General features: G+C 44.0%; 94 protein-coding genes and 4 pseudogenes. 67 read left to right on the top strand and 31 right to left on the bottom strand.

Features of this window, described 5'->3' with window-relative positions:
* Positions 1-212, top strand: a pseudogene (locus LOSG293_RS01305) (IS30 family transposase); the annotation flags it as partial.
* Here LOSG293_RS01305 and LOSG293_RS01300 read toward each other — a convergent pair.
* The gene (locus tag LOSG293_RS01300) at positions 209-1018 is read right to left on the bottom strand and encodes a glycerol dehydrogenase (protein ID WP_034526097.1); all 810 of its coding nucleotides are present in this window, start codon (positions 1016-1018) and stop codon (positions 209-211) included. The pseudogene LOSG293_RS01305 and the gene LOSG293_RS01300 overlap by 4 nt on opposite strands.
* A gap of 142 nt (positions 1019-1160) precedes the next feature.
* On the opposite strand from LOSG293_RS01300, the gene galE reads away from it, so the two are divergent.
* Positions 1161-2150 (top strand): UDP-glucose 4-epimerase GalE, encoded by a 990-nt coding sequence (gene galE / locus LOSG293_RS01295; protein ID WP_034526075.1) that lies wholly within the window; start codon positions 1161-1163, stop codon positions 2148-2150.
* A gap of 68 nt (positions 2151-2218) precedes the next feature.
* On the opposite strand, the gene LOSG293_RS01290 is transcribed toward galE, so the two are convergent.
* Entirely contained in the window at positions 2219-3649 is a 1431-nt protein-coding gene (locus LOSG293_RS01290; RefSeq protein WP_034526073.1) for a PH domain-containing protein, read from the bottom strand.
* A complete protein-coding gene (locus LOSG293_RS01285; RefSeq protein WP_034526070.1) occupies positions 3639-4118 on the bottom strand; it encodes a PH domain-containing protein in 480 nt (159 codons plus the stop codon). The genes LOSG293_RS01290 and LOSG293_RS01285 overlap by 11 nt, the downstream gene beginning before the upstream one ends.
* Positions 4119-4279: 161 nt before the next feature.
* Between LOSG293_RS01285 and LOSG293_RS01280 the strand changes: the two genes are divergently transcribed.
* The 9 genes from LOSG293_RS01280 (at position 4280) to LOSG293_RS01240 (ending at position 12717) form a co-directional block, all read left to right on the top strand.
* Positions 4280-5197, top strand: a complete 918-nt coding sequence (locus LOSG293_RS01280; protein ID WP_034526068.1) for a VOC family protein — start codon at positions 4280-4282, stop codon at positions 5195-5197.
* The gene (locus LOSG293_RS01275; RefSeq protein ID WP_235786777.1) at positions 5178-6155 is read left to right on the top strand and encodes a ring-cleaving dioxygenase; all 978 of its coding nucleotides are present in this window, start codon (positions 5178-5180) and stop codon (positions 6153-6155) included. The genes LOSG293_RS01280 and LOSG293_RS01275 overlap by 20 nt, the downstream gene beginning before the upstream one ends.
* Positions 6145-6768: an alpha/beta hydrolase gene (locus LOSG293_RS01270; RefSeq protein ID WP_034526066.1), complete on the top strand. Its 624-nt coding sequence runs from the start codon at positions 6145-6147 to the stop codon at positions 6766-6768. Before LOSG293_RS01275 ends, LOSG293_RS01270 begins: the two co-directional genes overlap by 11 nt.
* On the top strand, positions 6765-7385 hold the full coding sequence (locus LOSG293_RS01265) for a flavin reductase family protein (protein ID WP_034526064.1): 621 nt from the start codon (positions 6765-6767) through the stop codon (positions 7383-7385). Before LOSG293_RS01270 ends, LOSG293_RS01265 begins: the two co-directional genes overlap by 4 nt.
* 21 nt (positions 7386-7406) lie before the next feature.
* Positions 7407-8381 (top strand): NADP-dependent oxidoreductase, encoded by a 975-nt coding sequence (locus LOSG293_RS01260; protein WP_051907155.1) that lies wholly within the window; start codon positions 7407-7409, stop codon positions 8379-8381.
* A 146-nt stretch (positions 8382-8527) separates the two neighbouring features.
* Complete coding sequence (locus LOSG293_RS01255; RefSeq protein WP_034526062.1) at positions 8528-9724, top strand: MFS transporter; 1197 nt, start codon at positions 8528-8530, stop codon at positions 9722-9724.
* Positions 9725-9862: 138 nt separating this feature from the next.
* On the top strand, positions 9863-11767 hold the full coding sequence (locus LOSG293_RS01250) for a heavy metal translocating P-type ATPase (protein WP_034526060.1): 1905 nt from the start codon (positions 9863-9865) through the stop codon (positions 11765-11767).
* Positions 11768-11849: 82 nt separating this feature from the next.
* Positions 11850-12089 (top strand): heavy-metal-associated domain-containing protein, encoded by a 240-nt coding sequence (locus LOSG293_RS01245; protein ID WP_034526059.1) that lies wholly within the window; start codon positions 11850-11852, stop codon positions 12087-12089.
* Positions 12090-12249: 160 nt separating this feature from the next.
* Complete coding sequence (locus LOSG293_RS01240) at positions 12250-12717, top strand: universal stress protein (RefSeq protein WP_034526057.1); 468 nt, start codon at positions 12250-12252, stop codon at positions 12715-12717.
* 141 nt (positions 12718-12858) lie between these two features.
* Here LOSG293_RS01240 and LOSG293_RS01235 read toward each other — a convergent pair whose 3' ends face one another.
* Together LOSG293_RS01235 and LOSG293_RS01230 are read right to left on the bottom strand one after the other, a co-directional pair.
* Positions 12859-14538, bottom strand: a complete 1680-nt coding sequence (locus LOSG293_RS01235; protein WP_034526056.1) for a glycoside hydrolase family 13 protein — start codon at positions 14536-14538, stop codon at positions 12859-12861.
* A gap of 12 nt (positions 14539-14550) precedes the next feature.
* Entirely contained in the window at positions 14551-15900 is a 1350-nt protein-coding gene (locus LOSG293_RS01230; RefSeq protein WP_034526054.1) for an SLC45 family MFS transporter, read from the bottom strand.
* 205 nt (positions 15901-16105) lie between these two features.
* Here LOSG293_RS01230 and LOSG293_RS01225 point away from each other — a divergent pair, with 205 nt between their 5' ends.
* Entirely contained in the window at positions 16106-17095 is a 990-nt protein-coding gene (locus LOSG293_RS01225; RefSeq protein WP_034526052.1) for a LacI family DNA-binding transcriptional regulator, read from the top strand.
* 158 nt (positions 17096-17253) lie between these two features.
* Here the strand turns inward: LOSG293_RS01225 and LOSG293_RS01220 are convergent, their stop codons facing one another.
* Both LOSG293_RS01220 and LOSG293_RS01215 read right to left on the bottom strand, forming a co-directional pair.
* The gene (locus tag LOSG293_RS01220; RefSeq protein ID WP_034526050.1) at positions 17254-17670 is read right to left on the bottom strand and encodes a Spx/MgsR family RNA polymerase-binding regulatory protein; all 417 of its coding nucleotides are present in this window, start codon (positions 17668-17670) and stop codon (positions 17254-17256) included.
* A gap of 234 nt (positions 17671-17904) precedes the next feature.
* A complete protein-coding gene (locus tag LOSG293_RS01215) occupies positions 17905-19074 on the bottom strand; it encodes an iron-containing alcohol dehydrogenase (protein WP_034526048.1) in 1170 nt (389 codons plus the stop codon).
* Positions 19075-19359: 285 nt separating this feature from the next.
* Between LOSG293_RS01215 and LOSG293_RS01210 the strand changes: the two genes are divergently transcribed.
* The 19 genes and pseudogenes from LOSG293_RS01210 to LOSG293_RS01125 all read left to right on the top strand — a co-directional run bounded on the left by LOSG293_RS01210 (position 19360) and on the right by LOSG293_RS01125 (position 36676).
* Entirely contained in the window at positions 19360-20316 is a 957-nt protein-coding gene (locus LOSG293_RS01210) for a LacI family DNA-binding transcriptional regulator (protein ID WP_034526045.1), read from the top strand.
* 85 nt (positions 20317-20401) lie between these two features.
* Positions 20402-21091 (top strand): response regulator transcription factor, encoded by a 690-nt coding sequence (locus LOSG293_RS01205; RefSeq protein ID WP_034526042.1) that lies wholly within the window; start codon positions 20402-20404, stop codon positions 21089-21091.
* Positions 21092-21153: 62 nt separating this feature from the next.
* Entirely contained in the window at positions 21154-21693 is a 540-nt protein-coding gene (locus LOSG293_RS01200; RefSeq protein ID WP_054645623.1) for a hypothetical protein, read from the top strand.
* Between the two features lie 49 nt (positions 21694-21742).
* Positions 21743-21922, top strand: a complete 180-nt coding sequence (locus LOSG293_RS01195; RefSeq protein WP_034526038.1) for an ATP-binding protein — start codon at positions 21743-21745, stop codon at positions 21920-21922.
* Between the two features lie 104 nt (positions 21923-22026).
* The gene (locus LOSG293_RS01190; RefSeq protein ID WP_034526036.1) at positions 22027-22785 is read left to right on the top strand and encodes an ABC transporter ATP-binding protein; all 759 of its coding nucleotides are present in this window, start codon (positions 22027-22029) and stop codon (positions 22783-22785) included.
* A 2-nt stretch (positions 22786-22787) separates the two neighbouring features.
* A complete protein-coding gene (locus LOSG293_RS01185; RefSeq protein ID WP_034526035.1) occupies positions 22788-24755 on the top strand; it encodes an FtsX-like permease family protein in 1968 nt (655 codons plus the stop codon).
* Positions 24756-24972: 217 nt separating this feature from the next.
* The gene (locus LOSG293_RS01180) at positions 24973-26283 is read left to right on the top strand and encodes an SLC45 family MFS transporter (RefSeq protein WP_034526090.1); all 1311 of its coding nucleotides are present in this window, start codon (positions 24973-24975) and stop codon (positions 26281-26283) included.
* 24 nt (positions 26284-26307) lie between these two features.
* Complete coding sequence (locus tag LOSG293_RS01175) at positions 26308-28560, top strand: glycoside hydrolase family 65 protein (protein ID WP_034526033.1); 2253 nt, start codon at positions 26308-26310, stop codon at positions 28558-28560.
* 65 nt (positions 28561-28625) lie between these two features.
* Positions 28626-29636 (top strand): aldose epimerase family protein, encoded by a 1011-nt coding sequence (locus tag LOSG293_RS01170; RefSeq protein ID WP_034526031.1) that lies wholly within the window; start codon positions 28626-28628, stop codon positions 29634-29636.
* Entirely contained in the window at positions 29636-30298 is a 663-nt protein-coding gene (gene pgmB, locus LOSG293_RS01165) for a beta-phosphoglucomutase (RefSeq protein WP_034526028.1), read from the top strand. The genes LOSG293_RS01170 and pgmB overlap by 1 nt, the downstream gene beginning before the upstream one ends.
* 71 nt (positions 30299-30369) lie before the next feature.
* A complete protein-coding gene (locus tag LOSG293_RS01160; protein WP_051907153.1) occupies positions 30370-30807 on the top strand; it encodes a MarR family winged helix-turn-helix transcriptional regulator in 438 nt (145 codons plus the stop codon).
* Between the two features lie 130 nt (positions 30808-30937).
* Positions 30938-31807: an SDR family oxidoreductase gene (locus tag LOSG293_RS01155; RefSeq protein ID WP_034526026.1), complete on the top strand. Its 870-nt coding sequence runs from the start codon at positions 30938-30940 to the stop codon at positions 31805-31807.
* A 2-nt stretch (positions 31808-31809) separates the two neighbouring features.
* Positions 31810-32922: an NAD(P)-dependent alcohol dehydrogenase gene (locus tag LOSG293_RS01150; RefSeq protein WP_034526024.1), complete on the top strand. Its 1113-nt coding sequence runs from the start codon at positions 31810-31812 to the stop codon at positions 32920-32922.
* Positions 32923-32996: 74 nt separating this feature from the next.
* The gene (locus LOSG293_RS10240; protein ID WP_268870185.1) at positions 32997-33122 is read left to right on the top strand and encodes a hypothetical protein; all 126 of its coding nucleotides are present in this window, start codon (positions 32997-32999) and stop codon (positions 33120-33122) included.
* Positions 33123-33137: 15 nt separating this feature from the next.
* A pseudogene (locus LOSG293_RS01145) lies at positions 33138-33458 on the top strand (GNAT family N-acetyltransferase); the annotation flags it as partial.
* A 115-nt stretch (positions 33459-33573) separates the two neighbouring features.
* Positions 33574-33843 (top strand): AbrB/MazE/SpoVT family DNA-binding domain-containing protein, encoded by a 270-nt coding sequence (locus tag LOSG293_RS01140; protein ID WP_051907149.1) that lies wholly within the window; start codon positions 33574-33576, stop codon positions 33841-33843.
* A gap of 1 nt (position 33844) precedes the next feature.
* Positions 33845-34189 (top strand): type II toxin-antitoxin system PemK/MazF family toxin, encoded by a 345-nt coding sequence (locus tag LOSG293_RS01135; RefSeq protein ID WP_034526022.1) that lies wholly within the window; start codon positions 33845-33847, stop codon positions 34187-34189.
* Between the two features lie 139 nt (positions 34190-34328).
* Positions 34329-34913 carry a MarR family winged helix-turn-helix transcriptional regulator gene (locus tag LOSG293_RS01130; protein ID WP_051907147.1) on the top strand — a complete coding sequence of 195 codons (585 nt, stop codon included), beginning with the start codon at positions 34329-34331 and terminating at the stop codon, positions 34911-34913.
* 14 nt (positions 34914-34927) lie between these two features.
* Positions 34928-36676, top strand: a pseudogene (locus LOSG293_RS01125) (ABC transporter ATP-binding protein).
* Between the two features lie 303 nt (positions 36677-36979).
* Here LOSG293_RS01125 and LOSG293_RS01120 read toward each other — a convergent pair.
* The 3 genes from LOSG293_RS01120 to LOSG293_RS01110 are packed head-to-tail and all read right to left on the bottom strand — an operon-like array spanning position 36980 to position 39863.
* The gene (locus tag LOSG293_RS01120) at positions 36980-37942 is read right to left on the bottom strand and encodes an electron transfer flavoprotein subunit alpha/FixB family protein (RefSeq protein ID WP_034526018.1); all 963 of its coding nucleotides are present in this window, start codon (positions 37940-37942) and stop codon (positions 36980-36982) included.
* 11 nt (positions 37943-37953) lie between these two features.
* A complete protein-coding gene (locus LOSG293_RS01115; protein WP_034526014.1) occupies positions 37954-38727 on the bottom strand; it encodes an electron transfer flavoprotein subunit beta/FixA family protein in 774 nt (257 codons plus the stop codon).
* A 14-nt stretch (positions 38728-38741) separates the two neighbouring features.
* A complete protein-coding gene (locus LOSG293_RS01110; RefSeq protein ID WP_034526012.1) occupies positions 38742-39863 on the bottom strand; it encodes an acyl-CoA dehydrogenase family protein in 1122 nt (373 codons plus the stop codon).
* A gap of 169 nt (positions 39864-40032) precedes the next feature.
* Here LOSG293_RS01110 and LOSG293_RS01105 point away from each other — a divergent pair, with 169 nt between their 5' ends.
* From LOSG293_RS01105 to LOSG293_RS01095, 3 genes are all read left to right on the top strand, one after another.
* On the top strand, positions 40033-40893 hold the full coding sequence (locus LOSG293_RS01105) for a helix-turn-helix domain-containing protein (RefSeq protein ID WP_034526009.1): 861 nt from the start codon (positions 40033-40035) through the stop codon (positions 40891-40893).
* Positions 40894-40971: 78 nt separating this feature from the next.
* Positions 40972-41484: a hypothetical protein gene (locus tag LOSG293_RS01100; protein WP_034526006.1), complete on the top strand. Its 513-nt coding sequence runs from the start codon at positions 40972-40974 to the stop codon at positions 41482-41484.
* Between the two features lie 194 nt (positions 41485-41678).
* Positions 41679-44798 carry a YfhO family protein gene (locus LOSG293_RS01095; RefSeq protein WP_051907146.1) on the top strand — a complete coding sequence of 1040 codons (3120 nt, stop codon included), beginning with the start codon at positions 41679-41681 and terminating at the stop codon, positions 44796-44798.
* 54 nt (positions 44799-44852) lie between these two features.
* Here the strand turns inward: LOSG293_RS01095 and rbsK are convergent, their stop codons facing one another.
* A complete protein-coding gene (gene rbsK, locus LOSG293_RS01090; protein ID WP_439645967.1) occupies positions 44853-45758 on the bottom strand; it encodes a ribokinase in 906 nt (301 codons plus the stop codon).
* Positions 45759-45913: 155 nt separating this feature from the next.
* Between rbsK and LOSG293_RS01085 the strand changes: the two genes are divergently transcribed.
* Complete coding sequence (locus LOSG293_RS01085) at positions 45914-46579, top strand: hypothetical protein (RefSeq protein WP_152551062.1); 666 nt, start codon at positions 45914-45916, stop codon at positions 46577-46579.
* 66 nt (positions 46580-46645) lie between these two features.
* On the top strand, positions 46646-47353 hold the full coding sequence (locus LOSG293_RS01080) for a B3/B4 domain-containing protein (RefSeq protein ID WP_034525996.1): 708 nt from the start codon (positions 46646-46648) through the stop codon (positions 47351-47353).
* 39 nt (positions 47354-47392) lie between these two features.
* On the opposite strand, the gene LOSG293_RS01075 is transcribed toward LOSG293_RS01080, so the two are convergent.
* Positions 47393-47767, bottom strand: a complete 375-nt coding sequence (locus tag LOSG293_RS01075) for an NHP6B family protein (RefSeq protein ID WP_034525993.1) — start codon at positions 47765-47767, stop codon at positions 47393-47395.
* 222 nt (positions 47768-47989) lie between these two features.
* Here LOSG293_RS01075 and LOSG293_RS01070 point away from each other — a divergent pair, with 222 nt between their 5' ends.
* From LOSG293_RS01070 to LOSG293_RS01060, 3 genes are all read left to right on the top strand, one after another.
* Positions 47990-48391, top strand: a complete 402-nt coding sequence (locus tag LOSG293_RS01070; RefSeq protein WP_034525990.1) for a MarR family winged helix-turn-helix transcriptional regulator — start codon at positions 47990-47992, stop codon at positions 48389-48391.
* Between the two features lie 51 nt (positions 48392-48442).
* The gene (locus LOSG293_RS01065; protein WP_081919841.1) at positions 48443-48982 is read left to right on the top strand and encodes a GNAT family N-acetyltransferase; all 540 of its coding nucleotides are present in this window, start codon (positions 48443-48445) and stop codon (positions 48980-48982) included.
* 156 nt (positions 48983-49138) lie between these two features.
* Complete coding sequence (locus LOSG293_RS01060; protein ID WP_034525983.1) at positions 49139-49618, top strand: S-ribosylhomocysteine lyase; 480 nt, start codon at positions 49139-49141, stop codon at positions 49616-49618.
* Positions 49619-49674: 56 nt separating this feature from the next.
* On the opposite strand, the gene LOSG293_RS01055 is transcribed toward LOSG293_RS01060, so the two are convergent.
* From LOSG293_RS01055 to LOSG293_RS01045, 3 genes are all read right to left on the bottom strand, one after another.
* Positions 49675-50847, bottom strand: coding sequence for a serine hydrolase (locus LOSG293_RS01055; RefSeq protein WP_034525980.1), 1173 nt, complete (start codon positions 50845-50847; stop codon positions 49675-49677).
* A 205-nt stretch (positions 50848-51052) separates the two neighbouring features.
* Positions 51053-51688, bottom strand: a complete 636-nt coding sequence (locus LOSG293_RS01050; protein ID WP_034525977.1) for an SDR family oxidoreductase — start codon at positions 51686-51688, stop codon at positions 51053-51055.
* A 137-nt stretch (positions 51689-51825) separates the two neighbouring features.
* Positions 51826-53235, bottom strand: coding sequence for an amino acid permease (locus tag LOSG293_RS01045; RefSeq protein WP_034525974.1), 1410 nt, complete (start codon positions 53233-53235; stop codon positions 51826-51828).
* A gap of 260 nt (positions 53236-53495) precedes the next feature.
* On the opposite strand from LOSG293_RS01045, the gene LOSG293_RS01040 reads away from it, so the two are divergent.
* From LOSG293_RS01040 to LOSG293_RS00995, 10 genes are all read left to right on the top strand, one after another.
* A complete protein-coding gene (locus LOSG293_RS01040; RefSeq protein ID WP_034525972.1) occupies positions 53496-54617 on the top strand; it encodes an exonuclease SbcCD subunit D in 1122 nt (373 codons plus the stop codon).
* Positions 54614-57727, top strand: coding sequence for an AAA family ATPase (locus LOSG293_RS01035; RefSeq protein ID WP_051907144.1), 3114 nt, complete (start codon positions 54614-54616; stop codon positions 57725-57727). Before LOSG293_RS01040 ends, LOSG293_RS01035 begins: the two co-directional genes overlap by 4 nt.
* Before the next feature lie 480 nt (positions 57728-58207).
* On the top strand, positions 58208-59227 hold the full coding sequence (gene trpD / locus LOSG293_RS01030) for an anthranilate phosphoribosyltransferase (protein WP_034525968.1): 1020 nt from the start codon (positions 58208-58210) through the stop codon (positions 59225-59227).
* On the top strand, positions 59224-59895 hold the full coding sequence (locus LOSG293_RS01025; RefSeq protein WP_034525965.1) for an indole-3-glycerol phosphate synthase TrpC: 672 nt from the start codon (positions 59224-59226) through the stop codon (positions 59893-59895). Before trpD ends, LOSG293_RS01025 begins: the two co-directional genes overlap by 4 nt.
* On the top strand, positions 59882-60457 hold the full coding sequence (locus LOSG293_RS01020) for a phosphoribosylanthranilate isomerase (RefSeq protein ID WP_081919840.1): 576 nt from the start codon (positions 59882-59884) through the stop codon (positions 60455-60457). The genes LOSG293_RS01025 and LOSG293_RS01020 overlap by 14 nt, the downstream gene beginning before the upstream one ends.
* Before the next feature lie 5 nt (positions 60458-60462).
* Complete coding sequence (trpB, locus tag LOSG293_RS01015) at positions 60463-61671, top strand: tryptophan synthase subunit beta (RefSeq protein ID WP_034525962.1); 1209 nt, start codon at positions 60463-60465, stop codon at positions 61669-61671.
* Positions 61664-62449: a tryptophan synthase subunit alpha gene (gene trpA, locus LOSG293_RS01010; protein ID WP_034525960.1), complete on the top strand. Its 786-nt coding sequence runs from the start codon at positions 61664-61666 to the stop codon at positions 62447-62449. The genes trpB and trpA overlap by 8 nt, the downstream gene beginning before the upstream one ends.
* A gap of 360 nt (positions 62450-62809) precedes the next feature.
* Positions 62810-63934 (top strand): vitamin B12 independent methionine synthase, encoded by a 1125-nt coding sequence (locus LOSG293_RS01005; RefSeq protein ID WP_152551061.1) that lies wholly within the window; start codon positions 62810-62812, stop codon positions 63932-63934.
* A 307-nt stretch (positions 63935-64241) separates the two neighbouring features.
* The gene (gene arcD, locus LOSG293_RS01000; protein WP_034525955.1) at positions 64242-65663 is read left to right on the top strand and encodes an arginine-ornithine antiporter; all 1422 of its coding nucleotides are present in this window, start codon (positions 64242-64244) and stop codon (positions 65661-65663) included.
* A gap of 136 nt (positions 65664-65799) precedes the next feature.
* A complete protein-coding gene (locus LOSG293_RS00995) occupies positions 65800-66237 on the top strand; it encodes a hypothetical protein (protein WP_034525953.1) in 438 nt (145 codons plus the stop codon).
* Between the two features lie 34 nt (positions 66238-66271).
* On the opposite strand, the gene LOSG293_RS00990 is transcribed toward LOSG293_RS00995, so the two are convergent.
* The 3 genes from LOSG293_RS00990 to LOSG293_RS00980 all read right to left on the bottom strand — a co-directional run bounded on the left by LOSG293_RS00990 (position 66272) and on the right by LOSG293_RS00980 (position 69008).
* Positions 66272-67225, bottom strand: a complete 954-nt coding sequence (locus LOSG293_RS00990; RefSeq protein ID WP_034525952.1) for an aldo/keto reductase — start codon at positions 67223-67225, stop codon at positions 66272-66274.
* Between the two features lie 46 nt (positions 67226-67271).
* Complete coding sequence (greA, locus tag LOSG293_RS00985) at positions 67272-67742, bottom strand: transcription elongation factor GreA (protein ID WP_034525945.1); 471 nt, start codon at positions 67740-67742, stop codon at positions 67272-67274.
* Positions 67743-67811: 69 nt separating this feature from the next.
* The gene (locus LOSG293_RS00980) at positions 67812-69008 is read right to left on the bottom strand and encodes an acetate/propionate family kinase (RefSeq protein ID WP_034525942.1); all 1197 of its coding nucleotides are present in this window, start codon (positions 69006-69008) and stop codon (positions 67812-67814) included.
* Between the two features lie 199 nt (positions 69009-69207).
* Here LOSG293_RS00980 and LOSG293_RS00975 point away from each other — a divergent pair, with 199 nt between their 5' ends.
* The 4 genes from LOSG293_RS00975 to LOSG293_RS00960 all read left to right on the top strand — a co-directional run bounded on the left by LOSG293_RS00975 (position 69208) and on the right by LOSG293_RS00960 (position 73061).
* A complete protein-coding gene (locus tag LOSG293_RS00975) occupies positions 69208-69711 on the top strand; it encodes an ECF transporter S component (RefSeq protein ID WP_034525940.1) in 504 nt (167 codons plus the stop codon).
* Positions 69712-69724: 13 nt separating this feature from the next.
* Positions 69725-70552 carry a bifunctional hydroxymethylpyrimidine kinase/phosphomethylpyrimidine kinase gene (locus LOSG293_RS00970; RefSeq protein ID WP_051907143.1) on the top strand — a complete coding sequence of 276 codons (828 nt, stop codon included), beginning with the start codon at positions 69725-69727 and terminating at the stop codon, positions 70550-70552.
* Positions 70553-70594: 42 nt separating this feature from the next.
* On the top strand, positions 70595-71152 hold the full coding sequence (locus tag LOSG293_RS00965; protein ID WP_439950826.1) for a TIGR01440 family protein: 558 nt from the start codon (positions 70595-70597) through the stop codon (positions 71150-71152).
* Between the two features lie 121 nt (positions 71153-71273).
* On the top strand, positions 71274-73061 hold the full coding sequence (locus LOSG293_RS00960) for a heavy metal translocating P-type ATPase (protein ID WP_034525935.1): 1788 nt from the start codon (positions 71274-71276) through the stop codon (positions 73059-73061).
* A gap of 248 nt (positions 73062-73309) precedes the next feature.
* Here the strand turns inward: LOSG293_RS00960 and LOSG293_RS00955 are convergent, their stop codons facing one another.
* Positions 73310-74332 (bottom strand): YeiH family protein, encoded by a 1023-nt coding sequence (locus tag LOSG293_RS00955; protein ID WP_034525934.1) that lies wholly within the window; start codon positions 74330-74332, stop codon positions 73310-73312.
* A 105-nt stretch (positions 74333-74437) separates the two neighbouring features.
* Here LOSG293_RS00955 and LOSG293_RS00950 point away from each other — a divergent pair, with 105 nt between their 5' ends.
* The gene (locus tag LOSG293_RS00950) at positions 74438-75334 is read left to right on the top strand and encodes a LysR family transcriptional regulator (protein ID WP_034525933.1); all 897 of its coding nucleotides are present in this window, start codon (positions 74438-74440) and stop codon (positions 75332-75334) included.
* A gap of 12 nt (positions 75335-75346) precedes the next feature.
* On the opposite strand, the gene LOSG293_RS00945 is transcribed toward LOSG293_RS00950, so the two are convergent.
* Together LOSG293_RS00945 and apf are read right to left on the bottom strand one after the other, a co-directional pair.
* Positions 75347-75964, bottom strand: a complete 618-nt coding sequence (locus LOSG293_RS00945) for a DedA family protein (protein ID WP_034525932.1) — start codon at positions 75962-75964, stop codon at positions 75347-75349.
* A gap of 143 nt (positions 75965-76107) precedes the next feature.
* A pseudogene (apf, locus tag LOSG293_RS00940) lies at positions 76108-76749 on the bottom strand (aggregation-promoting factor).
* 259 nt (positions 76750-77008) lie between these two features.
* Here apf and LOSG293_RS00935 point away from each other — a divergent pair.
* Entirely contained in the window at positions 77009-77716 is a 708-nt protein-coding gene (locus LOSG293_RS00935) for an MIP/aquaporin family protein (RefSeq protein ID WP_034525928.1), read from the top strand.
* Between the two features lie 46 nt (positions 77717-77762).
* Positions 77763-78572: a fumarylacetoacetate hydrolase family protein gene (locus LOSG293_RS00930; protein ID WP_034525925.1), complete on the top strand. Its 810-nt coding sequence runs from the start codon at positions 77763-77765 to the stop codon at positions 78570-78572.
* Positions 78573-78608: 36 nt separating this feature from the next.
* On the opposite strand, the gene LOSG293_RS00925 is transcribed toward LOSG293_RS00930, so the two are convergent.
* Both LOSG293_RS00925 and LOSG293_RS00920 read right to left on the bottom strand, forming a co-directional pair.
* Positions 78609-78914, bottom strand: coding sequence for a VOC family protein (locus tag LOSG293_RS00925; RefSeq protein ID WP_051907142.1), 306 nt, complete (start codon positions 78912-78914; stop codon positions 78609-78611).
* Positions 78915-78991: 77 nt separating this feature from the next.
* Positions 78992-79489: a C39 family peptidase gene (locus tag LOSG293_RS00920; RefSeq protein ID WP_034525922.1), complete on the bottom strand. Its 498-nt coding sequence runs from the start codon at positions 79487-79489 to the stop codon at positions 78992-78994.
* A 163-nt stretch (positions 79490-79652) separates the two neighbouring features.
* Between LOSG293_RS00920 and LOSG293_RS00915 the strand changes: the two genes are divergently transcribed.
* From LOSG293_RS00915 to LOSG293_RS10235, 4 genes are all read left to right on the top strand, one after another.
* Positions 79653-80435: a (S)-acetoin forming diacetyl reductase gene (locus LOSG293_RS00915; RefSeq protein WP_034525919.1), complete on the top strand. Its 783-nt coding sequence runs from the start codon at positions 79653-79655 to the stop codon at positions 80433-80435.
* A 122-nt stretch (positions 80436-80557) separates the two neighbouring features.
* Positions 80558-81031, top strand: a complete 474-nt coding sequence (locus tag LOSG293_RS00910; RefSeq protein ID WP_034525917.1) for a nucleoside 2-deoxyribosyltransferase — start codon at positions 80558-80560, stop codon at positions 81029-81031.
* A gap of 155 nt (positions 81032-81186) precedes the next feature.
* Positions 81187-83007, top strand: coding sequence for a glycosyl hydrolase family 28-related protein (locus tag LOSG293_RS00905; RefSeq protein ID WP_034525914.1), 1821 nt, complete (start codon positions 81187-81189; stop codon positions 83005-83007).
* Positions 83008-83402: 395 nt separating this feature from the next.
* The gene (locus LOSG293_RS10235) at positions 83403-83528 is read left to right on the top strand and encodes a hypothetical protein (RefSeq protein ID WP_268870184.1); all 126 of its coding nucleotides are present in this window, start codon (positions 83403-83405) and stop codon (positions 83526-83528) included.
* Between the two features lie 245 nt (positions 83529-83773).
* Here the strand turns inward: LOSG293_RS10235 and rsgA are convergent, their stop codons facing one another.
* Together rsgA and LOSG293_RS00895 are read right to left on the bottom strand one after the other, a co-directional pair.
* The gene (rsgA, locus tag LOSG293_RS00900; RefSeq protein ID WP_051907141.1) at positions 83774-84637 is read right to left on the bottom strand and encodes a ribosome small subunit-dependent GTPase A; all 864 of its coding nucleotides are present in this window, start codon (positions 84635-84637) and stop codon (positions 83774-83776) included.
* A gap of 173 nt (positions 84638-84810) precedes the next feature.
* A complete protein-coding gene (locus tag LOSG293_RS00895) occupies positions 84811-85704 on the bottom strand; it encodes a matrixin family metalloprotease (RefSeq protein WP_034525912.1) in 894 nt (297 codons plus the stop codon).
* A gap of 194 nt (positions 85705-85898) precedes the next feature.
* Between LOSG293_RS00895 and LOSG293_RS00890 the strand changes: the two genes are divergently transcribed.
* Positions 85899-87101, top strand: coding sequence for an acetate/propionate family kinase (locus LOSG293_RS00890; protein WP_034525905.1), 1203 nt, complete (start codon positions 85899-85901; stop codon positions 87099-87101).
* A gap of 74 nt (positions 87102-87175) precedes the next feature.
* Complete coding sequence (gene lpdD / locus LOSG293_RS00885; protein ID WP_051907140.1) at positions 87176-87535, top strand: prenylated flavin chaperone LpdD; 360 nt, start codon at positions 87176-87178, stop codon at positions 87533-87535.
* Between the two features lie 111 nt (positions 87536-87646).
* Here the strand turns inward: lpdD and LOSG293_RS00880 are convergent, their stop codons facing one another.
* Complete coding sequence (locus tag LOSG293_RS00880; RefSeq protein WP_051907139.1) at positions 87647-88573, bottom strand: GH25 family lysozyme; 927 nt, start codon at positions 88571-88573, stop codon at positions 87647-87649.
* Positions 88574-89090: 517 nt separating this feature from the next.
* Here LOSG293_RS00880 and LOSG293_RS00875 point away from each other — a divergent pair.
* Positions 89091-90347: a metal-dependent hydrolase family protein gene (locus LOSG293_RS00875; RefSeq protein ID WP_034525902.1), complete on the top strand. Its 1257-nt coding sequence runs from the start codon at positions 89091-89093 to the stop codon at positions 90345-90347.
* Between the two features lie 83 nt (positions 90348-90430).
* Here the strand turns inward: LOSG293_RS00875 and LOSG293_RS00870 are convergent, their stop codons facing one another.
* Together LOSG293_RS00870 and LOSG293_RS00865 are read right to left on the bottom strand one after the other, a co-directional pair.
* Positions 90431-91453 carry an IS30 family transposase gene (locus tag LOSG293_RS00870; protein ID WP_034525894.1) on the bottom strand — a complete coding sequence of 341 codons (1023 nt, stop codon included), beginning with the start codon at positions 91451-91453 and terminating at the stop codon, positions 90431-90433.
* Positions 91454-91646: 193 nt separating this feature from the next.
* Entirely contained in the window at positions 91647-92105 is a 459-nt protein-coding gene (locus LOSG293_RS00865) for an effector binding domain-containing protein (protein WP_034525893.1), read from the bottom strand.
* Between the two features lie 214 nt (positions 92106-92319).
* Between LOSG293_RS00865 and LOSG293_RS00860 the strand changes: the two genes are divergently transcribed.
* The 4 genes from LOSG293_RS00860 (at position 92320) to LOSG293_RS00845 (ending at position 95802) form a co-directional block, all read left to right on the top strand.
* On the top strand, positions 92320-93156 hold the full coding sequence (locus tag LOSG293_RS00860) for a helix-turn-helix transcriptional regulator (RefSeq protein ID WP_235786776.1): 837 nt from the start codon (positions 92320-92322) through the stop codon (positions 93154-93156).
* 66 nt (positions 93157-93222) lie between these two features.
* Positions 93223-93966, top strand: coding sequence for an alpha/beta hydrolase (locus LOSG293_RS00855; RefSeq protein ID WP_051907138.1), 744 nt, complete (start codon positions 93223-93225; stop codon positions 93964-93966).
* 84 nt (positions 93967-94050) lie between these two features.
* Positions 94051-94836 (top strand): matrixin family metalloprotease, encoded by a 786-nt coding sequence (locus LOSG293_RS00850; RefSeq protein WP_034525891.1) that lies wholly within the window; start codon positions 94051-94053, stop codon positions 94834-94836.
* 30 nt (positions 94837-94866) lie between these two features.
* Positions 94867-95802 carry a DMT family transporter gene (locus LOSG293_RS00845; RefSeq protein ID WP_034525889.1) on the top strand — a complete coding sequence of 312 codons (936 nt, stop codon included), beginning with the start codon at positions 94867-94869 and terminating at the stop codon, positions 95800-95802.
* A gap of 38 nt (positions 95803-95840) precedes the next feature.
* Here the strand turns inward: LOSG293_RS00845 and LOSG293_RS00840 are convergent, their stop codons facing one another.
* The 3 genes from LOSG293_RS00840 to LOSG293_RS00830 all read right to left on the bottom strand — a co-directional run bounded on the left by LOSG293_RS00840 (position 95841) and on the right by LOSG293_RS00830 (position 99891).
* The gene (locus LOSG293_RS00840; RefSeq protein WP_034525886.1) at positions 95841-97007 is read right to left on the bottom strand and encodes a phosphoglycerate dehydrogenase; all 1167 of its coding nucleotides are present in this window, start codon (positions 97005-97007) and stop codon (positions 95841-95843) included.
* 3 nt (positions 97008-97010) lie between these two features.
* Positions 97011-98093 carry a 3-phosphoserine/phosphohydroxythreonine transaminase gene (gene serC / locus LOSG293_RS00835; protein ID WP_034525885.1) on the bottom strand — a complete coding sequence of 361 codons (1083 nt, stop codon included), beginning with the start codon at positions 98091-98093 and terminating at the stop codon, positions 97011-97013.
* Positions 98094-98376: 283 nt separating this feature from the next.
* Positions 98377-99891 (bottom strand): ATP-binding cassette domain-containing protein, encoded by a 1515-nt coding sequence (locus tag LOSG293_RS00830; RefSeq protein ID WP_034525884.1) that lies wholly within the window; start codon positions 99889-99891, stop codon positions 98377-98379.
* Positions 99892-100139: the final 248 nt, after the last annotated feature.

Here is a 100139-nt window from a genome sequence, read left to right as displayed (position 1 = left end):
GCCATGCTTATACGCCAGCTGAACGTGGTAGTAATGAACGCTTTAATCGGAATTTACGTTATTTTTATCCTAAAGGGACTCGTTTTGAGCACATTAGTACTCAAGATTTAACGACGACGTTACTCCAAATTAACCAGCGACCGCTTAAAATACTCGACTGGCAAACACCGTATCAGGTTATGCTGACCAATTTGTCCAAAAATTCAGATTAAATTTGCAATCTACCATTTAAAACGGTAAAGCCATCGTAAATTGCATGAGCAGCTGCTAATCCGGAGCTTTCGAAACCAAGACCACTTAACAGTGTGTTAGCTTCTACAACAGACTCTAGCGCAGGAGTGACGACTTGACCCTTCACGGCACTCACGGCCTGTGCGCCGTGTTTAAATAGCGTGTCCGCACAAGTTTGCGCGATGGCCAAGGAAGCAAGAGTGGGTGACTCGCCTAGCATAGACTTATTGTAACCTCGGGCAACGTCTTGCGCTTCGATATTGGTTGCCATGGCATCGCCAATTCCGGCAATTAATGTTCTGACAGGTGCATGACTGATGACCTCTGTATCTAACAAAACGAGATCCGGATTCTTTGAGTAAAATGCGTAGTTTTTGAATTGACCATCAGGGGTGTACATGACGGAAAGTGCGGAACATGGCGCATCGGTTGAAGCGACTGTTGGCAAGATAGCAACTGGAATGCCTAATTTATCCGCAATGTTTTTAGCGGAGTCGAGTGTTTTACCACCACCAAGACCAATAATGAAATCGTTTTGATGTTCTTTCCCGATTGCGGTGACTCGAGCAGTTTCTTCATCTGAGGCTTCACCGACAAATGTGACTCGTTTGACGGTGAACTTTTGCGTTTCTAGAGTCGTCTTTAAGCGTTCACCAACAATTTTCCAAACGATGTTATCGCAGAGCAACAGGGGATTGTTTCCCAGTGCGGAAAGATACTTCTGAGGATCGTTGAAAACGCCTTTGCCTTGAACATAGTGAGCTGGACTTGCAAATTCTCTAGCCATATTAAATTCCTCCTCGATTTTGTGAAACTGAGTACAATTTAATTGTACAACTTATCCACTCTTTAATTCAAACATTCTCAAACTTCCCAATAAATGGTATCGTTATAAGAGATGTTTATTTGAGCGTATGGAGGAAGTTAATATGTCAATTTTAGTTACTGGTGGTGCTGGCTATATCGGTTCAATTACCGTTGATCAGCTCATCACCCAAGGCCAAGACATTGTCGTCATCGACAACCTATCAACCGGCCATCGTGAAGCTGTCAATGAGAACGCACGTCTGTACGAAGGGGATCTTCGTGACGCCGAATTTATGGATAACGTATTCGGCAAGGAAACGATTGAAGCCGTCATTCACGTAGCGGCCTTTTCAATCGTTCCAGAATCGATGAAGGATCCATTGAAATACTTTAACAACAACGATACGGGCTTTGTGACCCTTTTGGAAACGATGAATCATCATGATGTTCGCCAAATCGTCTTCTCATCAACTGCCGCTGTGTACGGTGAACCCGTTCATATTCCAATAACGGAAGCTGATCCAAAAATTCCAACGAATCCATATGGAGAAAGCAAATTACTAATGGAGAAGATGGCGCGTTGGGCTGACGAAGCATACGGTATCCGCTTTGTGGCCTTGCGTTACTTTAACGTCGCTGGTGCTAAGCCAGATGGGTCAATCGGTGAAGATCACCACCCAGAAACCCACTTATTACCAATTATTTTGCAAGTGGCAACTGGCAAACGTGAGAAGCTTCAGATTTTTGGTGACGATTACGATACAGAAGATGGTACCAACGTTCGTGACTATGTTCACGTCATGGACTTGGCCGCAGCACATATTTTAGCAGCTAAGTACCTTCAAAATGGTGGTAAGAGTGATGCCTTTAACTTGGGCTCTGCGACTGGATTCTCCAACCTCCAATTGTTGCAGGCGGCACGTCAGGTGACGGGCCAAGCCATTCCATCTGAAATGGCACCACGCCGGCCTGGTGATCCTAGCACGTTAATTGCTGCTAGTGATAAGGCCCGCGAAGTCTTAGGCTGGAAGCCAGTCTTCGATGACGTTACTAAAACAATTGAAACGGCTTGGACTTGGACCCAAAGCCACCCAAATGGCTATCAAGAATAGAAGAGGTGTGCAGTAAGGCGTTTAAGTCCTTGCTGCCACGAAAAAAGAACTCGCTTCGGCGAGTTCTTTTAATTTACGCTCGTATACCAATGATAGATGTCATCGGCGACCGTTTTAGGGAGATAACGGACAGTCATTTCGAAATTTCCATTGCCCTTGCGGAGGTTGACCCGCAAATGAGCCATGGCCGTTTTCTTCATCCAAATCGATTGGCGAACGGCGAGGCTTTGGATGTTGGTGCCGGGGATAACCACCAGCGTGCGGTTAAACCAGCTCCCTTTTTGCAGGATTAATTGATTCGATTTCAATGACCATCCGGTATTGGCGCTAGCGTACCAACCTTGGAAAAACGCCCATGGCAATAGCAGAAGACTCAACCAGCCCCATGGTCGCCAAAACCAGATTAGTGGGATTGCTACAATGACCGGTAAAATGAGGGCGTTACGGATGAACAGCCACTTCCGTTGTGGTGCCAGCCGCGTTAATATCGGTGTTTGTGAGGGCAACCAGTTGAGAAATGGCGTCAAATGACTGAAGGCGTCAGAATTCTGAATGACGGGCATCATTGTCATACTTTCGGCTTCGCTATCGTTGCCCTCGCGTTTGGAAGCGGAGATTGTCGCAACGGTGGTCAGTTTCAGCCACTGGCGAATGATGTTTTGTTTGAATGTAACGGCTTGAATTCGGTTTTTGGGGACTGATAAATTAACACTCCGGAATAGTCCCCGGTTAGTGGTCAATTGCGTCGACTCGGCGCTAAGCTGGAAATGGAAGTACTTTTGCAAAATGATTAAATAAGACGCTAAAATGCCAATCAAGACGAACGCGACACCAAGCGCAATGATGGCTAAAATTGAAAGACCAGTTACGGTTTGGGTGAGTGCGTCACTCCATGATTTAGGAAAAATCTCATTAACCTTGTCGGATAACCAACCTAATGCGACCAACAAGGGCACAACTCCCATTGAGGTTAAGGCATAAAGATTGAGTTCGCGGGTGTTAATTTGGTAGTGTGGCGTATCCGCAGCAACAATACTGGTTTCAGTAGCACGTTGTGATGTACCAGTCCGTTTGGCATCGATTTGTGCCGCAACGGCGGTTGGAACAAGTGCTAAAACCCCCTCTGGACTGTCGGATTTTGAAGCGGTTTCGATAGTTAATTGTTCAAGGTGAAATGGTTTAAAAAAGAACCACTGATTGTGTTCAATGGACTGAATCCGATCGTAGGGAATATGGGTGTGCTTCTTGATGAGGATGCCCGAATGGATGGTCAAACTGGCGGAGCCAATCTCGAAACTGAACGTCAGGTAATCTAAAACAGTGAACAGAAGGACAACGACAATCAAAATTGCCACAAGCCACCAGACATTAAAGTGGATTAGCTTGGCCACCGAATTAAGTCCAGGAATAAGCAAAATAATTGGTACAATCCAGATTTTGAGGAATTTACCTAACAGCACCAGAATCACTAGTGGATGGAGCCGTTGCTTAGACTTCATACTGACGGGCCTCCTTCGCAAGTTGGATGATTTGATCGCGCAACTGCTCGGCAACCTCCGGATCTAAGCCGCCGATTTCGTGGCTGGTCGAGGCCGTTTGGATGGTGACTTGCTGAAGCTTTTGCCACTGAAACAATGGTCCCGCTGCTAGTTTCACATCTTGCACGCGCCCGATTGGTACGGCAACCCGTTTCCGGAAAATGAAACCGGACTGAAGCTCGACGTCATCGTCGGAAATCTGATAGCGCTGGAATCGATACCAGTAGGGAATGAGTAGAAAGATAATGAGTGGTCCGACAATGGCGCCGGCAACGCCTAACCATAGCGTCCAGTGGAAGAAGGTAACTGACCAAAATTGCAACGCCACGTAGCTTCCCACAGCTACTGCCAGTGCAATCAAGAAGAGCCATAGTGCATCAAAACGCCAGATGACTTTGATTCGTTGCGGTAAGGGTTGTCCATTTTCCATAAAAAATCCTCCAAAGCTGTATTTGCCTTCATTATATCATGGGGCTGTAATCGGTTTTGAAACAAAATGAAAGCGGTACAAAAATGCGGGTCAAATTCGTAGCTTACTAATAATAAGTATAGTAAGATACTTTTGAAATCTACGAAGGGGTGGTGACATCGTTGTTTGGATTACATCACATTACATTGTTAACGAAGGACGTTGATCAAAACATTGATTTTTACGTGAACGTGCTGGGCTTTAGATTGGTGAAAAACTCAATTAATCAGGAGAACCCCAAGATGCGACACGTGTTTTACGCGGATTATCTGGGAACGCCTGGCACGGCAACAACTTTTATTGAGGTGCCACTATTAGGCCATCGAACAGATGGCGCAAACCGGTTGTCGACCATTTACTATGATGTGCCAAAGGATGCGTTTGGATTTTGGCAAAATCGATTGGACAAGCACCACGTAGAGTCACATTATGAAAATGAGGCGTTGGTATTTAACGATCCTGAAGGTGTCAAAATCGGCTTCGTTAAGAAGGACGAAAAACTAAATGACGACCAAGTGGTGCCAAACGACATTCCGGGTGATTATCAAATCATCCGAATCCATTCAACAACCCTTTATGGTGCGGATCAACCAGCGGCCCTGGATTGGTTCAAACAGTTCAACGAGTTGACGGTTCATTCAGATAATGGGACCGTCCAAACCCGTAACGATACCGAATTGGTCGTTAAACCAGGTGAGAGTGACGTGAAGACTCGCTTTGGCCGTGGTAGTATCGACCACATTGCGTTTGATGTTGGTTCAAAAGCTATTTTGGACAATCTCTATCAACTAGCACAAGATAACCAGTTAAATATTGAAGAATACATTGACCAGGGCTGGTTCTACAGCCTTTATATCAAAGAACCGAATGGGACTCGAATTGAATTCGCCACATCCGGACCAGGTTTCACGCTTGATGAACCACTGGATCACTTGGGTGAAGAATTACGAGTCGGACCGAACTGGCAAAAAGAACGACCAGATATTGTGAAATTCCATCAAGAAAGAGGGCTCTTTTTAAATGACAAAGGACATGAATAACTTAGTGGGTGCACATCACGTGACCGCCATTACCTCATATGCGCGCAAGATTTTTGAATTCCATACCAAGGTACTAGGCTTGCACCTTATTAAGAAAACGGTCAATCAGGATGACGCCCATACGTACCACCTATACTTTACGGATGACATGGGCACTGCTGGGACAGACATCACGTTCTTTGATTTCCCTGGGATTCAGAAGGGGCAACCTGGAACTAACAGTATTTCACGAACGACTTTCCGAGTACCCAACGATGCGTCGCTTGAATATTGGGGCAAGCGTCTCGATGATTTCAACATTGATCATGAAGACGTCTCGGAGCAGTTTGGCGCTAAAATGATGAAGTTCCGTGACTTCGATGATCAGCAATATGCGTTCGTTTCCGACGAGCACAATGCGGGCGTTGAGGGTGGTACGCCTTGGCGTGGCAGTGATGTGCCTGACGAATACGCAATTGTCGGTTTGGGTCCCGTTTATATTACCGTGATGAACGCGCAACATATGGATGTGGCCTTAACGGACTTGCTGGGCTTTACCCGCAAGGAAACGGAGGGCGACTTTACTAAATACGAATTAAACGACGGTGGACATGGTGCCCAGGTCATTATTGAGCACCGCGAAGACTTACCAATTGCCATTCAAGGGTACGGCAGCGTGCACCATGCAGCCTTCACGACTAACAATGAAGAGTCGCTACGCTACTGGATTGATTGCATTCAAAAGACCGGGCTGTCACACTCTGGCTTCGTTGATCGATTCTACTTTAAGTCCGAATACTTCCGGGTTACACCGGGAGTTCTCTTTGAAATTGCAACGAACGGGCCAGGCTTCTTACAGGATGAAACGTATGAAGAATCGGGCATTCATCTTGAATTGCCGCCATTCTTAGAACCTTACCGTGAGGAAATTGAAGCCAATCTGACACCTGTAAACACGGGGGCTGAAGATGGTGCATAAAGTTCATTATCAATTTTTACCGGGTGATGAATCAGAACCGGTATTGCTGTTACTGCACGGTACTGGTGGGGATGAAACAAGCCTGATGCCAATTGCAAAAGAGCTTGCGCCAAATGCGACGATTCTCTCCATTCGAGGGCCGTTGGTTGAAAACGGAATGACCCGCTATTTCCGTCACACGCCAGACGGTGGCTTTGATTTGGCAGATTTAGCAGTGCAATTGGATTGGTTAAAAACGACCATTGTCGAACTCGCGGAGAGTCATCGTTTGGATCCGGCTAAGTTTGTGGTGGTTGGTTATTCGAACGGGGCTAACGTTGCGGCGGAAATGCTACTTCATGACCCGCACTTTTTCCAGGCGGCGGCCTTGTTCCACGCAATGGAACTGCAGCCAGCGGAAAATATCATTCAGATTCCGGATAAGTCAGTTTGGCTATCGCACGGCACCAAGGATCCGATTGTGAGCGACACTAATTTTGCCAGTTTGACGGCCTCCTTTGAGAAAAGTGGCGTCCAAATGACAACGTTCGTCGCTGAACAGTCGCACCACATCACGCCGGATGAGTTGCAACGTGCGAAAGATTGGTTTGCGAAGGAGTTAGTTGAAAAATGAAAGAAGTTGTCCCGAGTCAACTCACAGAACGAGAGCGATATAAGCTACTAACCGGCGCGATTATTCCAAGACCGATTGCCTGGACGCTCACCAAAAACCAAGAAACTGGAACGCTGAACCTGGCGCCCTTCAGTTTCTTTACTGTTTTGGCGAGTCAAATCCCGATGGTGACATTGTCGATTTTTTGTCGCCATGGTGAGATGAAAGATACTGCGCAAAATTTGGTGACCACAGGTGAAGGGGTTATTCACATTGTTGATCAAGCCCATTTGGCGCAAATGAACCAAACGGCTGCAACGTTGACACCTGACGAAAGTGAAATTGAGATTAATCGATTGGAAACCGTTCCGGCTCAGACCATTTCAACCCCACGGTTAGTTGATGTGACGGTAGCGCTTGAAGTGAAGGTGCAATCGCACGTACCACTCAATGATGATGACGGACAACCGATGACCGATTTGTTTATGTTGGAAGTCGTTCATTTTTCGTTTCGCGATGATTTACTGGACGAAGATAAGTACTATGTAGACGCAAAAGGGCTTAATCCCATCAGTAGGCTCGCCGGTAGCAATTACGGTACGCTAGGTGATATTATTGCGGTGGAACGACCCAAGTAATTAAAAGTGGAGGTTGTGACTATGAAGGCATTTGGATTTTCGGAGTACGGTGCACCTACCGTTTTTCAAGAAATAGATAAAGAAATTAAGGATCCCAAACCAGACCAGGTACAAATCGAGGTCATGGCGTTTGGCATCAATCCGTACGACATTTTATTGCGCCAAGGACAGTTTAAGGAAATACGCCCGCTCAAGTTTCCGTTTGTTCCGGGAACCGATTTGGTTGGCCAGGTCGTCAAAGTTGGTGACGAGGTGACCAATTTTAAAGTTGGTGATTACGTGATTAACTATCGGCCAAGTGGTGCCTATGGTGAGCGAGTGAATGCAACTGCAGATAAGGTGGTTAAACGGCCAAGAACATTGTCTTTCTTGGATGCAGCTAGTTTGCCAACCCCGGGGATTGCTGCATATAATGCTTGGCATCATTTTGCGGATGTGAAGGACGGCGATGTCATTGGCATCGCTGGAGTGACTGGATTAGTTGGTTCCCTGTTAGCCCAGATGGCGAAGAGTCAGGGTCACGAAGTTATCGGTAGTGCGTCGGCAGCTAACGTGGAATACGCCAAATGGATTGGGGTTGACCGGTTCATTGCTTACGATGAAGAACAGGATCGCTCGAAGTTTGAATCAAGTGCGGACGTTGTGTTTGATGCGACGCTTGGTGGTCATGACGATGGGTTAAGCGATTCACTTGTCAAACCGGGTGGTCAAATCGTATTGATTCCCAATTTGAAGTACGACGTGAAAACACCTGACGTCAAGGTAACCCATTTAATACCAGGTCAGGGTGCCTCTAACAAGGAAGCCCTTGAATACTGGGTTGAACTATCTAAAACTTGGGGTGTATCTATCCGAGTCCAGAATATCTTGAAGTTTACCCGTGAAGACGTTGTTAAAGCGCATGAACTGATTGAAGCACATCACTCAGGTAAGACGGTGATTCAAATTGAACGGGCTCACCGAACCAGTTTTGAGGGCCAAAAGCACGCTGATTAATAAGTTAAAATTAAGTGAAAAGATGCTGTGAAATCCTGAGGGGTTAATGGCGTCTTTTTTAAATCCTATTTGGAGTGGATAGACTTTTTTACTTGATACACCTATACTTAAAGGTACTAATATTTTTTGCGGGGGAGGGCCGTGTTATGACCAAACAGGTGCGTCGCGCCATCACAATTTTAATTTTGGCTGAATTTCTGGTCTGTCTGGGAATTAGCCTAGTCATCCCAGTTATGCCGTTTTTACGTAACGAGTATCATTTTACAGCGACTGAAATGGGGATTATGTCATCTTTATTTGCGTTTGCGCAATTTGCAGCTTCTCCAATTATCGGTCGTTTTTCGGATAAGACCGGTCGGAAACCAGTACTGGTCGTGGGCTTGTTCTTATTTATGGTATCCGAAGCCCTTTTTGCTATAACGAATCAGCTCTTATTTTTCAATATCTCACGAATTATTGGGGGACTTTCGGCTGCAATGTACGTGCCAACCTCAATGGCGATGGCGGCAGATATCACGACCAAAAGGCAACGAGCTAAGGTTATCGGTTATCTGTCAGCAGCCTTCAGTGGTGGGCTTATCTTGGGACCAGGACTGGGTGGTATTTTAGCTAAGTTCGATTATAAATTCCCATTTTGGGCTGCCGCTGCATTAGGCCTATTGTCGATGATTGCGTTGACGGTTCTGCTGCCAAAGGAAGAGGACATTATTCCTAAGGATGAGATTTCTAAAGAAGCCGGTGAGTTGGTTAATCGTGGGAAGATTCGCGATATTTTGACAACCGCGGTCGTGATTCTATTCTCCATGATCTTAATTTCATCTTTTGGGCTTCAAGGATTTGAAAGTATTTATAGTCTTTATGTGAATCAGGTCTTCCACTTTACGATGGATGATATCGCCCTGGTTTTGACAATCAACGGGGTACTCTCGTTAATCCTACAAGTGGTCTTGTTTGACCGGTTGGTACTCGCTTTCCAAGAAAAGCGTGTCATTCGGTATGGGTTCTTGATTTCGCTGATTGGAACCTTATGGATTATTTTTGCGCACAGCAAGTGGGAAGTTATCATCGCAACGCTATTTGCTTTCACCGCGTTTGATATCTTGCGGCCAGCGATTACGTCGCTGATTACCAAGATTAGTAGCGGTAATCAAGGCTTGATGAACGGGATGAACATGTCCCTGACCAGTATCGGGAATATCGTTGGGCCAATCATGTCCGGTCAGTTGTTGGATATGAGCCCGCACTACCCGTACGTGGTGGTGGCGATTTTCCTGGCGATTTCATTCCTAATGACCTATCTATTAAGAAACACGGAAGAGCGCCAACCAAGTATAGAATCGTAAAAAGCAGCCTGTGAAGGCTGTTTTTTTTAGTGGATTCAAAAAAATTCGATCTTTTTCCTTCAAGTTAACCTACATCAATTTCAAATAACGTATTTGACCTTATGATGGAGCCAGAAATCAAGGAGGAGGCAGTTAGAAATGAAATTTCAACAATATATCGAAAAACATGCCAACCAGATTACGTTACTGACCGCAATTTTGATCGTCGCAGGTTATTTATCAAAGTACGCTTTAGGGAGTATGCCAGGGTACAACGTTACTTTAGCGATTGCTTCGGTCATCGCCGTTATTCCAATTTTTATTCACGCTTTTCAAGCATTGAAGGTTAAGGTTATCAGTATTGAATTACTGGTTACCATCGCCGTTATTGGGGCCTTCATCATTGGTGAATATAATGAATCAGCTATTGTCACATTCCTCTTCTTGTTCGGGGGTTACCTCGAAAAACGGACTCTTTCCAAGACGCGGGAATCTATTAAGTCATTAACTGAAATGGCGCCAACGACTGCTTTAGTCGTTCAAGACGATGGCACAACCGAGGAAGTCGACATTGATGATGTGGACGAGGGTGACATTGTTTTAGTGAAGACCGGTGCTTCTATCCCAGTTGATGGGAAGATTGTCGAAGGTCAAGGCTACACCGACGAATCCGCCGTTACTGGTGAATCGAAGGAAATCGCAAAGAATGTTAATGACGAGGTCTTCTCAGGAACGATTGTGAGTGACGGCTTCCTGAAAATTGAAGCCACTAAAGTTGGGGATGACACCACGTTCGCCAAAATCGTTGAACTGGTTGAAGACGCCCAAGATACAAAGTCACACGCTGAAAAATTTATTGATCGTTTCTCAACTTACTACACACCTGCTGTTTTAATTTTAGCCATCGTTGTTTACCTGTTCTCTCAAGACTTTAAGTTAGCCATCACGGTCTTAGTGCTTGGCTGCCCAGGTGCCTTGGTTATCGGTGCACCCGTTTCCAACGTTGCTGGAATTGGTAACGGTGCAAAAAGGGGCATCCTTATCAAAGGTGGAGATGCCATGGATACGTTCTCAAAAGTGGACACTTTTGTCTTCGATAAGACAGGGACATTAACTAAAGGGAATACCGCTGTTTCAGCTGTTAAGTCTTACACGGATGATCTTAACCAAACACTAGCTTTAACCGCTAAGGTCGAAACGCTTTCGGATCACCCACTAGGCCGTGCGATTACCGCCTATGCTGGACATCATCAATTGGAATTTAATGCCTTACCAATTACCGATAACACCACCACTAAAGGCCAAGGAATTGCGGCCGTAGTTGATACGAAGAACGTCCTCGTTGGGAATCAAAAGCTCATGGACGCTAACGGTATTGCCATGACTGAACCCCAAGTTGCCGACATGAAAGAACTTCAATCTACCGGTAGTTCTGTGGTACTCGTCGCCGTTGATGGTCAGTTACAAGCCATCTTAGGTGTCTCGGATACAATTCGTCCGGAAATTGCTGAGAAATTAAGTGAACTTCGTAAAGTTGGCGCCAAGCACCTGGTCATGCTAACGGGTGATAATGCCGCTACTGCTAATTATGTTGCTCAACAGGTTGGTATTGATGAAGTACATGCTGAATTAATGCCAGAAGATAAGGTTAAGTTTGTTAAACAGTTCCAAAAGGATGGCCGTCGTGTTGCCTTCGTCGGTGATGGGATTAACGATAGCCCATCGATTGCCACTGCAGATATCGGAATTGCGATGGGGAGTGGAACCGACGTTGCCATTGAAACCTCTGATGTTGTCTTAATGCAATCGAGTTTTGACGCATTGGTTCACGCCTATGGCTTAGCGAAGAACACGGTTCGCAACACGAAGGAAAACATTGTTATCGCGGTCGGCGTCGTTGCCTTCCTCTTCATCGGTTTGCTACTAGGATTCATCTACATGGCGAGTGGCATGTTTGTCCACGAAGCAAGTATCCTTGTCGTTATCTTCAACGCTATGCGTTTGATCGGTTACGGTAAACCTGCAGATCAGATTGGCGAAATGGCCATCGAACCTGCAAAATAATTTCACGAAATTGACTTACATCAAGTTAGTAAGTTGCAAATCAAGCTATACTAACAGTGTAGAAAAGAAAGGGGAAATCATCATGACACAAAAAGTAACGTTACAATTAGAGGATTTAACCTGCCCATCATGTATGACTAAGATTCAAAGCGCTGTTGCTGGACAAGCTGGTGTTGAAACAACCAAGGTACTGTTCAACGCAAGTAAGGTTAAGGCAACGATTGACGAAGACCAAACAACCGCAGAAAACCTTGCCAAGGTCATCCAAGACTTAGGCTACGATGTTTTAAAAGTTAAGACTAAGGAAGTTGAACCTGCTTAATCCACGTTTGGCTGAGGGTCCCAAGACTGAGAGCTTGGGGCCTTTTTGTTTCCTATTTTTCAATTAGGCACATTTCTTTCTCAGACATAAGGGATTTGCTAGACTGAAATTAAGGAAATAGTTCATAACTCGTCGCCGTTTAGGAAAAGGAGGCACCGCTATGAAACGTTATAATAAAATTTTAGTTGGAATGGATGGTTCGACTCAGTCGGAACTGGCACTAGATCAAGCAATTGATCTGGCGCAGCGCCACGATGCCAGTATTTTATTGGTTACCGTTCAAAATGACACCCAATTTGGGCCGGTAATGGCTGGAGGAGCGGGGATGTCCGCGCCAATCATGGCTGAGGAAAAACACCGCATTGATGATCGGGTGAAGGAACTGATGCGTGGTTATGTTCAACGCGTGATTGCCGCTGGCGTTCCCGTTGATTCGAAGCTTTACTATGGGAACTCAAAGACGGAATTGGCTAAAGAAATTCCAGAAAAAGAAAACATTGATTTGATTGTCATGGGCTCAACTGGTTTGAATCGGTTAGAGCGGGTGCTTATCGGATCAAACACCACTTATGTCGTTGCTAACGCAAAGTGTGACGTCTTAGTGGTTCGGGATCCGGATGATAACTAAACGTCCTTAAAAGCAAAATGAACCACCTTCGAGATGTCGAAGGTGGTTCATTTTTAGTATGGATAGGTGAAATTTGCTTAGTGGAAGAGGATAGCTTCACTTCTGTATGAATAATTATTGTTATCTTACACTCAGATTTTTTTACATAACATATACTTTTGACTCATAGGCTCTTAGTGTATTGCCTTTATCATCTTCATAATTACCAATTACAAGATGATCTGCATGTGTTTGCCCATAATCACGCTCAACTTCGGAGCTTGTGAAGTTGCTCATTATTAAGAGGGTCTTTCCATTGTAATGACGTTTATAAGCGAATACCTCTTTATCGTCAGGTACAACTTCTTCGTAATCGCCGTGGACAATTAAATCACTCTTATGTCTAAGATCAATTAGCTTTTGATAATAGTAGAAGACGGAATTCTGATCTGCTAAAGCTGCTTCAGCATTAATTTGTGGATAATTTGGATTAAGCGCGAACCATGGTGTCGCTGTGGAGAATCCGGCATTGGTGGATGAATCCCACTGCATTGGCGTACGAGCGTTGTCTCGAGAAACATTAGACAAGTACTTTAACATGGTATCACTAGAAACAATCTTTTCTTTATCAACATATTCATGGTAGGCATTGATGGATTCCAAGTCTTCATATTGGGAAAGATTGCGGTAGTGAACATTGGTCATTCCAAGTTCTTCTCCTTCATAAACGTAAGGAGTTCCTTGCATCATGTGAAGGGTTGTCCCCAACATTTTAGCGGCCAGAACTCGATATTGGGAGTTGTCAGTGGCGAACCGAGATACGGCACGTGGTTGATCATGGTTGTTCCAATAGAGGCTGTTCCAACCCTTACCATTAAGCGCTACTTCCCAACGAGATAAGGCAGTCTTTAAGTCGCTTAGTGAAATTGGTTTATCGTTCCATTTTCCGAGGCGTTTATCAGGGTTACTTGCTAGAGTGACATGTTGAAATTGAAAAATCATATTGAGCTCATTGGTGTCAAAACCAGTGTATTGGGTGGCATCTTCTGGTGTTGAACCTGGCATTTCTCCAACGGTCATGATGTCATCGTATTTTGATAGCACCTTTTGATTCATTTCTTTCAAAAATTCGTTTAAACGATGTCCATCAGAAACAAAGGGTTCAACGTTAGCGTATTTAGCATGTTCTGGATTTGGTGCATCTGGGAGACCCTCGGGCTTTGAAATTAAATTGATAACGTCCATTCGAAAACCATTAACACCTTTATCCAACCAGAAACGCATTACGTCAAAAACAGTTTCTCGCACTTCAGGATTCTCCCAATTCAAGTCTGGTTGACCAGGTGCAAATAAGTGCAAGTAATATTGTTTACGGTTTTCATCGAAAGTCCAAGCAGGTCCATTGAAATAAGAGCCCCAATTATTAGGTTCGTGGCCGTCAACGGGGTCTCGCCAAATATAATAATCGCTATATTTATTATCGCGTGATTTACGACTTTCTTTGAACCAGTCATTTTGATCAGAAGTGTGATTAACAACCAAATCCATTAAAATCTTCAATCCTAATTTATGAGCAGTAGCTAATAAATTGTCGAAGTCAGCCATTGTACCATAGGCGGGTTGAATTGATTTGTAGTCCGCAATATCGTAACCATTATCCTTGTCAGGTGATTTATAAATGGGATTTAACCAGATGACATCAGCTCCTAATTTTTTGATGTAAGGGAGGCGTTGAGTTAAACCTGGTAAATCACCGATTCCGTCACCGTTACTATCTTGATAGCTGCGTGGATAAACTTGATAAACAACTGCGCGTTTCCACCAATCTTTTGATTTAATCATTTTTTGTTCCTCCTAATTTTTACTTGTGATAATATTTTTATTTTCATGAATGATGCCAACTGCAAGAGCACCAAACAACATGACAACACCACCGACAAAAATCATGCCGGGCATTGATTTACCAATAAGTGGGAAAATAAAGAAACTGCAAAGTGATGCAATAATTTGTGGGAGACAGATTGCACAATTAAAGAGTCCCAGATAGGCACCTTCATTTTGACCATTTAATTCTTCAGTGAAGATTGAAAATGGCTGAGTTTGCATTGCCAAGTACGCGATACCAATCATACTAAATGGAATTATAAGTAGGAATTGTGAATGGACGAAGAAGACACCGATGAAACCCAGGCCTCCAATTGCTAATCCGAGACGATACCAAAATTTCCGGTGAGTCGAACTTGTACGGGATTGAACCAGGAAGCCCCAAATCACAGCAGCTAATGATTCAACACAGGTCATAATACCAAACCAGTTTCCTGCATCTTGGTAGCCAGCTGAAGCGGGATTAGAAGTATTCCAAACGTTCGCTGCAATGGTACCTGTGCCATATGTCCATAGGTATTGAATGGCGAACCATGCAAATAGTTGGACTAACGCAATTTCCCAGAAGGAACGGGGAGCATTTAATAGTAGTTTCCAGAGACTCTCAGACTTTTGCTTAGGCTCTTTATCAAGGTGATGGTAGTCTGCGTAGGTTTCAGGATCATACTCGTGAACGGAAGCAATTGTATATATGGCAGTTCCCAATAGGAGAGCAGCCCCGATATAAAATGCTAGCTTCACAGATAGTGGCACTGTTCCTTTTGGTGCAACATTCGCAATTCCGATACTTGTTAACAAAAATGGAAGTAAAGTTGCAAGTACGCCACCTAGGTTTGCGAATGACTGTTGCCATGACCACGCAAGGTCTTTTTGGTCTTCATTGACCATATCGCCTATTACCATCTTAAATGGTTGCATGCAGACGTTGGATGATAAATCCATGAAAAGGATAGCAACGGCACCGAAAAGGAGTGCTGCAAATGATGCATAACCAAATCCAAAAGATCCTGCATTAGGGAGCAAAACCATAACTAGAGCGGCAATTGGTGCGCCGAGAATAAGGTACGGCATTCGGCGACCAAAATGATTCCAGGTTCTGTCGGAGTATTTACCGATTAGAGGCTGGACCACCATTCCAGCGAGGGGTGGCAAGATGAAGAAGAAGCCTAATTTTGTTGGGTCGGCACCAATTGTTTGAAAGATTCGGCCCATTTGAGATGATTGAAGCGAAAAAGCCATATTGACACCGAAATAACCGAATGTCATTGCGAAAAGAGTCAGCCATGGTAGCTTTGGCAGTGAATCCTTAGAAGCTTCCATAAAAAAATCCTCCTATCAAATAAATTTAAAATAAAAGTCTTAAAACTTGTTTACAAGATGAGTATATGACAAAAAGAAAACGTTTGCAATGGCTATATATAAGCAACACAAACGTTTGATGTTTTGTGAAAGCTGTATTAGTGATAATATCAGGATGTTCAGGAAACTTTGCTATAATAAATAAAGAAAGGGGAGGTTAGCTATTATGACGGTGACAATCAAGGACATCGCTCAAGCTGCAGGTGTTTCCATTACAACTGTCTCCAGGGTTTTATCAAATAAAGATTCGTTTTATTCTGAAAAGACGGCTCGAAAGGTCAAGAAGACAGCGGAAAAACTGGGTTACCAAAAAAACACTGCTGCAGCTGAGCTTGCCACCCAAAAGAGTAAAGCAATTGGTGTTGTGATTAATTCAACTCAAACAAATTTTTCCAATAGCATCATTGAGGGGATTCAACAAGAAGCTAATCAGCGAGATTTGAGCGCGATTATTGTATTTGCAGGAGTTGGGGATGCCCAAATGCAACGGCGAGCCATTCAAACTGTGATTGAACGTTCAGTAATGGGAATCTTGTTACTTTCCGTTGATATTTCCGCAGATGATTTAACGCTTCTGAAACAAGCTCAGATTCCCTATATTTCCTTATCACAAGCATTTACCGATGATCAGATTTCCTATATATCCTCGGACGATTTTGACATTGGGTACCAAGCAACCAAGTATTTGATAAATAAAGGACACCGTAAAATTGGATTAGCGGGAATTGATATTCAAAAAAATGCAATGACCGGACGTAATCGACAATCGGGTTACGAAAAGGCGCTCATGGAAGCGGGAATTGAATCAAGTAATAAGTGGATTCAATATGGTGACTACAGTTATAATTCTGGGGTTATGGCGATGAAAAATTATGGAAAGTCACCTGAAATCACCGCAGTCGTAGCTGCTAGTGATATGGTTGGTATCGGTATTTTGAATCAAGCACATGACTATGGTGTTGATGTGCCGAAAGACCTATCTATCATTAGTATTGACGGTACCGATTTATGTAAAATCGTTCAGCCACAATTAACAAGTGTTACCCAGGCTTTCTTTGAGATGGGGATTGAAGGGGTTCGGGCACTCACAAATGAAAAAACAACCGAGTTTACGAATATCAAAATTGAAGAACGAGATAGTGTAAAAACGGTTTAAAGGCAGTACATAAGCTTTATTTCTGGGGCTTTAATTAGGTTCGGGCAACAATTGATATGATTATATTGACTGGACTCGATGATAAATATTTTGAAACTAAAAAACTGAAGTATCTTAGTTAATTAAACTAAGATACTTCAGTTTTTTAGTTAAATATTCTAATTCAACAATGGATCATTCACAATCAAACGACTCAGCAATGAGCGCATTTCTAAGCGGCGCTTCTTTGGTGGAATGAACATTCCAGCTTGCTCAGAGTCGAAGCCAGTCATTAATTTATCGTCATCAATTAAGATGGGGCTCTTTAAGATGCCTTGATTTTCCTTGATGAGTTTCACTAGTCCATTAAATGATAGTTTGCTTAAGGCAACGTTCAGTTGCTTCATTACTTTGGAACGCTTAGAAACAATCTGATCGGTTCCCTCAGTGGAGAGATGCATGATGTGCGTAATCTCTTCCTCATCTAAAGGCTTGAAATTAATGTTGCGGACTTCATATTCGATTTCTTGTTCGTCAAGCCACTTGATGGCTTTGCGTTTGGAAGGGGTATTCGCATTGTAATAGAACTTCAGCATATCGCATCGCTCCGTTTCTGAAAATCTCGATTTCTTGGAATTAAGGTAAATTGTAGCGCTATCTGCTGAAAAAGGAAATTATTTTGTCAATTTTTTAAAAGGTCTTAAAAAGCCAGGATCGCAGTCCTGGCTTCATTAATAACTTAACTATTTAGCTCAATCGTGCGCCAGAAATCAACCTCTTCCACCTAATCTAGGTTGCTGACCAGAGGCTACCCAATTTCTGTCACAACTTTATTCGTTATCGTAAGCTTCTTGGAATAAAGCAACGAGTTCTTCCTTAGTTCCCTTACGAGGGTTTGAGAAGGCGTTACCGTCCTTCAAAGCATTTTCAGCCATCAATTCGAAGTCTTCTGGCTTGGCACCAATTGCCTTGATACTGCGTGGAATACCCACGTCATCACAAAGTCGACGCATTGCCTTAATTGAAAGGTCGGCAGCTTCACGAGTTGAAAGGCCATCAGTGTTTTCACCCATAATCTCTGCCAATTCAGCAAAGCGTTCTGGGCAGGCAATGATATTGTACTTTTCAACGATTGGTAACAACATGGCACAGCAAACACCGTGAGGGGCATCGTATTGGCCACCTAATTGGTGAGCCATGGCATGAACGTAACCAAGATCGGCATTGTTGAAGGCCATTCCACCGAGCATTTCGGCTTCAACCATCTTAGTCCGAGCTTCGATGTTGTGACCATTAGCAACGGCTTCGCGAAGGCTTTCTTCAACTAAGCGAATTGCTTGGATACATTGACCATCAGTGATTTCGTTACGGTTGGTTGAAACGTATGGTTCAATGGCTTGAACGAAAGTATCCATCCCGGTTGCAGCAGTTAAAGATGCAGGAACATCTAGTTCAAGCATTGGGTCATTAAATGAAACAAGTGGGATGTTACGCCATGAAACAACGACGAATTTCAGCTTGGTTTCTTCATTAGTAATGACACAGTGACGAGTTAACTCGGAAGCCGTTCCGGCAGTTGTGTTAACGGCCATCAAAGGTGGGAGGGCGTTATCAAGGGTTTCGATTCCAGCTAGCTTAGTGATATCGTCACCGTTAGTCAAAATAATCCCGGTTCCTTTACCACAGTCATGGGCAGAGCCACCACCAACAGTGATGATACTGTCACAGTTTTCATCGAGGTAAACTTGCTTAGCAGCTTTGATGTTACGAATCTTTGGGTTAGGCTCAACACCGTCGAAGATTGCGTAGTCAACGCCAGCAGCTTTCAAAGAGTCAAGGGTCTGGGCAACAGGTCCGTTATCCATACCTTCCAAAACTTTATCCGTCACAATCAATGGTTTGTTCATGTTCAGCATCTTTGCGCGGTCACCAATTTTTTTGATGACACCAGCGCCAAAGAAATTGACACTTGGCATGAGAAAATCAAAATTTTCTTTCATCAGAGAAACCCCCTTGTAATTGTTTACTATTTCACTATAGTCTGCCGTTTTTGGCTTGTAAACCCTTTCATAAAAATTTTAAAATTCCTTTTCGGAAAATTAGCATTTTCAAAATGATATCGAACAAATGGTATAAGATTGACCAGTTAAGTATTATCCAAAGCTTGATAGTTTACGATATTAATGGTTATATCAGGTCATTTGATTTCTGCGATAAATTCCGAAACCGTATGAAAACGTGGTAAAATTCAAGGTGGACTAACATATAGATACGAGGAAATCGCGATGATAACGATTAAAGATATCGCCAATCGGGCGGGCGTTTCAGTTTCGACAGCCTCCCGGGCGCTTAATAACAATCCGCGGATCAGTTTGGAGACCCGTGAACGAATTAAACAAATTGCAGATGACTTAGGCTACTTACCGAATTTTACGGCTAAGAATTTGACCCGGGGTGAAGCCAACGTGGTCGGGGTGATTTTTCCGACGGTAGAAAGTGCGGCACCCGAAAATCCGTTTTACATTGATATGTTGCGGGGGATTAACCAAGAATTAGTCAAACGGCACTACGTCTTGTCAATTGCGATTGGCTCCGTCATCAAAGCGGTACTCGATAACGTCAAAGCAATGGTGCAACAGGCGAAGGTCAAACGATTCATCGTGTTGTATACCGATGGGGATGACCCCGTTGTCGACTATTTACGCGATAATCAACTTGATTTTGTGGTGATTGGGACACCGGTTGGTCATCCGGAAGATCGATACGTCGATAACGATAACTTATTGGCAGGGCAGGACGCGACGAATTCCCTATTGCAGCAGTCGGGAATTCGGCGACCGTTGTTCGTAGAGTCGGAGTACGAATGGCAATACGAGGCCAACCGACGTCATGGTTATGAACAAGCGATGGCACAAAGTGATCTGGAACCGCTAGTTTTCAAGCTTCCTAAGAGTGGGGCACAAACGGCGGTAGAGGTTTTCTTGAGTCAGCATGCCGATATCGATGCAGTCATTGCGACGGATGATATTCAGTTGCTACGCTTCACCAGAATTTGGCGAAAGGTGCGAGACGCGGATCGTCTCCCGATGATTTGTTTTAACCGAAGTCCGTTAATCAATGATTTATTGGAACAAAACGTTCAAACGGTCGACGTTTTACCGGAATTATTGGGTAGTAACGCCGCGGATTTGCTGTTTACGGATAAAGACGTTCAGAAGTTAACTGTTGATTATAAAATCTAGCCAAATACTGAGTGACTGGCCGTCAGGGTCGAGTCGCTCTTTTTCATATGGTATGATGGTGCCAAATAAAGTGGGCGGGCTCAAGATGACCAGCATTATGATAGTGGAAGATGACGCGAAGATTGTTTCTGAAATTCAGCATTTTTTGGAACGCTGGCAATATGAGGGATTTGCGCCCACTGATTTTCAAGAGGTACTCGCTAATTGTACTGAAAATCAACCGGATCTGGTCCTAATCGATATTTCCCTGCCTTATTTTAACGGCTTTTACTGGTGTCAGGAAATTCGTAAGGTTTCGCAGGTGCCGATTATTTTTATTTCTTCTGCGGACGAAAATATGAATCAAATTATGGCGATGAACATGGGGGCAGACGATTTTGTCGCTAAAACGTTTGATTTGAGTGTTTTGGTTGCCAAAATTCAAGCCCTACTGCGCCGGAGCTATGATTTTGGTCAAACTGTCGTTAAGTATCAGCTTGGGACGTACGAATTTTTACCAACGGAAAACGTGATTAAGCGGATGGACGAGGAAGAAAGTCTTACCCTTTCACCTAATGAATCCAGAATTTTATTAGCTCTGATGCAGCGTCACGGCACCGTTGTCCCGAAAGAAACGATTATTGAAGCGCTCTGGCAAAGCGACAGTTTTATCGATAACAATACCTTAGCGGTGAATCTTACCAGGCTACGAGCCAAACTGGCTGGTTTCGGTATCACCGACCTCATTCAAACCGTTAAGGGAAAGGGTTACCTGATTGAGGAGGCGGTGAAGTAATGGGATAACTGATTCGCGGCTATTTAGGTCGCCAACGAAAACTCTATCTTCTATTTATCATCATGCTAACACTCATTTTACTGACCTTTTTTCTGTATGATTTAGATCTTTTCATCTACTGGGATGCGCTTATGTTTGCCGGATTCATTTTAGTGGCTGATTTTTTTCTCTGCTTTCCTGGTTATCTCAAACGCCAGCGACAACTCGAGTTTGTGAAGCGGGCGAGTTTTAGTGGAGAAACCCATTTGAATTTGCCGAAACCGGCCAATCAAACGGAACAAGACTACCAAACACTCATTCAGACGCTATTAGCGCAAAACTATCAGCAAAACGAGCAATTTGTCGCGTTGCGAACAGATCTTTTAAACGACTTCGGTCTCTGGTTACATCAAATTAAAACCCCATTGGCCGCTATGGATTTGGCCACGCAAACGGGCACCGAGATTGACCCGGTCGAGATTAAAGCAGAGCTCATTCAGGTCAACGATTACCTGGGCGTTATGCTGAATTACCTTAAGCAGAATTTTGATCATGAGGATTTACGCTTTACTGAAGTTCAGGTTAAGCCAATTCTTAAACGGGTGATGCAAGCGCACGCTTAAGATAACGGATACCGGGATTGGCATTCGCAAGGACGATTTACCGCGAATCATGGAGAAGGGGTTTACCGGCTACAATGGGCGTGAATGCCAACGGGCAAGTGGCTTAGGCCTTTACTTGTCTAACTTAATCGCCAAGAAAATTGGTGTCGACATGAGCCTCACTTCCGAGATTCGGGTGGGCACCACGGTAACACTTATTTTTTCGGATCAATTAGAAATTCAAAAATAAGCCAACCTTACAATTCTGTAAGGCTGGCTCTTGTTTTGTAAGTAGGCATTTAGGGAGCAGGACCTTATGATGAATTCAAGATATCAGTTTGAGGAGGAAACAGCATGAACATGTTAGAAGTGAAACACCTTAAAAAAATCTACCAAAGTCGCCGAAGCAGCCTATCAATCGAAGCGTTATCGGATATTGAACTAGAAGTGCAACCGGGTGAATATGTCGCCATCATGGGAGAATCAGGGTCTGGGAAGAGTACCCTACTCAATATTCTAGCCACACTGGACCAACCGACATCGGGGACGGTCAAAATTAATGGTGAAGACCTCGGTAACGTAACCGAGAAAAACACTGCGGCCTTTCGTCGTGAACACTTAGGATTTGTTTTCCAGGATTTTAACTTGTTGGACACATTCTCAGTGAAGGACAATATTTTATTACCGCTGGTTTTATCGCAGGAAAAGGTTAGTGAGATGATGGTGAAAGTGACGGCTGTTGCAACGCCATTGGGAATTAGCGATTTATTGGAAAAATATCCGTATGAATTATCCGGTGGTCAGCAACAACGAGTTGCCGTTGCCCGAGCAATCATTACTAAACCAGACTTACTGTTGGCGGATGAACCAACGGGAGCGCTTGACTCAAAGACGACAGGCCAGTTGCTGGATGTTTTTGATCAGATTAACCAGCAAGCCCAAACGATTTTGATGGTGACGCACAGTTCGGTTACTGCCAGCCATGCTAAACGGGTGCTGTTTATTAAGGATGGTGTTGTTTGCCATCAGCTTTATAAGGGCGACAAGACAAATCAAGAATTTCTGGAAACCATCAACCAAACCATGACGGTCTTGCTGGCGAAGGAGGGATAGGCGTGTTTTTACTGAAACTAGCTGCGCAAAACTTGCGTAAAAATAATCGCACCTACCTGCCTTTCTACTTTTCGATGATTTTTCTGGTGGCACTTAACACCGTTACCCAACTGGTGGTACGGAACCCGGGAATGAAGAAGCTGTATGGCGCGGATGAGGCGATCATCATTTTTAATTTAGGCGCGATCATCGTCATCATTTTTTCCATCATTTTTTCAATTTACACGAATAGTTTTCTATTAAAGCAGCGAACGAAGGAATTTGGTCTCTACAACGTCTTGGGTTTGGGAAAACGGGAGCTTTACCGAATGGTAGCCTTCGAAAATCTATTGACGTTTGCCCTGACCATGTTGGGTGGATTGCTGACTGGCTTAGTATTTGCCAAACTCAGCTTTTTGATTTTGCGCAAAATTATTGGCGCTACAGCGACCTTTACCTTTTCTATTTCTGGTTTGGGACTTTTAATCGTTATTGCCATCTTTGTGGCCATCAGCTTGGTCCAGTTTTTATTGAATGCTTGGCAAATTCATCGCATGAATCCGGTCAATTTACTGCATAGCAATCGCTCCGGTGAGCGTGTGCCTAAATCGCACTGGCTGATGACGATTGTGGCATTTGTCAGTCTAGGCGTTGGTTACTACTGGGCGGTGACGATTAATAACCCGGTTGAAGCCATTATATTGTTTTTCTTTGCTATTCTATTGGTCATTTTGGGTACCTATGCGCTCTTTATGGCCGGTAGCGTGACGTTACTCAAATTCTTGAAGAAACGACCAAACTACTATTACAAAGCGAATCACTTTATTTCGGTTTCAAACATGATTTACCGCATGAAACAAAATGCCGCTGGACTGGCATCAATCGCCATTTTATCGACGATGGTTCTGGTGACCCTGGCGATAACCATTAGTTTGTACGTGGGCCAACAGGATATGCTCCGTGACCGCTACCCATACGATGTGACGATTTCGGCCGCAGTGGACGATAAGGCGACCACTAAAGCGATTGAGCAGGTTCGTGAAAAGTATGATATTGAGGTGACCAATCAACAGAATTTGGTTTCAACGACCGATTTACCACTCATTCATGAAGGCAATCGATTAGTCTCAGTTAATCGTACCAAATCCCGCCGTCCGGTCATGTTAAGACTGATGACGGCCGCTGAGTATGAGCGGGTGACGGGTCGCTTTGCCAAACTAAATCCGCACCAAGTGATAACGTATGAATTAGCAGGCAAATACGACGACCAAGTTTTAACGATTGGTAAGCAACGCTTTGATATCAAGCAACAGATTCACTCTTTACCGCATTTCAAACAGGCGTTAACGCCCGTTGACACCTTGATTGTGGTGATGCCGAATACAACGGTTTTGAATCAAGTCTTGGCACAAAACTTTGGGCGGAAACAGGATGCCTATTACCGCCAGATGGTGAAAACAACGGTATTTAATGTGGCGACGAAGGATCCGAAAGTGCGAACAGCATTTAATGAAGACTTGAAGCAAGCCGTTTCCAAGCAGACAAACGGCGGTCTTGCCCGCCTAGATATCAAGGATGACTACAAGAAATCTAGTAGCGTACTCATTGGGGGCTTCTTATTTCTAGGGCTAATCTTTGGCTTGGCTTTCATTTTAGCCACAGCACTGATTATCTACTACAAACAAATCTCAGAAGGGTTAGACGACAAGATTCGTTTCAATATTTTGCAGAAGGTGGGGATGGACCACGACTTCGTTAAACGGGTCATTCACAGTCAGATTCTGATTGTCTTCTTCTTTCCAATTGCGGTGGCAGCAGTGCATTTGACGTTTGCCTTTCCGTTTATCAAAAGTTTGTTGCTACTGTTTGGTTTGTCCAATACGGCTTTAATTATTGGAACAACGGTGGCTTCTGCGGTTGGATTTATGATCATTTACTTTATTGTTTATCAACTCACGGCCAAGGTTTACTATCGCTTGGTAGAACGCTAAACTGAATAAACGAGTACACAAAGATCCGGGCCAACCCCCGGATTTTTGTTTGCATTAATTTTGTGCAATCGCTTGCACAAATGAATCATTTAGTTTATAATCAAAAATGTAAAGCGCTTACAGTAATCGAATCAAGATAAAATATAGGGAGTGACAGGTCATGGAAAGCACAACAACTGATTTAGGCAACACGGCGACAAAGCCAAAGACAAAGCCAATGCCCAAGTTATCCGTTGCAACAATTTGGATGATTAGTTTCGGGTTCTTCGGTGTTCAAATAGCGTTCTCGTTACAAAGTTCTAGCATGGGTCGGATTTTTCAAACGCTGGGTGCAGATCCAACGAAGTTAGGTTTCTTCTTTATTTTGCCACCATTAGCAGGTTTAGTGGTGCAACCATTAATCGGCTATTATTCAGATAAAACTTGGATGCCTAAAATTGGTCGTCGGTTACCTTATCTCTTGGGTGGCTCGTTAGTTGCCGTTATCGTCATGATTCTTTTACCTAATTCAGGTAGTTTCGGTTTCGGTTATGGCTCACTTGCCGCATTATGGTTCGGTGCCATTACCATCCTATTCATGGATTTATCTTCTAACGTGGCTATGCAACCCTTCAAGATGATGGTTGGGGACATGGTGAACGATGAACAAAAAGGTTTCGCTTACTCAATCCAAAGTTTCTTATCAAACAGTGGTTCAGTACTTGCAGCTATTTTCCCATTCTTATTAACCGCTATCGGTGTTGCCAACGTTGCACCAAAAGGCGTAGTTCCTGATTCAGTGGTTTACTCATTTTACGTGGGTGCCGTTTTGTTAGTTATCTGTAGTGCCTTCACCATTCTGAGAGTTAAAGAATACACACCAGCAGAGTACAATGCTTACCATGGCATTACTGAAGAAGAGGCTAACGAAAAAGTTGGTCTTGGTACGTTACTCAAGCGTGCACCAAAAGCCTTCTGGACACTGACGCTTGTTCAATTCTTCTGCTGGATGGCCTTCCAATACCTCTGGACATACGGTGCTGGTGCAGTTGCCAAGAACGTTTGGAACGCAGTTGATCCAACATCAGCTGGCTACCAAGCAGGTGCTAACTGGTTTGGCGTTCTATCCGCTATTTATGCTTTAGCCGCTGTGGTTTGGTCACTTGTTTTAGCAAAGGTACCAAACGACAAGCACAAGCCAATGTACGCTACTAGTTTGATTCTTGGGGCTATCGGTTTTGGCTCAGTCTTTGTGGTTCACAGTCAATGGGTTCTCGTTTTATCATTCATCTTAATCGGGATTTCATGGGCTGCCATGATGATGTTCCCATTCACCATCTTAACGAATGCCCTTTCTGGTGCCAACATGGGTTCATACCTTGGTCTATTCAACGGAAGCATTTGTTTACCACAAATTGTGGCTTCAGTATTGAGTTTCGCTATTTTCCCATTAATGGGCTCATCAATGCCAGCCATGATTCTCTTATCAGGAATTTTAATGTTCGTCGGTGCCTTATCAGTTTCAACAGTTAAAGAAGTCTTTGCCTAAAACAACCTTAAAGGAGTCTGAATAATGAAACGAATATTTGATGTCTCACCGTGGCACGTTACGACCACGACCTTAAATCCAGACGATAAACGATTACAAGAATCAATGACCAGTCTTGGAAACGGAAACCTCGGTATGCGGGGCTTCTTCGAAGAAGACTACAGTGGCGACTCACTTCCCGGTATCTACATTGGTGGCGTCTGGTTCCCAGACAAGACCCGTGTCGGTTGGTGGAAGAATGGCTATCCTAAGTATTTTGGGAAGGTCATCAACGCAGTCAACTTCATTAAAGTCCACATTAAAATTAACGGCGAAACTGTTGACCTTGCTAAAGACAAGGTGAGCGATTTCCACTTAGATTTAGACATGCAACAGGCTGTCCTTGAACGGTCTTTCACCGTTGAAAAGGGTGGCGCCAAAGTGAATATTGCTTTTGAACGTTATATCAGTGCGGCAACCAAGGAATTAGTTGTCCAAGGAATGATCTTCAAAAACGTTGGAACGACGGATGCCAAAATTGAATTCAGTTCTGCTGTCGATGCCGATGTCAAAAATGAAGACGCTAACTATGATGAAAAATTCTGGGATGTTTTGAAAGTTGATCATACTGATACTTCCGCTGAAATCATTGCAGAAACGAAGCCAAATGATTTCGGCACGCCACAATTTACAGTTGGTGCTTTATCCACTGTTGTGACGGACTTCCAGCCCACTACTGCCGAACAAACGATAACTGCTGCAACTAACAATTTTGTCGGTTCACTAGCAGCTGGTCAACAAGCCGTCATTCAAAAACGGACGCTGGTTGTGACCTCGCGTGATTTTTCAAAGCAAGCTGATCTTGAAGCTCGCTTAGCGGAATTAGAAAAAGAGTTGGCTACCAAAACATACAGCGATTTGTTCAATGAGCATAAAGCTGTCTGGGCCAAGCGTTGGGATATTTCTGACGTCAAAATTGTTGGGGATGAAGATGCCCAACAAGGGATTCGTTTTAACTTATTCCAACTCTTCTCAACTTACTATGGCGAAGATTCACGCTTGAATATCGGGCCTAAGGGCTTCACTGGTGAAAAATACGGTGGTGCCACTTACTGGGATACAGAAGCTTTTGCATTCCCAGTTTACCTTGGCGTAACCGATCCAGGTGTTGCCAAACAATTACTGAAGTATCGTTACCAACAACTTGACGGTGCTTTCCATAATGCACGGGAGCAAGGCCTCAAGGGTGCCCTGTATCCAATGGTTACGTTCGATGGAATTGAATCTCACAATGAGTGGGAAATCACTTTTGAAGAAATTCACCGAAATGGTGACATCGCCTATGCGATTTACAACTACACCAACTACACTGGTGACAAGTCTTACGTTCAAAACGAAGGGGCCGAAGTGCTTACTCAGATTTCACGATTCTGGGCAGACCGGGTTCACTTCTCAAAACGTAACGGTAAGTATATGATGCACGGTGTCACAGGCCCTGACGAGTACGAAAACAACGTCGACAACAACTGGTATACCAACTTGCTGGCCAAATGGACGTTGCAGTACACGCTCGAAATTTTGCCTGACGCCAATGCTGATGTTTTAAAGAAGCTGAACGTCACTGATGAGGAAAAAGCTAAATGGCAAGATATCGTTGATCGTTTCTACTTGCCAGAAGACAAGGAATTAGGTATCTTTGTCCAACACGATGGTTTCTTGGATAAAGACATCGAACCAGTTAGCTCATTACCAAAGGAAGAATTACCATTGAACCAACACTGGTCATGGGATAAAATTCTGCGTTCGCCATACATCAAACAGGCGGATGTTCTCCAAGGAATTTGGGACTTTATCGATGACTTTACACCAGAACAAAAGAAGGCCAACTTTGACTTCTATGAACCACTAACCGTTCACGAATCAAGCTTGTCTGCCTCAATTCACGCTATTCTTGCAGCTGACCTTCACTACGAGGATAAAGCGGTCGAATTAAACGAGCGGACATCACGACTTGATTTGGACAACTACAACAACGATACGGATGACGGCCTTCACATCACTGCGATGACCGGTGGCTGGTTAGCCATTGTTCACGGCTTTGCTGGTATGCGCGTTCGTGACGGCGAGTTACACTATGCACCATTCTTGCCTAAGAAGTGGACGTCATACGAATTCCGTCAATTGTTCCGTGGTCGCCTCATTGAAATTACGGTTGATCAAACTGGAACAAAGTTGAACCTGCTTGAGGGGGACCCAATTACGGTCGATCTCGATGGAACCAAAGTCGAACTCAAATAAATGCACTGAAGGCAGAGAGCAATTGGCTCCCTGCTTTTGTGCTTAACTAAAGTGGTGTGAAGAATATGGAATCCAATGTAACTGAATTTGGAAAACTAGCAAACGGTGAGGTCGTCACCGAATATACCATCACTAACGCAAACGGCGTGAGTCTGCGTGCGATTAGTTATGGGGCAACTTGGACGGGCTACTTTGTGGCACCGGACAAGAACATTATTCTCAACTTTGATGACCTTCATGAATACGAAACGAACCCATTTCACGTTGGCAATACGGTTGGTCGCGTGGCTGGTCGCTTAAAAGGCCACCAGTTTGAAATAGCGGGGCAACCCGTTCGCTTGCAGCCAAACGAAAATGACAATGTGTTGCATAGTGGCAGTGCTGGGGTTGATCAACTTAACTGGAAAGGTGAAATCTTTCTGAATGAGCACGATGGTGAAATTCGGTTTACCGCTCATCAAGATAACGAATTTCCGGGCTCACTGGAAATGATGGTGATTTATAAGCTGGCGGATACCAATGAAGTGAGCATCACGTATCAAGGCTTGAGTAGTGAGGAAACACTGTTTAACCCAACGACACACGTGTACTTCAATTTGGAAGGACCAGATGCGTCCGTTAAGGATCAATACATTCAGTTGTTCGCAGATAAGCACATGGAAGTGGACGGTGAAAAATTACCAACCGGCAAACTGGCAGACGTGACCGATACGGTGTATGATTTTCGTAACCTAGTTAATCTGGGAGAGAAAACCCGGCAACTTGGTGGGAACGAGCAGTTTGATGATGTTTTTCGGAAAATGGACGTTTCACCGATTGGTTTTATGACGGATAGTCACCAGAAAAATACGTTGGCAATTAGCAGTGACCGCAATGGCATTGTGATTTTTAATGCTAATCCGAATGTGATTGGTAAGTCGGATGATTGGATCGCGGCACATCCGGATAATGGATTAGCGATTGAGCTCCAGACGCTGCCAGATGCCATCCATCACGATGATTTTGGCGACATTGTGTTGCCGGCAAATACAATTAAACGTTACACATCAACTTTTCTTTATGCGGAGGAAGACTAATGAAATTCGAAGATATTAAGGGATTTGCATTTGATTTAGACGGTGTCATCGCGGATAGTGCGCGTTTGCACTCAAAGGCTTGGCACCAAACAGCTGACACAGTTGGTACCACATGGACCCCTGAATTGGCCGAAAACTTGAAGGGTGTCAGTCGAATGGATTCGCTCGAAATGATTTTGAAGGCGGGCGGTCACGAAAATGAGTACACACAAGCACAAAAGGAAGAATTAGCTACAGCGAAAAACACGCAGTACCTGGAGTTGGTTAAAACACTGACACCCGATGATGTTTTGCCAGGAATGAAAGCCTTCTTGGATGAACTCAAGGCAAACGGCTACAAGATGTCAGTTGCTTCAGCCTCAAAGAATGCGCCAACCATCTTGAAGCAACTCAAAGTCATGGACTATTTTGAAGGCATCGTTGATCCTGCTAAGTTGCATGCAGGTAAACCAGATCCTGAAATCTTCAGCCTGGCAGCCGATGTGTTGGGCCTTGCACCAGCAAACGTTGCCGGCCTTGAAGATTCAGGTGCCGGAATTCAATCAATTAATGCAGCCGGTGAACTCTCAATTGGAATTGGATCTGAATTGAGTGAAGCTGCAGTTCGATTTGATCGGACAGATGAGGTGTCGTTAGCGGCCATTAAGGCAAAATTGGCATAGTTTTGATGAGTAAATTTCTCCAGTTATGCTAAACTGTTAGTATTAAAAGTTTGGAACTGGGGATGTTAAACATGGAAGATGTCAACATGTGGCTAGCAGTGGCTGCTAAGTACGCTGCGATGCAAATTGACCGAAAGCTCCAACCGTATCATTTAGGAGCGAGTCTCTATTACTTCATCCTGAAGATTCATGATCATCCAGGAATTTCACAGTACGAGCTTAACGATATTATCTATATTGATCAAAGCGGGATTGCTAGAGGAATCCAGCAATTAGTTAGTTTAGATTACGTTAACAAAGTCCGTAATCCGGATGATAAAAGAACCGCCAATTTATTTTTGACGGATTCGGGTAAGCGCGTCTATGAAATGGTTGCGAAGGAAATTGACGAGCAAAACGCAGCATTGATTGCGCAAATTCCTAAGGGTCGTCAAGAACAATTTGGTAAAGACTTAAAAAAAGTTGGCGAACAAATTTATAAATTAATGATGAAACCGGGTAATGAGTAGTACTTACCCGGTTTTATTTTGCAATAAATATGTATGTACATACATATTGTTTTACTTTTGGCGTGATGCCATGTAGAATGGAGTCGGTTTAAAAGTTCATTAATTCACAAAAAGGGGGAGCTGAGTTTAAATGATTTTGGTAACTTCAGCAAACGGACATTCAGGACAATTTATTATTAAGCAGTTGGTCAAGAACGGGTATGACGTGCGAGCAACCGATATTTCTCCAGAGACCGAGCAATTAAAAGACACGCTAGGGGTAAAGGAAGTTGTTGTAGGGGATATTACAGATATTCGTACGATCCGACAGGTGGTCAAGGATGTGGACCAAATCGTGCACATTCCGCCACTATTTATTGCCGAAGAGGCGTTGGTGGGTAACTATCTCATTAACGAGGCAATTAAAGCTGAGGTTAAGCAATTTGTCTTGATTTCAGTTACGCATTCGATTATGAGCAGTTTGCTTAATCATGCGGCCAAGCGACTTGTCGAGGAACACTTAATGTATCAAGAGCTAAAGCACCATTTTAACTACACGATTTTGCAGCCAATGCACTATATGCATAATTTCGATCCCAACGTAGTTCAAGACACTGGAAAATATGGCATCTTTTATAAAACGGATACCAAATTATCCTACGTTGATCCAGATGATGTAGGGGAAGTCGTCGGCAAGGTATTAGCAGATCCCGAAAAACACAACCGTGCTACCTATGAATTGGTGGGTTCAGACTTTCTCTCACCAAATGGGTTAGTTCAAGAATTCAACGAGTTAACTGGTGAGCATGCTGTTGCAGAACAGGTAACTGATTTAGATGCGTTCATGGATCAAGTTGGATTTTTAAATGTATACGGACGTGAATCAGTGAAACACTTGGCAGAAACCTATTCTGATTATGGCTTAGCCGGCAATCCTAATGTTTTAGCGTGGTTGTTAGGGCGTCAACCAACGACATTTAAAGAATACATTAGCAAACAACTTAAAACACGGGGGAATTAATGATGAAAATAACTGCAGCAGTTGCGCATGATTTTGGTAAACCAGTCAAGATAGAAGAGGTTGACCTTGATGAACCTAAAAATGATGAAGTCAGAGTTAAACTGGTAGCAACTGGGATGTGTCACGCAGATATTCTGGCGACTCAATTTCAAATGACCCCACTACCAGCTGTTTTGGGGCATGAGGGTGCTGGAATTGTCGAACAAGTTGGACCTGGTGTTACTAATTTACAGGTGGGCGATCACGTAATTTTAACCGTGGCGTCTTGTGGGGAATGTGACCAGTGCTTGTCCGGTCATCCAGCAGAATGTCGCCGGGTGAATGAACTTAACTTTGGTGGGAACTACGCAGATGGGACTAAGCGATTACACCAAGGTGATCAAGAATTGGGAAATTACTTTGGTCAATCCTCATTTGCCACTTACGCAATCGTCAACAAACGTTCAGCTGTCAAAGTAGATCCAGAATTGGACTTAAAGTGGTATGGGCCACTTGGGTGTGGTCTGAATACGGGTGCGGGCGCTATTCTCAATGTTTTTAAGCCTAACGTTGGTGATTCGGTAGCAGTCTTTGGTACCGGAGCAGTTGGCCTGGCCGCCATCATGGCCGCTAAAATGCGAAACGTCCAGCAAATCATTGCCGTTGATATTCACGACAATCGCCTTGAGTTAGCCAAGTCACTGGGTGCTACGACGGTCGTAAATAGCCGCGATTTAAAATCGGCGGACGAAATTGCTGATGCTGTCAAACAAGTAACGAACGGCTATGGGGCCAAGTACACTCTGGATACAACTGCAGTCAGTATGGTTTCCTTGGCTGCCGTTAAGTCATTAGATATTATGGGAACGGCTGGCCTTGTGGGTGCCACTCAAGAGCTCAAGATGAACTTCACGGCAGATATGCTGGCAGATAATCGTCGCCTAATGGCAATTACTCAGGGTGACTCAGTTCCACAACTATTTTTGCCACAATTAATTGAAGCTCATAAAAAGGGTCAATTTCCATTTGAAAAGTTGGTTAAATTCTATTCATTAGCAGATATTAATCAGGCAATGGCAGAATCGCTGGATGGATCAGTGATTAAACCGATTATTACGATTGATGAAAATGCTTAAAACTCGGCTATTAGGTTAGTGTGAACTCGTTGATGGTAAACTACCGTTAGCGAGTTTTTATTTGAGGTGAAAATATGACAATCAAACAAATACAAGTTAACGAAGTTGGGGATGCTGAGTGGCGGTTGTTGCTTGAAGCAGATCCTGATCGGACGGTTGTACTGACATACCTGGCAGACGCTGATATTTTTGTGGATTAACACGAGCAGCAAACAGTTGGCATAATTGTTGTGAAGTCGCTCAATTCGACGGATAGCGAAGTCATGAATTTATCAGTGAGTCCAGCCTGGCAACATCAGGGAATCGGTCGTGGTTTGCTAAGCTTTGCTGTACAAAACTGTAAGGTAGCAGGTGTTAAACATTTGGTGATTAGGACGGGCTATCAGTCGCCACAGCAACGCATTTATGAACAATTCGGTTTTCAAATAGTATCAGTAGCAAAGGATTACTTTGTCCGGCACTACGCCGAGCCTATTTTTGACGCAGGTCAGCAATTAAAGGATCAAGTGACGCTAAATTTAACCATTGAAAAATAATAAACTGTTTGGATAAAACTGATAGTAAATTTTTTAATTAGCTAAATTGTCAAAACGCAATTAATTAACTATAATAAGTAAGGAAAAGTAAGGAATTGAATGAAGGTGGTAATCAATGATGTATGAATCGAAGAAGCAGTTTTTGAGTAAGGTAACTGCTAAGGGACAAATTACTATTCCTAAGGCAGTAAGGGACGATTTGGGGATAGATACGGACTCGAAATTACGATTTATCCAAAATAGTGCTGATTCCTATCTGATAAAAGTGGAAGAGACGGATTCTTTTTGGAATCGCGTTAACGAGAATGTTTCCCAGTATGGACCGATTGATGATAGTCCGGAAATTAACTGGGGACCAGATGTTGGTGCGGAGGTTATTGATTAGTATGATTGAACAAGGTCAAATCTATATGATTGATTTAGAACCAAGTAAAGGCACTGAGACCAAAAAATTACGTCCTTACTTGATTGTTAGCAATAACTCGTATCAAAAAGTATTTAATACAGTGATCATTGCGCCAATAAGTTCCTCTAGAAAATACTTGGAGCCTCGATTTTCAAGCCTACCTTTTTTTGTGGAGGTGCCACTGAATTCGAAGGTGACTGGGACCATTTTATTGCAGCACTTAAGAAGCATTGACCCAAGCATTAGAATCAAATCAGAGCCACTTTTGAAATTAGATAAAAATTTAATTGAACAGATCAAAGAGACAATTATCCATGAATTTTAATTGAAAGTCGCCACAGCTAGTTTTGAAAATTGCGATGAATCTGTTGACAATTTTCACTCGGGCGACTATATTACCGTTTAGTTAGTTTATAAAAACAAAAACTAAATAAAAAGCGAACTAAATTTATGGAGGCTAAATCATGTCAGATCAAACGAGTCGTTTAATGGATCTTTTCAGCAAGTTGATGATGCAACCGTTCTTTATCGGGTCAATTAGGCGTAACGAATATGTACATCGTCAGGGGGACCTTCAAACTGGGCGTGGACGTGAGCGCTTCTTGAAGCTCCTGAGCAATCAGGATGGTTTAACCAACAGTGAAATCGTTGAGCTTTTAGATATTCGTCCAAGTTCAGTTAGTGCGATGGTCAAACGGTTAGAGGAGTCGGGAATCGTTGAACGGCGGCCGTTAGCTTCGGACGGGCGCAAGTCAGCCGTTTATCTAACCGAAAAGGGGAAGAAATTGTTGGATTCAGCTAGTCAGAATCATGATGAAATTTCTGAGCTATTTTTCGATTCACTAACTTCAGAGGAACAAGCGCAACTACGCGATTTGCTTAGCAAATTGCTGGACAGAATGGCAGAGTTCCAAATGCCTGAAGGAAAGGCCAAAATGATGAAATTCATGCGTCATGGTCATCCATTTTTCCCGGGAGGACCTCGTGGCTTTAACCATGGAGATTGGCACCAAGACCCATTTCAGCAAGATGAATTTAACGGTAAATAAGAGGGTAAGTAAACATGCGAGAAACAATGCCAGCACCAACAAGACAAAAATTTAACTTAAAAGAATTCTTCGGACTCATTAATCAAACGAAGCCGGCTTATTGGCAATTCGGAATTGGCCTCTTTTTGGGAATTATTGGAACCGGAATTCAACTCTTTGTGCCTAAGATGGCTGGAGACTTAATCAACACACTAAAGTCCCATGTGAACACTGAACTGATTTGGCTAGTCGTGGGTTTATTTATTTTTAGTGCGGTCATCAATGCAGTTTCCGGCGCTATTCTGGGTTTCTTCGGTGAAGACGTAGTTGCCAAGTTATGAAACCGGTTATGGGATAAGCTACTTCATTTGAGGGTATCCTACTTTGACCACACTAAGTCCGGCGAAATGACTTCTCGACTGGTCAACGATTCGACGCAAATTAAGGATCTTTTGGCCACTGCAGTTCCCCAAATGATGCGTTCCTTGCTGACGATTGTGGGGTCATTGGTCATTATGCTCACCATGGACTGGAAGATGTCGGCCATTATGTTTCTTTCCATTCCGGTCGTGCTACTTGTCATGTTTCCGATTCTACGACGAATGGGGGAAATTGGCCGTCAACGCCAAGATACTTTGGCACAATTCAATGGTGATACGGGCGAAACGCTTGGTGAAATTCGCTTAGTGAAGTCCTCTAACGCAGAACTATACGAGGAACAACATGGTCACGATGAGGTACAAAAACTGTATCGAATCGGTCTCAAGGAAGCGATTTTTGATTCGATTGCTGGGCCACTGATGATGGCCGTCATGATGATTTTGATTATCGGTGTACTAGCTTACGGGGCAAGTCGGGTTGCTCACGGAACCATGACAATGGGAACAATGTTTGCCTTCTTAATGTACCTGTTCCAACTTATGGGACCGGCTTCTACACCGGGGAATTTCTTTAGTACCTTAGCGAAAGCAAACGGGTCTACTACCCGGGTTCGGGATCTTCTCAACGAGCCTGAAGAGGATATTTTGAAGGCAACTGGCCTAAGTGTTGACAATCAAACGCTCAAGGTGAAAAATGTGAACTTTGCGTACGACCCTGAAGAACCTATTATTCAGGACCTGTCGTTCGAGGCTAAGCCGAATACGGTTGTAGCCTTTGCGGGACCTTCTGGTGGCGGAAAGTCGACCATTTTCAGTTTACTGGAACGTTACTATGAACCAAATTCCGGACAAATTTTAATTGGCGATCAACCGATTACTGAAATGGGATTGGCTGATTGGCGGAAGCAAATTGCTTTCGTTTCCCAAGACTCCGCAATGATGGCGGGCACCATTCGCTTTAATTTAACCTATGGCTTAACGGATGATTACAGCGATGATCAGTTATGGCACGTGCTTGACTTAGCGTTCGCCGCTGATTTTGTGAAGCAAATGCCAGACGGCCTCGACACGACGGTGGGTGAGCGTGGCGTTAGACTATCAGGTGGACAACGGCAACGAATTGCAATTGCACGGGCATTCCTTCGCGACGCTAAAATTCTGATGCTGGACGAGGCCACGGCCTCCCTAGACTCAGAGTCCGAAGAGATGGTTCAAAAAGCCATTGAGGAATTGATGAAGGGTCGCACCACCTTAGTGATTGCGCATCGGTTGAGCACCATCGTAAATGCAGATACGATTAATTTCGTTGAAAATGGCCATGTGAGCGATAGCGGGACCCACCGAGAACTGCAAGAAAAGTCACAACTGTACCGGGAGTATGTAAAGACGCAGTTTAATGAATAAGTGCTAAGTATTAAAAAGTACTCGTAATCGATTTTCGTCGGTTGCGAGTACTTTTTTGATGGTGAGTGACCTGATTTAGGATTTGTGTTTTTGACGAAATCGGTCAATGATGCCGACTATAAGGAACATGAAGGCAAAACCTAAGGCACATTCGCCGAGTAACGAAAGATAGTGGAAGAAATAAAATTTTTCCCATCGCGATAGCGCCTCCAGAAAATAGTCTGAATATCTCGGTTAATGATTTAACACAAATAGGCTTCGACCAGTGCTAATTGCATGGATCGAAGCCTATTCTTTTAAATTTTATTTAATATCTTTTACTAAAGCACCTAAAAATTCATCCGCTGTTCCAACAAATCCGAAGTCAGAAACGTTGAAAATTGGTGCATTGGCATCCGTGTTAACGGAAACGACCTTAGTGGCATTTTCCATTCCGACTGTATATTGAACGGCACCGGAAATTCCAAGGTTAATCAAAAGGTCTGGGGCAATCGTATTCCCACTTTGACCAATCTGGCTTTCGTGGCTGAACTTAGGATTATCAGTTAATGGACGAGAGACACCGACCATCCCACCAAGCTTAGCGGCAGCTTTTTCGGCTAACTCGATGGTTTTATCGTTGTTCGCACCACGACCGAGTGCAACCACAACTTTTGCGTCGGCGATGTTAGCAGCGCTGTTGATGATTGGCTTTTCACTGACTACTTCAATGTTGGCTTCAGGGTGGAAGGTAAACTCGGCAGCAGTGATTTTAACGTTTGCGCCGGCAACTTTTTCCGCTTTGAAGGTGTTAGGACGTACCGTGGCCATTTGTGGGCGGTAGTCAGGACAAAGGATTTCACACATAATGTCGTCGCCGTAAGTTGGCTTAACTTGAACGAGGTCTTCGCCATCGTAGTAGACGTCCAAGCAATCAGCGGTTAGACCGGTGTTGAGCTTAGCCTGCAAACGTGGCGCAACGGAGCGACCGTGAACCGTGGCAGGGAAGAGTAAGCCGTTTGGGGTGTCCTTGTTAATTACTTGTTGTAAGGCATCGGCTAACTCGCCGTCACTAGCCTGTGCAAAACCATCATCCTTTAAAACGACGATTTCGTCGGGACCATAAGCCTTTACGGTGCTTTCTGCCTCCGTCTTAGTTGATTCAGCCAGCAATGCCACGACAGGGCGGCCGTTGGCAATTTGACGAGCTTTGGTGATCAATTGTAAGCTAGTTGGCTCAACACTTTGACCATTTAATTGAATGTAAACCCATAATGCATTACTCATGTTTTTGCCTCCTAGTTGTTCAATTCTGTTAGTAATTTAGTAACGGCAGCTGCAGCGTTTTGTGGCAACATTTCGATTTGCTTAGCTGCTTTATCTGGTGAGTAAACTTTGCGCACGATAGTTGGTGAGCCGGCCTGACCAATTCGACTTTCATCAAGGTCAAGATCCTTTTCTGACCAAACCGTCACGGGTTTCTCAAAACTAGTTTGGATATTCAAAGGTGTCTCGTAGCGTGGTTTATTCATTTCTGCACGAACAGTTAAAACGGCAGGTAAAGTTACTTTAACTTCTTGGACCGAATTATCAAGCAGACGGGTGCCGACAAGCACGTTGTCATCATGTAATTCAACACCTTCTGCAAACGTAATTTGTGGAATATTGAGGTCTTCCGCCACGATTGGGCCAACTTGGCCGGTATCTGCATCAACGGATTGACGACCGAAGAGGATTAAGTCTACGCCACCAATTTTCTTGATGCCTTCTGATAGCGTGTAGGCAGTTGCCAATGTATCTGCGCCACCGAATGCCCGAGAACTCATGAGGACAGCAGAATCGGTGCCCATGGCCAAACCATCACGAAGGGAGCTCATGTAGCTGTCAGGTCCCATGCTGAGTAAAATAACTTCGCCACCAGCTTGTTCCTTCAACTGAAGAGCGGCCTCAATAGCGTTACGGTCGTAAGTGTTAATATCGCCTTCGACGTTTGAACGCGCCAAGTTGTTGGTTTTTGGATCAATTTTGACGTCGCCAACTGGCACTTGTTTGATACATACCACAATTTTCATTATTGAACCGCTCCTTACTTGTTAACTTCTTTTAGTGAGATTTCCATGTTCATCTTTTCAACGGTACCTTCAGCAATTTCCATTGCGCGGGCGTCCCGGATGAGGTGTTCAATCGGATATTCGCGACTGTAGCCATAGCCGGCTAAGATTTGAAGGGCCTTGTCACCAGCTGAGACAGCGGCACGGCTTCCGTAAGATTTAGCCATTGCGGCAACTTCAGAATAGGGTTCGCCAGCAACTTTGTTACGGGCACCGTCTTCATAAAGCAGCTTCGTATTCTGCTTGGCGATGGCAATATCCGTTAACTTTTCTTGAATGATTTGGAGCTCGTAAAGTGGGGTATCCAGTGCTTTACGTTGTTTGGTGTAATCGATAGCGATTTGGAGTTCATGCTCCAAAATGCCAGTCAGCACGGCACCCATCAGAACGCGGGCATCGTCATGAGCGTTATTACCGATATCGTGGCCTTCACCAACAGTTCCTAATAGGTGGTAACTTGGCACAACGATGTGATCCATCACGATTTCACCAACTGGCGTACCACGCAGACCGATAAAGTCTTCACGTTTTCCGAATGAAAAGCCTGGCATGTCTTGATCGACAACGAAAACGGCCATTTGGTCATCTTCGGTCTTTGCAAGGACACAGTAAACTTCAGCTAGACCACCGTTTGTGATCATAATTTTATCGCCGGTGATGACCCAGTTATCACCTTGTTTAACGGCACGCGTTGAAATACCAGCGGGGTTAGAACCACCAGAGGCCTCCGTTTGAGAGAAAGCAAAAATACGCTTCGTTGCAGTTGGTAAGTACTTTTGGTTAAGTTCGTCTGTTCCGTATTTCAAGAATTGCTCAACAGTCTTGAAATGACCTTCAAGTGTGACGGCCATACTAGCGTTACCCTTAGCCATATGGTTGAGGGCTTCGGCAGCGGCAATAAAGTCAAAGCCAGCACCGCCAAATTCACGCGGTAATGTCATGCCTAACAACCCGTTATCAACAACTTTTTGGAATAAGCCTTCTGGGTAATCTTGATTTTTATCAATGATCATATCCAAGGGCGCTAACTCCGTTGTCGTGAAATCAACAATCATTCGTTGCAACATCTTATTTGCGGCAATTTTATCTGCAGTCATAATTTCATCCCTTAATTATATTATTCACAATCTCAATTATGCCAATAATATATAACGAAATATTCCGATAGTCAATGTTTAGTTTGTCACATTTTTGTGAAATCGCTTGATATAAAGGGATTATCTGCTATCATAAAAATAATTATTAAGATTTTCAGGGGACATAGTGATGAATATCGAGAAGTTTATTGAAACGCGAAAAAAGTTAGGCTATACACAAACCACGTTGGCAAGCGGGATTTGTACACAAGCTACCATTAGTAAGTTTGAAAAAAACGGTAAGATGATTTCAACAACTATCTTAGTGAAACTTTGTAATCGATTGGGTCTCTCTTTAAATGACATTTTTCCAGATATGGAATCAGAGAATCGAGACTACTCGAAATTGTTGGATCAAGCAGAATTCGACCTCATTACGAGTGACTACGAAGATGCGTTTAAACAGCTTGATCAAATTGAATTTGATCAATTGAATAGTGCCGACCGCAAAATGCAGTTTCTGTATGTGCGGGGATTTAGTCTGGCGCTAAGTGGCGACTTAGAAAAGGAAGCTATTTTTTGCTTTGAACAAATTTTAAATGGTTTGGACGAAAGTCATGAAACCATCTACTCACAGTTAGCATATGTCGGATTAGGATTAACGTACGCACAAGCTGGGGATGCTGAACGGGCAGAGTTCTTTTTTGCCAAGATGCCAGAACGCCTGAGCCAAATTACGAAATCGGATACGAGTACAATCTGGAAACGAATGAGTATGCTGTTTTATACTGGTGAATTTTATGCAAGTGTCGGAGACTATGAGACCAGTGATTCACTCCTACAAGAGGTGATTAGTCGTAGTTCTGAGCGCCACGTTACCTTCTATACGGCGAGAGCTCAGTTTCAACTGGCTAAAAACTGGTTTGACGAAGGCGAAGATTTAGCAAAGGCGAAAGCAATGCTTCGAGATGCGGACGCATTTGCCCGTTTTAACCACAATGACAAGCTTTTAGCCGCCATACGTCAATTAAGTGTTCAAAATAAATCTTAAAGTTTTCATAAATAAGTAATAATTTATTCAAACCTTTCAACTATTCTTATAGTAGATAAAGTTGAAGAGGTGATCAGGATGGATGTCATACCATATAAACTATTTCTCAGAAAATTTGGCACAATGCACCGAACGATTAAGAGCAAAGACTTATTCGCCATGTTGTCCGTACCAACTCGCGACCAGCAGGATTTTTTGCGGTTTCGTGATCAGGTGTTACGTCTCCTGATCATCATGAGCGATTATCGGTTGCGATTTCAGCTCGTATACGTGGGTAATTTACTTGATGAAGTCATCATTAATAAACCCGGACAATGTGCTTACCTAACCTACTCACGCCGTAAAGATTTGGTCCTAACTGAAGCTGAAGAAAAAAGTTTACTTAAATTTGAGACGTGCTACCATATCGAAGAAATTTTAAATCCTGATGTGACGCGGAGACGCGCAACGTTAAACGCGTTTGATCGGATGTCCAAAAAAGAAGTGCGCTGGTACGAGCAAGCCATTAAGAAACGTGAGGCAGCACCAGAGCGGACGCTGGAAATTAAAACGCCCGTGTGGCCTGGGTTAGAAAAGCGCGATTATGCTTAGGTTTGAATGGAGAAAACAGCAGCATCTTTAGACAGATGGCGCTGTTTTTTAATGTAACAAACATTTCAAATGCATGCTAAAGTTTTACGATTTAATGAGGATTTGGTGGGGATTGTTGACGCACACCATTTTCTGACGGAAGATGACTTTAGCTATGTACTTGAAGTATTCTAAATTGGAGTGTATATAAAATTATGATGGAACAAACTCGGCAGCATACTGCCAATAAGGGGAGCCGGCTTACGCAGAGCATCCTGATGCCGTTCGTTGCGTATTCCATACTATTCGTTGTAATTGTGGCAATGACGTATGGTTTTATCTGGCTCAATAGTCGGACGTTTATTTGGGACCTGGACGGTATTGCCCAACATTTCCCAATTTTAAAAGAACTCCACCACTTACTAACATCCAAGGAGTCGCTGACTGGCTGGTCTTGGAATATTGGCCTTGGAGCGGATAAATTAACGACGTTTTCTTACTACGTATTGGGAGATCCGGTTAACTATTTAGTTGCCTTGTTCCCAGCTCAATTGATTGAGCGAGCCTATCAACTCTTTGTCATTATGCGCCTTTACACGATTGGACTAGCATTCATTCCGTTTGCAAAGAGCTTGGGATTCAAACACCGCAACATTGTGATTGGGAGCTTGCTATACACGTTCAACGGCTTTACGTTCTACGTTAGCATTCATCACCCATTTTTCTTGATTCCATTCATTTTGCTACCACTACTTTGCTTAGGAATTGACCAGATTTATCAAGGAAAATCACCAATTTTGATGATTCTGGCGACGGCGTTTACGTTGTTTAGTAATGTTTACTTTGCTTATTTACTGGGCCTTGTAAGCCTGGTTTATGCGATTATTCGCTACATTGATATGAAGATGCGCCGGACCCTGGAGCGCAGTTTCTTACAAGTTATTGGCCACTTTGCGTTGACGATTTTGGTTGCGGTCCTGACGGCAGGCGTCTTACTACTACCTACCGTAATCGCGATGCTACATTCAACTCGAACAGGTGGTACGGCGTTTGCAAATGGCTTTAAACTGTATACTCAAAATTATTATTTAGATCTTCCTGCATCACTTCTTTCGACCAATGGTACCAATTTTTGGCTTATTTTTGGAATTACGGGATTTGCGTTCCTGGGGTTGATTTATGTGCTGAAGCACTTCAGGGAGCACTTTGCTTTAGCTACAGTACTAACGTTGATTTTCTTGGGAACCCTTTCTCCATGGGTTGCCGCTACCTTCAATGTTCTTGCTGCACCATCGAACCGATGGGTCATGGTGGCACAACTACCACTAGCCATCGCAGCAATAGTCCCGCTAGAACGACTAGATCGATTAAGTAAATCCGACGTTATGACGTTGGCTGCGGCTAGCTTTCTGCTGTTTGCCCTGACGTGGGCACTCGGTGGAGGACTCTTCTTATATGCCCACGATGTCATTGCCTATGTGCTCTTGGCCGTTTCCTTAGTCATTGTGGTGGCACCAACGCTATTTGGTAATCATCCAAACTGGCAATGGACCGGACTGGCAACGTCAATTCTCCTGGCCGTAATTAGCATTGGAATTGGGCTTTATAGTCCTGAAGCTTCTAAGTATTCGACGCAACAAGTTCAGTCGGGGAGTGCCTCCCAATGGGCTAAAAACTACTATGATCAAGTTGATCAGTATTTAAAACAATCATCAACTAACTTCTACCGAACAACAACTGCTAAGGGTTATTACAACTACAAGACGGTGAATAACAACATGCCGATGCTACTGGGTGTTCATAACATTGGCGCTTACTATTCTGTTCAAGATGGCAAAGTGTTGGAATTCTCTGAATCCGTTGCGAACCAGCAGGCAGCTATGAACGATCCAATTCGGAGTGCTGACCACCGGACAACCCTCGAAAATTTATTAGGTGTGAAGTACATGTTCATGCGGATTGATCAGACTAAGCAGCAGTCCGTTCCGTACGGCTTTAAGTACATTAAGAAGCAGAATGGCCATGTTCGCGGTTTCCGAGATAAGAAGGCGCGTGGCTTGGGTAATAACACCGGGACCGTTCTATTGAAGAATAACAACGCCTTACCACTGGCATACGTGCAAACGCATCAAGTAAGCGAGCAAAGTTACGACAATATGACGCCGTGGGCCCGTGAACAAAGTATGACCTTCGGCGCAGTGACTGAGACACCTGCTAGCGGTGTTCGAAAGGCGGCAGTTAAAGATAATAGTCGTACGGTTGACTACTCGGTTGAAAACCTTAGTCATCCACTGATGACCGCAGACCAAGTTGTCAGTTACCGGTCAAGAAACAACTTTGACGGGACGATTTCCAAAACTAATACGTCGGAACCTGCATCAAGCTATCAGACGTTTACACCCAAGGTTGAAAAGGACCAACGCTATGGAACCGGTGTATATCCGATTTCTAAGACGCTTCAAAGTGCCTTGGACAAGAATCGGAGTATCTATGAAGATAACGCAACGGACAACGAAACCGGTCTAAAGAGCATCACCAGTGATGCTTCTGGAAACACCATGGTTTACAAACTGAACTTTAATCAACCCATGCAAGCTAAGAATACTGAGTTATATTTGGATCTGGATGGGATAACGACCACGGTGCCTACCAAGCAGGACGTCTTAAGCCAAGACTGGTATAAGTCTGTTTTTCGGGATGAAACCCGTTCAAAGTTCAATATTCTCCAAGACGTGCGGAAGGCCACTTTGTACCCGAACGAAGCCGGTTACACTTTGACGGCAGAGACGCATGATAATTCAAACAATAGTGTGCAACTGGGTATCACTAACATGTCCGACTACGAGAAGAAGACTCATACGCTAATTAATTTAGGGTATTCGGCTAAGAATCGTAATAGTGTGATACTTCGCTTCTCTGGCGTGACCAGCATTCACTTTAAAAGTGCAAAGATTGTCGCTGTTCCATTTGGCCAATCATATACAAATCGCCTGCAAAGATTGAAGAAGACGAAGCTGAATAACTTGAAGATTCAAAATGATAAGGTGACTGGGCAAACCCATACGACTAGGGCTGGTGTGTTGACGACCTCAATTCCATACAATGATGGATGGCGGCTTAAGGTTGACGGTAAAGAACAAGCAACTCAAGTAGTTAATAAGGGCTTTGTCGGTGCCTCAGTTTCAGCTGGCAAGCATAACATCGAACTCACGTATCAAACGCCGGGATTAACGCTCGGTAAAGTGGCTACGGTGATTGGGATTATTGGACTGATTTTGAGCAGTTTAATCTTCTCAGGATTTGTGAAAAATCAAAAGCAGCCAAGAAGACATTAAATAAAGAAGGTGCATCTCCTAATTAGCAAGGAGATGCACCTTCTTTATTTAAATTTATCGATTCAGTTCCGCTGCTGTTGGGTAAGATTTCTGAGTACCAGGACGCGTCACCGTTACGGCAGAATAGTCGTTAGCATGGGCTAAAGCTTCTGGAATAGATTCACCAGCAACATAGAAATTTGCGAAGGCCCCGATGAAGGAGTCACCGGCTCCGGTGGTATCGACGGCATCAACTTTGTGCGCTGGTATCAGTTTGGCATCGTCTGGACTAATCCAAAGAACGCCTTTAGATCCCAAGGTAACGATGAGGTTCGAGACACCTTCTTTGACTAAGGTACGAGCGGCCTCCTTGATATCGTCTAGGGTCTCAACCGGCATACCGGTAATTGTGGCAAGCTCAGTTTCGTTTGGCGCATAAAATTGAACCCGCGTCACAAAGTCCTTATCAATACCTGAAACGGCAGGCGCTGGATTCAGCAGGACCGGTACGTTGGCTTCATTGGCAATTTCGATTGCGCGATAGTTGGTTTCAAGTGGGATTTCTTGCTGGAGGACAATAAGTTTTGAAGACTGAATCACATCGATGAACTGATTGAGAGCCTCCGGGGTGAGTTCCTCATTTGCTCCTTTGACGATGATAATGCGGTTGTCTGAGGTTGGATCAACAAAGATAGGGGCCACACCACTATTAGCTTTACCACGAATGATGGTCTCGGTACCAATCCCATTTTTCTCGTAGTTGTCGAGCTGTTGGGCACCGAATTCGTCACCACCCACAGCTGTAATCATAGCAACATCTGCGCCGAGTCGTGCAGCAGCAATCGCCTGGTTAGAACCCTTACCACCGAAGCCCATCGAAAATGAGGGGGCACTAATCGTTTCCCCTTCAGTCGGCATTCTATCGATATATGTGATTAAATCAATCATGTTTGAGCCAATTACCGTAATGTCTGCCATTATCTTCACTCCAAATTAATTTATGGTTGCGCTTACAGAATAGTATAAACCAATTTCGAGCGACGATGTACAGAATCGAAAAGTTCCAATTGTGTTTCGCCAAAATTGAGGCGGCACGGGTCCTGTGTTAAACTGGGGTTCCAACAAATTGGAAAAAGGTGATTGAATTGGTTAAGCAGGGACAATTTGCGGGCTCAAGTTCCCAAAAGAAAATTAAAAATAAGCTGCGTCATAAGCAAAAGAAGACTGGCCAATCGATTGAGTCAACGGATTTAGAGGCTTTTGTGGTGGGGCGCTATCGACTCACCCAAAGCAAGCAGCTTTCCCAGGTTAAGCAGGAAGCGCTACAGCGTTACTTGATGGTGTGGTTAGAAACTGCGCAGGCCATTTCAGCACAGCCCTGGTTGATTCAGCAAATTACTAAATCGACTTTTCAGCGGATTAATATTCGGTTGCCTTGGCAGTTTTACATGGTGATTAGCGATAATTGGATGGCATTACAGCGTTTTATTGTTCGGGAAATTCCCGCTGTACCACTGAGCGATCGGCTGATTGTGACGGATGAAGTCAATTCGGACCAAATAGACACGATGGTAGCCGAGCAATTGGCTGTTAACTTCTTTATTGATACCTTTAAAACGGATACGAAACGTTTGGCAGGCGTAACGACTGAACAGATTAGACAGCTGCAGACTAGCTTTCTAACCGAAGACCAGTTGGACTGGACGAAGGTCCGCGGGCTATTTACTCCAATTGGGTACGTTCGTGAGAAACAAGACGATGAGCTGACTAAAAAATGGCTGGCCACACTAGCGAAAATTTAAAACCTTATTGGTATCGCTTCCAACCTAGCCTATACTGAAATTAATTAAACGTTGGGAGTGAAGACGATGTTACATCAATTTACAATTACAAAACCCTTTTGGGAACTATTTCCGGATGTTCAAGTTGCGGTGATTACGGTGCGGGGCATCGACAATCACGATCACGGCCAAGTGCCTGCAAACTTGTTGCGAGAAGCAAATGACCAGGTGGAAGACTTAATTCCGTACGAGCCAATTAGCAAAAATCCCTTCATTCATGAATGGCGAGAAGCCTTTTCGAAGTTTAAAACGAAGAAGGGGGCGCGATTCGCGGTTGAAAATTTGCTGAAACGGGCCAAGAAGGGGAATCCTGTTCCTAGCATCGATCCGATTGTGGATTTGTACAACGTCATTTCATTGAAGTACGGCTTCCCAGTTGGCTGTTTGGACGAAGACAAAATTGTGGGAGACATGCAGCTGACCGTTGCTGAGGGGGGCGAACCCTTTACCGCAATTGGTGAGGACGACAATGAACCAGCTTTGGCAGGCGAAGTTATTTATCGTGATGAAGCTAAAGTAACGAGTCGTTGCTGGGCATGGCGTGATTCACAAATTTCAGAGGCAACAGAGGATTCTACTAACTTCCTTATGTACGTGGAGTGTCTAAAGCCAGAATGGCGTGAGGACCACAAACGAGTCCTTAAGGAGCTCACTGACAGTATTCAACAGTACCTGGGTGGAGACATCGAAACTCAGATTGTGACGATTGAACAGCCAAGTATTACTTTTAAATAAACGAAAGGCGTCCGAATTAAATTTCGGACGCCTTTTTAGTCAGCCGATTAAATTCTGTTTCACAATATCAATTGCCGGTAATGGTGCATTCGGATCTAAATTAGTTTCACGAATAGCGGATTCAACTGCCGCCCGTTTTGGGACTTTTAAAATATCTTGGTTTTGACTTGATGCAAATGTAACGTGAGTAAGACAATAGCTATCATCCATGCCTAGATTAATCATGCGAATAATCTGTAAGGCTGCCTGCCCCATCAAGAAGTAGTTGTCTGGTGCGGATAATATTTGAAACGTAGCACTCCCAAATTGCATGATACTCTTTTGTTCTTCCGGCTCCTCTAAAATTACCTTATACCGAATCGTTACCGTTTCATCGGTAATTTTGTTGTTGAAATTGATGCGGTAGTATTTCATAAGCTTGCCCTCCAAAGGTCCCTTATTAGCCTAATACTAGCATAATGTTTGGAATCAAACCATGATTAAGGAAAATGACGGAAAAAAGTCTAAAATAAATTGTTAAGGTTGTTTACTGATTTTTCATTAACCTTTTTAATATGATTAAATAAGAAAGAAATTCCGACAAAAAGCGAGTAAATTGTCCGCTAATGAATTTCAACTACCTGGGGAGGTACTTGGATGGCATCTCAAGATTCGACTGAAATACAAATTCATGACGGGATTCAGCAATTAATCAATCTTAGACGCGTAGTTTCTGCGTTTTCGACCCATTTCTTGGATGAGCAGAATCTTTCGCTTAACGATCTTGCCATTATTTGTGAACTCGCAACTGAAGGGGCGATGACGGCTTCGAGTTTGGCTAAGAAAACGGGGATGCAAAATTCATACGTGTCTACTAAGATTTCAAGTATGCTTAAGCAAAAAATGATTACGGAGCATACCGTGAGTGGTAATCGCCGGTTAAGAATTATTGGCTTAACACCGGCAGGAAAAAATGTGTACAAACAAATATTTGCGGCGTTTCCAGAGAAGTATGATGAAATTCGCCATCAACTGGATGATGTTTTGGAAGATAAATAAGACTAACTCCTGATTGAACCTAATCACGAGTTTTTTTGACTTCCCTGTCAGATGTTGGTAGAATCATTAAAAAACGATGAGAGAAGTGACGCGATGCGCATTCGAAAAATGGAGTCACGGGATAACCAGCCCATGAAACGAATCTTACAAGAAAGCCTCAGGGATGCTCAGTTGGATAAACCTGGGACGGCTTATTTTGACCCGCAGCTTGATGAGTTAGCTAGTTACTATGAAAAACTGGCGCACGGCGCCTATTGGGTAGCCGTGAATGAGCAAGATGAAGTTGTGGGAGGTGTTGGTATCGGTCCTTTGGATTGGGAAGCTGGTATTTGTGAACTTCAAAAGTTATACATTGATAAATCAGCTCGCGGTCACGGTCTTTCCAAACAGCTGATGAAGCAGGCAATGGACTACGCGCTTCAGGATGGCTATGAACGGATTTATATTGTAACGGACAGCCGGTTACCAGTCGCTAACCAGCTTTATCAAAAGTACCAGTTCGAACGGTTAAAAGCACCTTTACCGCAGGACCCGCATCCAGGCTGTGACACTTGGTACATCCGTGACATTCGCTTAGCCGATGCCGGCTAAAATTGACATTTAGTTTTGCGGTTACTATACTAAAAATAGCATCTGATTAATAATTGTACGACTGAAGAGGTTATCCGATTTTGGCATTCGCCCCTTGCGTGACAGGGAACGAGTGCCTTTTAAAGTGAAACATAAGACAGAAAGGTGATAAATAATATGCCAAAGACAGAAGTAGAAAGTTTTCAACTGGATCATACTAAGGTTAAAGCACCATACGTTCGCCTCATCACTGAGGAAAACGGACCCAAGGGTGATGCCATCACGAACTTTGATTTGCGTTTAGTTCAACCTAACGAAAATGCGATTCCAACGGCCGGTTTACACACGATTGAACACTTGCTTGCCGGATTGCTCCGTGACCGCATGGACGGTGTGATTGACTGTTCACCATTTGGTTGTCGGACTGGTTTCCATTTAATCATGTGGGGTGAACACACCACGACCGAAGTTGCCAGGGCCCTCAAGAGTTCACTTGAAGAAATTGCCAACGTGGTTAAGTGGGAAGATGTTCCTGGTACAGATATCACGAGCTGTGGAAACTACCGCGACCACTCACTCTTTTCCGCTAAAGAATGGAGCAAGAAGATTCTTGATGAAGGAATCAGTGACAAGCCATTTGAACGTCACGTTATCTAATAAGGTTACAAAAAAAGGCGTCTCATCCTTTATGGATGAGACGTCTTTATTTGTTCCTATAGCAAGTTTTTGTTGTAAGCCATGTTCATGATGGATTTAGTTTCAGTAAACTCGTTTTCATCATGCAAGACGACCGTGATAATGCGGTTATGGCCAGATTTTTGACCAGTACCTACGAAACAGTAACCGGCTTTGGGCGTGTATCCCGTCTTTAAGCCATCCACGTTAAGAGAAGCCGAGTAGTATTTCCGACCTGGCAACATATTGTTGTAGTTGTATAGCGTTTGACCGCTTAACGTCATGGATTTGACCTTCGCCGTCGTCAACGTACTAGGGAAGTCTGTAATCAAATGGTCAGCGATGATGGCAACGTCATTAGCGGAGACCATGTTGGCATCGCTACCGCCGATTGAGTAGCCAAAGGTTCTTAAGTCAGATTGTTCCAAGCCGGATGAGGAAACGAAGTTGGTGTGCTTCAAGCCCCATTCGTCAGCTTGGCTGTTCATCATCGTGATGAATTTTTTGTTGGCGGTTGGTGTTGAGCCACCAGCGACCCATTGGCCTAATGCGATAGCAGCGTTGTTTGAAGAATCAATTAAGGCAGCGTCGAAAAGTTGCTTAACCGTGTAGGAATTCTTGGTGAATCGGAAACCACCACAAGCACTGTCTAGTCCCATTCGCTTCAAACCTGAGTATGATGTGTTCACTTTTGAGCTCCATGAACCACTTGATCCAGCAGCCTTTTCCTGAACGAGATAAAGGGTCATGATTTTGGAAACTGAAGCAATTGGACGAGCGGTATTACCGTTCTTGGACCAAACCGTTTTATTTGAATCAGCGTCGTAAGCTACAGCTGCTTTTGCGTATTTTAAACCAAAGGGTGCTGCACCTTTGACGACGTATTTGTGCCAAACAATTCCGGACTTAGTGCCAGCGCCATTTTTAACCTTGTAGTAAACGGCCTTTTTGCCGTTATGCTTCAAAGTAACTTTCTTCGTTGCGTACCAAGTGGTGTTGGGGTAAGACTTGAGCTTTGCGACCACTTTGGTGTGGCTAGCATTATAGACAGCACCGCTCGTGCTCTTCTTATGGTAAGCAGTCTTAGTCATCGAAGTGGATGAGACCGTTGAATAAGCCGAAGCACTAGCGTCCTGGGCTGTACCACCTGCAAAGCCTGTGAGCGCAACAGCCGTGACGAAGGCCAGCGTCATTTTTTTCAAATTAAGCATGTGAGTAATCTCCTTAAATGATTGATTGATTCCTATTTTGCCATGAATTGCAGCCGAAAGTTGGATTGTCACGAAATTGTGACTGGATTGTAGAAAACGGAAATAAAAAAACGATTCAGCAGTTACGCTGAATCGCTTAGGGCATACCGCGTTGTAGGGGGACGGGTATGAATTAGAATGTTGCTAAATGATTAGGGGTAGGGGACTAGTACCAAGCAGGTTTGTCGCCGTCGGTATTCGGTTTATTCAACCCAACAGAATGGCCAATTTCCTTGGTCGGATCCTTAACGAGTTGATAAACGAAGTCCGCGACGCTTTTTCTGGAGACCTCTGTACCCTTGAAGGTTTCGCCTTTTTGGGTCGTCTCGTAATCAATTTCATCCTTGTTGGTTAACCAAGCAGGACGAATAATGGTGTAATCGAGATCAGATTCCTCTAGAACTTTTGCAGCTGCGGCGTAGTTGGTAATGTAACTTCCAAGGGTTTGATTGTTCCATTTACCAAATTTACCAGGCACTTCATCGTAGATGCCGAGTGTCGAAATCCAAATAAGACGGGTGACGTGCTCGGTATGCAAGGCGTTCACGACCAACTTGGCTTGTGCCTCAATGTTACTCCCCGAAAGGTTGGCATAAACAACATCAGAGCCATGAACGGCTTTTGCTAAAGCTGCTTCATCAGTGACATCACCTTCGATGACCTCAGCTTTATTGCCAAGATCACCCAAACGTGAAGCGTTTCTTAGAAACAAACGGACTGAGACATCGCTGTCAGCGAAGAAACGTTCTTCTGCCAACTTGGCGATTTGGCCGTTTGCACCTAAAACCAAAACTTGTGTCATGAGAAAACCTCCTATGCATATTTTCTGCTACACCCCTACTATAGGAGTCTTAAATTGACAAATCAAGTTTTAATATTTGCAATGTTTTTCACAATTAAAATCTAAAAAAGAACCGCCATTATGGCGATTCTTTGTGATTAAAATTTATCGTTTTTAACGGCTTCTTCGCCTTGTTTTGATTTGGCAATCGCCTCTTCTTCATTACCATGGAACTTAACGAAGTAGAGAATGGTCATAATTGCCAGGAAGATTACACCCACAATAATAGAAACTCGAGTTTCTGGGTTCACGAACATGAATAGTAAGGTGAGAACCAGGAAGAAGATGGTGATGTAGTTTGAAACGGGCGCAAACGGCATCTTGAATGGGTGATCACCCATTTTATCTTGATGGACCTTTCGGAACCGAATTTCGCTAATCAAAATCACGAACCAAGGAATCATACCAGGCAGGACACTTGAACTGTAAACCAGCACGAAAATGTTGCTAGCGTCTGGCCAGAAAATTGGAATCAAGAAGTTAAGGACCACACCAAGAAAAATTCCCAACGAAATGGCGATAACTGACCAATAAGGGACACCGTGGCGGTTTAGCTTTAAAAATCCCTTTGGTAATTCGCCCCGGTTAGCCAAGGTAAAGGCCATGCGGCTGGCACTGTAAATACCAGAGTTTGAACCAGAGAGGGCAGCCGTCACCACCACGAAGTTAATGATTGAAGCTGCGGCGGTAATTCCAATTTTGGCAAACGTTTCAACGAATGGTGAACCTAGTGCATCAAGTTTATTCCAAGGGTAGATTGAAACAATCACGAAGATGGCACCAATGTAGAAAATTAAAATTCGGGCAACCGTTGATTGGATGGCCTTAACAAGGGTATGACGAGGATTTTCAGCTTCACCAGCTGTAACCCCAATTAACTCAATCCCTTGATATGACGCAAGAACAATGGAGAGGGCGAAAATGAAGCCTTTGACACCACCGGTGAAGAAGCCACCGTTTGTCCACATGTTGCTGATTCCGATTGGATGCATGTGATTGCCGATCCCAAAAATGATGAGGCCCAAGCCGGCCACAATCATTAGGATGATTGTGACAACCTTGATGAGTGAGAACCAAAATTCCAACTCTCCGAACATCTTGACGGAAATTAGGTTGGCAAGGCTGAGGAACAGAATGGCAATCAAACCGGGAATCCAATCTGGAAGTCCAGGCCACCAGAATTCCATATAACCACCAATGGCAATCATTTCACTCATGCCGACGACGATAAATTGGAAGATATTACTCCAGGCAGTCAAATAACCGAAAACCGGGTGCATATATTCAGTCGCAAATTTCGAAAATGAACCAGTATCCGGATCAACGTATAACATCTCACCGAGGGCCCGCATAATGAAGTAGAGAAAAATACCAGCGATTCCGTACGCGATTAGGACGGAGGGACCGGTCCACTTGATGGTGGAGGTGGACCCCATGAAGAGTCCCACACCAATTGTTCCACCGAGGGCGATCATTTGCATCTGTCTTGCGCTTAGTTTTCTTTGCATAGCCTAAAGTCCCTTTCGTACTAATTTTATTATTCAATATGAAGCATTTTCTAACTTTATCTGATGAATCCGTTGATATATCTAGCATTAAAAAGTTAAAAAAGTTTAAAACAATATGAGAACATGATACATGAAACACTATTAATGAGCAAATTTTTTCCTTTAATAGTGGCGTGATGCCCAGAAAAGTTTTCCAGAAACCGTAATTAAAGTTACAATTGATATCAATAAAATTGAACGAGACAAAAAGGAGGATCACCATGCGTTTTCTACACACAGCTGATTGGCACATTGGCAAAAAATTACACGGATTTGATTTGGTTGAGGAGCAACGGGATGCTTATCAACAAATTTTAGCCATTGCAGATGAGGAACACGTCGATGCCGTCGTGATTGCCGGTGATTTATACGATCGTAAAGTTGCCAGTGAACTGTCCGTTAACGAGCTAGATGACATGATTCGTGACTTAAATTTGACCCATCACTATCCAATTTTAGCCATTAGCGGGAACCACGATAGCGCTACTCGGTTGGGAAGTGGTAGTCACTGGTACGAAGCGACCCAATTTTATTTGCACACGACAGTAGCACAAGCCATGAAACCCGTAGAATTAGATGACACACAGTTCTTCTTACTACCTTATTTCGAACCTTTCCAGGTGCGTCATTTCTTTGAAGACGACGCCATTCAAAATGTTCAGCAAGCCATGAACCGTTTAGTGACTGAAATGCAGCAGCAATTTGATCCAAGCAAAAAGCACGTTTTAGTGGCACATTTCTTTGCTGCTGGAAGTGAACACGTGGATTCGGAAACGAGTGTCGAAGTCGGCGGCTTAGACGCCATTGCAGTCGATAGCTTGTCGGCTTTTGACTATGTGGCGCTTGGTCATTTGCATGGTAAGGACGCCTTGCATGCTGAAAAGGTGAAATACAGTGGTTCACCGGTTAAGTTTTCGTTATCAGAGGCTAATCAGCAAAAGGGCGTTTGGATTGTTGATACAGCGGAAATGAGTACAGCGTTTAAAACGATTACCCCAGTGAAGGACATTCAGGTCCTGACGGAATCCTTCGAAACGTTGATAGATCCGAAGTATTACGAAACTGTCAATCGGGATAATTTTATCGCCATTAGTTTGGCGGATACTCAGCAAATCACTGATGTTATGGCGCGGTTACGAAAAATTTACCCGTCCATTATCAGCATCGATCGCCAAAATGGTATTGAAATTGCCGAACAGCAATCGCGAGTGGATCCCAATTTGGACCCGCTAGTTTTGCTTGATCATTTTTATGAAGAAGCAACCGGCGGATCGCTGACGAATGAACAACATAAGTGGGCGGCGTTAACACTCACTGATGCAATGGGGGAAGAGACTGTATGAAACCACAAAAATTAGAACTTCATTATTTCGGTCCTTACCGTGATGAAATGATTGATTTTACAACGTTTTCGGATTTTCCCGTCTTTTTAATCAGTGGAAAAACCGGTGCTGGTAAAACCACCATTTTTGACGCGATGGTCTTTGCATTGTTTGGTGAAACATCTGGAAAAGAGCGAGATGGCAAACAAATGCGCGCCGATTTTGCGACTGCCGAGGATGAAACGAGCGTACGATTCACGTTTGCGCACGAAGGACAAACGTATGAAATCGAGCGGAAGCCGGAGCAAACCGTCCAAAAAAAGAATGGCGGTGGTCGAACCGATCGACCAGCAAAGGTAACGTTAACTGTTTATGATGCGACGGGCCAGGAAGTAGACCAATTGACTAAAATTAATCCAGTCAATGACTACGTGAAAAATCTGTTACAACTGACGGCTAGCCAATTCAAACAAATTATTTTAATTCCTCAGGGTAAATTTCGGGAATTTTTAACGGCTTCAAGTGGGGATAAAGAAGTTATTTTACGAGACTTATTTGGGACTAGTTTGTTTGAAAATTGGGCGGAAGCTTTAAAGACCATGTTGGCAGAAAAGAAAAAAACGAATGCATCGCTGGAGCAGAATCTAGGTTTCTTACAACAACAACTCAAGTGGTCCGATGATAATCAAGTGGCTGCCACGGCGTTAGGGTTAGCAACTGAGCAAATCGCACTCATGAAAGAGCAGCAAACTCAGGCGCAAATAGCATTGACAGAGAAGGCTCAGGAAAGCAAACGGGCGGAAACCAAGCTAAATGAAGCACGATTGAAACTGACAAACGGTCAAAAGCTAACCGAACAGCTTCAAAAGTTAGCCGAATTACAGCTAAATCAGCAGTCACTAACCGAAGAAGCTGATCATATGGCTGCACTTAAAACGCATTTAGGACACTTGAAATGGGCGCAAACTTTGCAGGGGAAAGTAGAAAACTGGCAAACCGCAACCAACGATTTAGCCAAGTTAACCACTGATTTGGCCACGATTGACGAACGGCTAAAACGTAAAAATACGGACTTAGCCAGTGCCCAGCTACGTCAAGCGGAATTGACCAATCAACAGGACGCAATGGCAACGCTCACTAAGCAGTTAGGAAAACTAGAGGCCGTACGTGGCAACTATGAAAAATTAACCAGTGTAGAAGCTGGCTTAAAAACGCAAAACGAAAAGTTAGCGAGCTTAAAGCAGGAACAACTAACGGTTTCGGAGAGTTTAACCGCTAATCAGCAAGCAGTAACACAACTGCAGGAAACGATTGCCAAGGAGTCAGCTTTGCTGAAGCAACAAACTGAGTTGAAGTTACAGCTGAACCAGTTGAATGGGGTGGCTGAGCAGACACGGGTGGTGAACAATCTACAGGCTCAAGTGACTGAAAGTCAGGTGCAGGTTACGCAGGCTACGCAAATTGTGCAGTCAGCCCAACAGACTCACGATGATTATCAAGCTGCTTATGAGGCGGTGAACCAAAAGTGGCTAACTCAGGAAATTGCACGGTTAAGTGCGCAATTAGAGCCAGGGACACCTTGTCCGGTTTGTGGTGCGACTGAGCATCCTGCTCCGGCACTCACCACCACAATTGATGTGAGTGAAGCCGAGGTTAAAACGGCTGAAGAGCAGTTAAATCAAGCGACTACAGCGTTATCGCAAGCCCAACAGGATTTGCGCGCAGTCGAGACGACTTTAACCGAGCGCCAACAGCAGGCGAAAAACGCTACGGATAAGCTGAATCAGCTCGCTGAATTGCCTGAAGGACAGTCGGTCGAAGTAGCACTTTCAGATGCTCAACAGAAACTCAGCACCACGGAGCGTGACCTTGAAGAAATTGGGCAAGCCAAACAAGATTTAAGGTCTCTGACCGCCAAAGTTGAAGCAAAGCAACAGCAAGTTGAAGAACTTAGAGCTCATCAAAGTACGGAACAACTCCAACAGACGGCGCTCGAGACACAACAGCGCGAGTTGCTCCAACAGTTGCCGGCTGATTTGCCAACTGTTGAGGCTTATCAGGCACGACTGACCGCCTTGCAGGGTCAGAATAATACTTATGAAGCAGAGCTCAAGGCAGCTAAAGAGGCAGTTGATGAGTTACGAACGAGCGTGACGCAGGATACCGTCAATTTAGGACATACGCAGACCGCCATTGAAAACCGGCAGGCCGAGATTAAAACAGTGACACAACAACTCACGACTGCTACGGAACAGGAACTTCAAACCACTGATTTAGCTGAACTTGTGCACCTGATTCAGCAATTAGATCAAGTTGCAACAATCCAGCAGCAATCGGATCAGTTTAGACAGCGTCAGAGTGAAATTGAGGGTGAACTAAAACAAGCTAAAGCGACCATTGGTGATCAAAGTCAACCCGATTTAACGGTTTTGGACGAGGCGGTTGCTGAGGCTGAGCAAGCCTACCATGAGGCTAGTCAAGCTCATTATGACGCCCAACAAGTCATTAAAGCCAATGAAGAGTTGGTTCATCAAATGGCGAAGTTGGTTGATCAACAAACGGATCAGATTAAGCAGTTGAATGAACTTGCCGCACTTAGCGAAGTAGTCAATGGTAACGGTAGTCAACGCCTCAGTTTGGAGCGTTATGTATTACGAACTTATTTAGAGCGGGTCTTGAATACCGCGAATAATCGATTACAGCATTTGACCAACGACCGTTACCGCTTCGTCTTAGCAGATAAACCGGGTTCCGGCCGGGGTAAATCAGGACTCGACATCAATATTTACGATGATAACGTGGGGAAGGATCGTAGTGTGAACACGCTCTCCGGGGGAGAAAGTTTCATTGCAGCGTTGGCACTAGCTTTGGGACTCGCAGAGGTGATTCAAAACCAAGCCGGTGGGATTAAAATTGAAGCACTATTTATCGACGAAGGCTTCGGTTCTCTAGATGAGGACGCACTGGATCGGGCGATGGACACGTTACAGTCAATGGAAAGTGGCTCGCGCATGATCGGTATTATTAGTCATGTCCGCGAGCTGCGCGCCCAAATTCCCGGACAGTTAATTGTGAGCCCTAATGGTAACGGTGAAAGTACGGTCAGTTATAAGACTGAGGTTGAAGTTTAGTTGACTAATGAGATTAAAATTAAATTAGGGTATTGACGAATTTATCACCAAGTACTAATATTGGCTCCAACATAAATATTCGCTCACAAAACCAATGAGGTGGAGATCAAGATCGTTGTGCACGTAAAGAGAGTTGCCGGTGCTGAGAATGGTAGCCGAACGCAGACGATTAAATGGACCACTGAGGGTTCTTCCGAAAGCAAGTCGAGTACGGAGAAACGTCAGGCATACGTCAGTTGCCGGGAGGATGTTAGTCCTCTGCTAAGCGCGAAAAGACTAATCCGTTTTACTTACAGGATTAGCTCTTTGTCGAATTAAGGTGGCACCGCGGAATAATCCGTCCTTAACAAGTTGTTGACTTGTTGTGGGCGGATTTTTTGTATTCCAAGGAGGTCCTTAAAATGACAATTAACCCCGGTAAACGATGGCGACACTCACTGAATGAATTCGCAAAACCAACAAAATTTAGGAGTGATACTTATGATCGAACAAGCCATCAAGAAAGTTGCAGAAAAACAGGATTTAACCTTTAACGAAGCCCAAACCGTAGTTGATGAAATAATGGGTGGTCAAGCCACCAACGTCCCAATTGCCAGCTTGTTGACGGGACTTGCAATCAAAAAAGAAACTGTTGAAGAGATCGCTGGAGCAGCGAGTGCAATGCGTCAACACGCACTCCCAGTTGCAATTGAAAAACCGGTGCTGGAAATCGTCGGAACCGGGGGTGACCATTCCAACTCGTTTAATATCTCGACGACCGCAGCATTAGTGGTTGCAGCGGCTGGAATTCCGGTAGCAAAGCATGGTAATCGCGCCGCTTCCTCAAAAAGTGGTGCTGCAGATGTCTTAGAAGCTTTAGGAATTAAGATTGACGGTGCACCAGAAACCAGTGCATCAATGCTTAACACGATTGATATTTGTTTCTTATGTGCTCAAGAATATCACCAAGCCATGAGGTACGTGGCACCCGTCAGAAAAGAACTTGGTATTCGCACCTTGTTCAACATCTTGGGACCATTAGCAACCCCCGCACATGCTGAAAATCAATTGTTGGGTGTTTACTCAGAATCCTTACTGTTGCCAATGGCGCAAGTTCTTACCAAGCTAGGCGTGAAAAATGCGATGGTTGTTTACGGTCGAGATGGATTGGACGAAGTTTCCATAACGGATAGTACCGCGGTTGCTGAACTACGCAGCGGCGAGCTTACAACTTACGACATTACGCCAGAACAATTTGGCTTTAAACGTGCGCCTCACGCTGACATCGTGGGTGGCACACCAACAGATAATGCGACTATTACCCGCGAGGTTCTCAGCGGCAATTCTGGTGCAACTCGTGACATTGTCCTGATGAATGCGGGGGGGGCCATTCACGTGGCTCGACCTGAACTTAGTTTGGCGGCAGCCATTCAACTGGCGGCCCAAACAATTGACTCTGGCCAAGCAACGGCTAAACTAGAGCAATTTATCGAACGTAGTCAACGGGCGGTGGTCGCATGATTTTAGATGACTTAGTCGCCGCAACCCAGCAACGTGTGGCGGGTGAAAAGGCCCACACTAGTTTGGTCACGATGCGGACACAAGCTGAGGCATTACCAATAGGAAAGGGCTTGCGGTTTAGTGAAATTCTGAAGCAACCTGGCATTCACATTATTGGTGAAGTTAAAAAAGCGTCTCCCTCGAAGGGGTTAATTGCCACAGATTTTCCCTATCAACAAATTGCGGCTGATTACGAAGCAGCCGGCGTCACGGCAATTTCGGTTTTGACGGAACAAACGTACTTTCAAGGGCAACTCAGCATTTTGACGCAGCAACAATTGGAAGATTATTTAGCTTTAGCCACGTCGTTAGGCTTGTCAGCAATTGTGGAGGCACATAATCAATCGGAAGTTGAACGAGCAGTCGCTGCTGGTGCACAAATTATTGGCGTGAATAATCGGAATTTAGCCGATTTTTCGATGAACTTGGATAACAGCCTCGAACTGCGAGCAGCTGTACCGGGAACCGTAGCGATGATTGCGGAGAGTGGCATTAAAACGCGTGACGACATCATTAAATTAGAACGAGCTGGCATCAATGGCGTCCTGATTGGTGAAACACTCATGCGTGCTAGTAACAAGCGCCAACTCGCTCGTGAATTGGCGGGGGTAGCCAATGACTCAAATTAAAATCTGTGGCATTCGAACGAGTCACGATGCTGACGTGGTCAATCAGACCCAACCGGATTTTGCTGGCTTTGTATTTGCGGCCGGTAAACACCAAATTGAGTTAGCTCAAGCCAAACGGTTACGAGCTGAAATCGATGCTCAGATTCCTACCGTTGGGGTTTTCGTAGATGCGCAGTTAGCTGAAATGGTGATGGCGGTCGACTCAGGTGCTATCAACTTCGTGCAACTTCATGGGCATGAAAGTGAGGGACTGGTTAAGCAATTACAAGACCATCGCATTCCAGTTATCAACATGGTTGGCAAGCAGGTACGGCCAACCATCGCGGAATACGTCATGGTTGATGCCGGCAAAGGCAGTGGACAGCAATTAAATTGGTCAGCAATCAGACCAACGAATCAATCACTGGTGTTAGCGGGTGGACTTAACCCGACGAACCTAGAGCAAGCAATTCAAACGGTCCATCCAGACATGATCGACCTTTCAAGTGGCGTCGAGACGGATGGTGAAAAAGACATGGTGAAGTTGCGTGAAGTTGTCACCCTCGCCCACAAAAGGAGCTAATGATAATGGAACAATTAAAAGAGGCAACTGAAAAAAAGGGGTATTACGGCCAATTTGGTGGTCGCTACATTCCTGAAACCCTAATGAATGAGTTAAATCATATTGAAGCAACTTACAATGAATTGAAGGATGACCCTGAATTCCAGGAAGAACTCCACACGCTACTTCGCGATTACGCTAACCGCCCTTCACTACTGTATTTTGCCAAGAACATGACTGAGGATCTTGGCGGTGCTCAAATTTATTTAAAACGGGAGGACCTGAATCATACCGGTGCTCACAAGATTAATAACGTTCTGGGTCAGGCACTATTAGCCAAGCACATGGGAAAGACGCGGTTTATCGCCGAGACCGGTGCAGGTCAACATGGTGTGGCAACGGCAACTGTGGCAGCCTTAATGGGGATGGAATGTGAAATATTTATGGGCAAGGAAGACACAGAACGACAAAAACTCAACGTTTATAGAATGGAACTATTGGGTGCTAAGGTGCATGCCGTCACAAGTGGCTCCATGGTGTTGAAGGATGCGGTCAACGCAACAATGCAGGAATGGGTGAGTCGGGTTGACGATACTTTTTATATTCTTGGTTCTACGGTTGGTCCTTACCCATTTCCTAAATTAGTGCACGATTTTCAGAGTGTGATTAGCCAAGAAACAAAGCGACAATTGGCCGAACAAGCCCATCAATTACCTGATATGGTAGTTGCCTGCGTCGGTGGTGGTAGTAATGCCATCGGGAGTTTTGCTAACTTTATTGATGATGAATCCGTTAAATTAGTGGGTGTGGAAGCTGCCGGAAAAGGCGTGAATACAGATCAGCATGCGGCAACCTTGGAAAAGGGTAGTACTGGCATTTTTCATGGGATGAAATCGATGTTCCTACAAAATCATGACGGCCAAATCGACCAAGTTTATTCGATTTCTGCCGGGCTAGATTATCCAGGCATCGGACCGGAACACGCTGATTTACAGGATCGCGGTCGCGCCCAATATGTTGGCATTACTGATGATGAAGCTGTTTCTGCATTTGAATACATTGCACAACAGGAGGGCATCGTTGCGGCGATTGAAAGTTGTCACGCCTTAGCCTATGTCCGTAAAATTGCGCCAACCATGGCGAAAGATAAAATTATTGTTTGCACTGTATCAGGACGTGGTGACAAGGATGTTGCTGCGATTGCTAAATACCGAGGGGTTGAAATTGATGACTAAATTAAATGAGGCATTCAAAAATCATAAAGCACTTATTCCGTTTGTCGTTGCGGGAGATCCTGATTTTGAAGGGACGGTCTCCAACGTGATCGCACTAGCTGAGGCCGGTGCAGACGTGGTTGAATTGGGAATCCCATTTTCAGATCCAGTAGCGGATGGTCCGGTTATTCAAGCCGGCTATTTACGAGCATTTGATCAAGGCGTTACGGTCGAGCGTATTTTTCAAATGGTAACGGCGATTCGTGAACAAACGCAGGTGCCACTGGTATTTCTGACTTATATCAATATTCCGTTCAAGTATGGTTACGAAGCTTTTTGTGAGCGTTTCGAACAGTTAAATATTAGTGGATTGGTGATTCCGGATTTGCCATATGAGTCACGTGATGAATTGGCGCCAATCGCCGAAAAGCATGGAATTGCGCTAGTGCCGTTGATTACACTAACTTCGGGAGCACGAATTCCGATGATTGCGAAAGCAGCGACGGGCTTCATTTACATGGTGTCCTCAATGGGCGTTACAGGGACTCGAGATTCATTTACTAAGGCGCTTGGTGAAACGGTGACAGAAATTCGTCGTTATACGGATGTGCCGATTGCGATTGGCTTTGGTATTCATACACCAGAACAAGCACACGAGCTATCACAGATTTCGGATGGTGTTATTGTCGGGAGTGCAATGGTTGATATTGTGGGTAAAGATGGTCAAAATGCGCCAAAAGAACTCTTGTTGTACACTAAAGCGCTGCTAACGGCGATTGATCAGCCAGTAGAAGTTTAGAAAATGATTTGACAAACGGGTTGAAATAGCCTATATTTATAATCAAATTTTAATGAACGTACAAACAGACTTTGAGGAGAAGAGTAGAAGAATCAACGCGAGTAAGAGAGTCCGGTTGGTGGAAAAGGGCACGCAATGATTTTTTGAAGATGAGCTCTGAATAGTTGCCGATGTGTTCACGCAGATCGGCTGGTTGCAACCGATAGCTTGCCAGATACTGTTAGGTATCAGTGAGGCATTACTTGTGAAGGTGATGCGAATATGGGTGGTAACGCGAGCATTCGTCCCTGAATCGTCATTAGACGATGAGGACGAGTGCTTTTTTGTATGGTTTATTGGATAGATATGGAGGAATTGATGATGAGTGAACAAACATTAACTAAGGCACCATTTAACTATGACGTGGTGGGAAGCCTTTTGCGTTCGGATAAATTAAAGCAGGCACGTGAAGACTTTGTGGCCGGAAAAATTGATGAGATCGTTAAAAACCAAATTCAATTTGATGAAACGAAACGCATTGTGGAAAAGCAAGCAGAAATCGGGCTTCACGCAGTAACTGATGGTGAGTTTAATCGTAGTTGGTGGCATTTAGACTTCCTTTGGGGCTTGAATGGCGTTGGTCGTTACGACTATCACCAAAGTTATAAATTTAAGGGTGATAAGACGCGGACAGATAATGCTCACTTAGTTGATCAAGTTCGCTTTAATCCAGAACATCCATTTTTTGAAAGCTTCAAGAAGCTTAATAGTGTTGTACCTGAAGGGGTTCTTGCTAAGCAAACAATTCCTTCCCCAACAATGCTTTTCCGGGACAACCGAAGTGATAATTGGTCTGAATTCTATGATTCATGGGAGGCTTATCTTGATGGACTAGCTGACGCTTATCGCGACACGATTCTACATTTCTACGAATTGGGTTGTCGTTATATCCAACTTGATGACACGACTTGGGCATTCTTAATCAGCAAATTGAACGAAACGGCTGACCAAGCTGAGGAACACGCAAAATATGTTCAATTAGCAAACGATGCGGTTCGCGTCATCAACGCCTCACTGGAACAATTACCAGAAGATTTAACGGTCACCACGCACATTTGTCGCGGAAACTTCAAGTCAACCTTCCTCTTTTCAGGCGGTTACGATGTGGTTGCTGAGTATTTGGGCCAATTACATTACGATGGGCTTTTCTTGGAATACGATAACGAACGTGCCGGCGGTTTCGCGCCATTGGCTAAAATTTGGAATGGTGACAAGGACAAGCGAATTGTATTGGGCTTGATTACATCAAAATTCCCAGAATTAGAAGATCAACCAACTGTGATTGAACGAATCAACGAAGCTGCAAAGTATGTGCCATTGGATAACTTAGCGCTTTCGACACAGTGTGGCTTTGCATCCACTGAAGAAGGAAATAAGTTAACTGAGCAACAACAATGGGATAAACTTACTTTGGTTAAGGATATCGCAACAAAGGTGTGGGGATAAACTAATCTTGCACTGAAAGAAAGGCCAGCTAATCAGCTGGCCTTTTTTGCTGGGCTTGTATAAAAAGTCAATGAAACCGGTTACGTTTGTAAATATGTCTATACATTTATACAAGTTAGTATGCATATAACCCTTGATAAGCCTAAATTTCACTACGGATTTCCGTGAATGTGAATAATCTACATAAAAATTCACACCTTTTTCAATTTTTCATAACGTTTTTAATGTATTCTATGCTATAGTTAGAAACATTGAATTTTGCCAGTCAGGCAACTGAACTGGCGAAGGAAAGATAGCGGGGAAAAGAATGGACAAACAATCAGCTCATCCGATAAACGGAATAACGCTTATCGCACTGGTCATCACCTCATCAATTGGATCAGGGATCTTTGCGTTAAGCAGTGACTTAGCGAACGCCGCTTCGCCTGGACCAGCAATGATTGCATGGCTAGTCGTCGGCTTCGGAATTTTGATGTTAGCCCTTTGCTTGAATAACTTATTAAATAAACGACCCGATTTAGATGGTATCTTTTCATATGGTAAGGAAGGGTTTGGAACCTTTGTCGGCTTTATCAGCGGCTGGGGTTACTGGATGTCGGCGTGGCTCGGTAACGTTGCCTTTGCAACGGTGTTTATGAGCACGTTAGGCTATTTCTTTCCAACATTTAAGAGTGGTAATAATATACCGTCAATTATCGTGGCGAGTCTTGTTGTGTGGGCGCTGACCTTCCTGGTTAACCGTGGGATTGAAAGTGCCGCACTGATGAATACCGTGATTACGGTCTGCAAATTGATTCCAATTTTTATCTTCATTATTGTGGCGTTAATCCTTTTTAAAGGGAACACGTTTACGAGTCAGTTCTGGACCAATATGCAAGGCCAGATGAGCACGGGTAACTTGTTGAACCAAATTAAAAACTGTTTGATGGTCATGATGTGGGTCTTCGTCGGTATCGAAGGAGCGACAATTATGTCCGCTCGAGCTAAGAGCCGAAGCATTGCCGGTCGGGCAACGATTGTGGGTGTGATTGGCTTACTGGTCATCTACATTTTAGCTTCAATCCTGCCATACGGTTACTTGAGTCGTGAAGCTCTAGCAACGATGAAGGAACCCGCTATGGTCTACATTTTTGAAAACATGGTTGGCTCATGGGGCGGTACATTCATTAGTATTGGTTTGTTGATTTCAATTTTAGGTGCTTGGTTATCATGGACCATGCTACCAGCCGAAACATTACAATCCATGTCTGAACAAAACCTTCTTCCTAAGTTCTTTGGTAAAAAGAACCGGTTTGGCGCCCCAACAACTGCCTTGGTTCTTACCGGTGTTATCGTTCAATTGTTCCTGATTTCACTGCTATTTACCAACCAGGCCTATATTTTTGCCTACAGCTTGTGTACGGCTTCTATCGTTATTTGCTACATTTTCGTGGCTGCCTACCAAGTGAAGTATTCTTGGCAGAACTTAGCTGTTAAGGGGAATAAGTGGCAATTGGTGATTGGGCTCTTTGCACTCGTTTTCCAAATTGGTGCGATCATCTTGGCAGGAATTCAATACTTGCTGATCTGCCTCATTATCTACATTCCGGGAATTGTGTTTTATATGTTCGCTCGAAAGAACGCGGTGAACCGATTCTTAACGAAGCGAGAATGGTCGGCTACAGCAGTGATTTGTGCCGCTGCAGTGGCAACCATTTTCCTACTTTCGAACGGGATTATTCATATTTAAAGTGAAACCGACCTACTGAATTTTGGTAGGTCGGCTTTTTTGTGTAGTACTGAATTAAGTTCCTTGACTATGCCTTATACGTGGATTAATCTTAGGACAATATTACATAAATGTTACATTCTTTGGGGGGATTAACATGGGGAAAAAGATTCTTAAAACGTACTTTCTCGGTCTCATTCCGTTTGTACCAGCTATCCTGCTCGCCGGTGCTAAATCAGCACATGGCGATCTTTCGTGGCATTTTAACTGGGTAGTCATTTACTTAATAATTAGTTACCTTTTCATTTTTCCTTATGTGGAAATTCGGATTGTTCGGCCAGATCAAACGGAAATGGCTGATATTGACCTTGGAAGCATTGGTGGCACAACTATAGTTAGCTCGACAAACTCGATTCCGTCACCAACGATTAACAATAAGGAATTAGGGATGCAGCCTCGTGATCCGTCTGTCACGTTTTACCGTGATAAATGGTACAATTTATTCTGTGCGGATTTTACGATTCGGCTCATTATGATTTTGTTTAGCCCGCTTTTTATTGGGTATTACGTGATTAAACAACTACTAAAAAAGTGATTCGGTTAGAAAACCGAATCACTTTTTGTTTTATTTATGGTAAATCATGTCCCGCCTTGAAGTAGACGTTGTACCATTCTTGCTTGGTCAATTCAACGTCGGCACCGGCAGCACTTTCTTGAATGTGTTGTGGGTTCATACTGCCCAAGATAACTTGGATATGAGCAGGGTGACGAACAATCCATGCAGTGGCAATGGCGTTCTTAGTAACGCCGTACTTGTCGGCCAATTCTTGGAGATAGTCGTTTAATTCTGGGAATTTAGGATTATCGATGAATGGGCCTTCGAAAGCACCGTATTGGTATGGTGACCAGGCTTGAATCGTCATGTTGTGTAAACGTGAGTATTCAATCATACCACCATCGTGGTCAATACTGTCATCATCATGCATGTTGGTGTGGATGCCAAAATCAATGGCGCCAGTGTGCATAATCCCAAATTGAAGTTGGTTAATCATCAAGCGTTGGTTAAGGTTGGCTTGTAAGAAGTCAACTTGACCAGGGTTGAAGTTAGAAACACCGAAGTGCCGAACTTTACCGCTCATTTGTAATTCGTCAAATGCTTCTACGATTTCTTCAGGCTCCATTAAAGCGTCTGGACGGTGAAGTAAAAATGAATCAAGGTAGTCAACGCCCATTCGTTGTAATTCGCCATCAACGGCGTCCAATAGGTGTTGCTTAGAGAAGTCGTAACGACTACCTAAAACAACGCTACCGTGGCTTTTTTCTGGGTCAACAACGATGCCACCCTTAGACTGAATATAGAAGTCTTCACGGTTTAATGATGACTGCTTTAATGCGCGTCCAAAGACGTTTTCTGATTCACCTTGACCGTAAATATCAGCTGAATCGATGAAATTGATGCCGGCGTCATGAGCAGTTTCGATGACTTTAACGGCGTCTGCGTCAGAGAGCACGTTCATGCGCATGATACCTAATGCAACAGTTGATGCTTTAAATTGAGAGTTGCCAAGTTTGATAGATTTCATAAATAAACAATCTCCAGTACTTACTTTTAATTATACCCGTTTTACCTTAACTCAACGTGACTTTTAAAATTTTTACCTTGTAGCTGAACTCGGGTGCGGTGACCGTCACGGTTTCACCGACTGCTGATCCAAGCAATGCAGCTCCAATTGGTGAGACTAGCGAGATTTTGTTGAGGTTCACATCAGCTTCTGGCTTGCCAACAATTTCAAATGTTTCTTCTTCACCATCATCTAGAAATTGGATGGTGACCGTTTTGCCAATTTCAATTGTTTCGTCGTCAGCTGGCGTCACGATTTCGGAATATTGCAGTTGTTTGGTCAGAAAATGAATTCGGCCCTTGAGTTGCCCCAAGGCCCGCTTAGATTCACTGTACTCGGCGTTTTCGGAGCGATCGCCCAATGCCGCCGCCTCCGCTAATCGTTTGATGGCAGCCGGCTTAGTGGCTTTTAGTCGCTCGATTTCCTGTTCAATTTGATGATAGCCGTTTGCGGTAATTGGCGTTGTTTCTGGTTCCATGTCGGACTCCTTTAATCATAATAGTTTCATTATAACAAAAATAGGTGGCAGACCTGCCACCTAAAGTCATTAACTGATGTGACCCAAACGTTCGACATCTCGGACAATCATGAGCTCTTCGTTGGTTGGGACGATTAAAACATCAACGGGTGCATTTTCTTTATTTAAAATCGTTTCCTTACCGCGAACGTTATTCTTGTCAGGATCAACCGTTATGCCGAAATAGCTCAATTGATCCGCAATGTTCTGACGGAGTTCAATGCCGTTTTCACCAGAACCAGCTGTGAAGACGAGGGCATCAATCCCGTTTAGTTTACCGATATAGCTTCCAACGTAGCTGATGACTCGGTTGACGAAGATATCGAGAGCGAGTTTAGCTTTTGGATTCGAATCTTGCACCTCCTCCAGATCACGTTGATCAGGGGAGAGCTCGGAAATTCCTAAGAGTCCAGATTTTTGGTTGAGGATATCAATCATATCCTCAACGTTCGTTAGGTTCAGTTTTTGCATCAGGTAGGCGACTAGCGAGGCATCGATATCGCCGGAACGCGTGCCCATGGTGACACCAGCCAATGGAGTGAAGCCCATCGAGGTATCGATGGCCTTGCCGTGATCAAACGCGGTGATTGAGGATCCAGAACCCAAGTGTAACGTGACAATCTTAAGCGAATCAAATGGCTTACCTAAAATTTCGGCTGCACGATGGGCAACGTAACGGTGGCTTGTCCCATGAGCACCATACTTGCGGGCGCCAAATTTTTCGTAGTATTCGTATGGAATGCTGTACATATAGTTAACTGGTGGCATTTCCGTGAATAGCGACGTGTCAAAAACGGCTACTTGAGTTGCATCAGGTAAAAGCGTTTGGAAAGTTTGAATGTAGTAGGCTTGAACTGGATTATGAAGAGGGGCATAGGCAGATAGAGCCTTAATTTTATCCAGAACTTCAGGTGTCACCACTGTGGAATCTTTGAATTCTTCACCACCGGCAACAACACGGTGGCCGACCCCGACAATTTCATGTAGATGCTCCAAAATATGTAGTGATTTTAGCCGTGTCAGTACCATGGCCGCGGCTTCTCTGTTGGTGATGTTATCGCGAGTTTCATTATGTTTCTCGCCATTTGCAAGTTTCAATTTAAAAACTGAAGCAGGCAGATTTAACCGGTCAACCATACCTTCCGCAATGACGGATTCTTCAGGCAAATTGAAGAGTTTCCATTTTAGTGTGGAACTACCAGCGTTAATTGCTAATACTTTTGACATGAGCAAGGCCTCCAAAGTTTAATCATTCAATCCTCATTCTAATGGATAATGAAACCGTTTTCAACAACAACTCGTTTTTTTAATTTTTCCAATGAAAATTGGCTTTTGGACAGTTTGAGATTATTGTCTAATTCTGTTGCCACGCCTCGTCTAAAGGGTTACTCTGTTATTAAAATCATGGCAAGTGGGTGAGAAAATTATGAAAACTGCAGAGAAGATGTCGACACGGGAAGTTGTCTTGGTTGCAATGATTACGGCGGCTACGGTGGTGATTGCGAGAATCTTCATCATTCCGGTCCCGATGACTCATGGCAACGTTAACCTCTGCGATGCTGGTATTTTCATTGCAGCATTATTGCTCGGACAGCGTGATGGCGCAATTGTTGGTGGCTTAGCTGGATTTTTATTGGATTTAATCTCTGGTTATTCCCAATACATGCTCTTTTCGCTAGTGGTTCACGGACTAGAAGGCTTCGTCGCCGGTGCGATTGGCTACCGTGCGAAGCCGAGATGGCAAATCGTGGCAGTCATCGTGGCGGTCATTGTGATGGTATTAGGCTATTTTGTGAGTGACTCAATTTTATATCAAATACCAGTAGGCATCTTGGGTGTACCCATGAATTTGGTGCAAGGCTTAGTGGGCGCTGTAGTTGGTTACCTGATGAGTCTCACCCTAAAAAATCGACTGAGTTATCTCAGCTAGGAGGCACTTAAGCATGCAAAATACGCCACTGCTAGTCGCTCAGGATTTATCTGCAGCGACCTCAATTTCACTCAACGTGGCAATCCCGGTTTACGCTAGTTTAGGCATTCCCGTTGTGACAATGCCCACCACGTTGCTATCGACCCAAACGGGGGCATTTGGTCAACCTGAAACGCTTAATTTAGATCAGTGGATTGATGGCGCTCTAAATCATTGGCGTCAAAGCGATATTCAGTTCAGTGGCATGGCGATTGGCTATGTGGGGTCAGAGGCCTTGGTCGCAAAGTTAGATCATTATCTGGAAAATAATCCGGTTTCCTTTGTGGTGATTGATCCGGTGATGGGGGACCATGGAACCCTTTACGATGGGTTTAATCAGTCGTATGTCGAACAAATTCGGCAACTCAGCCATCGTGCGGACGTACTGACGCCAAATTGGACCGAGGCCCAACTATTAGTTGGTGATAACCCCTCTAGTGAGGCAACCGAACAGCGCATTAGCGAGGTTTTGAATCGCCTAACTGAACAGACAAAACCACACACCTTGATCGTGATTACGGGGCTTCATTTGGCCAATAGTTCGGATGTTTGGTGGCAGGATGGCCATCATCTGCGGGGACAGGAGCAGTCACCACTAGTTGCCCACCATTTTGATGGGACGGGAGACCTTTTTGCGGCCATTTTAACTGGATTACTGATTCTAGATTGGCAGCCAGAAGTCGCCGTTCGCAAAACTGTCGAGTTGATGCAGATTGCGATTAAAGAGACGGTTTCCACTAATCGGGGCTTTCATCATGGCATGGTATTGAAGCAATTGATTGCAGCATTGGCACAATTGTAATGAAGTAAATCAAATTAAAAAGGGGATCTTATGATGGCAGAAATCGATTTAAACCAAATCGCTGAGGAAACGAAGGCAGTCTTAACACAGTATTTTGAACAAGTGACGTTTCCAAAAAATGGCCTGTTTGTGCTGGGATGTACGTCTAGCGAAGTGGCAGGCTATAAGATTGGTGGGTACTCCAACCAGGCGATTGGGGATGCCATCATTAACACCATTTTGCCAATCCTCCGGGAAAAGGGGATTCAGCTTGCGGTTCAAGGCTGTCAGCACATCAATCGCGCACTGTTAGTGGAACGTGAGGTTGCTGAACAACGCGGTTACGAAATCGTAACGGTCTATCCCTCCCTTCATGCAGGTGGTGCAGCTCAAATTGCTGCCTATCATGCTTTCCAGGATCCGGTGGAAGTTGAACATATCGTGGCTGATGGTGGTCTAGATATTGGTGATACAGAGATTGGGATGCACGTCAAATTTGTGCAAATTCCAATTCGAACGGCGCAAAAAGATATTGGGCTTGCAAGGGCCACCATGCTCACGTCACGTCCACGTTTAATTGGTGGAGCTAGAGCTGTGTATGATGAAACGCTAATTAAATAATGATGAGCAAAGTCACCGAATTGGGTGTTTTTTTTCGTATTTAGCGGTCAAGAGGTTAACAAGCACCGGAGACTTGTTATAATGTCATTAGTGAGAGAATTGGTAAATAGGAGGGGTTTGTATGAAACATGCATGGAAATTGGGTGCTACGCTTGCGATTGGTGCCATTGCGCTCCTATTGGAGTTTGGTTTTCATCAAGCGCTGTACGCTCAAATATTAGCCACTATTGCAGGATCCGTGATGTCACTTTCAATGTTCGTTGAAATGATTAAGACCCTACGTTCTGGAAAGTATGGGGTCGATTTGTTGGCCATCATGGCGATTGTGGCAACATTAGCAGTGAGTCAATACTGGGCCAGTTTAATGGTTCTAGTCATGCTAACGGGTGGTGACACGTTAGAAGATTACGCGTCAAAAAAAGCGGGTCAGGAATTAAAGTCGCTTTTGGATAACTCACCACAGCGGGCACACTTGCTGCGTGATGGTCAGACCGTCGACATTTTGGCTGGTGAAGTCAAAGTCGGCAATCACATTTTGGTTAAACCGGGTGAACAAGTGCCGGTTGATGCTAAAGTCATTCAAGGAATCTCGACGATGGATGAGTCTTCCCTGACTGGTGAATCGCGTCCGATTGAAAAAACGGTGGGCAGCGAAGTGATGTCTGGCTCGATTAATGGCGACCAGGCCATCACACTCCAAGCGGTGAGTACCGCGGCTAACAGTCAGTATCAAGCCATTATTAAATTAGTTAAACAGTCGGCACAACAGCCGGCTCGATTTGTCCGGATGGCGGATCGCTACGCAGTTCCGTTCACAATTGTGTCGATTGTCATTGCCGTTTTAGCCTGGATTATTTCTGGCGATCCGGTCAGAATTGCCGAAGTACTGGTTGTGGCTTCGCCTTGTCCATTGATTCTGGCGGCCCCAATTGCATTGGTTTCGGGGATGAGCCGAGCGAGTAAAAACGGAATTATCGTGAAAACGGGGACGACGATTGAAAAATTGGCGCTTGCCAAGACGATCGCCTTTGATAAAACAGGAACCTTAACCAAGGGTAAGCTTGAAGTGGACCGTATTTTACCCGATGATGATTTTGATGCCGAGACGTTACTCCATTTTGCAGCCAGTGCGGAACAGCAATCAGGTCACGTGTTGGCCCGTTCATTAATTGATTACACGTCCAGTAATCAATTGAGTCCAGTCACACAACTTAAAGAAGTGACTGGTAAAGGGATTGAAGCCACGATTGATGGCAAGAATGTTCGCGTCGGGAAACTCAATTTTGTAACGGATCAAAATATTGAAAAATTGGATCAAACCGCGATTTACGTTTCGGTAGACGATGAATACGCCGGTGTCATTACTTTCTTGGATCAAGTTCGTCCTGAAGCAAAAGCAACTATTTCCGAGTTGAAGCAACTTGGAATTGGGAAAACGATGATGCTAACTGGTGACCAGTCTATGATTGCAAAGACGATTTCGACCGATTTGGGTTTGGATGAAGTCCATGGCAATCTATTACCGGAAAATAAAGTTGCTATTTTGAAGGGCATTAAGGATGATGGCCGTCCAGTTATTATGGTGGGTGACGGGGTCAACGATGCCCCATCACTGACGGCGGCTGATGTTGGGGTGGCCATGGGAGAACATGGGGCCACTGCAGCGAGTGAATCGGCGGATGCGGTTATTCTCAAGGATGATCTCCATCGATTAGCCCGAGCCGTTAAAATTAGTCAGGATACGATGCGAATTGCCCGTAACGATGTTTTGACTGGTATTGTAATCTTGGTTGTCTTAATGCTGGTTGCGTCGACTGGGATTATTCCAGCGCTACTGGGGGCAATTTTCCAGGAGGCCGTAGATACGATTACGATTCTATTGGCGTTGAGAGCTAGAAGTGAACATTAATGGAAAGAAGTTGTGACAGAAGTCGGGCAGTTGCTGAGTACTAACCTAGATTGGCGAATAATTTGGTTCTGGAATTGTTCGTTGATCGTAGTTAGACGGAGGAAACTGCGACTGGGACTCGCGAACTACGCGGTAGTCCCATCGACAACGACGTGAAACTAGTGACTTCTGGAGCACGATTAAAATAAATAGTTCGGTTAAATGGAAAGAGGCTGTGCCAAAATTTACTTTTGGCACAGCCTCCTTTGTTAGAATCCGATTTTACTAATTATGATCATTGCGCCAAGTAAGACAACGGAAGTGAGGAAAGCCGCGAGAAAGGCTTTGCCACCACGATGCAAAATGACTTTGAAGTTAACGCTTAAACCAAGTGCGGCCATAGCCATTCCCAAAATAATATAGGCTAATTTGACTAGGGCATTGAGGACGGTAGCGCCAAGGGGTAAGAAAGTTCCAATCACACTGGCGAGAATAAAACCGGCCATAAACCATGGTATGGGTAGCTTTTGGCGTGCTGATGTTTGGGTAACAGATTGGTTTTTTTGGTACCAGATACCGATAATCAGTGTAGCGGGTGCCAACATCAAGACTCGAGAAAGCTTGGTAATGATGGCTGAATCCAAGCTGACGGGTCCGCCAGCACCACCAGTGGCGACGGCATGGGCAATTTCATGAAGCGAACCGCCAGCCATGACGCCAAATTGAGTGGGCGTCATGTGTAGTAACGGTTTAATCACGATTTCGATAAGAGTGAAGAGGGTTCCCAAAATGGCAACGATGGCAACGGCGAGCACCTCATCTTCACGTTTTTGTTCCTCCTGCGCAGCGGAAGTGGTTTGTAGTTGTGGCGAAATTCCCATTACAGCGGCTGCACCACAAATCCCGGTACCACTTGCAGTTAGAATGGCTAGCTGAGGATCCACACCTAATTTGCGCGCGATATTGTAAGCTAGCAGGATAGTCAGCGTCACAATCCCGATGGCTAAAACGATGGTTTTAACGCCGGCGTGGGCGAGATCCACTAGATTAAGTTTGAAACCCAGTAGGATAATCCCTAGCCGGAGAAACTTGTTTGAAATGAAGCCAATCCCCGGTTTAGCAACCTGAACAGCGGGTCTGAAAACCTGGAGTAGCATTCCCAAAATTAGGGAGATAACTAGCGCTCCCACGATGTTAAGGTATGGTAGGTTGGCGAGTAGGCTTCCAAGTACGGCGCACAGGAGCGTTAGTCCAAATGCGATGTAAAAGCTAAGTGTTTTAAATTGTGTCATTTTCAATTCCTCCTCATGTCGGTAATAGCTTATCATGAGTGTATAATAAGTAAAAATTAGTATTTTTTCGGATAACCTAAATTTTACTTATGGAGATGAAACGAAATGCTAGATCACCGTTACGAAACGCTAGCAATTTTGGCGAAAACCCAATCCTATACGAAAACCGCCAATCAATTATTCATTACGCAACCCGCAGTGTCACAGCAAATTGCTGGGCTAGAAACTGAATTAAACCTGGAGCTGGTCCATAAAGTCGGCAACAAAATTGAATTAACCGCGACGGGAATGGAACTCGTCCAATATGTCACTCGAATCGCTGTCGAAAGTCATCAGGTTCTAGAACGTTTGGCACAGCAACGGTCCGGATTGTCGGTCACAATCGGATCAACCCTATCGCTGAGTCACTTTTTATTACCAGACTTAATCATTCAGCTAACTGAACAAAGAAGTAAAATTCAAACGGTCATTGGTAATACGGCTGAAATTTTGGAAGGACTTAGAAGTGGTCAAATTCAGTTTGGCATTGTGGAGGGAAATTTTGATAAAACAGAATTCGATGCCATTCAGATTCGATCGGAGCCCTTTGTTGGCGTCACCTATGCGACTAATCCAATTTTAGAGAATAATCAACTTTCAGTAGCCGATTGTTTGATCCAACCATTGCTGATTCGGGAGAAGGGATCTGGAACCCGGGCCATTTTTGCCAGTTGGCTAGCGACGCAAAATTACCAGATTGCGGATTTTCAGCAGCAGATTGAACTGTCAAACCCAGCGACCATCATTGAATGTCTGAAGCGGAGGATGGGAATTAGCTTTATGTACAAATCATTGGTCAAACCTAATTTAGTAACTGGTGAACTGAGAACGTTGTCGATGCGCGACTTCAAGGTCAGTCATCCCATTAATCTGATTTATCTCAAAGATAGTTACTTTGCGCCAGCCTATCAAAAAATTGCCCAACAACTAAAAAAGCCACTCGGTGAGGGTTCGCTTCACTAAGTGGTTTTGTCATTAAGCAGGTCGTTTCTTTTGAAAGTACCACCACGCTACGCCAATTATGAACAGAATAACGATGGCGATTGCGGCAATATGAGAGTAGGATTCAAAACCGGCAACAATCTTTGGCCAGGCACTTCCTACGCTATGACCGAGATAGATCAAGACGGTGTTCCAAATGATGGTCCCGAAAACTGATAACATCACAAAGTGACCTAGGGGGTACTTTGTCATACCAGCGGGAATCGAAATCATACTTCTAATGATGGGGATAAAACGACCAAGGAAGATCGTTTTACCACCGTGCTTGAGAAAGTAATTGGACGCTTTTTCGATGTCTGAGGCTTTGAGACGTAAAACTTGGCCAATTCGTCCACTGACAATCGATTCGAGTCGCTCCACCTTGAGGAGACGCCCTGCGCCATAAAGAACGAGGGCCCCAATAATCGAGCCAATTGTCGCAGCTAAGATAGCGCCGGGGATAGAAAGTCCGTGCGTTAGCGTCAAGAAGCCGGTAAAAGTCAGAATGACTTCAGAGGGAATTGGCGGAAAGATGTTTTCGAGCGCGATCAACAATGCGATTCCAATATAGCCATACTGGCTGATTAGGTCGGTAATGGTGGTCATGTTCATTTTAAAGTTCTCCGTGTTCTCAATTTAAGACCAGTTTATCGATAAAAGTAGCATGGCGTCAATGAAAAGCTATTATGGCATTAGCTTTTTAAGGAAAAGTAAAAAGACTGCCCTCGAAATGAGGAACAGTCTTAGAGCTGATTTTAGTACCAGCCATTTGCAAGCCAGAATGACTTAGCTTTTGACCATGAACCATAACGTGATGAAACGTACTTGTTTGCGACACGTTCTTGGTTGGCAGCTGAGTAGTCACCGTTTAGGTAAGATGAATCTAATTGATACTTACCGATGTAACGACCATTTCGAGCTGAGTATGAACCGCCAGATTCTTTGTTAGCAATTCATGATTTAGCAGAACTGCTTGAGCCGGTTGCGCTTGATGAATAAGATTTTTGGGTTGATGTTGAGCTAGTTTGTGATTGTTGACTTGAATAACTCTTGTTTGTTGAAGGTGTGTATGATGATTGACTTGATGGAGTTGAGTAACTTGGTGCTTGATAACTGGTTTGTGGAGCTGAGTAAGTGGTGTTTGAAGTTGTTTGTGTCGTGTTAGCTGTTGGAAGATCTAAAACTTCACCCACAACGATTAAGTGTCCGGTAATATTGTTTTGATCTTCGATTGCCTTGATAGTTGTGTCGTATTTTTGTGAGAATTCCCATACGGTGTCGCCGGGTTTGACCGTGACTTTAGTATCTGCATTGGCAGAAGCTGTTTGGAAAATAAGTGCGGCAGCAAGTGCTGTAGCAGTCCCCAGAGTTGAAGCAATAACTTTCTTGAATGTCATAAATTGATGTCTCTCCCTTTTTTTAAGTTGAGGCCTATACTACACGCTAGAGGTTACACACCAATATCTAGATGTTGGTGTGTTGACTATTATTACTGATAACTATTGTGACGTAATTATTGACTTGCAATCTCGTGATTTTGCTCGTTGAAATAGGTCAAATGGATTTAAGGGCATGTTTAACGGCGTATGACTTTCGCTCGTTACCGGTAAATGGTAAACTGAAATCGCTAACATATAGAAGAAATGGGTGATTAAGATGAATGGTTTTATGGGAGAGTTTTTAGGTACTATGATTTTAATTGTATTAGGTGCTGGGAGTGGTGCTGGTTTGAACCTAAACAAAACATACGCTAAGGGTCAAAATTGGTTGTTTGTCAGCCTAGCCTGGGGTCTTGCGGTTACGATGGGTGTTTATGTTGCAGGGATGCTTGGCTCAGATGGTCATTTGAATCCAGCTGTGACAATTGGATTTGCGGCCTTTGGCTTCTTTCCATGGTCACAAGTTTTACCATATTTATTGGGGCAATTTTTAGGTGCCTTCATCGGTGCAGCGTTAGTTATTATTCAATTTACCCCACATTTCAAGGCGACTACTAATGAGGCAGAAGGCAATTCGGTTGGTATTTTTGCTACTCGTCCAGCCATTAAGGCCCCATTTTTCAATTTCCTTTCAGAATTAATTACGACATTTGTTTTCGTGTTTATTTTATTGAACCTCGGTAACTTTACCGAAGGACTTAAGCCATTCATTGTCGGGATGCTGATTGCAGTCATTGGGATGGGACTTGGTACAACAACCGGATTCGCCATCAATCCAGCGCGTGACTGGGGGCCTCGTTTAGCATACACGATTTTGCCTGTGCCCAACAAGGGTGGTGCTGAATGGTCCTATTCCTGGGTACCAATGGTTGGTCCGTTAGCCGGTGGTTTGATTGCTGCTGGATTGGAAGTTTTAGTTAACTAATTTCGCGCTATAATTGAATTGACGGTTATAGAAGGGAAGTTTCAAAATGAAGTTAGGTATGATAAAGGGTCAACCAGTTCAAATTACAAACGAGGACGGCAAGTGGCTGGCACGTCCAGTTATTGGCGCAGATGATGCACTAGCCGCTTCATTGGCAGAGATTACGACGAACCAACTGGGCGACGCCACACCTCTCGCATTAGCTGATTTAGAGGTGCCAGTTCCTGTTCCACAACAAATTTTTGCTGTGGGGATGAACTACGTCGATCACTCTAAGGAAATTCATATTGAGTTGCCAAAAGCACCAAGTATTTTTACCAAGTTCAGTAGCTCATTGACGCGTTCACACACTGAAGTTGCGGTTCACGGCGACCAAACAGACTGGGAAACCGAGCTTGTGGTAGTGATTGGCAAGGATGGTCGAAATATCTCAAAGACCGAAGCCGCTAATTATGTTGCCGGATACATGGTTGGTCTTGATTTGTCGGATCGAGAAGTTCAATTCTTGAATGCGACGCCACAATTTTCAATGGCGAAGTCGTTTGCTGGATTCGGTCCGGTTGGGCCATGGCTGACGACGCCTGATGAAGTCGCTAGCTTAGGAGACTTGCAACTAACGACACACGTCAATGGTGAGAAAATGCAGTCTGCTCATTTGAACCAGATGATCTTCGATGTACCAACGCTGATTGAGTACTTGTCTTCAATTGTAGAATTAAAGACCGGTGACCTAATTTTCACTGGTACGCCAAGTGGTGTGGGTAATGGTCGCAATCCTCAAGTTTACTTGAGACCGGGGGATAAGCTAGAGAGCCACATCGATGGTTTGGGTGACTTGAGTATTAAGATGAAATAATAGAAAAGGTTTTGACCAATTGGTCAAAACCTTTTCTTATCCTTCACTAATGCCGTAATAGCGGCCTTCATTATCTGGAAAATTAAATGCACGATGTGGACCGTTCGGCACAATGTCGCCGACTTTGATACCTTGATTCGCTAATTTTTGGTGTAATTCTTCGAAATTTGTAACTGTGAAAAGAAGTGACGGTTCGTTATCCAACACCTCGGGTGAATACTGCTTGATGAAGTCACGAGAGAAGAGGGAAAGGCGCATACCTTCATTTACCTGGATGTCGACATTTTTAGAGCCGTCAACCATTTTGACGTCGCTAACAATTTCAAAGCCAAAGTACTTCACCTAAAAATTGGCACTCTCCTCAACATCATTAACATATAACATCACTCTAACCAATGGGACCATTCACAATTCCTCCTTTAGAAACTTAGTGCACGATGGGCATGGCGCGCCCATATCTGTTCAAACTCGAAGTACGACAATGTGTCACGTTTTTCCGTCCAGCAATCATTGAAGTAAATGACTTGCTGATCGTCATCGAAACCGGTAACAGTTAAGGCGTGGGTATGAAAGCCATCGAATTCGCCAACCCAGGTGACGACAGCGTGTTGCGTTTCGGCGATGTGAGCCGTTAGTTGATCAATGTTACTTCCAGTTAGATCTAACGCATTACCAGCAATTTCGGTAACGAGTGGTAGTAGAGGTTTGGGGAAGATGCTGTTACCACCGTCGGTAAACGGATCCCCGACGAATCCCTTGTTGCAATCATCCGAATCGTAAGGCATTCGATGGGCTAAGTCGACTTTATCAACAGTAAAGCCAGCCCCGGCCAGCATCATGGTAACGGCAGTGATTTCACAGCCGGTAGGTAATTCTGGGCGTTGTGCGATTAATGGCGTATCTAAAATAAGTTTCAATTTGACGCCTCCCAATCATCGAGTAGTTTGATATTATTTTCGCTTAAGCTAAGGGATAAAGCAACTTAAAACGTATTTGAGAAGAAAATTAATCGTTCCAGTAGAAAGCGCTTACTTTAGATGGTATACTCAACTTGTATCAACCACAAAAGGAGCGGATAACATGGCTGAATTAACTGGAAAAGTTGCATTTGTTACTGGAGCAGCACAAGGAATTGGGGAAGCAATTGCAAAGCGCTTAGCCGATGATGGATTTGCGGTAGCGGTTGCTGATTTGAATGAAACGAGCGCAAATGCGGTCGCCAAAGAAATTAACGATGCGGGTGGTAAGGCAGTTGGCCTTAAAGTAGACGTTTCCAACCGTGACGACGTTTTTGCTGCTGTAAAAGAAGCAGCAAAAGTGCTTGGTGGATTCGACGTTATCGTCAACAACGCTGGCTTAGGCCCAACCACACCAATTGATACGATTACACCAGAACAATTTGATACGGTTTATCACGTTAACGTTGCCGGTACCCTGTGGGGCATTCAAGCTGCACATGAACAATTTAAGAAGTTTGGTCATGGCGGCAAGATTATCAACGCAACCTCTCAAGCTGGTGTTGTGGGTAATCCGAACTTGGCACTTTACAGTGGTACTAAGTTTGCGGTTCGTGGTATTACCCAAGTTGCCGCTCGTGACTTGGCTGAAGAAGGCATCACTGTGAACGCCTTTGCACCAGGTATTGTGAAGACACCAATGATGTTTGATATTGCGCACCAAGTTGGTCAAAATGCAGGTAAGGATGATGAGTGGGGGATGCAAACCTTCGCCAAAGACATTGCCCTCAAGCGTTTATCAGAACCAGAAGATGTCGCAGCTGGCGTTTCATTCTTGGCTGGCCCAGATTCTAACTACGTTACAGGCCAAACCCTTGAAGTGGATGGCGGTATGCAATTCCATTAATCAAAGACTGAATGAGAAATCGATAAAAATCGGTTTCTTTTTTATTTTCAACTAAAAGTCGCTATATTTTGTGGTAATATTATTACAACACCACTATATGTATGCAAGGAAGGTTTTTGACAATGAACAAAATTTACTTAGCAGCGCCATTCTTTAGTGATCATCAAAACGCCCGCATTAAGGAAGTTCTCGAATTGCTTAAGGCTAACAAAACGGTGGATTCTGATGGTATTTTCGTTCCAATGGAACATCAACACGATGATTTAGAATTTGGTTCCTTCAAGTGGCAAGTGGCAACTTTTGCTTCGGACATGCGCCAAGTTCGTCGTGCTGACGCAGTGGTCGCAATCTTGGATTACCGTTTGGAAGAAACTAAAGAAAACGAACCCGATTCAGGAACTGTTTTTGAAATTGGTGCCGCATTTGAACATGGGACTCCTGTGATTGTGGTTCAATACAACGAGGACCAAGAAATCAACTTGATGGTTGCACAATCCTATACAGCATTATTTAGTGGTAAGGATGACATTCAAAAGTTAAAAGATTATGACTTCAATGATTTGGAACAAAAGTACGTCGATAAAAAAGTCCTTTAATATTGATAAAATTAAGGAGATTGTCACAGTAAGTTGGTGGCAATCTTTTTTTGTGTCTTCAAAACTTAACAATTTTCTATGCAAAAAAACGCCAACTTATCGTGAAATTCGGTACAATGGCTCTAGAGGTCAAATTTAATGAGGGGGAAGCAAGCATGCAAAAAATTGTTAAATACATAGCGGCGCTTTTATTATTGGGCGCAACAACCGCAGGAGGATACGTTTACTTTGATCAAGGCCATCTTGGCAATGCTCAAGCAGCTAGTGGTTTTACTGTTAACGCTAAAAATCAAGGTATGGTGGGCAATGATAAAACTGATAACTCGCCAATTTTACAGAAACTACTAGATAAATATAACGAAGAGACACCCATGACCATTCATATTCCAAAGGGCACGTATTTATTTACTGACGATGAGATGAAGGCGATTCAGCTACGATCTAATGTGACGTTTAATTTTGATAAGGGCGCCATTTTCCAAATTCGTCGTGGTGACCGTATCGCCTTTGCATATCCAAGCCCAGGAACAGGGTATGATGCCGGTGTTCATGATGTAACGTGGAATAATGCGACATTCCGTGGCACCCATCCATCAGCTAATGTTCAAAGTGTTTTCGTACAAAGCATTCATCATGCGTCAGCCGTGACGTTTAACAAGAGCACTTTCTATAATGCTTCGTCTCCAACTGGTCACTATATTGATATTAACGGTAGTCACAACATTCATATTAAGAATTCAGTCTTTAAGGGATTCAACCCTAAGAAAGGTTATGAGTACAAAGAAGCCATCCAAGTGGATTATTCCAACTCAAAGGCGATGTCGTACCATAATTCTGGCGATAAGTATGATGGCTTGCCTTCATACAATATTTACGTTAGCAACAATCAATTTCTTCCATTATCGCGATCAACAGGTTCAGTAAAATCATACGCACCAAATCCAATTGGTGAGCATGCGGTGTACACTAAATTATTTAATGGTACGATTCACGATATTTATTTCAAAGGGAATTACGTTCAGGACGCCCGTCCATTAGTGGAAGAAGATGGTGCCAATCTCCACTTCGTTGCGGTGTCTGATTTGTACATTGAAAACAACACGTTCGAAAACAAGACTGTTTTAGGTTCTGGTAATTATATTCGGTTATATAATACGCGTGAAGATATTACGATGAAGAACCTGAACATCAAGAACAATAAGTTTATCAATTTAAATCCGGATAACCGGTACGTTTACTTTGAAAAGAACGATGGTGCTGGCGATATCACTGATGTCACAGTAACGGGTAACAAGATTACGTCGTCTAAGAATAAGATCCCGTTCGTGCTCGCTAATTTTAGTACTGCGGATATGACCATCAAGGACAACAAGGTGAGTGGTAAGTCATCAGCCAGCGTGAAGAGTGGTGATGTGGCCAATACTAGCTTTTTAAGAACTTTAGCGGCATCCAACAAGAAGCGTAAGCAAACTAACAAGGTCGAAAAGTACTACTCAGATGTTGCCTCTCAATACGCTTACTTCACAAAGAATGCTAAGAAGACGAATGCCCTCTATACGCATATCAAAGGCCACAAAAACTGGGAGTATGCAGCCAAGAAGCTTAAAGATTCGAAGGCAACCAAAGTGTATGTTGATATGCGTGCTGATGCATCAAGTGGTAAGTGGTACCGGATTCGCTTTACTTCAAGCACTAAGAGTCCCCGTTACTGGATTCGTGCTAGTGCCCTAAGCTTCGATAAAATTGAAATTTCGGCTTATAACAAGGAACTTACAACGATGCAAAACTACCCACTTTACACTCGAGTATTTAACGATCCTTTGTTAGCTAAGACAGTGGGAACAACCGCAGCTGATTTACCACGAACAGTAACGGTTTCTAAGCGGGCCGTTAAGACGACTCAGAGTGGAAGTACGAGTACTTATTACTACATTCCAAGTAAGAAAGTTTGGACGAGAGCGGTTGCGTTCTACTAAATTAAAATTTGATTTGAAAAAAGCCTTGCAATCTAATTTAAATTGGTTATACTAGAAATATAATTAAATTTAGATGAGATTTAACAGACGATTATAAGAAACGATCCTTTCGATTGATTTGTTGTAGAGAGTCCCTAATTGGTGAAACGGGATACAGTCATGAATGTGACCATCATTCTTTAAAGTTACGTGCTGAAGATTTTAGTAGGTTACGTCGGGGATGCCCGTTACAGCATGACTGTATCGCCAATTTGGCCGTACAGGATGAGGCTGATTCAGTGATGGATTAGTAAAATAAGGTGGTAAAGTGCAAAAGCACCCTTAGCTTTCAGAAATGAAGGCTAGGGTGCTTTTTTCGTCTAAGTTTAAAAATACATACACAAGGGGGTGGTTTTATGGAATCGGACATTCGGGTCTCAACCGATGAGAGTCAGATTATGACCTACGGAACTGCTGGTGGAGCGCAAAAAACGATTTCTCAAAAGCGCCCACGATCAGCATCAAATCGCACTAACATATAGTTTTACCCACATAGTAGCAACATCATAACACATAGAACATCACACATATATAGCAACTCACATAGCACTAACATATAAAAAATGACGTCCAAATGGACGTCATTTTTGTGTTACTTATGCGATTTTTTCTTTATTTCTTTAAAATTCTTTTTACCACCCATGAGTCGCTCAATCTTTTTATTTTCGATTTCACGGCTAGATAACCCGACGTACTCGGACTCAATCTTCATTTTCTGGTAGTTTTCCTAAACAGTGATATCTAAGTCACCGTCCTGTAGGGCTTTTTGCACAGCACAATCAGGTTCGTTAGTGTGGGTGCAGTCAGAAAAGCGACAATGTTGACTGAGTGCTGTAATCTCCTGGAAAACCTGGTCGACGGCAGCGTCACTATCTGCGCTAATGCCGACTGAACGAACGCCAGGTGAATCAATCACTGATAGGTAATGTAATTGACGAGTTGTCGTGGTATGACGACCTTTGCCATCTGAGCGAATGGTTTTAGTGGCGATAGTGGCATCCTCTTGAAGTAAATTCAAGAGGGTGGACTTTCCGACTCCCGATGATCCTACGAATATACCGGTAGTATCAGGCTTTAAAATGGCCATCAGTTTTTCTTTGGCCGCCACTGGCTCGTTAGCAGATGTCAAAATGGTTGGCACAGCGCCAAACGTAATTTCATCAATTTGAAATAAGTTCTCATCGATATTCTCAGCTAAGTCGGCCTTGGTCAGAATGATAATCGGGGTCACACCACTGTCATAGGCAAGGGTAAGATACCGCTGTAGACGATTGAGATTGAAATCCTGATTTAACGCCATTGTGATAAACACGAAGTCGATATTGGTGCCGAAGAATTGGACGTGGTCATCTTGTTGCCGTTTTAGCTCTGTTTGCCTAGGTAAGACCTGCTCGATTAATACGAAATCGGGTGTCAGCTGGCCAGTCACATAATCGCCAATCACTGGCCGGAGTTCAGCTTGATAAAAATGACCGGCAAGTCTGGCGGTAAAAGGGACTAAGTTAGCATCAATCACCTGATAGTTATCATGATTGACGTTGGTGACGCGATATGTGGGTTGTTTCATTTGAGTTTCTGGAAATTTTAACATGGTGGTTCCTCCTAAAGTTGATTAAGTCGACTTATGGAGGTCAGACAGGTTAGTCAGCCTCCTAGGCTAACACAATTTCAGCAGTTAACATAAAGCATTCTCCTTTGGTTTGATTACTCACTAAAATACCATGGATCATAAAAAAACACCACTCTCGGAAAGTGGTGTCTGTCTTAATTCAAAGCGTTATGCACTTTAATAGCTAATTTAGCTCTAGCCGTATCCATACTATTCAGGATACTGAAGCCGTTCTTGCTAGCTTTAACCTTGTCGTAATTGTAAATATCCTCAGTGCCACTTGAGCGGTACATCAAATCTTTTTTATTTGGTGAGTGCTTGAGGCCCATGACGTGACCTAATTCGTGAGCGATGGTATTCGCATACTCAAAGGTCCGGGCTTTCTTGGCAACACCGTTCTTCAACCCTTTTTCTTGAGCCTCGCAGGTTGATCGAACGTCGGCAACTTGGAGTTGCTGGTAGGCATCAAGCTTAGTTTTATAATCAGGATCCGAAGCGTCTAAACTAGCCTTGTAGCTATTAAGTTTTGCGTTAGCTGATTTAACTAAACTTTGCTGGCTAAAATAGAGCGTGGTGTCCGTGATGGTATTAATATCCTCAGCGTAGATGCTGTTTCGAACTTGAACCTTCTTGGTTGAAGGCATCCACCAAGCGTCACTCTCGTCGGATGCAGAGGCCTTAGCGTTGGAAACGGAGAAGGTAATGGTGTGATGACTCTTGGTTCCCCATTTAACTGCTTTGCGGCCTAATTTTGAATTCCAGTAATTCATGGCAAGCGTTAAGCTCTTCTTCAAGTAAATGCTCTTAGTTTTTGAGTAAACGTAGATGGTGCCAGACTTATTTAAGCCAGTTTGTGCACTGTATGAAAGTTTGTATTTCTTGGCAATCGTCTTATAGTGTTTTCGATAATAGCTATTACTCTTTTTGAGCATCGCGGTGGAAGGCTTAACACTGGCAGCCTCCGCTGGAACGGTTGAAAGTGGGGCAACTACCATGAGTGTGGTCATTGCAGCGAGTGCGACGTGTAAACTAATTTTTTTGGTCAACATGACTTATCCCTTCTCCCTAAAAGCGATGATTTAACTACCCTCATAATACGCTAAAATCCCTAAATATGATAATGATAAATTCATGAAATTCAGCAAGTATGATCTTTGTTTGAAGTTAAATCGAAAAGACGGTGAATCTGCTTCCATTAACGCCCTGAATTAGGTATGATGGCACTAAATTGGAGGTGGCTTAAATGAAGAAGTACCTTGTTATTAACGCAGGAAGTTCATCACTTAAATGGAAATTGTTCGATATTCCAGCAGAAACTGTTATCGCAGAAGGGTTAGTTGAGCGAATTAATTTAGAAGATTCGATTGTTAAGTTGGCCTATCGAGGAAATAAGTCGAAAGAGACTGTTGAGCGACTCAGCATGTCGGATGCGGTCAAGAGTGTCCTCCGTGTTTTGGTCGACCGTAAAATCATCTCGCGATTATCTGACATCCATGCGGTAGGTCACAGAATTGTCGCTGGCGCCGAGCAATTTAAATCAGCTACGAAACTGGATCAGCGAGCGATTGCAAGCTTAAAACAGTTGAGTGACTATGCGCCCCTCCATAATCCGATGCAAGTTGCCACAGTTGAACTATTGGCAACTTACCTACCCAATGCCCCTCAATTTGCGGTGTTTGACAGCCAGCTTTATCTCCAAATGGCGGATGAAACCGCGTTGTTTGGTATTCCCTACGAATTATCGAAGGAATTCCACATTCGGCGATACGGTGAGCATGGCATCTCCCACGAGTATCTTGCATGCCAAACTGCAACGTTGATGAAGCGTCCCTTGAATGAGCTGAACATCGTGACCCTGCATCTAGGAAGTGGTGCCTCGGTTTCGGCATTTAAGAATGGAAAAATTTATGATACATCGATGGGCTTAACGCCCGTTACTGGTGTGCTCATGGGAACTCGCTCGGGAGATGTTGATCCCGCAATCGTACCGTTTTTGATGAAACGATTACAACTAGATTCCTCAGAAGCCGTTTTGGCACTGTTAAATGAAAAATCGGGGCTGCATGGTGTCTCTGGTATCTCTTCGGATATGCGAGATCTGGTGGCTTCGGACTCAGAACGCGCCAATTTAGCCCTTCAAATGTTTGAAAACCAAGTGGTCAAACAAATCGGGGCGTACTTTGCTGAAATGGGCGGTATTGATGCCATTACGTTTGCTGGCGGCATCGGCGAAAAGGATAGTGATATGCGCCGGCGAATCATGACAAGGGTCAGTCATTTAGGCGTCCGGATGGATCCAAACCTAAACGACTTAGGCGTAGAAGGACGGATTACGATCCCTACGAGTCCTATTATGGCTTTAATCGTTCCAACCAACGAAGAGCTTGCCATTGTGCGACAAGTAGCTGAGCAACTTAAAATGGATGACCGTGAGTTGATTCATTAAGGCGAAATCATTTGATGATTTGGGAAATGCAACGTATCATTACGTGGTAAACCAAAATAAATCAGGTGAAAATAGTGAATTTTAAAACGACAGTTACACAAGAGGATTATTCGATTGAAGCTGACGTGACGCCAATTGGTCGCGATGTCTTGATTATTGTAACGGGTGGTGATCATCCGCATATCGGAGACGTCACCACAATGACCAAAGATGAGGGACCTGAAACGGTTCGCTTCCCTAGTCATGATGGCTGTCGCCATAAGGATGATTTTGTATCAGCGCGAATTGCCAAAAAAATTCAGGCGGTACTGCCTGATAGTGCGACAATTACAGCAGGTATTCATGTAGATGGTATTACTAAGAAGCAGATTGCGGCTGCGGCACCGATGGGTGATGAACTTGGCGAACGAATCGCTGAGTGGCTCAGCCAGTAAACCTTTGAGGTAAGTGCCCCTAAATACTACAGCGATGACGAGTCTCCCAAATAATTATTTGAAAAAACACCCGTAGATTACGAAAATCTGCGGGTGTTTTTAAATGGAAACTTACTTAACTGTCACGTAAGTTTTGTTTGCAGTAATGTAGTTACCGTTTGATAATTGGATTCTTGGTGTGCCATTGGATGATTTCACGATAGCCTTAACCTTGAATGATTTACCGGCTTTGATCTTAGCAACTCGCTTACTCTTAGTGTAGTTAGCACTTGAGTACTCGTAGAAGGCACGCTTTGCTTTGACAGTCTGACCTGCCGTGACAGAAGTGTAATAGTTGCTGGTCGTGGTCGTGTTCCCATTGGTGTACCAGCTATTAACGGCACTAGAATCAACGACTTTGTTTAAGTCGACGTTACCACTGATTCCAGAAACTCTGCCATACCTGGTGTATTGCCATAAGTCAGTTGTGACGTTTGGCTTAGCTGAGTAGTTCGCAATCCAAGTGCCGTCGAAGCTGGAAGCGTTGATGTTGTGAACATGAACGAAGTTTTGGTATGAGTAATAAATAATCTTCTTATCCGTTAATGAACGCATCGTCTTCAACCAAGCGTTAACGTAAGTTTGTTCCTTACCCTTAACGCCAGATTTCCGCTTTTCGTTATCTAAAACGTAGAACTTAGCTCGCTTGTCGGCTAATTGGTAAAATTGTTTGGCATCCTTTTGAGCATCAGCAACGCTGTCAAATTCAGCAAAGTTATATTGACCAAATGGGATGCCGTATTTGTAAGCACCGTTAGCGTTGACTGTTCGTTTTGAATCAAGTGAGTAGTCAGCGTCGCCAGGGTTACCATGCTTAACCCGGATGATAACCATTTTGAGTTCCTTAGAAGCCTTTGACCAGTTGATTGATCCTTGCCACTGTGACACATCAGCAATTTTAGTTTTTGCAGCATCGGCGCTAACCGTGCTAAGTGTTAGCACACTCAAACCAACAAACGCAGCCGCCGCGAGCCGCTTTAACAGATTATGTTTCTTCATGAAGTGAGTCCCCCTATGTAGTTTAATAACCCTAGTGTAACCCGTAAATGAAACAAAGGTAAAACAATGGAATTACAGGCGACTAACAATTGTGTGTCGTCATTGTCATCTAGATTAAAATAAGGGGTTGCATTTCAAATTAAATGAGATTACAATGTGTTTTATTAAAAATAAATTAGAAAAGCAACGAAGCATCAGGGATGAAATGACAAGCCATGCCAAGGGAGCGTCGACGAGTGGAAAGACGCCATGACTTATCATTAAAAGCTGATGCGAGCTGATAAAAAAATCCGGAAGTCCCGATATCGACTGAACGCATCGCTATGTGCCGTGCGTGAGAGACTGACAGTTACCTGTCAGTAATTAGGGTGGTACCGCGTGAAAGCGTCCTTAGTAATTTCGATTACTGGGGACGTTTTTTTGACCTTAAAGGAGGTGGTGGCAGTGAAATCCCAGTTAGCGTTACAGCAGCAAGAATCTGACGGTCCGTTATTAAATTTAGAAGGGAAGTTTTTATATGCCAACAACGATTTACAAAAATGCCAACATTTACAGTCACCACCAACACGACTTTATCCAGGACGCCTGGTTTGAAGTAGAGGACGAAACCGGCAAAATTACGCAAGTGGGTAAGGGGACCCCAAACAAGATTGCAGACCAAATTGTAGATGTTCATCATCAATTCATCATGCCAGGCATTATGAACGCCCATACCCATATCACATCGGTACCAAGAGAATTTGCTGATCGGGTGGATGAGCGCCACGGTACCACACCGGAAGTGGCCACCATGTATGCCATTCATAACATGCGGGATCTCATTAACAATGGTGTTACTTACATTCGAAACGTCGGCGCGCAGTTCGATGTTGATATTGCCGTTGAGCAAATGCGTAAGAATGGCTTTATTGAGGGGCCAAGAATTAAAACGTCCGGACAAGCCATTTCAATGACCGGTGGGCACGGGTCAGATGGCGGTTATGAGGTTGATGGCGTTGATGAGATGCGGAAAACGGTTCGAACAGCCATGAAGAATGGGGCTAAGAATATTAAAATGATGGTAACGGGAGGCGTTCTTAAGAACGGCGAAACACCAGATGACATTCAGCTCACCTTTGACGAGGTTCGTGCCGGCGTGATTGAGGCACACCACAAGGGCTACACGGTTGCGGCTCATGCCCAAGGTAATACGGGCATTAAAGAGGCCGTTGAAGCGGGTGTCGACACAATCGAACACGGCTTCGATATTGACGATGAAACGATTAAAATGATGAAGCAGCACGGAACGGCAGTGGTGCCAACGTTAAACGCGATGTATGGTATTTACGAATTCGGTGAAGGTACCGTTCCTGATTGGGCCCGCCAAAAGGTTATTGTGAACATAGAGAAGCATTTTAAATCAATCGAAAAAGCTGCCAAAGCGGGAATTCCGATTGCCATGGGAACGGATGCTGGAACGCCATATAATGGCTTTACTACTGAGAGTGCATATGAACTTCAACTTGAAGTTGAAAAAGCCCATATGACCCCAGCTCAAGCGATTGAATCCGCTACGATTATCTGTGCAGAGGTTATGCAAGTTGGTGCCGAATACGGCAGTATTGAAGCAGGGAAGTTCGCGGACTTCATTGTTATGGCAGAGAATCCAATTGATGATATTAGTGTAATTCAAAGGGATAAGGATGTTTATCAGCACGGTAAACGCGTTCACGCGGCAAACGTTCAAACGATTGAAGCCCGGCAAGCGGAACCAATTGCTGAAGCAGGTAGATAGTGGCAATTAAACACATAATTTAAAAGCCCCGAATTGTCAAATCAAGTGCAACACTTTCGACCTATTCTTAGTTATTGGTCTAGTTAATCGAAGTCTGGCAGAACTGCCATTGCCGATTGATAGTTGAGAACCTTTCGTGGTCTTTGGTTCAGAGCGTTTTGGATTGCTTGAATCCCTGTTAAGGTCAAGGCTCTCATTGAATGTCCCTTAGGAATGAACTCGCGGATCAGTTGGTTCTGGTTCTCATTAGTACCACGTTCCCATGGTGAATATGGATGGGCAAAGTAGACTGTCGTGCCGGCTACCTTTGATAAATCCGCAAACTCTGAACCGTTGTCAAAAGTAACTGTCTTAAAGTATTCTGGACCATAGTCATCGATAACATCTTGCAGGGCTTGTCGACAAGTGTCGGCGTGATAGTCCGTAATCTTAACGATGATTTCATAACGACTAACACGTTCAGTCAAGGTCATAATAGCGGGTTCACTGGCAACTCGTTTGCCTTTAACTAGATCACCTTCCCAATGGCCGATTTCAGTTCGGTTATTGGCTCCAAATGGTCGTTCTTCAATAGACTTGCCTAAGGTACGTTTATTCATACGCTGATGAGCTTTACGAACAGATCTCACCCGTCGACGTAGCTTCATGGGTAGTTCACTATTAGTTAGTTCTAAAAGGCCATTATCAATGTATCTGTAGACAGTTTGTGTTGACGGACAAGCTAGTTCTTGATGGTTCAGTTTGAACCAATGCACAAAGCTATCAATACTGTGGACTCTAGGTTTGCGACGAAGTTCAATGACCAGTTGTTGGAAGAACACAGGTGCCTTGACCAGCCAGCTAACGGCATGAGAATTAGCTTGATGATTTGCATGAATAGTTTGAGCAGTCTCTGCAAAGTAAGCTTCAAAGGGCTTGTGATTAGGGCCAATTTGACGAATTGTACCGTGCTTTAATTCCCGACTGATGGTACTTGGACTCCGATGAAGTTCACGCGCAATCTGACGGCAAGACCAACCCTCAGATTTACGAGCCATGATCAAGCCACGTTCATAAGGTTGAAGTTGTTGGTAATGACTAATCATGGTATTCTGGTTAAGGGTCATGAAGACATCTCTTTTCTTATTTGTTGTGGTAACTATAAGAATAGGTCTTCATGGCCTTTTTGGTCTAGTCATTTAGGTGTTGCACTTCAATTTTAAATCCGGCCACATAATTTAAAAGCACCATTTACACATAAAAAAAGAACCAGTGGCCTAGATGAGCTACTGGTTCTTTTGCGTATACACGTAAACGTTATTATTTAGCGACCACTGGGACAATCATTTTGCCACTAACTTGGTCTGCACCCTGTTCTGTGACGACCACGGCGTTAGGGCCACCAACGTAGGCGTAATCAGAGACTTCATTGAGGACTTGACCAAACATTGCGCCCGTTAATTCGTTTGCGCTACCTTCGATAACGACATACTTACCATCGGGAAATTCAACGTTACGAGTCACATCGGGAAGTGCCTGATCCGCTTCAACGCCGAAGTAGTACATCATCTTGTTATCGTAAGCTTCATTGATAAGGTAGAGTTCGCCATTTTTTGAAGCGGTTTGCAATTTTTCAAGGCTGCCGTTTGATTTAACGGTGTTGGTAAAAGCATCCTTTTCTTGCATGATGCCGGCGTAGTCGGTGTAGTCACTCTTTAGTTCAACCCCCACACTGGCGATTGTGAAACCTGATTGATCGGTAATTTGATAGTTTGACATGATAAATCCTCCTTAAGCAATTCAGCTTTTCTTTTTTTCAACATCGTTATAATAACTTGTAATAGTATCAAAAATTGACACTATTTAGGAGGACCACATGAATAAGGTCGAACGAATTAACACGATGATGCGCTATATCAACAATCGAGCGCATTTCACTATTTCGGAACTCATGGCTTAATTTGAGATTTCCAGAGCCACAGCTTTGCGAGATGTGCGCGAAATCGAGCAAAATGGGATGCCATTGGTTTCCGAAGTTGGTCGCGATGGTGGCTATGCTGTAATGCCAAACTCACTATTACCGGCTATTCGCTTTTCGAACAGTGAAATTAAAGCGTTATTTACCGCATTCATTGCAACGCGGAATCGGCAACTTCCCTATTTGAAAAGTCGGCAAACCATTACGGAGAAATTGTTGGGTTTGCTATCGCCAAATCAGCAAGATGAATTGGTACGATTGAACGAATTAATTCGGTTTCCCAGTACAAATCATCGTAATCCTAATATTTTGGATTTGGTCGATCAGGCGAGTCCCATTCTGGAAAAATTAGTGAATGAGGCGTTGCTGGATTCATATCTTCGAATTTCAACGGCACAAACAGCTTATTTAACTTACATTTATCAGCTCTATCAAGAACGTGGAAGCTGGTTTGTGGCGGTTATTAATTATGAGCAGCAAGCACAACAAATTATATCGGTAGATGAAATTACAGCGGTGACCACGTTCGAACCCAAGGTAAGATGGTCGCAAAAGAAAGTAGAATCGCTGATTCACCCTAAACAACAACTAGAGAATTTTAAGCTGAGACTAGGGTATCGCGCAATCAGCCAATTTAAAAAGTACCATCCATTTCAACTCATGCTGAATTACACTTCACCATTTCAAACGAGTGCAATCATTCAAGGTTATCTTGATACTGATGATCAAAATCAGGTTGAAGAAGCAATTAAGTGGCTACTATTTTTAGGCGATGATGTTGAAATTGAAACGTTGCCGGATAGCACCCGAGAAATGCTGAAGCAATATTTACAAAAGATTAAAGTAGACTGACAGCTTTCGGAAATCATGTGGTAAAATTTGGGTAAAGAGAGAAACCGGATCGGAGGATGAATAATAGTGATTGCACCAGAAACATTTTATTTTAAGGGTGGCGACAAAGCGGTATTGCTGCTCCATACTTTTTCAAGCAGTCCAATCGATGTGCATGCCTTTGGTGAAGATTTACATGAGGCGGGGTATACCGTTTTTGCACCACTATTTTCTGGCCACGGAACGGAAGATCCTGAAGATGTTATTACGGCAGGTAATCCGGCAATCTGGTGGCAAGATGCCATGACGGCTTATCAACAGCTACAGCAAAACGGTTACCAGCAAATTACCGTATTCGGCGAATCTTTGGGTGGCATTTTCGCGTTAAAATTAATGGAAATCTTTCCTGAAATTAGTGGTGGGGGCACGATTAGTTCGCCGCTGTTTCCAACTGATAAGACACAGGTAAACAGAACATTTGTGGCTCGATCCGAACGCTGGTTGAAACGCCAGAAATTACTAGAATCAGAAATTGTAAAACGGGTTAACTGGATGCGTGAGCATATTACGACCCAACAGGATGCGATTAGCGCTTATGCAGATGGTGTTCGTGATGATTTAGCTAGTATTAAGCAACCCGTTTTCATTGCGGAAGGAACCGCAGATGAACTGATTGATCCAAAGGTAAATGAAAAACTGGCGGAGACACTTCAGGCAACCACATCGGTGACCCTTAAGCAATACGAGGGTGCACCACACGTGATTACGTATAGTAAGTATCGGCATGAACTGACCCAGGACGTCTTGGCATTTCTGGCAAAATTGGGTTAACCATAAAGTTTAATGGAAATTTCATGCTAACTATAAATTAAGTTGAGTATACTTAGATGGCGTTTGGTAGAGGGGGAACTTGTCATGAAGAGGCATCGGATCTTAAAACTTAGCACGATTATGGCAATAATGATGTTATTGTTTGCGGGTGTCTCCGAACCGGTCTTTGCCAAGACGACGCCGAGCTTTCTTTCTGTGACCAAGATTCACACCAAAAAAGCAGCTAAAAAATATAAGGCCAAAATTGCTAAATCGTATAATCTTAGCTATGGCTACCAGACTGGGTTTACCAAGACGAATCGGATTGCTATTTACGATGCTACCCATTCTACCGCTATGAACCTCAGTCTGAACCGCGCAATCAGTGATTGGAATGCTAAATTGGGCCGCGAAGTGTTTTATCAAGGTACCGCCAAAAAGCATACAATAACATTGAAGTTTACAACGCCACCGTCTACAGCGACGCCATCAGGAGTGGCTTGGTGGATATCGAAATCACGCCACATCAATGTTTCAAAGCCCTATTTTAACGGAGAATTATTAGACATTACGAAGCTCATGAAGCATAACTATCTGAATAGCTCGTATCAGGAACTACCGATTGATCAGGCGAATACCATGATTGATACGGAATTAGCTGGCTCGGCGCGGATTGTGGAGTTTAGCCGAATTCTGGACCACGAAATGGGACATGCCTTAGGGATGAAGCATTCCAAGAATTCGCATAATTTGATGTACAAGGGCGTTGGATACGGTGATATTTACCAGTTTGATGATGTATATCACGGCCGATTAAACGTCAATTTAATTACCAAGAATGACTTGGCGCGTGCAAAGGCCGGTATCAAGATGTATGATTTACTGCATTAATAATTGAATTATATTAGTAAGGATGAGTTTATGAGTGAGAATAATCTGCCCGGTGTAAACGTTGTTAAGGGTATTTTCTGGGCAGCCATTGCGTCAACGCTTTGGGGAATTTCAGGAACGGTTTTACAATTTATTGCACAGGGTCAAGCAATTCCAGCAGGATGGTTGCTGTCAACGCGGACAATTGGGGCAGGCGCCATTTTGTTGATTTTTAGTTTATTCAAGTATGGGATGAAGAGTTTTAATGTTTTTAAATCTTGGCGGACCATTGGCTGGCTATTAGCGTATGCGGTGTTTGGTTTAATGCTGAATTTACTAACGTTTTACTATTCAGTTCAAACTGGGAACGCTGCTTCGGCAACGATTTTGCAGTATTTAAGTCCCTTATTCATCGTGGTTGGTAGCTTGGTATTTAAGGGAATTCGTCCGTTACGAAGTGATTTAATTGCATTCGTTATCTCAATGCTTGGCGTTTTCTTGGCAATCACTAAGGGTGATATTCATCAGCTTTCAATTCCGCTCGATTCACTATTGTGGGGTATTGGATCTGGGATTACGGCGGCGTTCTATGTTGTACTACCAAGGCCAGTGATTGAGGAACACCACTCACCAATTTTGGTGCTTGGCTGGGGAACGTTTATTGCGGGGGTCCTATTTAATTTGAACCACCCGTTCTGGCTAGATACACCACCAATTACGGGCACACTGGTTGCTTCAGTGATGACGGTGATTGTGGTTGGAACGATTTTACCGTTTGGCCTGTTACTCTATAGTTTGAATTTTGCGCCATCCGATGTGGTCAGTATTGTGGATGCGGTGCAACCAGTTATGACCTTTATTTTAAGTGTGATTTTCTTGAGCCTCGATGTTTCGATTGTCGAAATTATTGGCTCTGCACTCGTTATTTTTGCGATTTATATTCTGCAAAGAGGACGACGAGCGCTAGATCATGAACTAATTGAATAGTAAAAGGCGAGGGCAAAATTTTGTCCTCGCCTTTTTCGTTATTTAGTCAGCAATCGGGTACGATAGACTGCCGGAATCTTGTTCAAATCAGCTTCGAGTTGCGCTTCTTGCACTTCCTGAAGATGGTCGACATCGATAATGGTGTAGGCAACGTCACCGCGAGCGGCATTGCTCATGGTTTCAATGTTGATGTTGGCGTTAGCCAGTAGTGTGGCAATTTGGCCAACCATGTTGGGGATGTTTTCGTGAATCAAAGTGAGACGATAACGTGATTCAAACGGCACTTGGAGATTAGGTAGGTTGACTGAGTTGGTGATGTTTCCTGTTTCGAGGTATTCCATAATGGTTTGAGCGCCTTGAATGGCCCCATTAGCCTCGGCTTGACCAGTTGAACCACCGATGTGAGGGGTAATGACCACATCATCGCGATTGAGTAAGCGGTCATCGCCGAAGTCAGTCATGAATTGACCAAGGTGATGCTGATCAAGTGCAGCTAATGTATCATCGAGGTTTACAATTTCACCGCGAGCATAGTTGAGCAACACTGCGTTAGGTTTCATTTTGGCAAGAACGGTAGCGTTGATCATACCGGTCGTTTCCTCGTTCTTTGGAACGTGAAGTGAGACGTAATCGGCGTTTGCAATGGCTTCTTCTAACGTGTTAGCTCGCTGAATCTTGGTTGAAATTCGCCAAGCAGCATCTGCTGAGAGATATGGATCGTAGCCGACGACACGCATTCCGAGAGCGTTGGCGGCATTCGCTACTAGTGAGCCGACGTGACCCACACCAATGACAGCAAGGGTTTTACCTAATAATTCGGTTCCATTGAATTGGGTCTTTTCCTTTTCCGTCCGCATCGAAATGTCGGCACCGCCGTTTTGCGCGCTATAAGCGGCAGCTTGGAACAGGTTCCGCGAGCTGGCGATGAGCATTGAAATGACCAGTTCTTTCACAGCGTTTGAGTTACTTCCGGGTGTGTTGAAGGCGGCGATACCTTGCTTAGTGACTCGAGTCAGCGGGATATTGTTGAAACCGGCACCACAGCGGGCGATTACTTTCAGCTGTTCTGGGAAGTCGGCTTTTTGGAGATTCACGGACCGAATGAGGTAAGCGTCAGGAGTGTCGGTCTGGTTGATTTGGTAGTCTGCGGTGAATTGGTCTAAGCCTTCTTGAGCGATGGCGTTGTAAGTTTTAATTTGATACATAATTTAGGCCTCCTGATGGGTTTGTTCGAATTGGTAGAGAAAGTCAATTAAAGCGTCAACGCCGGCCATTGGCATGGCATTGTAAAGGCTAGCTCTTAGGCCGCCGACACTGCGGTGACCCTTGAGGTTCATGAGTCCAGCTGCAGTGGCTTCTTTAACTAAGACGGCATCAAGCTCGTCGTTGTTGGTTGAGAATACGACGTTAGTGTAAGAGCGGTCCGGTTTAAATGCAGGGGCATTAAAAAGCTTAGATTCATCCAGGTAGTCATATAATTTGTCTGATTTAGCTTGATTACGGCGGGCCATCTCGGTGACCCCTCCCTCTGCTTTAATCCATTTGAGAACCAAACCGGCAGCATAGATGGCAAATGTTGGTGGTGTATTAAGCATCGAGCCTTTGTCGATGGCTAGCTGATAGTCAAAAATACTAGGAACCGCTTCGGCAGTCTGGATAAGATCCTCGCGTACGATGACCACCGTCACACCAGCAGGGCCAAGGTTTTTCTGAGCACCCGCAAAGACGAGACCAAAGTTGGTAATGTCATAGTTTTCGCCAAGAAAATTAGAAGACATATCAGCGACGATGGGAATTTCGGATTCTGGCACCGTGTGGTAAGCCGTGCCTTCAATCGTATTATTAGTGGTCACATGAAGGTAGTCAAACGAATCCGCTGGAATGGCCTGCTTTAAGCGAGGTAACTCACGGTATTTACCGTCTTTGGTGGTTGCTAGAGTTGTGACCTGATAGCCTAGGCGAGTTGCTTCTTTACCGGCTTTGGCTGCCCAAGTACCACTATCTAACAGGGCAATATGACGGCGATTGTTCGCTAAATTCAATGGAACAGCGGCAAATTGGCCAGTGCCACCACCTTGAGCAAAACAAATATGGTAGTTTGCTGGAATATTGAGTAAATCGCGTAAATCAGCCACCGCTTCATCGATAATGTTCTGGAAAAGGGCGCTACGGTGGGAGATTTCCAAGATACTCATTCCGGAGTTGTCGAGAGAAGGTAGATCTCTTTGAATTTGTTCGATAACTGGTTTTGGCATAACGGCTGGACCCGCTGAAAAATTAAAAACTGACATAAAATCGCTCCCTTTTTCTAAATAAAAAGCCCCCACCGCAAAAGCGACGAGGGCATGGATTTAATCCATTTATAGACTAGTTTGTCTGCCCTACGTAAATGAAGATCATCTACGTAGGACGTTTTTTGTGACGCGAAAACGTGGTCTACATAGATGATACCGTAGACCAGGAGGAGACATTATTCCATTGGGCGTTAATTAAAATAATCATAGCTAATGCTCCTTTCATTTTCTTACCTGAATTTAACAAATTCAAAATGCGAAGTCAACTCTAAAATCGAAATTAATTTTCAAGCGCATCAATTTGCTGGCGCAATTTTTGTAATTCTTTAGTATCGGAGTCCGGTGCCATCATCAACTGATCATAGCGTAATTTGAGCAAAGGTAAGTCACTAGCGGGGGCGGCGTGAACAGTCGCCATATCAGGATCGATTAAGTTCTGATTTTCAAACGACAGAGTACGTGTGGCAACTTGCTTGCGAAAATCTTGGTCGTGAGAAACCAGTAAGACGGTTCCGGGATATTGATTGAGGTAATCCGCTAAAGCTTGTAATGCCTGGACATCTAGAAAGTTTGTCGGTTCATCTAAAATCAAGAAATTACTGTTCCCTAACAGAATTTGCAATAGTTGGAGTTTAACTTTTTCGCCACCGCTGAGTTCCTCAATTTGACGATCATAAAAACGAGCGTTGAGACCGAAGGCGCCCATGATTTGGCGAGTTCGATCTTCGTCTAAGACGCTAGCCCGTCGCATAAATGACCAGACAGATGAATCGCCAGGAAGCTGTGAAATGTCTTGATTAAAATAGCCAACTGCCGCATGATTTGAAATTTGAGTGTGTGGTTGGTGGGTCAAGATGGCGTTTATCAGTGTTGTTTTGCCTGAGCCATTGGGGCCAATTAAGGCGACTCGCTCGCCGGGTTTAATTTGAAAGGTGGCATTGGTCAATAGCTTTTTGCCAAAGGCTTTCAGATCGAACTGATTGACGTTCACGACCGTTTTTCCTGAGAAGGTGGGGAAATCGGTGGTCATGAGCTTAATGGCCGAACGTTCAAATGGCTTAGTCGCATCCGTTTGACGTTGAGCACGTTCCTTCATGGCGCGGGCACCACGTTCCATCTTACCGGCATTTTGTTCCCGTGCGGTCTTGGTTTTGGCTAATTCGACGCATCCCATACTCTTGCTACCACGGCGGATTCGTGCTGCCTTCTCTTTGCGGGCTTGGACCGCTAGTTTAAGGTCGTGTTCTTTGCGGTTTTGGCGCTTGTATTCGTGTAATTGATTAGCCTTTACCTCTGACTGGTATTGTTCAAATACTTCTAGGTTACCGTCAAATTGGGTATATAGTTGATTTTCGATGGCCCAAATTTTGTTTGCCGTTTCAGTTAGAAAATGATGGTCGTGGGAGATGACTAAGATTAGGCCATGATAGCGATGAAGTTGATCAATTAACCACTCTTGATGGGGTTCATCAAGATTAGCCGTTGGTTCATCAAGCATTAAAATATCTGGGTTCGTGCTGATTGCTTCCCGAATTTTCGCCATCGTTTCTTGTCCACCACTCTTATCGGTGATGGGATTTACTTGATTGACCAGGATGAGGGAGCCTTGAACGGTTCGAGTACCGTTGAAGTCGGTATCTTGGCCGGCGATGATACGTAGGAGAGTAGTTTTTCCAGAGCCATTTGTTCCAGTAATGCCAACGATTTCGTTGCCACTGGCGGTAAGCTCCGGTGCTTCAAAGAGTGGCTGACCGGCCACTGTTTTAGTTAAGTTTTTAAGTTTAATTTGAGTCATATGATTGTCCCCTTTCAGGGACCAATTAATTTTGGGTAGCAAAAAAGCACACTGCAAAAAGTGTGCTAGCTTTATGGATTAAGCCTGCACGCCATTACTCAGTCCCAACAAGATCCAGTTCACCCCTAAAAAGTGTGAGGTGACTTTAGCTGGCAAATTCTATAATTAATCCGAACAGAAATTAAAAAGCCCAAAGCAATCACTTACAATGGTAGTAGCTAATTCCAACCAATATAGGGAGTGATTAC

This window comes from Secundilactobacillus oryzae JCM 18671 (assembly GCF_000740055.1).
Lineage (GTDB): Bacteria > Bacillota > Bacilli > Lactobacillales > Lactobacillaceae > Secundilactobacillus > Secundilactobacillus oryzae.
Note: the sequence above shows the minus strand (reverse complement) of the source record. Positions and strands in the feature narration are given on the sequence as shown.

Coding starts and splice junctions, on each gene's coding strand:
- LOSG293_RS00945 (WP_034525932.1), bottom strand. CDS start 75,964: ATGAACATGACCACCATTACCGACCTAATCAGCCAGTATGGCTATATT.
- greA (WP_034525945.1), bottom strand. CDS start 67,742: ATGGAACCAGAAACAACGCCAATTACCGCAAACGGCTATCATCAAATT.
- LOSG293_RS00880 (WP_051907139.1), bottom strand. CDS start 88,573: ATGAAGAAACATAATCTGTTAAAGCGGCTCGCGGCGGCTGCGTTTGTT.
- trpD (WP_034525968.1), top strand. CDS start 58,208: ATGATCGAACAAGCCATCAAGAAAGTTGCAGAAAAACAGGATTTAACC.
- LOSG293_RS00935 (WP_034525928.1), top strand. CDS start 77,009: ATGAATGGTTTTATGGGAGAGTTTTTAGGTACTATGATTTTAATTGTA.
- LOSG293_RS00910 (WP_034525917.1), top strand. CDS start 80,558: ATGAACAAAATTTACTTAGCAGCGCCATTCTTTAGTGATCATCAAAAC.
- LOSG293_RS00845 (WP_034525889.1), top strand. CDS start 94,867: ATGAGTGAGAATAATCTGCCCGGTGTAAACGTTGTTAAGGGTATTTTC.
- LOSG293_RS01255 (WP_034526062.1), top strand. CDS start 8,528: ATGACCAAACAGGTGCGTCGCGCCATCACAATTTTAATTTTGGCTGAA.
- LOSG293_RS01050 (WP_034525977.1), bottom strand. CDS start 51,688: ATGACACAAGTTTTGGTTTTAGGTGCAAACGGCCAAATCGCCAAGTTG.
- arcD (WP_034525955.1), top strand. CDS start 64,242: ATGGACAAACAATCAGCTCATCCGATAAACGGAATAACGCTTATCGCA.
- LOSG293_RS00840 (WP_034525886.1), bottom strand. CDS start 97,007: ATGTATCAAATTAAAACTTACAACGCCATCGCTCAAGAAGGCTTAGAC.
- galE (WP_034526075.1), top strand. CDS start 1,161: ATGTCAATTTTAGTTACTGGTGGTGCTGGCTATATCGGTTCAATTACC.
- LOSG293_RS01275 (WP_235786777.1), top strand. CDS start 5,178: ATGACAAAGGACATGAATAACTTAGTGGGTGCACATCACGTGACCGCC.
- LOSG293_RS01070 (WP_034525990.1), top strand. CDS start 47,990: ATGGCATCTCAAGATTCGACTGAAATACAAATTCATGACGGGATTCAG.
- LOSG293_RS01055 (WP_034525980.1), bottom strand. CDS start 50,847: ATGCTTAATTTGAAAAAAATGACGCTGGCCTTCGTCACGGCTGTTGCG.
- pgmB (WP_034526028.1), top strand. CDS start 29,636: ATGAAATTCGAAGATATTAAGGGATTTGCATTTGATTTAGACGGTGTC.
- LOSG293_RS01170 (WP_034526031.1), top strand. CDS start 28,626: ATGGAATCCAATGTAACTGAATTTGGAAAACTAGCAAACGGTGAGGTC.
- LOSG293_RS01190 (WP_034526036.1), top strand. CDS start 22,027: ATGAACATGTTAGAAGTGAAACACCTTAAAAAAATCTACCAAAGTCGC.
- LOSG293_RS00950 (WP_034525933.1), top strand. CDS start 74,438: ATGCTAGATCACCGTTACGAAACGCTAGCAATTTTGGCGAAAACCCAA.
- LOSG293_RS00830 (WP_034525884.1), bottom strand. CDS start 99,891: ATGACTCAAATTAAACTTAAAAACTTAACTAAAACAGTGGCCGGTCAG.
- LOSG293_RS01290 (WP_034526073.1), bottom strand. CDS start 3,649: ATGAAGTCTAAGCAACGGCTCCATCCACTAGTGATTCTGGTGCTGTTA.
- LOSG293_RS00875 (WP_034525902.1), top strand. CDS start 89,091: ATGCCAACAACGATTTACAAAAATGCCAACATTTACAGTCACCACCAA.
- LOSG293_RS00905 (WP_034525914.1), top strand. CDS start 81,187: ATGCAAAAAATTGTTAAATACATAGCGGCGCTTTTATTATTGGGCGCA.
- LOSG293_RS01210 (WP_034526045.1), top strand. CDS start 19,360: ATGATAACGATTAAAGATATCGCCAATCGGGCGGGCGTTTCAGTTTCG.
- LOSG293_RS01230 (WP_034526054.1), bottom strand. CDS start 15,900: ATGGAAGCTTCTAAGGATTCACTGCCAAAGCTACCATGGCTGACTCTT.
- serC (WP_034525885.1), bottom strand. CDS start 98,093: ATGTCAGTTTTTAATTTTTCAGCGGGTCCAGCCGTTATGCCAAAACCA.
- LOSG293_RS00975 (WP_034525940.1), top strand. CDS start 69,208: ATGAAAACTGCAGAGAAGATGTCGACACGGGAAGTTGTCTTGGTTGCA.
- LOSG293_RS01240 (WP_034526057.1), top strand. CDS start 12,250: ATGAAACGTTATAATAAAATTTTAGTTGGAATGGATGGTTCGACTCAG.
- LOSG293_RS01200 (WP_054645623.1), top strand. CDS start 21,154: ATGCTAACACTCATTTTACTGACCTTTTTTCTGTATGATTTAGATCTT.
- LOSG293_RS01150 (WP_034526024.1), top strand. CDS start 31,810: ATGAAAATAACTGCAGCAGTTGCGCATGATTTTGGTAAACCAGTCAAG.
- LOSG293_RS01155 (WP_034526026.1), top strand. CDS start 30,938: ATGATTTTGGTAACTTCAGCAAACGGACATTCAGGACAATTTATTATT.
- LOSG293_RS01045 (WP_034525974.1), bottom strand. CDS start 53,235: ATGCAAAGAAAACTAAGCGCAAGACAGATGCAAATGATCGCCCTCGGT.
- LOSG293_RS01235 (WP_034526056.1), bottom strand. CDS start 14,538: ATGATTAAATCAAAAGATTGGTGGAAACGCGCAGTTGTTTATCAAGTT.
- LOSG293_RS01285 (WP_034526070.1), bottom strand. CDS start 4,118: ATGGAAAATGGACAACCCTTACCGCAACGAATCAAAGTCATCTGGCGT.
- LOSG293_RS01250 (WP_034526060.1), top strand. CDS start 9,863: ATGAAATTTCAACAATATATCGAAAAACATGCCAACCAGATTACGTTA.
- LOSG293_RS01065 (WP_081919841.1), top strand. CDS start 48,443: ATGTTGGTAGAATCATTAAAAAACGATGAGAGAAGTGACGCGATGCGC.
- LOSG293_RS01160 (WP_051907153.1), top strand. CDS start 30,370: ATGGAAGATGTCAACATGTGGCTAGCAGTGGCTGCTAAGTACGCTGCG.
- LOSG293_RS01110 (WP_034526012.1), bottom strand. CDS start 39,863: ATGACTGCAGATAAAATTGCCGCAAATAAGATGTTGCAACGAATGATT.
- LOSG293_RS00980 (WP_034525942.1), bottom strand. CDS start 69,008: ATGTCAAAAGTATTAGCAATTAACGCTGGTAGTTCCACACTAAAATGG.
- LOSG293_RS01140 (WP_051907149.1), top strand. CDS start 33,574: ATGATGTATGAATCGAAGAAGCAGTTTTTGAGTAAGGTAACTGCTAAG.
- LOSG293_RS01075 (WP_034525993.1), bottom strand. CDS start 47,767: ATGAAATACTACCGCATCAATTTCAACAACAAAATTACCGATGAAACG.
- LOSG293_RS01180 (WP_034526090.1), top strand. CDS start 24,973: ATGCCCAAGTTATCCGTTGCAACAATTTGGATGATTAGTTTCGGGTTC.
- LOSG293_RS01020 (WP_081919840.1), top strand. CDS start 59,882: ATGACTCAAATTAAAATCTGTGGCATTCGAACGAGTCACGATGCTGAC.
- LOSG293_RS00955 (WP_034525934.1), bottom strand. CDS start 74,332: ATGACACAATTTAAAACACTTAGCTTTTACATCGCATTTGGACTAACG.
- LOSG293_RS10240 (WP_268870185.1), top strand. CDS start 32,997: ATGACAATCAAACAAATACAAGTTAACGAAGTTGGGGATGCTGAGTGG.
- LOSG293_RS01095 (WP_051907146.1), top strand. CDS start 41,679: ATGATGGAACAAACTCGGCAGCATACTGCCAATAAGGGGAGCCGGCTT.
- LOSG293_RS01060 (WP_034525983.1), top strand. CDS start 49,139: ATGCCAAAGACAGAAGTAGAAAGTTTTCAACTGGATCATACTAAGGTT.
- LOSG293_RS01005 (WP_152551061.1), top strand. CDS start 62,810: ATGAGTGAACAAACATTAACTAAGGCACCATTTAACTATGACGTGGTG.
- LOSG293_RS00870 (WP_034525894.1), bottom strand. CDS start 91,453: ATGACCCTTAACCAGAATACCATGATTAGTCATTACCAACAACTTCAA.
- LOSG293_RS10235 (WP_268870184.1), top strand. CDS start 83,403: ATGGAATCGGACATTCGGGTCTCAACCGATGAGAGTCAGATTATGACC.
- LOSG293_RS01135 (WP_034526022.1), top strand. CDS start 33,845: ATGATTGAACAAGGTCAAATCTATATGATTGATTTAGAACCAAGTAAA.
- LOSG293_RS00890 (WP_034525905.1), top strand. CDS start 85,899: ATGAAGAAGTACCTTGTTATTAACGCAGGAAGTTCATCACTTAAATGG.
- LOSG293_RS01245 (WP_034526059.1), top strand. CDS start 11,850: ATGACACAAAAAGTAACGTTACAATTAGAGGATTTAACCTGCCCATCA.
- LOSG293_RS00970 (WP_051907143.1), top strand. CDS start 69,725: ATGCAAAATACGCCACTGCTAGTCGCTCAGGATTTATCTGCAGCGACC.
- LOSG293_RS01260 (WP_051907155.1), top strand. CDS start 7,407: ATGAAGGCATTTGGATTTTCGGAGTACGGTGCACCTACCGTTTTTCAA.
- LOSG293_RS01215 (WP_034526048.1), bottom strand. CDS start 19,074: ATGAAAGAAAATTTTGATTTTCTCATGCCAAGTGTCAATTTCTTTGGC.
- LOSG293_RS00995 (WP_034525953.1), top strand. CDS start 65,800: ATGGGGAAAAAGATTCTTAAAACGTACTTTCTCGGTCTCATTCCGTTT.
- LOSG293_RS00960 (WP_034525935.1), top strand. CDS start 71,274: ATGAAACATGCATGGAAATTGGGTGCTACGCTTGCGATTGGTGCCATT.
- LOSG293_RS01100 (WP_034526006.1), top strand. CDS start 40,972: ATGGATGTCATACCATATAAACTATTTCTCAGAAAATTTGGCACAATG.
- LOSG293_RS00930 (WP_034525925.1), top strand. CDS start 77,763: ATGAAGTTAGGTATGATAAAGGGTCAACCAGTTCAAATTACAAACGAG.
- LOSG293_RS01120 (WP_034526018.1), bottom strand. CDS start 37,942: ATGAGTAATGCATTATGGGTTTACATTCAATTAAATGGTCAAAGTGTT.
- LOSG293_RS00850 (WP_034525891.1), top strand. CDS start 94,051: ATGAAGAGGCATCGGATCTTAAAACTTAGCACGATTATGGCAATAATG.
- LOSG293_RS00865 (WP_034525893.1), bottom strand. CDS start 92,105: ATGTCAAACTATCAAATTACCGATCAATCAGGTTTCACAATCGCCAGT.
- LOSG293_RS01040 (WP_034525972.1), top strand. CDS start 53,496: ATGCGTTTTCTACACACAGCTGATTGGCACATTGGCAAAAAATTACAC.
- LOSG293_RS01115 (WP_034526014.1), bottom strand. CDS start 38,727: ATGAAAATTGTGGTATGTATCAAACAAGTGCCAGTTGGCGACGTCAAA.
- LOSG293_RS01265 (WP_034526064.1), top strand. CDS start 6,765: ATGAAAGAAGTTGTCCCGAGTCAACTCACAGAACGAGAGCGATATAAG.
- LOSG293_RS00990 (WP_034525952.1), bottom strand. CDS start 67,225: ATGAAATCTATCAAACTTGGCAACTCTCAATTTAAAGCATCAACTGTT.
- LOSG293_RS01270 (WP_034526066.1), top strand. CDS start 6,145: ATGGTGCATAAAGTTCATTATCAATTTTTACCGGGTGATGAATCAGAA.
- LOSG293_RS00915 (WP_034525919.1), top strand. CDS start 79,653: ATGGCTGAATTAACTGGAAAAGTTGCATTTGTTACTGGAGCAGCACAA.
- trpA (WP_034525960.1), top strand. CDS start 61,664: ATGACTAAATTAAATGAGGCATTCAAAAATCATAAAGCACTTATTCCG.
- LOSG293_RS01220 (WP_034526050.1), bottom strand. CDS start 17,670: ATGCTGAAGTTCTATTACAATGCGAATACCCCTTCCAAACGCAAAGCC.
- LOSG293_RS01025 (WP_034525965.1), top strand. CDS start 59,224: ATGATTTTAGATGACTTAGTCGCCGCAACCCAGCAACGTGTGGCGGGT.
- LOSG293_RS01300 (WP_034526097.1), bottom strand. CDS start 1,018: ATGGCTAGAGAATTTGCAAGTCCAGCTCACTATGTTCAAGGCAAAGGC.
- trpB (WP_034525962.1), top strand. CDS start 60,463: ATGGAACAATTAAAAGAGGCAACTGAAAAAAAGGGGTATTACGGCCAA.
- LOSG293_RS00895 (WP_034525912.1), bottom strand. CDS start 85,704: ATGTTGACCAAAAAAATTAGTTTACACGTCGCACTCGCTGCAATGACC.
- LOSG293_RS01225 (WP_034526052.1), top strand. CDS start 16,106: ATGACGGTGACAATCAAGGACATCGCTCAAGCTGCAGGTGTTTCCATT.
- LOSG293_RS01130 (WP_051907147.1), top strand. CDS start 34,329: ATGTCAGATCAAACGAGTCGTTTAATGGATCTTTTCAGCAAGTTGATG.
- LOSG293_RS01035 (WP_051907144.1), top strand. CDS start 54,614: ATGAAACCACAAAAATTAGAACTTCATTATTTCGGTCCTTACCGTGAT.
- LOSG293_RS01195 (WP_034526038.1), top strand. CDS start 21,743: ATGGAGAAGGGGTTTACCGGCTACAATGGGCGTGAATGCCAACGGGCA.
- LOSG293_RS01080 (WP_034525996.1), top strand. CDS start 46,646: ATGTTACATCAATTTACAATTACAAAACCCTTTTGGGAACTATTTCCG.
- rsgA (WP_051907141.1), bottom strand. CDS start 84,637: ATGTTAAAATTTCCAGAAACTCAAATGAAACAACCCACATATCGCGTC.
- LOSG293_RS01105 (WP_034526009.1), top strand. CDS start 40,033: ATGAATATCGAGAAGTTTATTGAAACGCGAAAAAAGTTAGGCTATACA.
- LOSG293_RS01205 (WP_034526042.1), top strand. CDS start 20,402: ATGACCAGCATTATGATAGTGGAAGATGACGCGAAGATTGTTTCTGAA.
- LOSG293_RS01175 (WP_034526033.1), top strand. CDS start 26,308: ATGAAACGAATATTTGATGTCTCACCGTGGCACGTTACGACCACGACC.